Origin of the sequence: Paenibacillus xanthanilyticus, from assembly GCF_042682185.1 — a bacterium.
In the GTDB taxonomy this organism is placed as follows: Bacteria; Bacillota; Bacilli; order Paenibacillales; family Paenibacillaceae; genus Paenibacillus_Z; species Paenibacillus_Z xanthanilyticus.
The window spans coordinates 917,276-1,032,618 of the sequence record NZ_JBHUHA010000001.1; the positions used below are offsets into that span (position 1 = coordinate 917,276).

The 115,343-nt window shown below is 57.9% G+C and carries 95 protein-coding genes and 1 pseudogene (2 of these 96 running past the window's edge); 26 read left to right on the top strand and 70 right to left on the bottom strand.

Features of this window, described 5'->3' with window-relative positions; genetic code table 11:
- Both ACFSKT_RS03925 and ACFSKT_RS03930 read left to right on the top strand, forming a co-directional pair.
- Positions 1–454, top strand: partial view of an N-acyl-D-amino-acid deacylase family protein gene (locus tag ACFSKT_RS03925; RefSeq protein ID WP_377720494.1) — the 3' portion only. Its footprint begins 1,157 nt before the window's first position; only the last 454 of its 1,611 coding nucleotides appear in the window; the start codon falls outside the window, past its left edge; its stop codon occupies positions 452–454.
- 60 nt (positions 455–514) lie between these two features.
- Positions 515–982, top strand: a complete 468-nt coding sequence (locus ACFSKT_RS03930) for a RidA family protein (protein WP_377720495.1) — start codon at positions 515–517, stop codon at positions 980–982.
- 99 nt (positions 983–1,081) lie between these two features.
- Here the strand turns inward: ACFSKT_RS03930 and ACFSKT_RS03935 are convergent, their stop codons facing one another.
- The 6 genes from ACFSKT_RS03935 to ACFSKT_RS03960 all read right to left on the bottom strand — a co-directional run bounded on the left by ACFSKT_RS03935 (position 1,082) and on the right by ACFSKT_RS03960 (position 9,104).
- On the bottom strand, positions 1,082–2,848 hold the full coding sequence (locus ACFSKT_RS03935) for a sensor histidine kinase (RefSeq protein WP_377720496.1): 1,767 nt from the start codon (positions 2,846–2,848) through the stop codon (positions 1,082–1,084).
- Between the two features lie 22 nt (positions 2,849–2,870).
- The gene (locus ACFSKT_RS03940) at positions 2,871–4,424 is read right to left on the bottom strand and encodes a response regulator (RefSeq protein ID WP_377720497.1); all 1,554 of its coding nucleotides are present in this window, start codon (positions 4,422–4,424) and stop codon (positions 2,871–2,873) included.
- A gap of 275 nt (positions 4,425–4,699) precedes the next feature.
- Positions 4,700–6,415 carry an extracellular solute-binding protein gene (locus tag ACFSKT_RS03945; protein WP_377720498.1) on the bottom strand — a complete coding sequence of 572 codons (1,716 nt, stop codon included), beginning with the start codon at positions 6,413–6,415 and terminating at the stop codon, positions 4,700–4,702.
- 69 nt (positions 6,416–6,484) lie between these two features.
- Positions 6,485–7,381, bottom strand: a complete 897-nt coding sequence (locus ACFSKT_RS03950) for a carbohydrate ABC transporter permease (protein ID WP_377720499.1) — start codon at positions 7,379–7,381, stop codon at positions 6,485–6,487.
- Positions 7,382–7,411: 30 nt separating this feature from the next.
- A complete protein-coding gene (locus ACFSKT_RS03955) occupies positions 7,412–8,347 on the bottom strand; it encodes an ABC transporter permease (RefSeq protein WP_377720643.1) in 936 nt (311 codons plus the stop codon).
- A 613-nt stretch (positions 8,348–8,960) separates the two neighbouring features.
- Positions 8,961–9,104 carry a hypothetical protein gene (locus ACFSKT_RS03960; RefSeq protein WP_377720500.1) on the bottom strand — a complete coding sequence of 48 codons (144 nt, stop codon included), beginning with the start codon at positions 9,102–9,104 and terminating at the stop codon, positions 8,961–8,963.
- Positions 9,105–9,530: 426 nt separating this feature from the next.
- On the opposite strand from ACFSKT_RS03960, the gene ACFSKT_RS03965 reads away from it, so the two are divergent.
- Positions 9,531–10,565, top strand: coding sequence for a lytic polysaccharide monooxygenase (locus ACFSKT_RS03965; RefSeq protein ID WP_377720501.1), 1,035 nt, complete (start codon positions 9,531–9,533; stop codon positions 10,563–10,565).
- 63 nt (positions 10,566–10,628) lie between these two features.
- On the opposite strand, the gene cyoE is transcribed toward ACFSKT_RS03965, so the two are convergent.
- Positions 10,629–11,561 (bottom strand): heme o synthase, encoded by a 933-nt coding sequence (gene cyoE, locus ACFSKT_RS03970; RefSeq protein WP_377720502.1) that lies wholly within the window; start codon positions 11,559–11,561, stop codon positions 10,629–10,631.
- A 202-nt stretch (positions 11,562–11,763) separates the two neighbouring features.
- The gene (locus ACFSKT_RS03975) at positions 11,764–12,540 is read right to left on the bottom strand and encodes a Cof-type HAD-IIB family hydrolase (protein WP_377720503.1); all 777 of its coding nucleotides are present in this window, start codon (positions 12,538–12,540) and stop codon (positions 11,764–11,766) included.
- Between the two features lie 182 nt (positions 12,541–12,722).
- On the opposite strand from ACFSKT_RS03975, the gene ACFSKT_RS03980 reads away from it, so the two are divergent.
- Positions 12,723–14,549, top strand: a complete 1,827-nt coding sequence (locus ACFSKT_RS03980) for a CHASE2 domain-containing protein (protein ID WP_377720504.1) — start codon at positions 12,723–12,725, stop codon at positions 14,547–14,549.
- A gap of 96 nt (positions 14,550–14,645) precedes the next feature.
- Here the strand turns inward: ACFSKT_RS03980 and ACFSKT_RS03985 are convergent, their stop codons facing one another.
- Positions 14,646–16,325: a methyl-accepting chemotaxis protein gene (locus ACFSKT_RS03985; protein ID WP_377720644.1), complete on the bottom strand. Its 1,680-nt coding sequence runs from the start codon at positions 16,323–16,325 to the stop codon at positions 14,646–14,648.
- A 245-nt stretch (positions 16,326–16,570) separates the two neighbouring features.
- Here ACFSKT_RS03985 and ACFSKT_RS03990 point away from each other — a divergent pair, with 245 nt between their 5' ends.
- A complete protein-coding gene (locus ACFSKT_RS03990; RefSeq protein WP_377720505.1) occupies positions 16,571–16,996 on the top strand; it encodes a pyridoxamine 5'-phosphate oxidase family protein in 426 nt (141 codons plus the stop codon).
- A gap of 66 nt (positions 16,997–17,062) precedes the next feature.
- Here ACFSKT_RS03990 and ACFSKT_RS03995 read toward each other — a convergent pair whose 3' ends face one another.
- Positions 17,063–17,590, bottom strand: a complete 528-nt coding sequence (locus tag ACFSKT_RS03995; RefSeq protein ID WP_377720506.1) for a dihydrofolate reductase family protein — start codon at positions 17,588–17,590, stop codon at positions 17,063–17,065.
- A 78-nt stretch (positions 17,591–17,668) separates the two neighbouring features.
- Between ACFSKT_RS03995 and ACFSKT_RS04000 the strand changes: the two genes are divergently transcribed.
- The gene (locus tag ACFSKT_RS04000) at positions 17,669–18,592 is read left to right on the top strand and encodes a helix-turn-helix transcriptional regulator (protein WP_377720507.1); all 924 of its coding nucleotides are present in this window, start codon (positions 17,669–17,671) and stop codon (positions 18,590–18,592) included.
- A gap of 75 nt (positions 18,593–18,667) precedes the next feature.
- Here ACFSKT_RS04000 and ACFSKT_RS04005 read toward each other — a convergent pair whose 3' ends face one another.
- From ACFSKT_RS04005 to ACFSKT_RS04015, 3 genes are read right to left on the bottom strand one after another with little or no spacing between them, the layout of a single operon-like run.
- The gene (locus tag ACFSKT_RS04005) at positions 18,668–21,709 is read right to left on the bottom strand and encodes an Npt1/Npt2 family nucleotide transporter (RefSeq protein WP_377720508.1); all 3,042 of its coding nucleotides are present in this window, start codon (positions 21,707–21,709) and stop codon (positions 18,668–18,670) included.
- Between the two features lie 19 nt (positions 21,710–21,728).
- Complete coding sequence (locus ACFSKT_RS04010; RefSeq protein WP_377720509.1) at positions 21,729–22,223, bottom strand: GNAT family N-acetyltransferase; 495 nt, start codon at positions 22,221–22,223, stop codon at positions 21,729–21,731.
- Between the two features lie 20 nt (positions 22,224–22,243).
- Positions 22,244–25,012, bottom strand: a complete 2,769-nt coding sequence (locus ACFSKT_RS04015; RefSeq protein ID WP_377720510.1) for an adenylate/guanylate cyclase domain-containing protein — start codon at positions 25,010–25,012, stop codon at positions 22,244–22,246.
- 194 nt (positions 25,013–25,206) lie between these two features.
- Between ACFSKT_RS04015 and ACFSKT_RS04020 the strand changes: the two genes are divergently transcribed.
- Together ACFSKT_RS04020 and ACFSKT_RS04025 are read left to right on the top strand one after the other, a co-directional pair.
- Positions 25,207–25,593 (top strand): DUF4280 domain-containing protein, encoded by a 387-nt coding sequence (locus ACFSKT_RS04020; protein WP_377720511.1) that lies wholly within the window; start codon positions 25,207–25,209, stop codon positions 25,591–25,593.
- 5 nt (positions 25,594–25,598) lie between these two features.
- The gene (locus ACFSKT_RS04025; RefSeq protein WP_377720512.1) at positions 25,599–27,566 is read left to right on the top strand and encodes an MORN repeat-containing protein; all 1,968 of its coding nucleotides are present in this window, start codon (positions 25,599–25,601) and stop codon (positions 27,564–27,566) included.
- Positions 27,567–27,799: 233 nt separating this feature from the next.
- On the opposite strand, the gene ACFSKT_RS04030 is transcribed toward ACFSKT_RS04025, so the two are convergent.
- The 18 genes from ACFSKT_RS04030 to ACFSKT_RS04115 form a co-directional block, all read right to left on the bottom strand.
- Positions 27,800–29,476 (bottom strand): hypothetical protein, encoded by a 1,677-nt coding sequence (locus tag ACFSKT_RS04030; RefSeq protein ID WP_377720513.1) that lies wholly within the window; start codon positions 29,474–29,476, stop codon positions 27,800–27,802.
- 58 nt (positions 29,477–29,534) lie between these two features.
- Positions 29,535–31,499 carry a phage tail protein gene (locus ACFSKT_RS04035; RefSeq protein WP_377720514.1) on the bottom strand — a complete coding sequence of 655 codons (1,965 nt, stop codon included), beginning with the start codon at positions 31,497–31,499 and terminating at the stop codon, positions 29,535–29,537.
- 172 nt (positions 31,500–31,671) lie between these two features.
- Complete coding sequence (locus ACFSKT_RS04040; protein WP_377776303.1) at positions 31,672–33,972, bottom strand: putative baseplate assembly protein; 2,301 nt, start codon at positions 33,970–33,972, stop codon at positions 31,672–31,674.
- A 5-nt stretch (positions 33,973–33,977) separates the two neighbouring features.
- Complete coding sequence (locus tag ACFSKT_RS04045) at positions 33,978–37,037, bottom strand: baseplate J/gp47 family protein (protein WP_377720516.1); 3,060 nt, start codon at positions 37,035–37,037, stop codon at positions 33,978–33,980.
- A gap of 20 nt (positions 37,038–37,057) precedes the next feature.
- Entirely contained in the window at positions 37,058–37,456 is a 399-nt protein-coding gene (locus ACFSKT_RS04050) for a GPW/gp25 family protein (protein WP_148927707.1), read from the bottom strand.
- 34 nt (positions 37,457–37,490) lie between these two features.
- The gene (locus ACFSKT_RS04055) at positions 37,491–38,207 is read right to left on the bottom strand and encodes a phage baseplate assembly protein V (protein WP_377720518.1); all 717 of its coding nucleotides are present in this window, start codon (positions 38,205–38,207) and stop codon (positions 37,491–37,493) included.
- On the bottom strand, positions 38,204–39,307 hold the full coding sequence (locus ACFSKT_RS04060; RefSeq protein WP_377720519.1) for a phage late control D family protein: 1,104 nt from the start codon (positions 39,305–39,307) through the stop codon (positions 38,204–38,206). The genes ACFSKT_RS04055 and ACFSKT_RS04060 overlap by 4 nt, the downstream gene beginning before the upstream one ends.
- Positions 39,308–39,934, bottom strand: a complete 627-nt coding sequence (locus ACFSKT_RS04065) for a CIS tube protein (RefSeq protein WP_377720520.1) — start codon at positions 39,932–39,934, stop codon at positions 39,308–39,310.
- 47 nt (positions 39,935–39,981) lie between these two features.
- Positions 39,982–44,517 carry a hypothetical protein gene (locus ACFSKT_RS04070; protein WP_377720521.1) on the bottom strand — a complete coding sequence of 1,512 codons (4,536 nt, stop codon included), beginning with the start codon at positions 44,515–44,517 and terminating at the stop codon, positions 39,982–39,984.
- A 54-nt stretch (positions 44,518–44,571) separates the two neighbouring features.
- The gene (locus tag ACFSKT_RS04075; RefSeq protein WP_377720522.1) at positions 44,572–45,021 is read right to left on the bottom strand and encodes a phage tail protein; all 450 of its coding nucleotides are present in this window, start codon (positions 45,019–45,021) and stop codon (positions 44,572–44,574) included.
- Positions 45,022–45,029: 8 nt separating this feature from the next.
- A complete protein-coding gene (locus ACFSKT_RS04080; protein WP_377720645.1) occupies positions 45,030–45,269 on the bottom strand; it encodes a DUF6760 family protein in 240 nt (79 codons plus the stop codon).
- Positions 45,224–45,601, bottom strand: coding sequence for a phage tail assembly protein (locus ACFSKT_RS04085; RefSeq protein WP_377720523.1), 378 nt, complete (start codon positions 45,599–45,601; stop codon positions 45,224–45,226). Before ACFSKT_RS04085 ends, ACFSKT_RS04080 begins: the two co-directional genes overlap by 46 nt.
- Positions 45,602–45,725: 124 nt before the next feature.
- Entirely contained in the window at positions 45,726–46,160 is a 435-nt protein-coding gene (locus ACFSKT_RS04090; protein WP_377720524.1) for a phage tail protein, read from the bottom strand.
- A gap of 58 nt (positions 46,161–46,218) precedes the next feature.
- The gene (locus ACFSKT_RS04095) at positions 46,219–47,958 is read right to left on the bottom strand and encodes a phage tail sheath family protein (protein ID WP_377720525.1); all 1,740 of its coding nucleotides are present in this window, start codon (positions 47,956–47,958) and stop codon (positions 46,219–46,221) included.
- 174 nt (positions 47,959–48,132) lie between these two features.
- Positions 48,133–48,918, bottom strand: a complete 786-nt coding sequence (locus ACFSKT_RS04100; RefSeq protein ID WP_377720526.1) for a hypothetical protein — start codon at positions 48,916–48,918, stop codon at positions 48,133–48,135.
- Between the two features lies 1 nt (position 48,919).
- Complete coding sequence (locus ACFSKT_RS04105; protein ID WP_377720527.1) at positions 48,920–49,498, bottom strand: Pvc16 family protein; 579 nt, start codon at positions 49,496–49,498, stop codon at positions 48,920–48,922.
- 134 nt (positions 49,499–49,632) lie between these two features.
- The gene (locus ACFSKT_RS04110) at positions 49,633–51,771 is read right to left on the bottom strand and encodes an ATP-binding protein (RefSeq protein WP_377720528.1); all 2,139 of its coding nucleotides are present in this window, start codon (positions 51,769–51,771) and stop codon (positions 49,633–49,635) included.
- A gap of 124 nt (positions 51,772–51,895) precedes the next feature.
- Positions 51,896–53,296: a hypothetical protein gene (locus ACFSKT_RS04115; RefSeq protein ID WP_377720529.1), complete on the bottom strand. Its 1,401-nt coding sequence runs from the start codon at positions 53,294–53,296 to the stop codon at positions 51,896–51,898.
- A 178-nt stretch (positions 53,297–53,474) separates the two neighbouring features.
- Between ACFSKT_RS04115 and sdaAB the strand changes: the two genes are divergently transcribed.
- Both sdaAB and sdaAA read left to right on the top strand, forming a co-directional pair.
- Positions 53,475–54,209, top strand: a complete 735-nt coding sequence (sdaAB, locus tag ACFSKT_RS04120) for an L-serine ammonia-lyase, iron-sulfur-dependent subunit beta (protein WP_377720530.1) — start codon at positions 53,475–53,477, stop codon at positions 54,207–54,209.
- A complete protein-coding gene (gene sdaAA / locus ACFSKT_RS04125; RefSeq protein ID WP_377720531.1) occupies positions 54,206–55,084 on the top strand; it encodes an L-serine ammonia-lyase, iron-sulfur-dependent, subunit alpha in 879 nt (292 codons plus the stop codon). The genes sdaAB and sdaAA overlap by 4 nt, the downstream gene beginning before the upstream one ends.
- Before the next feature lie 41 nt (positions 55,085–55,125).
- Here sdaAA and ACFSKT_RS04130 read toward each other — a convergent pair whose 3' ends face one another.
- The 3 genes from ACFSKT_RS04130 to tdh all read right to left on the bottom strand — a co-directional run bounded on the left by ACFSKT_RS04130 (position 55,126) and on the right by tdh (position 58,262).
- Positions 55,126–55,713: a metallophosphoesterase family protein gene (locus tag ACFSKT_RS04130; protein WP_377776304.1), complete on the bottom strand. Its 588-nt coding sequence runs from the start codon at positions 55,711–55,713 to the stop codon at positions 55,126–55,128.
- A gap of 286 nt (positions 55,714–55,999) precedes the next feature.
- Positions 56,000–57,178: a glycine C-acetyltransferase gene (locus ACFSKT_RS04135; RefSeq protein WP_377720533.1), complete on the bottom strand. Its 1,179-nt coding sequence runs from the start codon at positions 57,176–57,178 to the stop codon at positions 56,000–56,002.
- Positions 57,153–58,262: an L-threonine 3-dehydrogenase gene (tdh, locus tag ACFSKT_RS04140; protein ID WP_377720534.1), complete on the bottom strand. Its 1,110-nt coding sequence runs from the start codon at positions 58,260–58,262 to the stop codon at positions 57,153–57,155. The genes ACFSKT_RS04135 and tdh overlap by 26 nt, the downstream gene beginning before the upstream one ends.
- A gap of 182 nt (positions 58,263–58,444) precedes the next feature.
- Between tdh and ACFSKT_RS04145 the strand changes: the two genes are divergently transcribed.
- On the top strand, positions 58,445–59,005 hold the full coding sequence (locus ACFSKT_RS04145) for a helix-turn-helix domain-containing protein (protein WP_377720535.1): 561 nt from the start codon (positions 58,445–58,447) through the stop codon (positions 59,003–59,005).
- A 123-nt stretch (positions 59,006–59,128) separates the two neighbouring features.
- Here ACFSKT_RS04145 and ACFSKT_RS04150 read toward each other — a convergent pair whose 3' ends face one another.
- The 10 genes from ACFSKT_RS04150 to ACFSKT_RS04195 form a co-directional block, all read right to left on the bottom strand.
- The gene (locus ACFSKT_RS04150; protein WP_377720536.1) at positions 59,129–60,145 is read right to left on the bottom strand and encodes a S66 family peptidase; all 1,017 of its coding nucleotides are present in this window, start codon (positions 60,143–60,145) and stop codon (positions 59,129–59,131) included.
- Between the two features lie 38 nt (positions 60,146–60,183).
- The gene (locus ACFSKT_RS04155) at positions 60,184–61,512 is read right to left on the bottom strand and encodes a DRTGG domain-containing protein (RefSeq protein WP_377720537.1); all 1,329 of its coding nucleotides are present in this window, start codon (positions 61,510–61,512) and stop codon (positions 60,184–60,186) included.
- Between the two features lie 170 nt (positions 61,513–61,682).
- Positions 61,683–61,883, bottom strand: a complete 201-nt coding sequence (locus tag ACFSKT_RS04160) for a hypothetical protein (RefSeq protein ID WP_377720538.1) — start codon at positions 61,881–61,883, stop codon at positions 61,683–61,685.
- Positions 61,884–61,927: 44 nt separating this feature from the next.
- On the bottom strand, positions 61,928–62,119 hold the full coding sequence (locus tag ACFSKT_RS04165) for a hypothetical protein (protein WP_377720539.1): 192 nt from the start codon (positions 62,117–62,119) through the stop codon (positions 61,928–61,930).
- 217 nt (positions 62,120–62,336) lie between these two features.
- Complete coding sequence (gene wrbA / locus ACFSKT_RS04170) at positions 62,337–62,939, bottom strand: NAD(P)H:quinone oxidoreductase (protein ID WP_377720540.1); 603 nt, start codon at positions 62,937–62,939, stop codon at positions 62,337–62,339.
- A gap of 272 nt (positions 62,940–63,211) precedes the next feature.
- Entirely contained in the window at positions 63,212–63,997 is a 786-nt protein-coding gene (locus tag ACFSKT_RS04175) for a DeoR/GlpR family DNA-binding transcription regulator (protein WP_377720541.1), read from the bottom strand.
- Positions 63,998–64,138: 141 nt separating this feature from the next.
- Positions 64,139–65,137 carry a cation diffusion facilitator family transporter gene (locus ACFSKT_RS04180; protein ID WP_377720646.1) on the bottom strand — a complete coding sequence of 333 codons (999 nt, stop codon included), beginning with the start codon at positions 65,135–65,137 and terminating at the stop codon, positions 64,139–64,141.
- 401 nt (positions 65,138–65,538) lie between these two features.
- Positions 65,539–66,195: a DNA-3-methyladenine glycosylase family protein gene (locus ACFSKT_RS04185; protein WP_377720542.1), complete on the bottom strand. Its 657-nt coding sequence runs from the start codon at positions 66,193–66,195 to the stop codon at positions 65,539–65,541.
- Positions 66,192–66,737, bottom strand: a complete 546-nt coding sequence (locus tag ACFSKT_RS04190; protein ID WP_377720647.1) for a methylated-DNA--[protein]-cysteine S-methyltransferase — start codon at positions 66,735–66,737, stop codon at positions 66,192–66,194. Before ACFSKT_RS04190 ends, ACFSKT_RS04185 begins: the two co-directional genes overlap by 4 nt.
- Positions 66,685–67,371: a bifunctional transcriptional activator/DNA repair enzyme AdaA gene (locus ACFSKT_RS04195; RefSeq protein ID WP_377720543.1), complete on the bottom strand. Its 687-nt coding sequence runs from the start codon at positions 67,369–67,371 to the stop codon at positions 66,685–66,687. Before ACFSKT_RS04195 ends, ACFSKT_RS04190 begins: the two co-directional genes overlap by 53 nt.
- 209 nt (positions 67,372–67,580) lie before the next feature.
- On the opposite strand from ACFSKT_RS04195, the gene ACFSKT_RS04200 reads away from it, so the two are divergent.
- Positions 67,581–67,886, top strand: coding sequence for an antibiotic biosynthesis monooxygenase family protein (locus ACFSKT_RS04200; protein ID WP_377720544.1), 306 nt, complete (start codon positions 67,581–67,583; stop codon positions 67,884–67,886).
- Positions 67,883–68,251 (top strand): globin family protein, encoded by a 369-nt coding sequence (locus tag ACFSKT_RS04205; protein ID WP_377720545.1) that lies wholly within the window; start codon positions 67,883–67,885, stop codon positions 68,249–68,251. Before ACFSKT_RS04200 ends, ACFSKT_RS04205 begins: the two co-directional genes overlap by 4 nt.
- A 76-nt stretch (positions 68,252–68,327) precedes the next feature.
- Here the strand turns inward: ACFSKT_RS04205 and ACFSKT_RS04210 are convergent, their stop codons facing one another.
- From ACFSKT_RS04210 to ACFSKT_RS04240, 7 genes and pseudogenes are all read right to left on the bottom strand, one after another.
- Positions 68,328–68,747 carry an antibiotic biosynthesis monooxygenase gene (locus ACFSKT_RS04210; protein ID WP_377720648.1) on the bottom strand — a complete coding sequence of 140 codons (420 nt, stop codon included), beginning with the start codon at positions 68,745–68,747 and terminating at the stop codon, positions 68,328–68,330.
- Positions 68,748–68,786: 39 nt separating this feature from the next.
- Positions 68,787–69,164 (bottom strand): annotated as a pseudogene (locus ACFSKT_RS04215) (ankyrin repeat domain-containing protein); the annotation flags it as partial.
- A 65-nt stretch (positions 69,165–69,229) separates the two neighbouring features.
- A complete protein-coding gene (locus ACFSKT_RS04220) occupies positions 69,230–70,021 on the bottom strand; it encodes an ABC transporter ATP-binding protein (RefSeq protein ID WP_377720546.1) in 792 nt (263 codons plus the stop codon).
- The gene (locus ACFSKT_RS04225) at positions 70,018–71,052 is read right to left on the bottom strand and encodes a FecCD family ABC transporter permease (protein WP_377720547.1); all 1,035 of its coding nucleotides are present in this window, start codon (positions 71,050–71,052) and stop codon (positions 70,018–70,020) included. Before ACFSKT_RS04225 ends, ACFSKT_RS04220 begins: the two co-directional genes overlap by 4 nt.
- 4 nt (positions 71,053–71,056) lie before the next feature.
- Entirely contained in the window at positions 71,057–72,334 is a 1,278-nt protein-coding gene (locus ACFSKT_RS04230; RefSeq protein ID WP_377720548.1) for an ABC transporter substrate-binding protein, read from the bottom strand.
- 22 nt (positions 72,335–72,356) lie between these two features.
- A complete protein-coding gene (locus tag ACFSKT_RS04235; protein ID WP_377720549.1) occupies positions 72,357–72,515 on the bottom strand; it encodes a hypothetical protein in 159 nt (52 codons plus the stop codon).
- 224 nt (positions 72,516–72,739) lie between these two features.
- Positions 72,740–73,156: a DUF1284 domain-containing protein gene (locus ACFSKT_RS04240; RefSeq protein ID WP_377720550.1), complete on the bottom strand. Its 417-nt coding sequence runs from the start codon at positions 73,154–73,156 to the stop codon at positions 72,740–72,742.
- A 231-nt stretch (positions 73,157–73,387) separates the two neighbouring features.
- On the opposite strand from ACFSKT_RS04240, the gene ACFSKT_RS04245 reads away from it, so the two are divergent.
- Complete coding sequence (locus ACFSKT_RS04245) at positions 73,388–73,975, top strand: biliverdin-producing heme oxygenase (RefSeq protein ID WP_377720551.1); 588 nt, start codon at positions 73,388–73,390, stop codon at positions 73,973–73,975.
- A gap of 72 nt (positions 73,976–74,047) precedes the next feature.
- The gene (locus ACFSKT_RS04250; RefSeq protein WP_377720552.1) at positions 74,048–76,597 is read left to right on the top strand and encodes a diguanylate cyclase domain-containing protein; all 2,550 of its coding nucleotides are present in this window, start codon (positions 74,048–74,050) and stop codon (positions 76,595–76,597) included.
- A gap of 50 nt (positions 76,598–76,647) precedes the next feature.
- Here ACFSKT_RS04250 and ACFSKT_RS04255 read toward each other — a convergent pair whose 3' ends face one another.
- Complete coding sequence (locus ACFSKT_RS04255; protein ID WP_377720553.1) at positions 76,648–77,007, bottom strand: hypothetical protein; 360 nt, start codon at positions 77,005–77,007, stop codon at positions 76,648–76,650.
- A 393-nt stretch (positions 77,008–77,400) separates the two neighbouring features.
- On the opposite strand from ACFSKT_RS04255, the gene ACFSKT_RS04260 reads away from it, so the two are divergent.
- On the top strand, positions 77,401–77,934 hold the full coding sequence (locus ACFSKT_RS04260; RefSeq protein ID WP_377720554.1) for a C40 family peptidase: 534 nt from the start codon (positions 77,401–77,403) through the stop codon (positions 77,932–77,934).
- Between the two features lie 248 nt (positions 77,935–78,182).
- Positions 78,183–78,968 (top strand): SDR family NAD(P)-dependent oxidoreductase, encoded by a 786-nt coding sequence (locus ACFSKT_RS04265; protein ID WP_377720555.1) that lies wholly within the window; start codon positions 78,183–78,185, stop codon positions 78,966–78,968.
- 94 nt (positions 78,969–79,062) lie between these two features.
- Here the strand turns inward: ACFSKT_RS04265 and ACFSKT_RS04270 are convergent, their stop codons facing one another.
- A complete protein-coding gene (locus ACFSKT_RS04270) occupies positions 79,063–80,514 on the bottom strand; it encodes an aminotransferase-like domain-containing protein (RefSeq protein ID WP_377720556.1) in 1,452 nt (483 codons plus the stop codon).
- Between the two features lie 113 nt (positions 80,515–80,627).
- Between ACFSKT_RS04270 and ACFSKT_RS04275 the strand changes: the two genes are divergently transcribed.
- The 6 genes from ACFSKT_RS04275 to ACFSKT_RS04300 all read left to right on the top strand — a co-directional run bounded on the left by ACFSKT_RS04275 (position 80,628) and on the right by ACFSKT_RS04300 (position 85,919).
- Positions 80,628–81,545, top strand: coding sequence for a DMT family transporter (locus ACFSKT_RS04275; protein ID WP_377720557.1), 918 nt, complete (start codon positions 80,628–80,630; stop codon positions 81,543–81,545).
- 83 nt (positions 81,546–81,628) lie between these two features.
- Positions 81,629–82,036 (top strand): c-type cytochrome, encoded by a 408-nt coding sequence (locus tag ACFSKT_RS04280; RefSeq protein ID WP_377720558.1) that lies wholly within the window; start codon positions 81,629–81,631, stop codon positions 82,034–82,036.
- A 135-nt stretch (positions 82,037–82,171) separates the two neighbouring features.
- Positions 82,172–82,297: a cytochrome c oxidase subunit 2A gene (locus ACFSKT_RS04285; protein WP_377720559.1), complete on the top strand. Its 126-nt coding sequence runs from the start codon at positions 82,172–82,174 to the stop codon at positions 82,295–82,297.
- A 19-nt stretch (positions 82,298–82,316) separates the two neighbouring features.
- Entirely contained in the window at positions 82,317–82,793 is a 477-nt protein-coding gene (locus tag ACFSKT_RS04290) for a cytochrome c oxidase subunit II (protein ID WP_377720560.1), read from the top strand.
- A 23-nt stretch (positions 82,794–82,816) separates the two neighbouring features.
- Positions 82,817–84,502, top strand: a complete 1,686-nt coding sequence (locus ACFSKT_RS04295) for a b(o/a)3-type cytochrome-c oxidase subunit 1 (protein WP_377720561.1) — start codon at positions 82,817–82,819, stop codon at positions 84,500–84,502.
- Positions 84,503–84,641: 139 nt separating this feature from the next.
- Positions 84,642–85,919: a methyl-accepting chemotaxis protein gene (locus ACFSKT_RS04300; protein ID WP_377720562.1), complete on the top strand. Its 1,278-nt coding sequence runs from the start codon at positions 84,642–84,644 to the stop codon at positions 85,917–85,919.
- A gap of 435 nt (positions 85,920–86,354) precedes the next feature.
- Here the strand turns inward: ACFSKT_RS04300 and ACFSKT_RS04305 are convergent, their stop codons facing one another.
- Positions 86,355–87,239: a helix-turn-helix domain-containing protein gene (locus ACFSKT_RS04305; RefSeq protein ID WP_377720563.1), complete on the bottom strand. Its 885-nt coding sequence runs from the start codon at positions 87,237–87,239 to the stop codon at positions 86,355–86,357.
- A 147-nt stretch (positions 87,240–87,386) separates the two neighbouring features.
- Between ACFSKT_RS04305 and ACFSKT_RS04310 the strand changes: the two genes are divergently transcribed.
- The 3 genes from ACFSKT_RS04310 to ACFSKT_RS04320 all read left to right on the top strand — a co-directional run bounded on the left by ACFSKT_RS04310 (position 87,387) and on the right by ACFSKT_RS04320 (position 90,232).
- Positions 87,387–88,403 (top strand): Gfo/Idh/MocA family protein, encoded by a 1,017-nt coding sequence (locus ACFSKT_RS04310; RefSeq protein ID WP_377720564.1) that lies wholly within the window; start codon positions 87,387–87,389, stop codon positions 88,401–88,403.
- Positions 88,400–89,395, top strand: a complete 996-nt coding sequence (locus ACFSKT_RS04315; protein WP_377720565.1) for a Gfo/Idh/MocA family protein — start codon at positions 88,400–88,402, stop codon at positions 89,393–89,395. Before ACFSKT_RS04310 ends, ACFSKT_RS04315 begins: the two co-directional genes overlap by 4 nt.
- 234 nt (positions 89,396–89,629) lie before the next feature.
- Positions 89,630–90,232 (top strand): ANTAR domain-containing response regulator, encoded by a 603-nt coding sequence (locus ACFSKT_RS04320; protein WP_377720566.1) that lies wholly within the window; start codon positions 89,630–89,632, stop codon positions 90,230–90,232.
- A gap of 323 nt (positions 90,233–90,555) precedes the next feature.
- On the opposite strand, the gene ACFSKT_RS04325 is transcribed toward ACFSKT_RS04320, so the two are convergent.
- The 16 genes from ACFSKT_RS04325 to ACFSKT_RS04400 all read right to left on the bottom strand — a co-directional run.
- Positions 90,556–93,108 (bottom strand): EAL domain-containing protein, encoded by a 2,553-nt coding sequence (locus ACFSKT_RS04325; protein WP_377720567.1) that lies wholly within the window; start codon positions 93,106–93,108, stop codon positions 90,556–90,558.
- A 209-nt stretch (positions 93,109–93,317) separates the two neighbouring features.
- Entirely contained in the window at positions 93,318–94,919 is a 1,602-nt protein-coding gene (locus ACFSKT_RS04330; RefSeq protein ID WP_377720568.1) for a response regulator transcription factor, read from the bottom strand.
- Position 94,920: 1 nt separating this feature from the next.
- Positions 94,921–96,744, bottom strand: coding sequence for a cache domain-containing sensor histidine kinase (locus ACFSKT_RS04335; protein ID WP_377720569.1), 1,824 nt, complete (start codon positions 96,742–96,744; stop codon positions 94,921–94,923).
- Positions 96,745–96,837: 93 nt separating this feature from the next.
- A complete protein-coding gene (locus ACFSKT_RS04340; protein ID WP_377720570.1) occupies positions 96,838–98,274 on the bottom strand; it encodes an ABC transporter substrate-binding protein in 1,437 nt (478 codons plus the stop codon).
- A gap of 135 nt (positions 98,275–98,409) precedes the next feature.
- Entirely contained in the window at positions 98,410–99,198 is a 789-nt protein-coding gene (locus ACFSKT_RS04345) for a carbohydrate ABC transporter permease (RefSeq protein WP_377720649.1), read from the bottom strand.
- A gap of 70 nt (positions 99,199–99,268) precedes the next feature.
- Entirely contained in the window at positions 99,269–100,219 is a 951-nt protein-coding gene (locus tag ACFSKT_RS04350) for a carbohydrate ABC transporter permease (protein ID WP_377720571.1), read from the bottom strand.
- Positions 100,220–100,389: 170 nt separating this feature from the next.
- Entirely contained in the window at positions 100,390–102,330 is a 1,941-nt protein-coding gene (locus ACFSKT_RS04355; protein ID WP_377720572.1) for a PAS domain S-box protein, read from the bottom strand.
- Between the two features lie 101 nt (positions 102,331–102,431).
- A complete protein-coding gene (locus tag ACFSKT_RS04360; protein ID WP_377720573.1) occupies positions 102,432–104,789 on the bottom strand; it encodes a diguanylate cyclase in 2,358 nt (785 codons plus the stop codon).
- A gap of 1,363 nt (positions 104,790–106,152) precedes the next feature.
- Positions 106,153–107,220: an ABC transporter substrate-binding protein gene (locus ACFSKT_RS04365; protein WP_377720574.1), complete on the bottom strand. Its 1,068-nt coding sequence runs from the start codon at positions 107,218–107,220 to the stop codon at positions 106,153–106,155.
- Positions 107,221–107,257: 37 nt separating this feature from the next.
- Complete coding sequence (locus ACFSKT_RS04370; protein ID WP_377720575.1) at positions 107,258–107,590, bottom strand: 4Fe-4S binding protein; 333 nt, start codon at positions 107,588–107,590, stop codon at positions 107,258–107,260.
- A complete protein-coding gene (locus ACFSKT_RS04375) occupies positions 107,587–109,206 on the bottom strand; it encodes an FAD-dependent oxidoreductase (RefSeq protein ID WP_377720576.1) in 1,620 nt (539 codons plus the stop codon). Before ACFSKT_RS04375 ends, ACFSKT_RS04370 begins: the two co-directional genes overlap by 4 nt.
- 62 nt (positions 109,207–109,268) lie before the next feature.
- Positions 109,269–110,255, bottom strand: a complete 987-nt coding sequence (locus tag ACFSKT_RS04380; RefSeq protein WP_377720650.1) for an ABC transporter permease — start codon at positions 110,253–110,255, stop codon at positions 109,269–109,271.
- A 199-nt stretch (positions 110,256–110,454) separates the two neighbouring features.
- On the bottom strand, positions 110,455–111,294 hold the full coding sequence (locus ACFSKT_RS04385; RefSeq protein WP_377720577.1) for an ABC transporter permease: 840 nt from the start codon (positions 111,292–111,294) through the stop codon (positions 110,455–110,457).
- A 284-nt stretch (positions 111,295–111,578) separates the two neighbouring features.
- A complete protein-coding gene (locus ACFSKT_RS04390) occupies positions 111,579–114,017 on the bottom strand; it encodes a beta-mannosidase (protein ID WP_377720578.1) in 2,439 nt (812 codons plus the stop codon).
- Between the two features lie 27 nt (positions 114,018–114,044).
- Positions 114,045–115,091, bottom strand: coding sequence for a LacI family DNA-binding transcriptional regulator (locus ACFSKT_RS04395; protein WP_377720579.1), 1,047 nt, complete (start codon positions 115,089–115,091; stop codon positions 114,045–114,047).
- A gap of 223 nt (positions 115,092–115,314) precedes the next feature.
- Positions 115,315–115,343, bottom strand: the end of a protein-coding gene (locus tag ACFSKT_RS04400; RefSeq protein WP_377720580.1) for an ABC transporter ATP-binding protein. It continues 1,768 nt past the right edge of the window; only the last 29 of its 1,797 coding nucleotides appear in the window; its start codon lies beyond the right edge, outside the window; it ends in the stop codon at positions 115,315–115,317.

Here is a 115,343-nt window from a genome sequence, read left to right on the forward strand (position 1 = left end):
CCAAGTGTCGATCGTGTACTTCCACATGTCCGACGACGACGTGCGTGAAGTCATTCGTTACGACCGTTCGCTGATCGCTTCCGACAGCTTGGGCTGCGTGACCGGCAAGCCGCATCCGCGTTCCTACGGCACATTCCCGCGGCTGTTCGCCAAATACGTCCGCGACGAACGGGTGCTGTCGCTGGAACAAGCCGTTCGCAAAGTGACTTCGTTCCCGGTGCAGCGTTTCAAACTGGGCAAACGCGGATTGCTCGTCCCCGGTTTCAAAGCCGATATCACCGTCTTCGATCCGGAGGCGTTCCGCGATACGGCCACGTTCGAGCAGCCGATCCAGACGCCGGTCGGGTTGACCCACGTAATCGTAGGCGGCGCAATGACCGTTCGCGGCGGCCGGCATACGGGAGCGCTGGCCGGATCGTTCCTTCACGCTTGTTCGTGCAAAAGTCATCATTAAGTGCTTACTCTTATTCCGTCTTCCCCATTCCAATCCGAACGATAAAGGAGCGAATTATTCATGGCACGCATTGAACAAATTCTCGAAGAAAAAGGCATTCAACTGGAGAAAGTCCCTACCCCGGTCGCGCAGTACGTCCCGGCGAAGACGGTCAATAACCTCGTCTACACGTCCGGCAACGACTGCCGCATTAACGGCGTCCTCAAGTATACGGGCAAGGTCGGCAAGGACCTGACGGTCGAGCAAGGCTACGATGCGGCCCGGCAAGTCATGATCAACCTCATCTCCGTCCTCAAGGAGCATCTGGGCGATCTCGACCGCGTCAAGCAAGTGGTCAAAATGCTGGCGTTCGTCAACTCCGCCGACGGCTTCACACACCAACCGTACGTCATCAACGGCGCATCCGACCTGCTCGTCGAGATCTTCGGCGAGAAAGGCCGTCACGCCCGCTCCGCCATCTCGGCGAACGAGCTGCCGTTCGATACGCCGGTCGAGATCGAGCTGATCGTCGAAATCGAGCCGGAATAAGCGCATCGGTCGTTCGAGGGTACAACAAAGGCGCATCAGCCCTGAGCTGATGCGCCTTTTCTTTGCCTCTTCAGTCGCCTAACCGCCTAGCATTCGCCTCTACATCGCCTCTTGCTCCACCGCCGCTTCCGCCGGTATGCGGATGACGACCGCGGTGCCGAAGCCGGGCTTGCTGACGATCTTCACCCCATATTGGCCGCCGAAATGGAGCCGGATGCGCTGATGTACGTTCCGGATCCCATAGCCGACGTTCAAGCTCTCAGCCGGGTCGAACAGCTGCCGGATCGTTTCCGCCGACATGCCGACGCCGTCGTCGATGATCTTGAACACGACGGTCCCATCTTCCAGCTTGCCGACGATGCGCAGATTGATGTGGTCGCCATATAACCCATGCTCGAGCACGTTCTCCACGAACGGCTGCAGGATCAATTTGATCGTCAAGAAATCATGGATCACCGGGTCGATATCGTAATAGACCATCATGCCGTCGCCGAACTTCGTCTTCTGAATGTTCACATAGGCTTCGACCTGCTCGATCTCGTTGCGAATCGGGATGATCGTGCGGCCTTCATTCAGCGACAGGCGATAGAACTTCGCCAAGTCCAATACCATGCGGTGCAGCTTCTCGACCTCGCCGAACCGGGCCAGCCGGCTGATCGACGAGAGTGTGTTGTACAGGAAATGCGGATTGATCTGCGCCTGCAGCGACTCCAGCTCCGCCTCCTTCTTCTGGATATTCGTCATATAGACTTCGCGGATGAGCGATCCGATGTTCTGACCCATGTCGTTGAGAGCAACGGAGATGCGGGTGAACTCGTCTCTTCCCTTGAACTGAATACGCTTGGAGAAATCGCCTTCCTGGAACGAGTCCAGCACGTATACGATTTTCGACACTTTTCGCGCAAAGTAACGGGAAATAAACAACCCTACGGCGGCAAAAACGATGCTCGCGATAAAACAAGCGGCTACCGTCCACATCCGGATCGTTTGCGCGGCTGACTGGGTTATATCCGAAGGGATCAGCGCGACGATGCGCCAATTGAGCGGCTCCACCTTTTCCTCGATAATGATATGCCCCGCCTTCCGAGCCACGCTGAGCGTCTGACCGGAGGAGCGATCGATCGGTCCCGATGCGGAGATGAGCCGATCCGATTCATCGAGCAGATAGATCATCGAGCCTTCCCCGATTTTGCTGGAATCGACGCTTTCGAACAAATCCTCCAATCGAATCCGTATCCGCATAAAGCCGATCTCATCGACCTTGAACAGCTTCGATGCGTCGACGATCCGGCGGAGGAGCGAAATATGGCCGAACGTCTTATCCTCGTCGATCTGCGCCCATTCCAGCGTCTGACCGAAATACTCCTGCGGAAAGGACGTGTACCACGATTTGTTAAAGATCCGTTCCGTATGGTAAATATCGAACGCGCTATTGCCGCCATCGAGCGGATCGGTGAGCTGACGGTTGTACACCTCGTGAATTTCTTCATTGTCGAGATAGACGGAAATCCATATATGGCTGTTGACCGCTTCCAGTAACGTTTGAAGACGCGGTACCAAATATTTGCTCGTCGTAAAATAACTGACCCAGCCCGCTTCGTTGTTGCGCAAGTATTCGGTCAACGTCGTATCGTAGTAAATCAGCTCCGAGACGCGCACGATGTCCTGCATCCGATAGCTGATGTTGTCCTTCATTTGCTTCAGCGTGCCGATGCTCGACTCCTTCGTCCGCTCCTCGATCGATCGGACGAGAATCGCGTTCGCGACATAACCGGCCAGCAGAACGGGGATCATGATGAACACGCAATAGGTGATCATCAATTTATGGCCAAAGGGCAAATAACGTTTGTAAGAATCCGACTTCATAGCTCCCCGTCCCATGAGCAAGTTATTTTCTGCGGTACTCGAGCGGCGTCTTGCCGTAGGTCTCTTTGAACTGCCTGCTGAAGTATGGCAAGTAACGGTAACCGACCTGATCCGCGATTTCGTAAATTTTCAAGTTCGTGTTCTTGAGCAGCTCGCACGCGCGCTCCATCCGCAGCATAATGAGATACTCGCTGAAGTTTTTGCCCGTTTCTTCTTTGAAGAGCAGGCCGAGATAATTCGGCGAGAACGAGAACTGTTCGGCGACGTCGCGCAGTGTAATATTGTCTTGAATCCGGTCCCGGATAAAGGAGATGATCTCCGAGATGAGCTTCCAGTTCTTCTTCTGGCGCTTGGAATTCAGCAGCTCCGAGATTTGGTACAACCGCTGGCGCAGCCAGAGGTGGATATCGTCGATCGTCTCCAGCTGCAAAATAATGTCCAAGCTGCGCATATCCATGTTCAACAGCTCGAATAAATCTTCGTTCACGGTGTGCAAATAATCGTCCAGCTTCAGCAGCAAGTAGAAGGCATAGTTGCGTACCGTGAATTTCGACTTGGCGTTCTTGGCCGTCTGGAAGAGGGCGTCCAACTCATCGTGTATCCGGACGAGCTCATAGCTGGATAAGGCCTTGAACAGCGCGTCCATACGGACATCGAACCGCTTAATATCGTCCATCTCGGACTTCGGCACGTCCTCGAATTCGATCAGCTTGCCTTTCCCGCGGAACATCTTCAGTTCCACGGCTTCCAGCGCTTGACGATACGAGCGCTCGATACCGTACACTTCGCTGCAGTTCCCGCCGATTCCTGCCGTCACCGTCGTGCCGAACGCGGATTTGACTTGATCCACGAGACGCTCGATGACCGCTTGACCGGTACCGGTCTCAAGAAGGAGCGCGACCCGGTTCTTATCCACTTTGCACCCATGCGCGATGCCGGCTTCCCGGCTCCATGCGAGCAAGCTGTCCAGCCAGGTGTTGGATTTCCCCCGGCTCTCCTCCGTCTGACCGTCCATTTTGAACAGATCGTCGATTTCCAAGACGCATACGCGACCCGGCCAGGCGAAATGGTTGAATTGATATTCGCGGTGCAGCACGTCAATCGTGGATTCCGTGTAGTTCCCTTCAAAAAGCTGCAGCATATATTCGTTTTTGACGACGGGCATCATCTGCGAATACTCCGCCTGGCGCTTGCGCTCCATATCCAGCAGATCTCGCGCTTTGATCAGCGAATCGATCAATTCCTGGTCGTCCATCGGTTTCAACACATACCCGCAAGCATTGAGCGACAAGGCTTGTTTGGCGTAATGAAAATCCTGATAGCCGCTGACGAAGATGACCTTCAAGTCTTTCTTCTCGTTTAGGGCCAATTCGGCGAGCTCTAGTCCGGACATATGCGGCATGCGTACATCGGTGACTAGTATATCGATTTTCTCGGATGTGAGCACGCTGCGGGCGTTAAAGCCGTTCGTCACGGCATCGACCACTTCCATTCCGAGCTCTTGCCACGGGATGAACGTCCGCATGCCTTCCAAATCCAATCGCTCGTCGTCAGCCAGCAATACTTTATAGGACATGTTCACCACTCCCTGATGAGAAAATATCGAAGGCGCCAGCTTGATTCCGGCCCATGCGCCCTCCCAGAAGCACCTCATGCAAGCGTCGTCGCTTACGGTCTGATAAGCCAAATTTCCCATAAAATTGGGACGGGCGCAAGGCGAAAATCCTCTGATTCCCTTACTTCTGTATAACAAAGGAAGCTATGAAAAAAGCGAGGATATGCTGCGTGCAGCATGTCCTCGCCTGCTTCAATGAAAGGAAAATTGCGATTGCCTCATGCAGATGCTGCGACTTAGTTGCCGTTCATGATCGCTTTGTTTTCCTGCCATTTTTTCGTGTAGGAATCCAAGACGATTTGGAAGTCGACATCCATGGAGTCTTTGTGCGCTTTATCCAGGATTTTCAACACTTCCTCATCGGATTTCGCGAACAATGCTTCTGCGCGCGCTTTGAGCCAAATGTCTTTGACGCGTTGGTACGCGATGCCTTCGTCCGTATCCGGAATCGGGAATAGATTGACGAACTCGGTCGCATCGCCTTGGGATTTCCAAGTCACTTTGTACTGCCAGTTCGTGGACCAGTTGCGTTTCTCTTCCGGCAGCGTCGCTTCGTATTTCGATTTTACGCCGTCCATGTAGACCGTGTTGCCCACCCAGATCGTGTTCGCGCTCACCGCTTGAATTTCCGTCAGACCCTTCGGATCGTTCGCATAGCGGTCCGTGAATTTCGGCGTCAAGTTATCCGACTCGAACCCATCCCAGAAGCCGTCGGCTCCCGGAGGACCCCAGAAGAGAACGGCAGTGCCTTCAGGACCGGTCATCCAGTCGAGCAGGGCGAATACCGCTTCCGGGTTCTTCGCGCTCGTCGTGATCGCCGCAACGTTCCAACCCAGCATGTTGTACGTGCCTGGGTACGTTTTCGTCACGTCATTGCCTGGCTTGACGATCGGATCGATGAAGAAGTAGCCGTCTTCCGGATCCTTCGTGCTCAGCGCGATGTCGGCTTCAGCCGCAAGCTTCATCGGGTCGGAGCTTGCGTATACCGCAGCGCGGCCGCTAAGTAATTTCTCCTTGACTTGGTCTTCCGTTTGTGTCATGGCGTCTTGCGTCATGAGTTTCTCGCGCATCAGCTTCGCGGAGAATACCGACGATTCGCGGAAGCCTGGATCCGTATAGATCGATTCGAACTTATCGCCATTCGGTACTGCGAAGTAACGCGTGAAGCTCAGGTTGTTCTCTTTGAACGCGGAGAACAGCTGGTCGATGCCGTGGCCGTCTTTCGCGAGCCCAGTCTCGAACGGAATCGCATCCGGGAATTTCTCTTTGACGGCTTTCAGGTAGTTATACAGATCATCCGTCGTCTTCAGTTCAGGCGATCCGAGCGCCTTGTACATCTTCTTGTTGACGATGTAGCCGGCGTTGCCGTTCGGCTGGTTCGTATAATAGTTCGGAAGCGTGTAGATTTTGCCGTCCGGCGCGGTCAGCAGCTTGCGGACTTTCGGATCCATCCACTTCTTGAAGTTCGGGTATTTGTCGATGTACTCGTCGAGCGGCACGAGCAAGCCGGATTCGCGCAGACGGTTCATGTTGTCGTCGCGCTCGCCCCAGATGATGTCCGGCAGTTGATTGCCTGCGATCATCGTTTGCAGCTTTTGCGCGTTGTTGCCGCCGGAGGAAATGCCTGTGATGTTGACCTTGAAGTTGTCCTGAATCCACTTCGTCGAAGGATCGGCCCCCCACTGCGGCATCGTATACCAGCCGTAGTTGCCGTAGAACGTCAGATCAAGCGGTTCGCTGCCAAGCTTGAACAGATTGCTCTCTGCCTCTTTTCCATCGTTCGCAGGCGCTGTGGCGTCGTTCGCCGGTTTCTCCGTGTTTGCCGGCGCATTGCCGTTGGTGGCTGCTTCTCCCCCATTGTTGTTGCCTCCATTGCTGCTACAGCCGACAACGAACGACAGCGACAACAGAACAGTTGCGGCGTTAAGCGCAATCTTTCTCTTGTTCTTCACAAGCACTTACCCCTCTCATCATATTAATCTATGTTTAAAGCCTTTCGGCCCTAAACGCAAGCGGGAAAACTACTCTTTCAACGAACCGACCAACACGCCTTTCACGAAATAACGTTGGAGGAACGGATACACGGCTACGATCGGGAGCGTGGCCACCATCATGGTCGCCATGGACAACGACTTGGACGTAATCGTCTTCGCGTTGTTCAATCGGGATAAGGCGCTGGCATCCAGATTCGCCATTTGATCCGACGCAATGTTCGAGAAGAGAATTTGGCGAAGCAGCGTCTGAATCGGGTACAGCTTCTCGTTCATAATGTAGATACTCGCCACGAACCATTCGTTCCAGTGCGCGATCGCCGTGAACAGCGACAGCGTGGCCAATACCGGTCCCGACAGCGGGAAGATGATGCGGAAGAACGTGCCCCAGTTGCCAGCACCGTCGATCTTCGCGGATTCTTCCAGACCCTGCGGCAATTCTTTGAAAAAGGTTCGGAATATGATCATGTTCCACACGCTGATCAACGACGGGATGATGAACACCCAGAAGGAGTCGAACAGATGCAGTTTACGGATCAACAAGTACGTCGGAATCAAGCCGCCGCCGAAGTACATCGTAATGATGCACATCACCATGTAATATTTCCGGCCGATCAGCTCGCGTTTGGTCATCCCGTAAGCGAAGATCGCGGTGGCCAGAATGGAAGCGACCGTACCGACGACCGTGCGCAAAATCGTGACGCCGAACGCATTGATCAATTTTTCTTCGCGGAAGACGATTTCATAGTTATCCCACGTGAACACGCGCGGCCAGAACGTTACCCCGCCTTTGCTCGTATCCATCCCTTCATTGAGCGAGATGATCAATGAATTCCAGAATGGATAAAATGTGGTGAAGGCCAGCACCGTCAAGAAGACGTAGATAAATGCGACCATCACTCTATCGCCGACACTAGAACGAATCAATGGAATGCACCCCTAATCATGAGTCGATTTTTACCACAAGCTGTTGCCGGTTCTTCTGGCGATCAAGTTGGCAATCGTCAGCAGCGTAACGCTGACCAAGGCTTTCGATAAGCCAATCGCCGTCGCATAAGAGTACCGGAAGTTGTCGATACCGACTCGAACCACGAATACATCCAGCGAATCCGATACATCCCTTAAGCCTGGATTGGAAGCAAGGATGAGAATATCTTCAAAGCCCGCGTTAAGCAGGTTACCAATAGCCAAGATCATGAAAATAATGACGACCGGCATAATGCAAGGCAGCGTGATGAGATACATTTGACGGAACCGGCTTGCGCCGTCCATCGAAGCAGCCTCGTACAGATGCGGGTCAATCCCCGAGATGGCGGCCAAATAAATGATGGAGCTGAATCCGATTTCCTTCCAGACGTTCGTGGTGACCAAGATGCTCCAGAAATATTCCGGCAGCGACAGGAAGTTCACCGGCTCGTCGACGAAGTTCAGCTTCTCGAGCACCATATTCAGGCTTCCGTTGTCCGTAGCGAGAATCGAGGTGACCATGCCGCCGATGACGACCCAAGACAAGAAGTGCGGCAAGTAGGTGATGGTTTGAACAACGCGTTTGAAAACCATCTTTCGTACTTCGTTCAGCATGAGCGCCAGAATGATCGGCGCCGGGAATCCGAACACGAGCTTCAGAAAACTGATGACGATCGTGTTGCGCATGACCGGATAAAATTCCGGCGAAGTGAAGAAATCGTTAAAGTGCTTGAAGCCGACCCAATCGTTATTTAGCAGATCCGCTCCGAGCTTGTAATTCTGGAATGCGATCAGCACCCCATACATCGGCATGTACGCGAATACAAAGATTAGTGCCAGGGCTGGCAGCACCATGAGCTGAATGTCCAGCTGTTTGATGAACCGTTTCACCACATTGTTTTTTGGTTTTCCCAAATGCGCCGGCATTTGAATTTCCTGGCTGGCGGCAGGTGTATTCGCCATTCAAGAATCCTCCTCCTTTTTCATTGTTTGATCGCTTAAAGCGCTTAAACTTGGAGCATCAACCATTTGAAAAGGAGAACCTTGCGTCATTCATTGCGGTAAAATCTCCCTCCAGTAACCGTTTCAGTTCCTTGTTGTACGTTTATTGTATCGAAGCTAGAAATCGGGAACTATATAGCTGAGCAACGAAAAATGATAGTATTCAATTGCGATGATAGAAAATGCGACATGATCCATACGATCCCTTCGAAAATACGTACGTTGGCCCTGCTAAAGCAGCAAACATTCGTACCGCAGCCCCCTTCTCTCCGCTGCTTCGCTGTCAAGTAAGGACGAATGCCCAAAACGGCTGCACGGCATAAGTTCGCCTAATGAGGACGACAGACCTAGCATGAGCAATGTCGAATTCAATGTTCGGGTTGGTTCAAAATTTGCGCTTCATTAATATACCGTTCGCTCACCTGATGCAGATCCGGTTGGATAAAGACTGAAATGAACAAAAAACAGCTGGACGAACGCGTCGAAGGCGCATTCATCCAGCTGTTTTTCACGATATCAGACGAGCGGATCGCACACCCTAACCAGTCGAAGGGGTATTCGGTTCGCTGCCTTTTTGTCTGCGATTATTATTTTCCGCGGACGTAACGTTGTTCTCGGCATGGCTGGACTTCATCTCGAACGCCTGCTGCTCGCCGGCAAAATCTTTGCCCTTACGCGCCATGTATCTCGCCTCCTTTGCATGCTAATCTGCTTATTGGGACATTGCACGTTAGTTTGCGCGAAATAGTAAGCCGGCATCCCGTTACTTTCATCCATATATTTCCTTTAATGATAGTTATCATAGGTTTTATAGGTATTTCACACGCCATGTCCGATATTTTTTTGTCGATCGTTGATATCTGTCATAAATCGTTAGTATGTGTAATCGACGCTATATTGTGGAAGAACAACCTGTATTATATGATAAATGATATAAACGAGTCGGGCGTTTATACTCGGCAAGGCAAATCACCTCATCACCCGGCCGTCGCATGACAAAGACGACATACAGGTTTCGACGAAAGGAGGCATCGCTGGCTGCAGAAGCCAAGGCATGTAAGCGCTTAATTTTCTGACTTATCAAACATTTTAGGGAGGTAAATATTGTATGACTCTACGTTTTGCTGATCAAGCTCTGCTTCGAAAAATGATCGTTGCCGGCGGGGTTATGTTCCTGATGGCGCTCTCGATGGTGTTGTTCACGAATAATAAAGCATCCGCTCACGGCTACATCGAAGGTCCTGCAAGCCGCGCCGCCCTTTGTAAGTCCGGCGCGAACACGAACTGCGGCCAGATCGTCTACGAGCCGCAAAGTCTCGAAGCGCCTAAAGGCTGGCCGGCTGCCGGTCCTGCCGACGGCAAAATCGCGAGCGCCGGCGGCGCATTCCCTAACCTGGACGAGCAATCCTCCACGCGTTGGAGCAAAGTCGATCTGCAAGCCGGCCCGGTTACGTTCCAATGGAAGCTGACGGCGAACCATGCTACGGCAAGCTGGAAATACTACATCACGAAAGACGGCTGGAACCAAAATGCTCCACTGTCCCGTGATTCCTTCAACCTGACGCCATTCTGCGATATTCCTTACAACGGCGTGAAGCCGCCAACGAACTATGCAAGCAGCTGCAACCTGCCTGCTAAATCCGGCTACCATGTCATCCTGGCCGTGTGGGAAGTTGCCGATACGGCAAACGCGTTCTACAACGTCATCGACGCCAACTTCGGCGGCGGCACGACGAACCCAGGTCTGGGCACGCCTACAGGTCTGGCCGCTAGCTCCATCACGAACACGAGCCTGACGCTCTCCTGGACGGCTGTTTCCGGCGCGACTAGCTACGAAGTGTACCGTAACGGCGCACTCGTCGGCACATCCACGACAACTTCGTTCGCGAACACCGGCCTGACGGCTGGAACATCGTACTCCTTCACCGTCAAAGCGAAAAACGCGACGACGACTTCCGCCTCCTCTGCCGCGCTGAGCGTATCCACGACCGGCGGCACGACGACGACGTATCCGGCTTGGAGCTCGACGGCCGTATACTTGGGCGGCGCTAAAGTATCGTACGGCGGCAAAAACTATGAAGCAAGATGGTGGACGCAAGGCGAAACGCCAGGCACTGCCGAAGTTTGGAAGCTGATTCCGTAAGGAAGAAGCCATGTTAGCAAAGAACCCGCCTGACTTAGGCGGGTTCTTTGTTTGCTCCTTATTCTATCCCATTAGCGGCTTAATCAACGAATAACCGATCACGATTAACAGCAGAATCGTAATATGATTCAGCGAGAAAATAAACATCGATTTGGCCCAGCCGTCCGTCCCCATCCGACGGTATCCCGCCAAGCTAAGAACGAGCCACCCCGCGCTCAGCACGACGGAGGTAATGGCCACGAACGGGCTGAACGACCAGAACAGCAGACCCGAGATGAGCAGAAGCACCAGGTAGAAGTTCGTCTGCCGGTACGTACGCCGCATGCCTTTGACGACCGGAAGCATCGGAATGTTGGCCGCGCGATACTCCTCCATTCTCCGAATGGCGATCGCGTAGAAGTGCGGCATCTGCCAGACGAGCATAAGGACGAACAGCGCCGCAATGCCCATGTGCGAAAGATCCGAGCTGATGGCTGTCCATCCGATCAGCGGCGGAACGGCGCCGGATAAACTGCCAACCTCCGTGTTGTACACGGTCCTGCGTTTCGTCCACATCGTATAAGGCACCACGTACAAGAATAAGCCCAAAAATCCGAATAACGCGGATAGCGGCGCTGCGGCATACAACGCGGCCAGTCCGCCGATCGCCATCATGATCCCGATCGCAAGTCCGCTGCCCAGACTGACCGTGCCCGTGACGGTCGGCCTACTCTTCGTCCGTTCCATGATAACGTCGATATCGCGATCGTACACGTTGTTGAAGGCGCCGGCCGAGCCGATGACGAGCGCGGAACCGATTAGCGCCAGCAGTATATTCCCGATCTCGTTATAGAACGGGATGTCGTTCACGAGCAGCGCCATGCTTAGTCCGGCGAACATGGAAATCAGATTGGATTTTATGATGCCGACCTTTATCGTATCGAACAGTATTTTAGAAATAGACCCCGTAGACAAGTCGTAACCGGAATTGAGCCGGTTCCCCTTAATTGCGCTCATGAAGCAAACGCCTCCTAACTCCTCTTTGTACCTTTATGCTATCATAATTCGCCGCTTCCATACGCATCTTAAGCCAATCCATCATGAATCTGTCAAAATCATGTGACACTTTCGTTAAAATTGTCGACGGTTAGGACGACGTTTATGCGCGTTCGATTGCCAAAAAAATGAAAACCGACCCGCTCTCGCAGGTCGGTTGGAATTACGCGATAAGACCGGCATGCTTCAAGCCGTTGCGGATGCCGCATTCGTCGACCGAAGTCGTGACATAATCCGCAAACGGAAGCAATTCGGGGTGCGAGTTGCCCATTGCGATGCCGAGTCCCACAAACTGCAGCATCTCTTTGTCGTTCAAGCCGTCGCCGAATGCGATCGATTCGGATACCGGAATGCCGAGCTCGCGCAGCATCGCCTCGATGCCCTGCGCCTTGGAACCCCCGTATGGCAGCACGTCCAATGCGCCGCGATGCCAACGAATGAGGGTGAAGTCGTTCAATAACGAGTCGTATAGCGAATCCTCATGGTGTTCGCAGTGAAGGAATAGCTGGAGCACCTCGTTGGTTCTCCAAAATCCCGGATCCGTCCCCGGCAAATCCACTTTCAGCGACTGCACGGATTCCGTGACAAGCGGGCATTCGGCGCGATTCGAGAAGAAATCGTGTTCGCCTTCGTAGACCAGCGTATGTTGATGCTGCTCCGCTAGAGCGACCAGCGTCTCGATGCTTGTCCGCGGGATGACGCGTTTGTACACGGTTTTGCCCCGATAGACCGCAAGCGCGCCGTTCAAACAGACGAATGAATCGATCCCCAGCAATTCCGCTAACGGTTTAATGAAGTAAGGCGCTCGGCCCGAAGCGATGACCGGTTCTACGCCGGCTGCTTTCAGTTCGCGAATGGCGTCGATCGTGTCCTGCGGAACGACTTTCTCTTCATTCACCAACGTGCCGTCGATATCAAAAAATGCGATTTTGTACGTCATGCGTGCCACTCCCATCCTCTACTCTCGTTTGCGCCTAGCAAACTTTTCTATACGGTACAGTATAGCATGTTTCTCCCGCGTCAACAGCCCGGGACAAATTTCTATGAATTTCGACCTCCATCTTCCAAGCGCATGGTATGATAGAACTAATCATCCATCCGATCAAATGAGGTAGAGCACACATGAACAAAAGTCTTGGCAAGTGGAAATGGAGCTTTAATTTGCTTATCCTGGCCGTCCTACTGACGGTATATGCGTTCGACTCGCTGCAGAACGTCTCGAACTCGCTCGCAGACTATAACGCGCGGCAGGGCGCGAAAGGCATCGCGCCTCACGAAGATATCGTCGTCGTGGCCATCGACGAAGAATCGATTCAGACGCTCGGGCAGTTTCCTTGGAGCCGCGACGTCTATATTTCGTTCCTCCAGGCGCTCGGGCAGGAACAGAACCGCCCCAAGGCGATCGCCTTCGATATTCTGTTCACCGACCCGGGCGAGGACCCGCAAATTGACGCCGATCTTGCGGCGGAGCTCCGCAAGCACGACAACGTCATCTTGCCCTCCTACATTAATACGGAGAATGAATTTACCCGAACGACGGTTGCGAACAAATCGGCTCCGCTGCAAGCCCAGGAGATCGTCAAGCCGATACCGGAATTCAGCGAAGCGGTCCAGCCTGCCCACATTAACCGGCTGTTAGACGACGATGGCGTCATTCGGAGAACATGGCTTCAGATCGAGACGCCGGAGGGCAAAATTCCGTCGCTCGCCTTCCAAGCGGCGAAAATGTACGGTGCGGACGTCGATCACTTCCTCGGCTATTCCGATCCCGGACCGAATCCGCTATCGGAGATCACGATCCAATACGTCAGCGACGCGAACGGCTTCATGACGATTCCGTTCTCCTATGTCTTGACCGGCGACGTGCCGCTGGAGAATTTCAAGGACCGAATCGTCCTCGTCGGCTATACCTCGGCCGGGGTCACCGATGAAGGCGTGACGCCAATCGAGAAAAGCATGAAGCTTGTCTATGCCCATGCGAATATCGTCAATCAGCTGATCAACAACGTGCATATTCAAGTGATCCCGCCTTGGGTCGATTTGGCCGGCATGCTGGTCCTCTATGTGTTAACGCTCTTCCTGGTATGGCGCTTCCGTTCGATCTGGGCGCTGCTTTATTTCGTCATCGGCCTCGCGCTGCTGCTCGGCGGCCAATATTACCTGTATCCGCACCATGTGATCTGGACCGTTACGTATACGATGTTTGCGCTCGTCCTGACGTTCCTGGTGAACATGACGATCAAATCCTTCGCCGAAAGTCTGCAAAAGAATTTCATCACGAAGCAGTTCGGCCGCTATATCTCGCCCGTTCTCGTGCAGAAAATCGTCAAGGACAACATCGAGATCCAACTCGGCGGCGTCAGCAAGGAAGCGACAATCATGTTTTTGGATATTCGCGGTTTTACGGGACTATCGGAGAAGCTGTCGCCTGAAGAGGTCGTCGACTTCCTGAATACGATGTTCAACTTTATCACGAAGACGACGCTCGACAATCATGGTTCGATCGACAAGTTCATCGGCGACGCCGCGATGATTATTTTCAACGCGCCGCTGGATGTGCAGGAGCACGAATATTATGCCGTCAAGACCGCCCTCGAAATCCAGCGCGGCATGGTCGCGATCCGGCAGTCGATCTTCGAGAAGCATGGCGTAACCGTCAACGTCGGCATCGGCATCAATACCGGCACCGTCGTCGTCGGCAATATCGGCTCCTTCCTGCGCATCGATTACACGGCCATCGGCGATAACGTCAATATCGCGGCCAGGATCGAGTCCAGCACGACGGCCGGGCAAGTGCTTGTCTCCGAATCGACGTACGAGGCGACCAAATCGCAGTTCCGCTACGAATATGTCGGCGAGAAGCTGTTCAAAGGCAAGAGCAGCACGATCAACGTCTACGAGCCAATTGGGCTGATCGACGAGAGCAGCGAACACGATACCGAATCCTAATGCGCCTGCTTTGGAAATCTAACTTATACAAAAGAACCTGTCCGCTTGCGTGCGGCAGGTTCTTTCGTTTTCTTCTGCGACTCGCCCCCGTACCCCTTACACTTTAAAAGCCCGTACCGCTTCCTGCAGCTCTTGCGCCAGCTTGCTCAAATCCTCGGCGGAGGCGGCAATCTCCTGCATGGACGCATTTTGCTCCTGCGCGGCCGACGCCACGTTGCCCGTGCTGCCCGCCGAATCCTTCGCGATGCGCGTTACGCCGTTCACCGTCTCCACTACGTCCTTTGAGCTGGCGAAAACTTGCTCGACGATCGCGGACACTTCCTGGGATTCCGCCGCGACCTGCTCCACGGAGCGTACAATGTCGGCGAAGGCCTCGCCGGTCAACCGAACCATATCGATGCCGGATTTGACGACGGTCGTGCCTTCCTGCATGGAACGCACCGCCTGATCCGTGCTATCCTGCATATCGGCGATCAGCGTTCGAATCTGCGCAGCCGCTTTGCCGGATTGCTCCGCCAGCTTGCGCACTTCTTCGGCTACGACCGCGAAGCCTCTGCCCTGCTCGCCCGCGCGCGCCGCTTCGATCGCCGCGTTCAGCGCGAGCATGTTCGTCTGACTGGAAATTTCGGTAATCATCTGGACGATGTCGCCGATCTCCGTGGACTTGTCGCCCAGCATATGAATGACATCCGCGGTTTGACCGACCGATTGTTGAACCTTGTTCATTTGCTCGACGGCCTGGACGGCCACCTCGCTGCCCTGCTTCGCCTTCTCCGTCGTGGAGATCGTCAAATCGGCGACGTGCTGAATCGAGGATGCCGCTTGGTTCATCCCCCGCGTAATTTCGTCGATCGCCCCTGCCGCTTCCGCCGCGCGCAACGCCTGCCGTTCCGCGCCGGCGGCGACGTCTTGGATCGATCCGGCGATCTGCTCGGTCGCTAGGCTTGTCTGTTCCGCGCTTGCCGCAAGCTCCTCCGATGCCGCGCCAACCTGCAGCACGTTCTGGCTTGCATGGTTGATCAGATTGCGCAGGTTCGCTTTCATTTGATTGAACGAAGCAACCAGCTCACGGAATTCATCGTTAAACTTGGTCGTCAGGTCGTCGCCGGTCAGATCGCCGTCCGCGATCCGGCGCGCGCCGTCGCGAATGCGGATGACGGGCTTCGTTACCATGCGGGTGAACAGCAAACCGGTCATCAAAGCCAACAGGATGGACAAGACGGTCAAGACCAGCAGAGTCGTTTTTACAGTTGTAACCAATTCGCTGTTCTCTACGTTGATTTCGTTCATTTCATCGATCTGAGATTGCGCAATCTCGTCCGCGGTCGTCCGAATTTCTCGCGCAATCGGGATGATGATTTCCGCGGCTTTCTTTCTGCCCGCTGTTTTATCGGACTGCATAAGTTGCATCACGTGCTCGACTTCGGTCTTGTATGCAGCATTCAGCGTTTTCAACTTATTCAACGAATCTGCGATCTTCTCGTTCCCGGCCAATTGAAGCGTCTCGTTAATGTTGGCGTCGAGCGCTTGTATCGCGTTATTTACAGTGTCATTCCCGCCTTCTTCGCCCAGAAGGACGGCACGAAGACCTGAAATTTCCTGCGAGGCGCTGACTTGCATCGATTTCGCATGGATGACAATATTGGCATTTTGGTCGATCAGTTCTGAATAAGACTTGTCCACAGTCGACAAATTAGAGTAAGACACGTAACTGATCGTGCCCATAAGCGCGGAGAGGATTAAAAAACCACTTTGCAGCTTTGCGCCGACTGACATTTTCACTCGTTATATTCCCCCTGTAAATGTATATGCATTTCACGATCGATCGTCGTAAACGTCCTTCTCTTCATCGTCGCTTAGCCATCTTAGCGCATACTTGCGTTCAGATCGGCAGGGAATTGCAGGCATGCCCCGCTGCTAAGCGCAAAAAACGAGCAGATGTGATACTTTGACCACATCGGGGTAAGTAGTGGAAGAGCACTTAGGATCATGATCACAGTTCTGCAAAGGAGTGATTCATCATGACAGTCGCGGAGAAGGAGCAATTACAGGCCAAGATTTTCGAAGCCATGGACAAGCATCGAATCGCTGCATTCGCAACCGTGGAAGGCAACAAACCAAAGGTCCGTTATATGGCCGTCTTTCACGATGGCATGAATGTCTATTTGGCCACGGACCGCAAGACGCACAAAGTCGAAGAGCTCCAGCAAAATCCGAATATTTCGCTCTTGCTGGGCTATGAAGCCGGTTCGGCCCCGCAAGTCGTCGAGCTGGAAGGCACGGCCTCGATTACGAAGAACGACAGCCTCCGGCAAAAGCTATGGAACAAGGAATTGTCGAAATGGTTCGACGGTCCGGATGATCCGAACTACGTCATTCTGGATATTCAGCCCTCCGAAATCCACTACTACGACGAGCCAGGGAAAATTCAACGCTGGACGCCTTAAACGAAAAGCCGTGTGCCAAACGCTGCACGAAACAGCGGAAGCATACGGCTTTCGTGTGTATCATACTTACTGCGCCCGGTTATACGTCAGGATGGCAATGTCGCCATATCTCTCGGTCCCGGATAATCGGAAGCTGGCGGATTTCGTGCCGGCCGGGAACAACGGAATGCCCTTGCCCAGAACGGTGGGAATGATCGCCAGCTGCATTTCGTCGATCAAGTCGCGCTCAAGAAACATCCGTACGATCTCTCCGCCTCCCTCCAGCCAGATATGGCCTTGCGAAGTTTGTTGAAGACGCTCGATTAGCTGCTCCGGCGGTTCGGACGTAAACTCGACCCGTTCATCGCTCGGGCGCGCCGTTCGGGAATACACGTAGCAAGGTGTGCCCGCGTACATCCAGGTATCCGATAATGCCAAGCAGATGTCATACGTGGCGCGGCCCATGATGATCGAACCTATGCCTTCATAGAATTTTCCGTACCCGTTATCTCCTTCGCCTTCTACCTCTTCCAGCCAGTCCACGGAGCCGTCTTCCCTCGCAATGTAACCGTCCAGACTCATAGCAATGTACAAAATCGTTTTCTTCTTCCTCATAGATTCTCGCTCCTTTCATAGGATTATGCTATCATCGAACTACGACAAAAGTTGACGTAATTAAGCGAGGCGGACACAATGAACGGCAGAAGACTGGCGCTTATGCAAATTTTGGATTCACGCAAGAAGTATACGGCGCGCGAATTGGCCGAACGGTTCGGCGTCTCCCTGCGGACAATCCAACGCGATCTGGATTATTTGCAGTCGATCGGGATGCCGCTCTATACCGAGGTAGGCGCTGGCGGCGGTTATCGAGCGCTGCCCAACCGGCTCATGCCGCCCTTGCAGCTTAATCAATCCGAGGCGCTCGGCCTATTTATGCTGCTCCGGCTGCTTGAAGTCATCCCCGACTTCCCCTATGGAGAGATTCGGAGCCACTTGGCCGACCATTATTATGGTTCCCTTCCTCCGGATACGAAGGAGCAGATCGACCGCATCGGCGACCACCTGGCTTTCATCCATCGCGGGGCCGAAATCCCAGCGCCGTACACCACTCTAATCCTGAAAGCCGCCATGGAAAAAAGACAGCTGTCGTTCGATTATTCGACTTCCGGCGGCATGAAAATAACCCAAGCGTTCCCGCTTGGGCTGTATTACGAGCAAGGCTTCTGGTACGTACCCGCATGGAGGGGCGAGCGCACGCTGCTCTATCGGGCGGACCGGATGCACAATGCCTGCAAACTTGACGCGACACTGCCCGAGCTTCCTACGTTGAAAGCATGGATGAAGCAGGAAGACCTGCGCGAGCGCGTGCAAGTATCGCTGGCATTCACGCCATTCGGCGCTCGCTTGGCGCAATCCGATCCCGATTTTGAAGGAATGGCCGACGATCGATGGGAAGGCAGGATCCCGCTTCAAGAGCTGCCATTCTTCGCGCGCAAGCTGCTGCGATTCGGCCCCGAGGCGCGTGTGCTGCAGCCGCCGACGCTGCGAAGCCTCGTTGCCGGATTGTTTTGCCAAGCGGCCGAGCAGTATGCGAGCGACGAGGACGATAAGCCATAAGCTTCGTCCCGCCGCGGCTGTCAGCCGGTTGTTCAGCGAGCTTCAGGCCGCCGCTGGCGAAGCGTCCCGTTAGCGCTATCCTTGCTGCTTCGCGATCCGCTGCTCCAATCTGCGAACCCGCTCGAACGTGGCGCGCAGCATGCCGATCCCGATCCCGGGATGCAGCTGGATGAGCTTCGACATGGCCTGGCCGTCGATTGTCAGCTGCCGAAGCCTTGGCCCGGCGGCTATCCCGTTCGCGGTTGCCAGCGTCCCGTAGAGCGAGGAAGATTCGCCGTATACATAGCGCGGACCAAGCCGGGCGATGATCTCTTGGCTGTTGCCTGCTGTCAACTCGACGGCGCCTTCCATGATGACGCCCATCGCCGTATTCGGCTGCCCCATCGTAAATAACCGCTTGCCCGCCGGCATGATTTCTTCTTCCGCGATCCCTGCCACATAACCGAGTTCTTCAAGCGTGAGACCTTTAAAGAACGGGACCTCTTTCAAGAACAGTACTTTGTCCAGCATGCCTAGAAGCTGACGCGGTTCGTTCATCTCCGTACTCTCCTTTCGCTCCAGCGCATCCGCCGCTATCAATCGCAGCCACGGATCCCGATCTATCGTCATGCGTCCGATCGCCGTGTCCAGGCTGCCTTCGTTCATGTCCGCATGCGCAAGCTCCCCCCACTCGGCCAGCAGCTGCAGAATCGCCGCCGCCAGACGCTTGTCGCCGGCGCCTTCGGCCAGCGCCTCCATCCCGTTCTCGCGGACCTCTTCATCCGCGTCTTCGGTCGCCAGGCGAATGGCCCGCATCACATCCTCCTCGCCGAGCCGTTCCATGACCGCCCAACACCCGCCAAGGACGAATTTACGCAGTTCGTCGCTGCGCATCGCCGCCAAATCCGCGAGACCTCGTTGACCGCCGACATGAAGCGCGGCCGAGAGCGCTTTGATCGACCTTAGATATTCGACAGCCGCTAGAGTCAGCGGCACCAGCTGTTCCCGGAGTCTAGCGTCGTCCAGCAGTACGGACAGCGCCCGAACGGACGCGTTCCAAGCCTTCATCGGAAGCTCGCCAACGTATAGCAGGAGCGGTTCGACCGCCTCCTCGCCCATTCGCGCGAATGCTTCGACGGTCGTCTCGTGCAGAGCAGGCTCCGCGAATTCCAAGCCTTCCAGAAGCCATGGGATGACCTCCGTATGCTTCAAGGCGCCCATGCAGCTGATCGCTTCGGCCCGTACCGCCGGATCCGCGTCGCCGAGCAGCTGCTCGACGTCGTGCAAGAAGCGCGCCAGACCAAGCTCTGCGATCGTCCGGCACATATACACGGCGGGCTCGCCCATCTCGTCCAAGTAGCGGCCGATGACTTCATAACACGCCTCGTAACTCGGCTCGCTGCCGAGCGCATGCAGCGCTTTGATCGCTTCGGCCACGACCTTCGGATGCGGGTCGAGCAGCTTAAGCCGGATGAAATAGACGGCCTGATGCGACAGATGCGACGCGGTGCCGAGCAGGTTCGCCGCCTGTGCGCGAACCTCGTAGTCGTCATCCTCCAGGAATGCCGCGATGCGAACGAGCGTCTGCAGCCCTGCTTCCTCCAGCCGCATGGCCCGCAGCGCGGCTAGGCGCAGACGGGCGCTCGGATCATCGGCGAATCGGAGCAGCTCCGGCAAATAACCAGGTTGATCCAAACGGCCGATCAGCTCGAGCGCGAGCTCGCGGGCGTAATCGTTGTCGTGATGAAGCAGCGAATGAAGGACCGCATCCGATCGTCCCTGCTGCACGAATTCATCCAGCGCCGAGACGAGATCCGTCCCGTCCGCCGTCATCGTCTGAACGGTGCGAACGAGCTGCTTGATATATAGCTGCCGGCCGATGACTGCGAGGACGACGAGAAGGACGGAACCGATCGCGCCCGTCCAGACGAGCATGGCCCATGACAAGCCCGCTCCCGCATGCAAATATTGCAGCAGCGCGCCGAGCAGAATGCCGCCTGAAGCCGCGATCCCCTGCGCGATATACCGGTAACCGTCGCGTTCCTGAATCGGCAGCAGCTTGAAGAACATCTGATTCGCCGGTTCTGCAAAATAATAGAGCAGCAGATAGACGAACATATAACCGGCCGACAAGGTGTACAGCAGCAGGTCCAATCCGAGCGTTGCCCCCACCAGCACGAAGCTGGCGGCGAACACCGCTGCGATCGCCGCCAGCATGCTGCTCGGCCCGAGCGCGCTCATCAAACGTCCCGAGACGAGCTGAAGCAGCAGCGCGAACGTGAACAGCAGCGTGGTCACTTGACCGAAGAATGCCGCGAAGTCGGTCTCGTTGGGGTAGAACCGGTGCGTTTGCGATAAGAATGTATACTCCATTAGAAAATACAACGCGGGCATCAACGTCATAATAGCCACCGCGCAGAGCAAATACGGCGACTGGAACACCCGCTTAAACATGAGCATGGAACTGGCTTCCTCCGTCTGACCGGCCGCCTTCGCGCTCCGTTCTTCTTTCAACGTCAGCGGAACGAGGTACACCGCGATCGACCGCCAGTAGTTGAACGCCCCGGCAAGCAGCAGCAGCGGCGCAAGCATATATACCGCGTCTGCCCCGAGCGAACGGCTGACCGCTTGACTGATCAGACCGGCCGCGATGCCGCCTAGCGCCGCGCCGGATACGAAGACGGGCATGACCCGCTTCGCCTGTTGGGTCGGGCACAGATCGATCGCCAAGCTCCACAGCAGAATCGTCTGCTGGCGGACGACGAAGCTTGACGTCAGGAATAAGAACGGATAATAGAAGCCGACGTCCAGCCCGGTCAACCGGACGGTCAACAGCACGGCCGCGTTAAGCGCCACGATCGTCCCCATCACGAGGTACATTGTCCGCATCCACTGCGGCTTCGGCAGCCGGCTCGCCAGCCAGGACATCAGCCACGCTTCCAGGGGCAGGATGACCGCTTCGACCGCGTACACGTATGGCAAGTACTCGCTGCCGAACCGGTCGTTGAATAGCGTCATATAGCCGTTATAATTCAACATTTCAGAAATGCCGCAAAGAAAAAATATCGGCGTCATCAACGCCAGCTTGCGCCAGTCCTCGAGTTTGACGCCGATCCATCTCAACAACGCATTGATCATATTCGATGCACCTACGCGATTACAGCTTCAAATAATAGACAAGCCGGTCTTCGCCTTCAAAATAATAGTCCTTCATTCTTCCCGCGACTTCAAAGCCGTGCCGCTCGAACAAACGGCGGATCGGCATATAGGAGTCTAGATCGCAGGTGTACGTAATAATATATCGCGCTCCCCTGCCGCGCAGAAGCGTGATCATGTCTTCGATCAGCAGCGAACCGATGCCGTCCTTGCGGTACGCCTTATGGACGACGATATAATCCCAGTAATAGCCGCCCGTGCGCTGTTCATTCTCCATGAAGCTGTTGACGCCGATAATGCCGTCTTTCTCGCAAGCGACGTAACGATAGACATAATCGCCGTCAAGGGCCCGCAGCGGATGGTTCCGAAAATGTTCGACTTCGCCCGGCGTGTGCCGCGTATCGTCGAAAGAGCGGTCAGACAGGAAGAACGCGGTTATATTCGCCGCGTCCTCCTTCGTTCCTAATGATTGTACGTGGTAGCGATTCGCGCTCATGCTGATTGCTCCCTCTATAGCTATGAAACGGCTAGCGTGCCGTTCCAGTCTGCCGCCGTGCCTTGTTGATAATATTCATCGCAGAGATAGAAATATAATTGGGCCGCCTTATCCTGCCGATTCCATTTGATAACCTCCACGAATGTCTCGCGGGCATCGAAGAACCGTCCTTCCTGATACAGGGCGACGCCGCGTTCGAAGAGCGCCTTGGTCTTGTCTTTGCCGAGCCGGAGCGTCTCCTCGTCGCCTTCGTATATATCGTACAATTCCAGCGGAAGCTCCTTGCTATCCAGCTGAATGCGGCCCAACCACCGATATTGGAACCGTTCCGGCGCTTCCATCGTTTCAAGCGCCGTACGCGTAATGAGGATCGAAGCACCCAGCTGCTCCGACACTTCCTCCAATCGCGTGGTCAAGCTGACGTCGTCGGAAATCACGTTGCTCTCCATGCGGGTCTCTTCGCCGATAATCCCCATCATAAGCGCGCCCTTGTGAATGGCGATCCCGAGGTCGACCGGCGGATAGCCCGACTTGCGCCGGTGGCCGTTATATACGATAAGCTCCTTGCGGATCGCGATCGCCGACTGAATCGCATCCTCCGTGCGGGAAGGGAACAGCGACATGAACCCTGCGCCCAAATAGCTGCTGATCAGCCCCTCTTCCTTGCGCACGAGCGGGCCGAAGCGGCTTAGGAAGGAATTCATGAAGTTGAAGTTTTCTTTCGGCGTCAGCCGCTTGGTCATGTCGTAGAACGAGCGGATTTTGGCGACCATTACGACCATATTCTGCTGTACCTGATCGCCGAGATGGACGTCCAGGATGCCGCGTTTGCCCAAATACTTGATCACCTGCTGCGGCACGAACCGATACGACGCTTCGCTGAACTCGGTGATGTCGCGAATGTACTGCCGGATATGACGAACCATGAGATTGAACTGTTCGCCCAAGTCCGCGACTTCGTCCCGGGAGCGAATCGACACTTCGACGTCCCAATTGCCGTTCGTGATTTCCGTTACGCTTCGGCGCAGTTTGCGCAGCGAAGCGAGCAAGAAGTAGGACGAGATGACGAAGACCAACAGAATGAGGAACGTGATCAGAATGATCTGGCGAATAACGCTATCGAAGATACGCCGATTCTCTTGGTTCAGTACGTTGCGGTCTCGGCCGGTTTCGAAGATGCCGACGACTTTGCCTTCCGAGTTATAGATCGGCGCAAGCGCGTACGTCCATTGTCCCTCCGCGTCGTCGGTCGAATTGCTGCGGATCTGGCCCTGCTCCAACACAGCCAAATTCTCAGACGTCAGTTCATAAGGCTTAAACATATTAATGCCGTCATTGTCGTCGGTGATGATATAGAGATTGCCGTCCTCGTATTTGTACACGGTACTATACAAGCCTCGGCGATTCTCGCTGTTCTCGCCTTCGAACAGAATGTTCATCCGTTCTTTGATTTGCAGATAATCGAAATTCATATAATCGTTCGGCGACGTCAATCGCTCGAGCTGATCGCCGTCGATGATGTACTTGCCGCTCTGCGCCAGCACCGACAGCTCCCGTTGCATCTCTTCTTCCATCTTGGCCGAGAACGATTGATAGATGGAATTGGAGAGCAGCACCATGGAGATGGCGATGAGCGGCACGAAAGCCACCATCTGCTTCAGGAAGAACGAGATGCGACGGCGCATGACATGCACATAGATTAATCGAAGCGCAAGCACGACGAGCGCCGCAGCCGCGGCTGCGGCGGCCCATACGAGCCAACGCTGCAGCCTCTCCTGCCCGTTGAACTTAATATGATCCACCGTCCGAACCGGATCGCCGTCGGCCGTCGCTTCCACCAGACGATCGGCCAGCACGTAAACGTTCGCCTGCTCGCCAATCTCATAATCGGCCAGCTCTCCGGCCGCGCTGATCTCGGTATGCGCGAGCGTCTCCAATGGTTGATGAGCGGACGGCCTCAGCCTTGTCACCGTATTTTGCGCCCGGTCAATGAACGTCACGCTATCGCGCTCGCCGAGCTTGAGCCGCTCGGGGAAATTCTTGCGCGTCGACGACATCACGGTCGTCGGATACTGCTTCTCGCTCTGGCCGTCCTCCCCGACGCGATAGATCGATCCCCGCTTGGTCGCATAATAAATATGGCCCGGCTCGTAGCCTGTAATCTCGGATATGTATCGATCCGGCGGAAGCGTGAACGCGAACGGCTGGTCCCATTTGCCGGTGGACAGCTTCAATCGCTTCTGCTCGGCGCCCGAGGTGCCGGAGATGAAGAACGAGAGCTCGTCCCCGTTCACCTGCAGCGCCTTGATTTGCCCGATCCGTTTGCTTTTCCGGTCGCCTTTCCATTCGAACAACTGGCGGTCCAGCTTGCCCTCCTTCGTATACCGCAAGATATGCTCCGATACGACATACAGCCCGTATTCGTCCAGCTGCGTATCGAGGACGTACAGGCGTCCTTCCCCATCTACGGCAAGCTCCGTATAGATGCTCGGCGCGTCTTTGCCGCGCAGGTCTTTCTGAATTTGGAACAAGCGGTGCCCTTCGGCATCGAACGCCTCGATCCGCTGCTTCTCCTCGCTGATGACATATCGGCCGCCGCTTCCGTCGCTCGCCATTGCCGACACGTTCGAAAGCGGCGTCGCGGATTGAAACGGGCTTGATTGCAGCACCTCGCGATTGACGAACAAAAACATGGCCAGCGAGGCGAGCACCATCGTCACGATGCATAGCCATATCACGCCTCTTGCGGAAGGCTGCGCCGGCATTCTCTTCTTCGTATTCGGTTTCATATGCCAATGGCTCCATTTCGAATCGGTTCTGTTATCTCCCTCTATACTACTACAAATAAGTAGGCCGCAACACTTAAACTTTCCTTTATTCGCCATAATCCGACATGATCTCTTGATGGTTTAAATTGCTTTATAGTACTATTATTAATAGTAGAAACCGAAACGGAACCCCGTTCCAAGAGGAGAACAATTATATGGGACAGTTAGTCTGTCAAGGCGCGATGCTGCAATGCTCGTTCGGCGCGGCGCCTAGCACGCTGAACGTGCTGCCCGCGAATCGCGTCCTAACCTCGACGCCGATCGCGAATATCATGGATAACAAACCAATGATGAATATTATGCCGTTCGGCATGTGCCAATCGTTGGCCAACCCCACCGTCGCTTCGGCAACGGCGGCGGCGTTCGGCGCGCTAACGCCGATGCCGTGCGTCCCGGTGACGGCAGCGCCGTGGGCGCCCGGATCGCCGACCGTACTGATCAGCAATTTCCCGGCGCTCAACAATTCCTCCAAATGCATGTGCAACTGGGGCGGCGTCATTCAAGTCGCGATGCCCGGCCAGTTCACGATCCAGGTGCCCTAATGAAAATGATCGAGCAATTCCTCAAACCCTTCATCAATCCGATTCGCAAACGGGTGCTCGCCCCGCTCCGGCAAGCGAAGCAGCTGCCAAAGTTCATCATGGCGTGGCTCCAGAAGTTCGTGCGCGGCATTCTGAATCCGAAGGAACAGTCGGTCAAGAACTATTTTCCGCTCGGACGGTTCTACATCGCCAAGAAGCTGGTCGTCATTATTTTGCTGGTCGCCTTGGTGATCGTGTACTTCGGCTTTATCAAGCCGCCAAAATTCGTCAACAAACTCTTCTCCCGCACCCCGACGATCGAGGCGTCCTCCAAAGCAGCGGAAGGCTTCACCGGTACGGCCAAGGTCGAGAATGCCGAGGGGCAGCTCATCTACGAAGGTCCGCTCGCCGAAGGCATGTATGAAGGCGCAGGCGTGCTGTACGACGGCACCGGCGCGGTCGTGTATCGAGGCGATTTCGCGAAGGGCCTTAGGGAAGGCAGCGGCACGCTCTACAATGCGGACGGCAGCGTGATCTACAAGGGCGCGTTCGCGCTGGATCAATATGCCGGAGCCGGGATTCTGTACTATCCAGGGGGGAAGCAAGTCAAGTATGAAGGCGACTTCGCCGCCGGCAAGTTTGAAGGAAGCGGCACGCTCTATGACGAGCAAGGAAGCATGCTCTACACTGGCGCATTCCTGCAGGATCTGTATGCTGGCGCAGGCAAATCTTTCGATCAAGGCGGCAAGCCGAGGTACGAAGGAAATTGGAGCGGCGGCGTCTACGAAGGCGAAGGCAAGCTGTTCCGCAAGGACGGCAGCGTGGAATTCGAAGGGCTGTTCAAGAGCGGCACGCTCGCCGGCGAAGGCACCGAGTATTATCCTTCTGGCGCGGTCAAATACAAAGGTCAATTCCAGCAGGGCAAATACTCCGGCATAGGTACATTATCGGACGAGACCGGAGCAGCGTTGTATGCCGGCAGCTTCCTAGGCGGCGTCGCGAACGGGGACGGGCAAGCGTTCGCAAGCGGCGGTACGCTGCTGTATGCCGGCAAGTTCAAGAACGGCGTCTATGACGGCGTCGGCACGATGCATGATCAAGACGGCAACCCGTTCTACAAAGGCTTCTTCAAGAGCGGCAGCATTCATCCGCAAGGGTTCCTAGACCAGTCGCGCAAGAAACTGCTCGATGTGCTGGGCGAGCCGGACCCGCCGGCCGAAGAAGCGACGGAAGACGAGCTGCCGGCAGAGTCGGCGGAAACGCCGGAAGATAGCTCGTCAAGCCCCGGCGAGGCAGCGCAGGAGAACGGAACCGAGTCGAATCCGAGCACGGCACCAACGACACCGACGACACCACAGACGCAGATCGTACCGCCTTCGCAAGATAACGCCGGTAAGGATGCATCGGGCGGCTCCTCCTCTTCTACGCCATCCACGAACCCGACTGACGCAAGCAAAGGAAACGGCGATCAGTCAGGCACGACGGAAGCCGGGTCCGCGAAACCAGCCAGCTGGCGGAGCGTCTTGACCGGCGGCTCGGTTCGCCTAGCCAGCGGCGCGTCCGATTCCGAGCATGACGTGAACGAGATGAGCGAGATCGATCCCGGCAGCGATACGCCGGCGGCGAACGCGGCCAAGGATGCCGCGGCGAAGGACGCGGAGAGCGACGATGCGGGTGCAGCTGCGCCGCTCGGCTCTACCCCTAATTTACTCGTATACGCCGCATTCCAGATGTCGTTCGTCATGCAGGCCGACGAAGCGAATCCGGAGGAGTCGTACGTGTCCGAGATGAATTTATGGAACAAGCCGGTCATTGCCGAGGTGTTGAAGCTAACCGAAGCCCAGAAGCTGAAAGGTCAAAAAGCGACCCTCTCCGCAGATAAAACGGTCGTCATCTACATATGGGGCAACGATATTCTTACCTTCACCTACATCAAGAACAAACCGCAGCCGGTTCGGCTGTCGATCGTCAAGACGTTGAGCAGTCAGCGCTAATCATGAACCTCCTATTTTATTTGCCTTCATGTGCCTTCATTCTGCCTTCTCTTGCGTTCGCGCAAGAGAAGGTTTTTTTGATTCGCGGACGCGAACCTCGGCTGTCCCAAACGTCGATACGTGATGAATACCAAAAAACCGTGCAAGCCCGAAGGCCGCACGGCGTTATGACATCCATTAATATAAATAATAGCAGCATCGAGGATAGTCTTCTATCTCCGCTTAAGCACGGTTTACTTCCCTATCGAGTCATCCTCTTTCGCTGCCGCTGCTTCTTTCGACGCCGCCTTGGCCGTGGACACGACCGCCGCGGTCTCGGAGCCCGGGAGCTTCTTGAACGCCCACCAACGAAGCTTAATCGCCGAGGCTTCCGTCGCTTGACTCAGCTTCATGCCGATTCGGAACGTCCCTTTGGCCGGGTACACGATCGTGCCGAACGTGACGCTCGGCAGCGGCGACTCGAACTCGCTCCCTTTAAAGACGTCGGCATTGCCGTAATACACCTGGTCGCCGGATTGGAGCAAATCGCTGGTGACATGGATATCCTTCTCTTCCAGCCCAACCTGCACGTAGAATTGACCATCGCCGAGCGTCGAGGCGATCTCTTCGGTCACGTAGCTTTTTTGCCCCCGGCTGAAGAAATACAGGCCGCTCTTGTTGCTCGGTTCCAGCTCCACCGTCACCGTACCCGTGGCGATCTCGTCCTGGATATGCTGCGGCTGCGGCACGCCCAGCTTGAATGAGAATTCGCTTCGATCCGGGTTGAAAGCGACATTGAACTCGGGCTTCGAGCCGTACGGCAGCTCGGTCGCCTCCGACTTCGTGAAGAACCGGTTATCCGCGTCCGGACCGCCGAATCCCCCGATGCGGTGCAGCAGCGACGGATTGTGCACGAACTCCCCGAACGGCACGCGTTCGACCTTCTCGATCATGTACGTCGGTCCCATTTTCATAAGGCTGATCTTGGCCAAGCAGATGCTTTGCTCCGCCATGCCGTCCAGCGATTGATCCAGCGTCCGTTCGAAATAATCCCGCAGAACCCTCTCGGGGATCCGATCATGAATGAGCTCAACCTCATGACGCGGGTTGGCGTCGACCGCGACCTTCGCATCGCCGATCGTCAGCTTGACGCTTTCGCGCAGAATGCGCAGCGCCGCCTTGCCGCTGACGGGATTGCCGGCTTTGACCGCATACTTGAACGTATATTCCGTCTCGCGGCCGTCGCCCGGATCGGCAAAAGCCACATGGCGGCTGCTCGCGCCGAGCGGCGTCAGCGACTCACAGTCGTAGTCGAATTCGATCGCGATCTTCGGCGTCTGCAGCGTCTTCTCGATGACGAGCGTCACGTCGGTCACCGCGTCGGGATTCATATATTTCGGCATGCGCTGGTAGATCCGGACATGTCCGTCCTGGTAGATCGGCGCGATCGTCTCCGTCAACCGCACGTATTCGAACGAAGCCGGATCCGGCGCTTCCTCGGTCACGAACAGACGGTAGCTCTCCAGAATGCGGTTGTATTCGCTGACTTCCTCCGAACGCACCGCGGAATTGGCGATCGCGTGCACCGGTTCCTTACCCTTCTCGTCGTAGGCGACATAGAGGTAGACATTCTTCATGTACTCGTTGTTCGTAAAGCCGTCGATCATGGACAGCTTCTGCGTAACGGGCGACGGGATGACGATCTCCCGGCCGGCATAATCGATGGCGACGCCCATCTCGACCGTGACCGATTTGTCATCCACGGCTACGACCTGCATGCCGGATACGACGCCGCTTCCCGTCGTCAGCCGGTTCAGCAGCCGGCGCTTGTCGTTCGCGTATTTCTGTTCCGATTCAAAGTCGCGCACCGTCAATAGCTTGCCATAGAAATAACGGTTCCGCTCAAACGGATAATACCGGCTTCTCTTCACGATCTCCACTCCTTGATCAATTTAAGACAGCGGGTCTCCAGGCGTCTGGCCAGGTTCCCTATTCCAGCTCCGAATCCAGTCCCAGCCGCGTGTGTGAATCAAGCCGCCGGTCCCGATCGACATCGACGAGCAGCGTATCGCTCGGCATGGAGCGGTCCGGATTTAGCGTCAGCAGCGATGGTTCCGTCAGCACGGTGTTCAGCCCCAAGTACGTATGCATATCTAAGTACATCCACGGCTGCAGCACGACCAGACGAGCTTCGGTAAAAGCCGGTTTTTGTTCGTCCAGCATGCGCTGCAGCATAAGCCGCTGCTTCTCGGTCGGCGCCTGCTCCATCGTCACGAGGACGGAGAAGCTGCTCGGATTCATGCCATACAGCAAGTCGGTCACCGCCCGCAGGTCGGCCGATTCGCGCATCGCTTTATATTGAAAGTATTCAATAATATGCGGTTTGCGGCCTGTATAAATGTCGACCATCGTTTCGATGCCCTTGCGCGTGCCTCGATATCGGTATAGCTGCGGCGCTTCTTGAATGAAGCGCCGGATTTGCGCGTCCGTCCAATGCTCGTCGACCTCGATGCCCAGCCAGCTCCCAAGCCAGCGGAGCGCCGGTCCCGCGACCAGGTCGCTATCGAACCGTCTCGGCAGATCGGCGATGTCCGACTCGACGCGATCGAACATCGAGCCGAAGAGCGCGAGGAATCGTTCCATGAAGCCGCCGGGATCCTGCTGGTACATCGCGGGCAAGTACGACAGATACGTCAATCTCGGAAAATAGACGCGAAGACGGTTCAGCCGCGGCGTCTTGCGCTCGCTGCCCATCCACTCGAGCTTCAGCCACATGTAGCGGCCCTTCGCCTCGAAGAACAGCGCGTCCTTCGGATTGATGACCGGCTCGGACCACAACTCCGCTAAGAGTTGATTTTTCTCTCGAAGGCTCAGCGTCGGATCACGCAAGAGCGCATCCACATGGACGACTCGGCCGTTGATCACCAGACTATCCCGATCCGAGCAAAAGTACGACAGGCGCAGCTGCGTCTCGTCGGGGATGTCGGCGTCCAGCTGCATTTTGTGCCAGACCGTCTCCGCTTCGCGGCTATCGAGCGCCGGCATGAGCAGCAGACCCTCCAGCATGCCGCTCTCCGCGTTCTCGAGCGTTCGGCGCTGCAGCTCCAGCACCGTAATCGTCGCCCGCCCCGCCTCGGCATTGAGGATATACATCCGGTCCCGGTCCCCGAAGATGAGCTTGTCGGCTTTGCCCCGGAAGCCCGGCACCTTGTTGATCCACTCGCCCGTCTCGCCTAGGTTCAGAATGAACCGATCATCCTCCCCTTCGTCGTCCACATGGCGCGAATCCCCGATGTAAAGCTGATTGCGGGAATCGATCGCAAGCCCTGCGAACTGAAGCGAAGGCAAATAGATGCGGGAAGGCGCGTCGCCATCGTGCGGGAAGCCAACCAGAAAGTGACCGGCGGCATCGAACACGAATACATCCTGCTTGGAGGAGACGGCTAAATAATAGCGATAGCGCAGTCGCCGAACGGGCACCTCTTCCTTCGTCCGCCACTTGTCGTCTTCGATGACGCCCAGCACTTCGCCGGCCTTGCCGATTTGAACGACGCCCATCCGTCCGCCCGCCGGAGAGATCCACTCGCCTTGTGCGGTGCGCATCGCGTCGAGCGGCGTAACCGCGTAGAAGGAACGGTCGTCCGACGCGACGGCCAGCGGCAGGATCGGCATGCCCTTCACGTCGCCGATGCTCCAATACGTCTGCGAGTTGGATACCGAATAGGCCGCGAGCGATTGCTCCTGCGCCATATCCGCCACAAGCAGCATCTCGCCGGATGCGGCCAACAAGGCATGCTGGCCGAATAGTCCATGCCCGCCCGGGAACAGCCGCTCGTGATGCCGGTTCTCTTGGTCATACATCCACACGTCGCCGCTCTCGTCCAGCACGTATAGCCGGCCGTATGGGCCGATCGTGAAATCGTGCACATCCCGGATCCCGTCCAATCCGCTCAATTGCACCGTGCTGCGGATGCCGTATTTATACGTCTGCCCGATGCGAAGTCCGTCATGCGACCATTCGAGATTGCTGGTCTGGCCGTTCGCCCAGTCCGTTTCCTTATTAAAGGAAAAATATAACGGGTCGCGTTCCAGAGACGCTCGCCTCCTTTCTGTTGCGCGGATGAAGCTATACGTTCAATCGGCTGATGAGTTCGATCTCATGCTCGCCCGAGTAAACGAGGCCGTACGGCGCGAGCGCGATATCGCCCGAGGGCGTCCGGCTCCATTGCTTACCGTCCGCGTCCAGCCACAGCTCCTGGATATAACAGACGCCGTCCATCGCGTTCATGATGCTGTATAGATCGCTCTTGTGAACCGTGCGGCCGAAAGTCCAGCCGGGAGAGCCGTCTTTGCCGTCAAGCGGCTTGAGCAGCTTATTCAGCGCCGCCGCGATTTTCCCGTGCTCATCGACGAAATGCGGCTCCACGACGATTACGGCATGCACGGTGATCCGAATGTAAGCCGGCGGGATGACATGCGTCTCTGTCGTGATGAGCCGGCGGTCGTCCAAGTGCCGCTTCACGGTTTGCAGGAATCCCGTGCTCGGCTTCGGCGTCAACACCGGGCTGGCGGGCACGACGACCACCGTCAGCTGGCCAGGAGCCTGCTCCCGCGGATAATCCGCCAACCCCTTCGTATAGAGCGGCAGCGCCTTGACGCGGGCGACGCGCAAGCCTGGCGTCCGCCGGACGATGTACTCCGTATCCTCGGCTGTCACCGCGCGGAACGGCCGCGCAAGCTCGCCGCGCACCCGCTCGACGCACGCTTCGACCGTCTCACGCTCCGTACCGCCGCGCGCGAATTGATGATTGGTTACTTGCAATCCCTGATCCGCATAGAAGCCATCCGCGATGCGATCGATAAAATGCGGCTTCACATTGCCGCGGGAGCCGCCGCCGTACGCGCACGAGACGATGCAAATATTCGGCTTCGCGCTTGCCGGCGGGACGAGCCCTCGCTCATTGTCACCAAACCGCAGCTCTTGTGCAGCTTCATCCCAGACGTAGTGGCGGTCGGAAGCATCCGATGCGTCAAAGTCGTCCACTTCGGTCCAATCCTCCCACAGCCATTGACCATCCCGAAGCTGCCCGATCTGCAGCCGGAATCGGCCGTTCTGCAGCGGATGCTCGTAGACGGCCGTCTTCTGTCCCGGAAGTCCGTTGGTCTGGCCAATCAAACGTTTGCCAACCAGCTCGTCTGAATAGGCGATCACGCGCAGCAGCGGCTTGCCCGACAGGGACGCCGCCGTATCCGCTGCGATTCCGTCGACGGCAACGACGGCTTCGCCCGACTCCGATTGACGGATCAGGCGATAACTGGCGGTGCCGCCCGGCTTATCTGCCGCTTGGGCGATCGTGCCCGCGCTGCCGCTGCTAGGCAGATCCGTCCATTGTCCGCGTTCATTGGCGAGTTGGACTCGCAGCGAACCGTGAACCCCCAGATGGGAGCGGAGGCGGATCGATTGCTCCGTCTGGCCTGTGCCCTTCACGTCGTACAGAACGGCATGCGTATCCTGCTGGACCGCCTGTACCGTATTCAAGGCGATATGCTCGATCCGGGGAGGGCTCTCATACCCTTCTTCTTCGATCGTGCAGCAAATCCAGCATCTTCCTCGGTCATTGGCAGGATGCACCATCACCTGGCGCATCGCATGTGGAATCCGGATCGTGATCGTGCCGCTGTACATCAGGTGCAGCGTCTCGTCCCGCACGATATCCAGCGGCAGCCACGCCGATGGCCGAGCCGCACCGAAGACGTTCGCTTCCGGGTCTGCTGGATCGCCCTGATTCTCCGTGCCGTAGAACTTCCACGATACGGCTGCGGACGGCACCACCTCCTGCTGCGGATGGCGGGCGGGCACGAAGGTCGTCCCTTCCTCTTCGGCAAGCGTCACCGAAATCGTCAACTCGTCGCCGACCGCGAGCTCGCGGTCGAAGGCGATGTAGAACCGGCTGCCCGCTCTGGCGTCGGCGCCGAACGCATAGAAGGAGACGCCTACGTTGTCGTTCGTGGACGTATAATCATTGGCTTCCCTGTCGGTGCGCACGATAATGCGGTCCAGCTTGGCCGGATGCAGCACGATCCGCTCGACCGTCTCGAATCGTTGGTCGATCCCGTCCAGCTTCGTTCCTTCGGGAAGCATGAACGAGCGATTCAGGCCGCTGAAGCTAACCGCCGCTCTTGCTCTGCTAGGCAGCTTCGGCTTCGTCCCGAGCAGCTTAAGGAACTTGAGCTGGCTTCGGAGCGGAATGCGGTTCATGTAGAACTGCTGCATCTCGGTCAGCCAGGCGAACATTTCGATGAGCGTAATACCCGGATCGTGAGCGTTCTCGTCCGTCCAGTCCGGCATCCACTTCGGAATGGCGCGTCTGGCTTCCTGCACGATCTGCTCAAATTTGCGATCATCCAAATTCGGGGATGGCAGCATGACGGTCACCTTCTCCCTTCGTCGGCCAGCACGTCGATCCGATGCTGGCCGCTTCGCACGATGCCGTGCGGATATTGTGCTTGCTTGGCGGGATCGATCTCGATCCGGCGGCCGTCTTCCACCTTCACGATGGACATATAGAGGTGATCGATGTTCTTCACGGTACGTACCGACTTGAGCAGCGAGTAGAACAGCGACGCATGCACCTCTTCGCCGATCTCCCAGCCCTTCCCGTCGAAATGCCCGCTGCCCGGATCAAGAAACGCCCGCAGCTTCGCCAAGCACCCTTCCTCCGTCTCCAGGAGCTGGTCCATGGATTCGGCCGTCACGGTCGCCTTGACGGACACCTCGAGGAAGGCCGGCTCGGTCACTTGAATCGTAGGCCGAACCGTGATCGTATTGGCCGCCCGCGCGATCAAATACGTTTCGATCTGGCGTTTGACCGATGGGAACAGCGCATGCCCGGCTTCTCCGGGATCCGCAAGGACGACAAGCGTGATCGCGCCGGCTGCCCGCCGCATCAGCACGTCGCGGTTCGGCAGGCATTTGACCTTGGACAAGCCCGGATACGCTTCGCGGGCCAACCATTCGAAGTCGGAAGCCGTCACCGCCCGGCCTTGATGCTTCAGCCGTTCGGGTCCGCGAACTTGAGCCGCCTCGATGCGTTCCGTGTCGCAGCCGCCTCCCGCCGGAGCGGGATTGGCGACGCGGGCGACGAACGCAACCGATTGCAGAAGTCCCGTAATCGAGCCGGCGGGAAGATTGCCGGCGGCTCCTGCCGTCACCTTGTAGTGACAGCGTACGCCATCCGGACCGCCGAGCGGCACCGCTCTCCCGCGTACGCCATCGCCGAACCGGATCGTACCGGCGGCGCGATCCAGCAGATAGTGGCGTTCCTCCGAACCTGAGCCGGTCAACGATTCCACGCCCTGCCAGCGCACCCATACCCGATGAACGTCGCCCTCGCTGTCGTAGAGGACGTCATGGTCGTCCGGATACTCCCGAAGCCGCCGCGACAATTCGGGCTCGATCAGCGTACCCGTCTCGTCCACCCAGATTTCCTCCGCGATCACCGGCGTCCGGGACAAGCTATATACGCCTTGACGGTACGTCGGCGTCTCCGACCGGATCGACGATTGTTGGAGGGCCGGCACGGCGTTCAAGTCGATTCTAGACACGACGGGATAGTCGGACGCGAGCGAAACATCGAAGTACCGGTCCCGGTTCACCGCACGGATCCAATACCGTTCCCGGCCGTACAGCAGCGTGCGCGCCATGTCGGGCGGCGCCGCGAATTGCACGGCGCCTTGCTCGGTCATGCCGTTCGTCTCGTCGGCCGCGGTGATTCCTTTCCAGTACATGCGACGGCCGTCCAGGACGAGCGCTTCCCACTCGATCCACGGGCGCTGCAGCGAAGACCATTTGCCAGGCTGAAGCGCCAGCTGCAGCCGAATTGGCCCTTTCAGAAGCGGCGCGTCAAATCCCATGACGACGGCAGGCTCGCGGCTATCCAGCGGCTCGAACACGCGGAACGGAAGGCCCCCTTGCGCCGCGGCATGCGAGACGTCCCGCAGCGCCGCGTTATTGAACGTCAGCGCGTTCTCCGCGGCGAATGTCCGCGCGTCATAGGCATACCTAAGCTTGATCTGCTCCAAATACGGCGAAACATAGATCATCTCCGGCGCATATAGGTTATCGACCGCCGTCACGCGCGCGCGAATCCAGAAGCCGTACTGCGCGTTTACGAAGGTCCGCTCCAAATCCCGGGGACATTCGAACGTCAGCGTGCAATCGACCGCTTCGCCTTCGGGCATCTCGCCGAACAAGGTCTCATAGCGCTCCGTGCCCGGAATGCGCATCCACCCGCTGCCGTTCCAATATTCCCACATGACGCGCTGGATGCGGACGCGCGGCGGGTCCTTCTTGTCCAGCTCCGTCCGCCGCATGACCATCCGCCAGCGAATCTCCGGATCCGGCGCGACGCGAAGCGTGTTCGGCGTCATCGTCATTCGGAAGCGGACCGTAAGCGTTCCTTCCCGCTTGCCGAACGCCTCCTGGCTCTCCATGTAGAACGCAGCGAACGGAGCGAATTGCTCGCCGAACGGATAGCAGCCGCCCGCGCCGAGCTCCATGTCGTTGAACGCCATCATGGTAGGCGGGATTCCTTCCACGCCGCGTCGTTCGTCGAACGACGCCGACACGGCCAACGCCTCAACCTCCAAATCGCGGGAGAGCAGCGGATTCTCGCCGTCCTGCGTATCGCGCAGCTTGCAGCGGATCCAGCGCCCTTCCACGCCTCCGACCGCTAGCTCGTCCACGGGCCGAACCGCGTGTTTACGCAGCTTCAGTGCATGGCCGACCGCTTGAACCTCGTCGAAAACGACCCAACTGCCTTCCGACCAATACGACCATTCCAAATGCTCCGTCTCCGCCAGCCACGACGCGAGTTCCGGCAGCTTGTACTGTTTGGCGGCATGAACGAGCTGCACGGTCAGTTCGGCCGGATGCGTCGCCATGAACAGATCGTCATGCCGGAGGTAGATCGCATGCTCCTGCAAATTAACGCCGCTGGACGTATCGAATAAGGATACCTCCGGTCGTCCGCTAAGCACGAGGTTCGGATAATCCTCCGCGGCCTGCACGATGCGATCCTGCAGCGGGCTGATATTGATGACATCGAGCAGCTTGGCCGGCGTGACAAGCAAGGGCCGGTCCGTCTCGAAGATCAGCTCCTCGCCTCCGCTCGGCGACGGAGCCGTCAATTGCGTCCCCCGCGGGATCCACACCGATTCACGCGCCCCTTCGCTAAGCTCGAACACGACGTCCGTCCGCGCAGGCCGCGCGGGCTGTAGCTGCGTCTGAAGAAGATTCAGAAATTCGATAAAATGTTTGTTCGGCGCGCGGTCCAACCGTTTGCGGCTCTCCTGCACCATATCCGCGGCAATATGGAACAACGCCGTGCCCGGATCGGGATCATCCGGCGAGAACCGCCATTCCGGCGTATAGTAGGGCGCCGTTTCTTTCATCCACTGTATTAGCTCGCTGAATTCTCGCATGTCTTTCATCGTCGATGTACGCCGCCCTTCTACTTCGTGCCTTCCTCCAAATAGAAAGGAAATACCTGGTTAAACAGATTGTTCGTGGTCCTGACCACATACGAAATGTTCAGCAGCAGCTTGCCTGGCTCTTCCGCGTCCCGCAGCGCCTGCACTTCTACTTCGTGAACCCGGGGCTCCCACACGCGAATCGCCTCCTGGATATCGGATTCCAGCAGACGCAGCGTCGTTTCGTCCGTCGTCTCGAACACGAACTCCCGCAGGCCGCAGCCGAAATCCGGCCGCATGACCCGCTCTCCTTTGCTTGTCCAGAGTATGATGCGGATCGCTTCGGCGATATCCTCTTCCTGTCCGCTCGTCTTGATCCGGCCGGTCGTCGCATCGACCTCGATCGGAAACTTCCAGCCTCTCCCCATAAAGGACGCCATCCTGCCACCGCCTTTCCCCGTTGCGCCCGCGGCGCTAGTTGATTTTGACCATCGAGCCTTTGATCGACACGATACCATCCGACTTCAGCTCCAGCGACGCGGCCCCCTTCAGGCTGAGTGCGGCCGACGCCTCGATGCTCACCTGCGTCGATTTGACCGTAACGGCTTTCGTGCTGGAGATCGTCACGTCCCCGCCGCCGGTGATCTCGATCTTGGTCGAAGAACTCTTGATCGTTACGGTGCCGGTGCCGGTGCCGCTGATCGTCACCGCATGATTGCCGCTCTTGTCGGTCACCTTCAGTTCGTCGTTCTGGTCGGCGAATTCGATCTTGTGCCCCTTCTTCGTCTGAAGCGTGATCTTCTCGCTGCCGTCGGTGTCGTCCATAATAAACTCGTGCCCCGAACGGGATTTGATCTTGCGGATACTGTTTTTCTCGCCCCCCGCCGGAGCAGGGTTGGTCTTATTCCATAGCGCGCCGATGACGTAAGGCTGATTGAAATCGCCCATATGGAACGCTACCAGCACCTCGTCGCCGACCTCCGGAATGAACAAGCCTCCGCGGTCTTTGCCGCCCATGAACGTCAACGTGCGCACCCAGTCCGACTCTTGATTCGTCTCCCGGTGCGGGAACTTCAGCTTCACCCGGCCCAGCTTCTCTGGATCCTGGTTGTTCGTCACCTGCGCCAGCATGACGCCTTCCACGCCGTTCCCTCTGCCGGAGCGGCCGCCCGGCGAATTGGATCCCATCATATGGCATTGCCCTCCACGATGAATGTAGTTAAGTAACCGGATGCCGAAATCGTATGCGTGACCTGCGTCAAGTACAGCACCTGATTGAACTTGCTCCCCAAGCCGTCCAGCTTCAGATAGCGGCCGGCCCGCAGTTCCGGGATGCCGATGCTCTCGCCTTGCCCTTTGATGAGGTCCATCGCAATCTCGTTCATGATCGCATCGGCCAAATGCTGCGCTTCCTGCAGCGTGCCGGCGTTCGTGTAGTAATACTGCTTCGTGTAATCCGCGAGCGAACGCATGATGTCGCGGCCGGTCCTGGAGTTGTTGCCGATGATATCGATGTTCCGGCTCGCCGCTTCAATCGGCTTGAGCGTCTTCTTGTCATAGCCGCGGACGACGACTTGGCTGACCTGTCCCGATAGATCGATCGTGGTCGAGAAGCTGCGCAGGTTTTTGCCGTACATGAGCGTCATGATCGGCACCTTCGACTGCTTCGGCTTGCGGAAGTACAGCGTCTTGCCGACGACGAAGAAGTCGAAGTGATTTTGCTGCGCCAGCTCGCTCAAGAACAGAAAATCGGTCGTCTCGGACTGCTCGATCGTTTCCTTCTCGACGGTCGTGTCGTCGACGACCATACGCAGGCCGTATTTCGCCCCGACCGCCTTCACAACGTCCGAGTCCTTCTTCTTCAGCCACGTGTTCGAATGGGTGCCTTTCGTCATGAAGAACGAAGGGTCCATCGCCTGTACCTGCACCGTCGGGTTGCCTTGTGCGGGGAAATCCAGATCTACCGTCGTAATGATCCCGTAAAACACCGTCTCCAGCTTATCCGTGTACCCCATCTTGACGGTGATATATTTGCCGATGGCGAGCAGCGAGTCCGTCCATTGGAACTCGCGACGGATCGGATCGTAGGCGTTCTCGACCGTAAACGAGACCGAGTCCGCTTCGTTCTTCGTGATCGTGTTGACCGAGATCGAGGAGATGGCCACGCTCTGCCGGGTCAAATTGGTGCCGTCGATCGTCACCTCGAACGCGGGCGCGAAGAAATTCCGGTACTTCTGCTCGAGCGCGTCGAACGTATAGGTGCTGTTGTCGAATTTCACGTCTGCCATCATCTAGTCCAGCCTCGGGATGATGATTTTGCGTCCGGTGCGGACGGTGCGCGGATTGTCGATGCCGTTCGCCTCCGCGATCGCGCGCCATTCGCCGGCGTCCTCGTACTCGTGCGCCGCGATCATCCACAGCTGATCGCCTTGCTCGAGCGTCCGCTGCTTCGTCCGGTCGGCCGACTGGCGAGGGACGTTCTGGTATTGCTCCTTCATGCTCGCGATCGCGCGGAACGTCACCGACAAAGTCGCGCGGACGGGGAGACCGGAATCGAGGAACATCGTGAATTTCTGGGAGACGCGCTCGACGATCCCTTTGAAATCCAGCGACCCCCAGACGAACCGGCAGGTCGGCGGCGCGTGCAAATCCTTATCCACGTCGAGCAGCTTGGACACCTTGGAGGTCTGCTGGCGAACGTCCGTCCCCTTCTCGTACGTATCGAAGAACAGCTCCATGCTGAGCGTCGTCGCTTCGCCGCTAATGAACTGCGCGATCGGGGTCTGCAGCCCGGGAATCGTCTGCCACGCGAACGTATTGGCCGACTCCAGCGAATATTCGCTTGGGTTGAACAGCACTTCCAGCGTCTCCTGGCCAGTGCCCCGTTTCACGATGATATTCGCTTTTTTCAATGCCATCTCGTAACCGCTCCTCTACGATCCGGGACGCTCGAGCTCGATCCGAGCTAATAGCCTCGCGTCCGCTGCTGGAATTTCATCTTCTTCTCGATAGCCGTCATCACTTTCCCCGCAATAACATCCGGCTGCAGCTGCGGCAGCTGATTCAGCATCTGCTGAAGCTGTGCGGGGTCGATCGCCGGCGCTCGCGTCGGCTCGATCGGCTTGACCGGCTGCGCCGGCGGCGCTGCGGCTGCCTGCGTCTTCGCGGCATGCTGCATCATCGCCGGCTGAATGGCCGAACGGCTCGGCGCTGCGGCTGCCTGCGGCCTAGCCGCGCTGTAGTGCATGACGGGTGAGGATGTTGTCATCTGGTGTTCCGCGGCTTGTCCGGTTGCCTCCGCGACATCCTGTGCGTTCACGGATGGAACGCCACTCGTGCGGTCCAACTTGCCCGCGTTCGCATAACCTATGTTCCTTCGCTGCACGGCGACCGTCAGATTGGCGCTCGCCGTCCTCGCATCGGCGAAGTCTGAGTTTGCGAAGTTGGACGCTATGCCTGCGTTCAGACTACGCGCGTGTTGAACGCTCTCGATCAATTCAACCGCCCGATGGGTTAACGTGTTCAAGATCAAGCCGCCAATTGAAGTGGAACCACGGGACGATAGAATAGGCGCGGCAGTCTGCATTCGGTAATGAAGTACAGCGGTACGAGAATTGTTCGGTGTCGCAGCGCGTTCACGAGAACCTTTGCGCGAATCTTCCGTCTGTTTTCCAACCGTACCTGCGCGGCTCCTCTGCGTGATCAAGGTACTCGCAGCCTCGGAAGGCGCCGTGTTTGCTTGAACCGAATCACCCTGCATAGCGGCGGCGGATGGACCGTATTGGCGGAAAATACGGTGTATCGCATTTACGTTGAGTGCGCTTCTGGCGGCTGCTCTTTGCTGCTGCGGTTGATCCCTATTCGCTTGAACGGGCGGCACAATTGGACTTATGGCTTGTCCTGCTGGCGTTCGGCCGTGGGGTTTCGCGCCCTGTCTAGCCAACAATGGCACGCCTTCATTCCACCCGGCAAAACGGCCTGCCGTTGAACCGGTACGCAGCCGAGCAGCGCTGCGCGCAGCTGCCGCAAAAACGAAGGATAAGCTGGCAGGTAACGCAAGCCGTGCAAGGTCTGTCGTCTGTTTGCCAGTCTCCTTCTCCTGCCGATTTGCGGTTGACAGCGTCCCTTTTGCAATCGAGGCGCGATGCTGCCCGGTTAAATTACCTGCTCGCTCCGCGCCTTGAACAGAACCACGGGCAGAGACCGTTACGTCCGCTTCCGCTTGCGCTTGCGTACGCGAAGCGGTCTTCAGGGCCATCTCCGCCATGTCTTGCGGATTCAGGCGGCTGCGCCGGAGATGGATGCGAACGGTCTGCAGGGGCAGGTCTTGACGAGGTGCTGTTTCTTGATCTCGGCGGGTATTGGCCTCGTCTAATTGCATACGCCTAGCCAAGAAATGAACGAGCCCGAATCGCTGCCCTTCCTTCGCGAAGCCGCTTCGGATCAATGTTCCTTCCGAGATCAAGGCCGACAACAACGGCAGATGCTGCTGAATTCGCCGTACATTCAAGCGCGCGCGAACCGCGATGGACGCTTCTTGATCAGCCTGTACGGCCGGGTTCTGCGCCGTTATATCGGACGAAGCCTGCGAAGGCGTCCGGCGAAAGGGCGCGACGGGTGCTATGGCCGCATACGTCGTTGCGGCAGCTGCCTTTTGGGCGATCATACGCTTCGCAGCCGACCCGACATTCTCGGCACTTGGCGATGCTGCTCGCTCAACCGCCGATACCGAATCGGCTGCTCCTATTTGCCGTCTTGCCAATACCAAGCGAACGGAAGAATGAGGCGGCAGCGCGGATATGTCGAGCTTGCTGCCATTCACGCTCGTTAACGCGGATGGCCGCTCGGACGGATGCGCGCTTAAATCGTCGTCCGAAGTTCGATTCGCACGAGGCAGACGCTTCGCGATGTCGCCTGTACCGTTGATAAAATCGCGGGCAGCCGAATTGTCGGGAGCACGGTCCGTTAATGCGGGCGAGCTCTTTTGAAGGAGCGAACTTAGTCCCTTTAGAAGCGGCTTCGAGATGATCGGTACGTGCGAAATCATCTCATTGGTATCTTCCGTCGTGCTCTTGCGCGGCCGTAATCTGTGCTTGAAACGCTGAATCTGCGGCACCGAGGCCGTCGTGACCCAGCTTCTTGCCGCCGGCTCCCCGACCGTATGCCGCTCCGAACGCTCGCGCTCCGATGAACCGGTGGATTGCGTAGGCTTGACGTAGAATCGAATACCGCCGTTCGCTGCCTGATGCGTCCCCCGATCAGAAGTCGCGCCCGGCTCTGCAGGAGTTCGCGAACCAGGATCGCCGCTAATCCGGCTCCGTTGGACAAGCAGCGGGCTTCTTACCGGCTTATACGCGTTGTTTGCCTGCTGATCCGCTTGTCCGTCTATCATCGCGGAAGTAATCTCAACCAACTGCCAACGGCTAACCGACAACCGACTTGCTGTCTCTCGCCGGCGGATCGCTTGAATCCTTCCTTCAATTCGAGGATCGGACGATTTATCCGATAGTCCGTTCGGAACCGTTCGTTGAAGTACGGGCACTGTTTGCCGTGAACCCGTTTTGTCGGATTTGGCAGCTTGATGCGCGATGTCGTCGTGTATAAGCAAGCCTTCGGAGGCAAGTGCCTGCTTGTCTACAGCAGTTTGCTTCGTCGATGGCGTCGTTCCCGACTGATGCGTCGTCTCGTGCGGCGCTGCGTTACGCGATCGAAGATCGTGATGTTCAACAGCGGATACGTTCGTTCGTCGATCTCTCGACCCAAGTTCCGGATTGCCGCGACGAACCAGTCTCAGCTGCATCGGTGCCGACGTTACATTTGGCGCAGCATCAGAACGCATTCCCGATGCGCCGCCAAGCGGCGTGGTTCTCACGCTTAGCGTAGAATCGACCACAGATTGAACTTGCGATGCCATGCCGGGCGGCGCTGCCTGCCCTTGTCTCGCATCATTCCGACTGTCCTGCTCGCTGCTCTTGGCGTCTCGGCTGGCCAGGGCCGTTCGTCGATTCTCACCGACGTGCTCCGGCTTGAGTGCCGCTGATACACTTCGGTTACGAGGCGCATTCGCAGCAGCATTATGTTGACGCTGTACCGCTTCTCGACCGGCGCCACCATTCTCTCCAGCCATGCGAGGCATGCCCATCGACCGATTCAAGAATGGACGAATCGTGACGGAGCCTTCTCCTGTAAGACGTCCCAACACGGCGTGTACAAGCTGGGCCGACCAAGCCGAATGGCCGCTCGCGCTGGTAATGTGGCCTGCGGTGCCATTATGGACACCGTGTTCGCGGATTGGGCTCTGCGTCGAGCGACTGACCCGATTGCGGACATCTGTCGAGAAATCACGATAACGAGGTGTTAAATCAATCCTTGCTCGACGAAGCTGCGCCTCCCCCGTTTCGCCGCTAGTATTGGAAGCATCGTTTTGGGACAATGGCTCATGGCGATGTACGCCTGGACGCCGGGGCATCATGCTGCCATCCGGCGCAAACGGCGAGCTCGCGTCCAACATGCGTAAATAACGATGGAGGACGACGGTCGCGTGGGACTGAGTTTCCCGACTTGAAGCGTTGGACTTTGTAACGTTGGTCACCCTTATCCCGCTTGCGATCTCGCGCGCGTAGTGGGCACCCGGCGAGGCAGGATGATCAACATTCCCGCTAGCCTCCGAGCCTTGCCTTCGAACGGATTGCAGGCGATCGAGATTCGCTTCATGCCGTGAAACTTCTTGGCGATCGGATCTCCTCCGAACAGATTCAGCATCCACGTGTCGATCACCCGCTGGCAAAGCCGCTATCGCCGCTAGCCGCAAAGCTCTTCGCCACTCTACCCTCGTCCGCTCCAGTACATCTTCAACCCGCTCGACCCTCAGCCGTTCTTCCTGAGCCTCTTGACCCGATTTCGTCGAACGAGTGCCATCCGCACCTTCCTGTCGGCCCCGCAGTGCCGCGTAGGTGAATGGCGTATCGGACGCACGTCCACGCTCTCCACTCGACATTGGGTTGGATAACGGTCGCGAGCCATCTGCATAATTCGTGGACGGAATGCCGGGCGCCGCCTGTCGGGACGATCTCGCATTCATCTCAGCACGGGGCGCAAGTTGATTACCTGCGGCCCCCGGTTCGCGGCGTTCGTCCTCTCGCAGCTTCTGCCCGACGCGCATCACGACACGATCGAATGACCGGTCCGTCCCTCGCAGCCATCGTTCCACCTGCACCAGCCATTTGCGCTCGAGACTCTCCAGCCGGACTTGCAGCGGCATCAGCAAGCCGAGCTTCACTTGCACCTGCTGTACGACCGTCGTGATCGAGGCGGGTGGCAGCGCCGACGCGGCGGCCCCCATCTCCCGGAACGTTAGCGATAACCGGCCTCTGTCGTCGCGCCTGACGAATTTGTACTTGTCCGCGATCGTCTGCGCGAAGGACTGGTGACGCTGCACGCGTCCCATGTCCAGCACCGCTTCCGGCTGAGCGGACGACGGTTGGTTTTTTCGGCTATTCACTTACGTTCCTCCTTCCTCGACGGACAATATCGCCTAACTCGTCGCAGCCATCGTTTATTTCGTCTTGAAAATCGTCTTCAGTCCGTTATGCACCAACTCGATCGTCTCGACGGCGATATCGCTCTGGGACGCGTTCAAGTCGGGGCCGCTCCAGCGAACCGGATACGCCTCAAAAAAATTCCATCGGCACATTTCATCGCCGTCCAGCTGCTGCAAAATGACCGAGCCGCTCTTGCGCACGATCCTCCCGTTCATCGCCTGCGCGTACCAATCCCACAGCTCGCTCGATTGGGACATGCCGCGCTTGAGGATGATCGGCGAATACTTGACCGATCTCGGAATTCGGTGCACGTACCCGTTCACGCCGCCTTCCCGGAACTCCTCGGTCTCGATCTCGGCCGACAATCCCGTCACCTCGCTGAAGCCGCCGACCAGCATGCCGTCCAATTCTACCCAGAAGCGGAACACGCCGCCGTAAGGTACTCTCTCCGTTAACGCGCTCAACCTGCCCGTCACCTCTTCTTGAAGACGTCGAACACGTTCACCTTGTCTTCATCATCGTTGAGCCTCCGGTTAATGCGCGAAATTTCTTCGCACCAACGCCGCCGTTCCCGGTGCTCCATATTCATAATGTCATCATGCGGCCAATGGAAATAATATGCGATGAACCCCGCTTCCTCGTACAGCTTCTCGATCGGATAGCCCGTTAAAGGCTTTCCGCTGCGGACAAAAAATCGATGTCCACCTCGAATTCATGCTCGCATTTCGGACAAGCGGTATGCACCTTCGGCGCTTCCATGTCGTTGATGGAACGGTATAGATTTTGCAGGAAAGCCAAGTCCGCCGTGAACAGGCGCTCGATCACCTTCGTGTCGATATGCTTCAGATCGCCAAGCCGCGTCACGACGCGAGCCAGAAGAATAACCGTCAAATAGCCCGGGTTCTGCTGTACTCTCGGATCGCGCATCGGCAAAATTTCATCGGCCGCCGTGGCCAGGCGCATGACGCCGCGTTTGTGAAGATTGCCTTGGTCGTCCACGAATCCGCGCGGCAGTTCGAATGGATATTCCGTTTGAAACGCCATCGTAATCCCTCCATATTTTGACTGCAAATCTGCTAAAGCGGAAAACAAGAGATGACGCAAGCGCGCAATCGACGCCTCGCCATCCCTTGTTCCCTAACCATGATCGTGTTGTAAGACTTCAAGATTAAGCCGTGCGCGTCATGCCCTCATGCGCAAGCTCGACGAATTCGATCGCCACTTCGGAGCCCGTACCGTTGAAGCTTGGCGCCGAGTATTTCACCGGCCATGCTTCGATAACCTGCCAAGTCGCGACGTCGCCGCCCTCTTCGTCAATCGCGATGATCGTGACCGTCTTCCGTTCAACCGTGCCTTCAATGCACGCCTGCATCCAATCGAACAAATCGAGGGAATCCGTCGCGCCCCACTTCAGCGTGATGTTGCCGTATTTCGCCAAGCCCGGAAGCTTGCGCGGGGTGATGACTTCGTTGCCTTCCCGGTATTCGATCACGTCGAGCGATGCTTCAAAACCGGATACTTCGCTAAAGCCCGCTTGTTGGATGCCTTCCATCTCTACGCGGAACCTAAAATTGCGGTATGGATCATTACGTTCGCCTGGCATGGATATCCCCTTCCATTCATATATACTGCTAATCTATGCCGTCTTAGCGGCCATTCTATTATTCGGAGCCGGTCTTCTGCGTGATCCGGAAGACGACGAATTCGGCCGGTTTGACCGGCGCGACGCCGATTACGCAAATCAAGCGTCCGTTGTCGATGTCGTCTTGGGTCATCGTCTCGCGGCCGATGTTAATGTAGAACGCTTCTGCCGGCGAGTTGCCCATCAGCGCGCCATCGCGCCATACGCGGGTAAGGAAGGCGTCGATCGTCCGCTGCACGCGAGCCCACAGCTGGTCATTGTTCGGTTCGAAGACGACCCAGCTCGTGCCGTTCTTGATCGACTCCTCGATGAAGATGAACAGACGGCGTACGTTGACGTATTTCCAAAGCGAGTTGGACGAACACGTGCGCGCGCCCCAGATGCGGATGCCTTGGCCCGTGAAGCTGCGGATCAGGTTCACGCCGGCCGGATTGAGGATATCCTGCTCGCCGTTGTTGTATTGCACTTCCAAACCGACGACGCCGCGAAGCACTTCGTTCGCCGGCGCCTTCTGCACGCCGCGCGTCTGGTCGGAACGGGAGTAGATACCCGCGACCGTACCGGATGGCGGAATGAAGATGTTGCGCTTGTCGAGCGGATCGAACACCTGCAGCCATGGATTGTACATCGCGCAGTAGCTGGAGTCGAAAATATTGCGGTGCGTCAGCACGTCCGCAACCTTCGTTTTCTCCCGCGGAATGTCGAGAATCGCGAATCGGCTGCCGAGGTTCTCGCAGTGCGCCACGAGCTGCACTTGCACGTTCGGATCGGTTACGCCCGGAATCGCCATGATGCTGACGACGTCGTTGTCGATGAAGGACTGGATGCCGGTACGACGGCCTGGGCCGTTATCCTCGCCTACGAAATCCGACGCGGACAGGCTTGCGACCGAACCGTCGCTGCCGCCGCCGAACACGATGTCGTATTTGCCGGCCGCTTCCGGAAGACCGCTGATGACCGTGAACGGAGGCACCGCTTCTTCGGCGTCCGTGCTCAGATCGGCCGCGTTCAACAGACCGGAACGTTCCATCACTTTCACGATATGGTTCGCCGCAGCCGCATTGAGCGACATTTTGTCGAAGCTCTCGGCTTCGTTGCCGCAGAAGATGTTCAAGGTTACTTCGCATGTCGACAGCACTTTGGCCGGGAGCAGCGAGTTGTCCACGACTTCGAGTCCGCCCTCAAGCGGCTTCTCGAGCTCAATGAGGTTATCCTGCGAGGACACGACGCGGTTGTATTGCTTGCCCGCCGCATCGTCGAACGCGACGATATCGCCCGCGTTGAAGCCGGCATTGCTCTTCACGCGGTAGCGTTTGGACGCTTCAGGTTCGCCGATGATTTCGAAGATTTGCGTCTTCGCCTTGCTGGCCGGAAGCAATTCAGCCCGGATTTGGTCTCCCCATGCGCCAGGGTTCGTCGCGGAGAGCGACAGCACGCCGGCTTCGGCGGAGGTGTTGACCGATGCGCGAGCATCTTTGGGCGCCACGCGCATGACGAAGCACCGCGAGCCGCCGTTCATGAAGAATTGCTCTACTGCATATGCCAAGAAACGATAGGGGCCGAACGCATTCTCCGAGAGATAGGATCCGAACAAACGTTTGAATTCCGCAAAGCTGGTGACAAGCTCGGGCAAGCCTTCGGTCGCTCCCCGTTGAGCCAATCCGATAAAGCCGGCCGTGCTCGTGCTGGCGCCTTGCAAGGGCCGAGCACCGCTCTCAAATTCTTCCACATACACGCCAGGCGACAAATATTCTGCCATGATCCCCGGTTTCGCTGATCCTGCGCGTCCCGCCGACCGAATGGGGTTTGCGGTAAACAGGGGCGAAACCAGTTCCTCCTCCCGTTTGGTTATATAAGATAAACTGATGCACGCTGCCGTAACAGGCACGGTCCGGCATCAATGAACCTTTCGTTATTGGCACTGCTCGCTTGCTTAAACCTCAAGACGGATCTCCGCCTGATTCAAAACGGAAGGTTTGAGGGTAATACCAATGGGAGTCTGTGAAGCTATGTTCGGAAAGCGTAAAAAAATATCGAATGGCGAATTCGGCATCGGTGGCCTGAACGCCAGCCAAAGCCTTCCTCGTTCATCCGTCAACAGCTTCAGATGAGGCAGCAGTTGATCGCCGCGATTCGCATCAGTCGCCAGCGGACGTTCAAGTGCGTACTTGCGGACGCCGTCCCGATGCTCCAGAATCCGAACGACCTGTCCAGGGGTATTGTCGCGGCCGGATAATCGGAGATAATCGCCGACGCCGATCGCGCCGTTCTTCAGGACTTCGATCTCGCGCGAGCCGCTTACTGCATCCCCAACCAGCCTGCCGCGCGACGCTTGCGCAAACGCGATGTCCACCTCTACAAGAGAGCCGGTCAGCGGCGCGCCCGAGCGGTCCGTAACGACCGCATCCAATATCGTCGTCCCGACAGGCAGCGGATAAGCGCTTCCGGGAAACAACGATATCGCAACGACCGGTTCCAGCGGAGACAGCTCGTCCAACCGAATGCGCGTCTTCTGCCGCCGGTATACCGCGGAATCGATGATAACGGTTACTTCCGGACCCGTGAGATCCGTAAAGATCCACATGCCGTCCGGCTTGGCGATTGGTTTGCGCGCCGAATCTTCAACCGATAAGTGTACCGCCGAGGATGCCGGCGGACGACCGGTAAATCCGTCGCTCAGCCGAATGACAAGGGAGCAGCGCGTGGTCATCGTTCGCATGCTATTCTCCTTTGTCCCGGACGCGGATTTGACGTTCGACGACCCGCGTGGTCGGCTTGAGCTTAGTCGACTCGATATATACCGGGCCGATCCGAAGCGGGATCGACAACTTCTGCGGCAAGCTGCCGAAATTCCACACGCCGTTCAAGGCATCCGGCGTCATCGGGTCCATCGTGATGCGCAGCTCCTCGCCCCTCTCGGCCAACGAGCCGGTCAAGTATGGCGCGCGTAAAACGGCATTGTCGTGCAGCACCTGCAGCGCCTTGCCGAGAATCCGGTGTTCGTCGAGCGTTCGTGATTGCAGATCTGCACTCGAATATGGCGTTAGCAAATAATAGAGATCCAGCGCGAGCGGCGGGAATTGCAGCATGCCGCTGCCGCTTGCGATAAATTCCGTTCGCCGGCCTTCCGAGCTTTCTGCCACCCGGTAGAGATACAGGGATAAGGATAAATCGCCTTTGTCTGCCGGCGAAGCCATGCCGATTAACTCGGGATGGGTGACCGGCTCGGGCGACATCGCTTCCCGGAGCAGCGCCAGAAGCGAGGCGCCGGCTTCCGCGATCACGGCGTAGGTGGCCAATAGGATCCCTCCATCTATCCGGCGCGGGACCAGTCCGGCCGGGCACTTCGAATATGCAGCTTATTCCATTCTCCTATTATAGCTTCTCTAGGAACATCTGACTACGCAATTTTACAAGATTCGACTTGACCGGATCAGAAGAAACCTTCCCATTCTCCGGGCAGCAGTATTTTGCCGGTTTTCTTTAGCTCTTGCCGCGCCGCGGCGACCAATTCCCGCATCCCGAGCGGGTTTCCGGCGGATGCCGCCATGAAGGCTGCCGTCACGACGATGTTTTTGATGCTGCCTCCCGCGACCTCGATTTTGCGTCCGAGCAATTCGAAATCGACATCATTCGACAATGGCGTGGAGGTTGGGACCATCGAACTCCACAAGCGCGCGCGATGCTCGGCATCCGGGAACGGAAACTTGATCACCAAGCTAAGCCGGCGCATAAACGCATCGTCCATGTTTTGCTGGAAATTAGTAGCTAGTATCGAAATGCCGTCATATTCCTCCATCTGCTGCAGCAAATAGGCGGTCTCTACGTTTGCGTACTTATCGTGCGCGTCCTTCACTTCCGAGCGCTTGCCGAATATCGCGTCGGCCTCGTCGAAGAAGAGGATCGCGTGCGAGCGCTGCGCTTCGTCGAAGATGACCCGCAAGTTTTTCTCCGTCTCGCCGATGTATTTGCTGACGATTTGGGACAAGTCGATTTTGTACGCTTCCATGTTAAGCTCGCTGGCCATCACTTCGGCAGCCATCGTCTTGCCCGTGCCAGGCGGTCCTGCGAACAGCATGCTGACTCCCTTGCCATACGACAGCTTCCGCTCGAACCCCCATTTGCCGAATACTTCGCCCCGGAAGCGCATCATCGCGCTGGCTTGCCGGAGCATGTCCAGCTGTTCTTCCGGCAGGACGAGATCCGACCATCGATAACGGGGGTTCAGCCTGCGGGCTTTGTCGCCCATCCGATGATGCGCCTGCGCTCTTGCGCCTTGCTCGTAATGCCCCGCCGCGGCTTCGACGCTGTCCAATCGCGCCGTTTGGGCGGCACGCTCGACAGATCGGCGTATGAGCCCCGGGGTGAACCGATACTTGGCGGCAAGCGCTTCGGCGTCTTGTTCATTCAGCCCCTCGGCATTCATCCATAGACGCTGCCGCAGCATTAGATCCGGAACGGCCAGCTCCGCCTGCAGCACCGCCGTCCCCTCCTCTGCGGGGAGCGCGTCCGCACCTCGCGGCGACAAGGTAAGCCAGAAGACCGGATACGGGTAGTCGCGCGTCCAGGCGAGCAGCTTCTCGCAGCCGGCATCCTCCTCGCTCCCCGGCGATTCCGGCTCCAGCGCGATGACCGCGCCAGCAAGTCGCGCTTCGCGGAAGAAGCGATGCAGCAGTTGGTTCGTCTCGGCAGTCCACTTGCTCGCCGGTTGAAGCCGCAACCTGAACGCCGGCTTGCCCAGCTTTGCTGCAAGCAGGGCTGCATGCGTCTTCTTCCCCGCGCCATCGCCGCCCCAGAGATGAATCAGCATCGGTCCGGCCGGTCGGCCAGCCTCGTTCATCCGTACGAAATGCAGCAGCTTCGCCTGCAGCTCTTCAACTTCCAGCAGCGGCCATTCGATTGGCACCGTCAGCGGCTTGGCATACGGGGACAACCTAGGGTCGAATTCGGACGTGCCTAGCAAATACGAGACGATGCGCGAATCGAGCCGAAGCGGCTTGGACAGTATGCCGGCCGAACGCTCGCCCTCCTCCATGATCCATTTCATCAAAGGACGCTCTTCCTCGAAAGCGACGCGCGCCGCGTACTGTCCGGCTTCGTTCCCGCCGAACAGCTTCAGCGCCAGATCGACCGTCGGATGCTTGCACGTCACGTCGTCCTGCAGGTAACCGAATAGCTTCTCGTACTTGCGGTTCAACTCGGGCGCGAGCGCCAACAAGACGCATTGCCGTTCGAAGGCCAGCAGTCCGAACCGCCCGGCGAGCGCAAGCAGCGGCAGCGGCCGGTGTTCGGACAGATTGGCGGCTAAGCGGGCGTCGATCTCGCTCCGCCGCTGCTGGATGCTTCGCTGGCGGTCTGCCAGCGAGGCGCTCAGCTCCATGTCATCGGCCGATTCGTTCAATAGACGCGCGACCTCCTCTTCGGTGACGAGCAGTCCGCGCATCGGGTCGAACGGGTTATCGCGTTCGAGTTCGATCCGGCAATCCAAGCGAAACTGTATTAAGGCGTCGAGCAGCATGAGCTCGTCCCGCCAATGCTCGTAGCCGTTAATATAGGGAGTTAAAGCCGTCATGCGATGTCGCTCCTATCGGGTTCATGTTCCATGCAGCTGTAAGTTGTCCAGCATAAAGAAAGGAGCGTACCATGTGATTACGCTCCTTCTCCGTGCCATGGGCCGCCTAAACGGCCTGCCGGCGTCATCGTTTGCGTTTGCCGCGCGGAAGCGCGATCATCAGGTCGTTCTCCAGGGCGTTCCATGTCACGGACATCGCAGCGAGCGTCTGCTCGTGCGTCAAATAATTGTGCATGAGACTCGCGTCGTTCACGATCAGCTGGCCATCGGCCAAAAACTGATTCGCTCTGACTATCAGCGGCGCTCTAAGCGCTGCGAAAGCCGGGTTGTTAATAAAGTGATTCACCCGGTCGACGTGCTCTTGCGCCCGCTGCTGGATGCTGTCCTCAATCCGTTCGTAGTCATTGTTCCGATGGAGCGGATAGTTGCCTTGGCTGAAGAGGGTAGGCCCGGTTAACGTCCAATTGTTCCTATCTTTGCGCAGGGGCGCGGTATCGCCGTGTTTGTTATCGAATTCGTACTCTTGAATTTGGACATCCAAGCTGGTCGGCAGCGAGCTCTCGGGTCCGACCGTATCGTCGCGTCCCCCCGGATACGTCGCGGTCACGTGGTAGCGGAGCACTTTATTCTCGCCGAGCACCGCTTGCTTGGCGCGCTTCTCGAAATTCGACTCCATCAGCCGGTTCGCGGTGGCGGAGATCGGCGCCAAATTCTCGACCGCGTCGCCTTTGCCGTGAAGGTGGTGGTTCAGCAAATGTCCGGCGATATACGTCGCTTGACCGCCTGTGAGCGCGTTGACCGCCTGCAGCAGCGGGCTTCGGGCTCCCGCTTGCGGCTCCGTGCCGCGAAGCGCGCCGGGGTTGACGGAGACGACCGCGTCGACGCTGCGGCCGTCTGCGCTCGCAACCGTGCCTCCCCTGCCATTGGAAATCGTGCGATTGACCGAATTCCATACCGCCGTCGATGCCGGTCTGGCCTGCGCCCCAGTCTGGCCGCCGTATTCGTCGCCAGGCAAACTTTCCATTAATACGGACAGCTCGGTCAGCCGGCTCTCGACCTCGTCTCCGTCTTGCGGCCGCCAAGCCGCCCATGCCCCTCTCGGGGCGATGCCGCGGTCAATCTCTTCCGCCAAGTCGCATGCCCGCTGGTAATCTGCTTTTTGCTGCACGGAGCCGTTGTCGTCGATCCATTCCCGAATCCGTTCCAGATGCTGCCCGAGCGGCGTCGGTTCGCTGCGCATGACAAGCCGCCAGCCCTCGCCTTCTTGTTCGATGCAGAGCGTGTGGCTTTCCTTGTCGAACGTCTGGAAAGGCTGACGGAGCGCTTCCGGCTCGATGGCATCGCCTGTTCGAATATCCGCGCCGCCTTGCATCTTTCTGCCTGACTCGTCCGCGGCAAGCAATTGCCGCAAGCCTTGATTGCCGAGCTTGCGCTGCAGCAGATGAAGGCCGCTTGCCTGGTTGCGATGTCGATTCGAGGAAACCTGTTTCTCATCCGGCCGAGCCGGCGCGTGCTGTCTGATCATCTTCGCATATTCACATCCGGCATCATAATCATAAATTTATTATAAGGCGCGCCAAATCGAGCTGTAAATTGATTTTGTTGCAGGTTGTCTGCTTCATTTCGAATATGGTTAGCCTTATATTGAGAAGGTAAGCTTCCATGTTTCCTTATCAGTCATGGACGAGGATAGGTGAGCGCAATTGCGGTTTAAAGACGTGTTCTCCATTATTGGACCGGCCATGATCGGTCCTTCAAGCTCGCATACGGCAGGCGCCGCGCGAATCGGCCGGTTCGCCCGGCAGTTGTTCGGATCCGCGCCGGAAGAAGCCGACATCACCTTCTACGGGTCGTTCGCCGCCACGTACGAAGGCCATGGCACCGACATCGCCATCGTCGGCGGCCTGCTGGACTGGCAGACGGACGATCCTCGCATTCCGCAATCGCTGCAGATCGCGGAGGAGCAAGGCATCGCGGTCTCGTTCCGCGAAGGGCGTGGCGCATTCTCGCATCCGAATACAGCGAAGCTGCTGCTCCGATCCCCATCCGGCGGCAAGACTCGCGAGCTTGCCGTCATCGGCACGTCGATCGGCGGCGGCAATATCGAAATTACGGCCATTGACGGCTTCAGCGTCAAATTAACCGGCATTTATCCGACGCTCGTCATTCGACATAAAGATTGGACCGGCGTCGTCGCAAGCGTGACGGACGTCATGCGTCGCAGCCGGACCAATATTGCGTTCATGTCGGTCGACCGCAAAGGCAGAAGCGGCGATGCGCTTACCGTGATGGAGTTGGATTCCCCCATAACCGAAGCTTTGATCGCGGAGATCGGACAGATCGAAACGGTCAGCGCGGTGCATATCGTGAATTTGCAGGAGGCCGCTTCGGACGAGAATAACGGCGGCACGACGACCACCAGGGAGGAACAACGATGAATTTTCGCAATTTAGACGAACTAACCGCGTTATGCGAAAGTCGCGAACTGTCGATCGGCAAGCTTATGCTCGAGGAACAAAGCGCGGAGTCGGGACGCGACGCCGGCTTGGAATTCCGCACGATGGCCGATTACTATCGCATTATGAAGGAAGCGGTGCAGCGCGGCTTGACTGAAGATACGACCTCCCGCAGCGGCTTGACCGGCCGGGATGCGCAGCGCGTCATGGCATTCGGACAAAGCGGCGAACTAAGTCTCGGCGAGCATGCGGGGAACGCGATGGCCTACGCGCTGGCGGTATCGGAGATCAACGCCTCGATGGGGCGCATTATCGCGACGCCGACCGCCGGCTCGTGCGGCATTATTCCCGGCGTATTCGTCAGCTGCCAGGAGCGCTTCGGCTGGAGCGACGAGCATATGGTGTACGGCTTGTTCGCGGCGGGCGCGATCGGCTATGTCATCGCCAACAATTCCTTCGTCTCCGGGGCGGAAGGCGGCTGCCAGGCCGAGGTGGGGTCGGCGATCGGCATGGCGGCGGGCGCGCTCGTCGAGCTGCGCGGCGGCACGCCGAAGCAGGCGGTGCACGCGGTCGGTCTCGCGCTGAAAAACACGCTCGGCCTGATCTGCGATCCCGTCGGCGGGCTCGTCGAAATTCCTTGCATCGTCCGCAACGGCTTTGGATCGGTCACCGCGCTGGCGGCGGCTGATATGGCGCTGGCCGGCGTGCGCAGCGTCATTCCGTCCGACGAGGTTATCCAGGTAATGCTCGAGGTCGGCTCGGCGATGCCGGAGAAGCATCGCGAGACGGCCGGCGGCGGCTTAGCCCAGACGCCGACGGGCAAGGCGATCATGTCGCAGCTGAGGAAGAAGAAATAAACGCGCGAACCCCCGCTGCCGTTAATGGCAGCGGGGGTATTTTACACCTCCAGCAAGTGATAGCCGAACCCGTTCACGATCGTCGTATCCTTATACTGACGCACGCGCGCATTCCGACCATAATTCAGATGCTGATGTCCGTGCACCATATAGCGAGGACGATATTGATCCAAGAACGATACGAAGCTCTCGAATCCCCGGTGGCAAAGATCCTCGCCATCCCCGAGCTTATAAGCCGGAGCATGCGTAACGAGGAGATCTACGCCGCCCTTCAACCACAGCTTGGGCTTCTGTTTGGCGATCCTCCACCGCATTTGACGCTCCTTATATTGATGTTCGCCCGGACTGTAGCGGAAGCTGCCGCCAAGACCGAGAATGCGAAGGCCTTTGAACGTGACGAGCCGATCCTCGATGCAATCGCAGCCTTCCGGCGGCATCTGGCCATACGTCGTGTCATGATTGCCGTGAACATAGAACAACGGCGCGTGGATCATGCTGACCAGGTAGGATAAGTACGAAGCCTTCAGATCGCCGCAGGAGAGGATGAGCTCCACATCCTTGAACCGCGCCGGGTCGAAGTGGTCCCAAATGTATTTCGATTCTTCGTCGGCCACGATTAAAATCTTCATAATCCCCTCTCCTTCGTCCGTTCAATTGACCCTAATCGTATCTATTTCTATTGTGAATTGATAGGCCTCGTCATCAATCGGTTGCGCTTAGCCCACATTGTAACTGAACCACAGCGGTCATGCTCAAATTTTTGCCAGCTGTCCCTCAACTGCTTGCCGCCCCATTGCGCCCCTATCCAAAATAATCGGACGCAAAAAAAGGCCAAATCCCCTCTTAGGGCGGATTTGGCCTTCGCTTTGATACCATTCAGCGTCATATGAACAACGCATTAAACCTAAATTGACCTTATTGCAGAATGCCAAGCTTACGGCCCGCGCGCTCCAGCGCGCCAACCACCGTATCGAGCTGCTCGCGCGTATGCTGCGCGGTGACGATGAACCGGACGCGGCCCTTATCGTAAGCGACGGTCGGGAACACGATGCCTTGCGCGAACACGCCCTCTTGCAGCAGCGCGTCGGAGAACGCCATCGAATCGGCCGGACTGCCGACGATGACCGGAATGATCGGCGTCTCGCTCGCGCCGGTGTCGAAGCCAAGCGCCTGTACCTTCCCGCGGAAATAGGCCGCATTGTCCCACAGCTTCTCGATCAGCGCCCCGCTCTCCCGAAGCAGCCCGATCGCGGCGAGCGCGGTGGCCGCCACCGCCGGCGTCTGCGACGTGCTGAACAGGAACGGTCTCGCCTTATGAATCAGGTAATCCTTCACCACCGCGTCGCAAGCCACGTAGCCGCCGACGGCGCCAACCGCTTTCGATAGCGTGCCGATCTGAATATGGACTCTGCCGTGCAAGCCGAAATGATCGGTCGTGCCTTTGCCGTTCTTGCCGAGCACGCCGCTGGCATGGGCGTCGTCGACATAGACGAACGCGTCGTACTTCTCCGCTAATTCCACGATCGCCGGCAGCGGCGCGATGTCCCCGTCCATGCTGAACACGCCGTCCGTAATAATGTACCGATTCCGGTAGCCGGCGCTTTCCTTCAATGCCTGCTCCAGCTGTTCCATATCCTTGTGGGCGTAAATTTTGCGCGCCGCCTTGGTCAGCCGGATGCCGTCGATGATGCTGGCGTGATTCAGCTCGTCGCTGATGACCACGTCTTCCGCGCCCACGAGCGACGCGATCACGCCTTGATTGGCCGTGAAGCCCGATTGAAAGACAAGCGCGGCCTCCGTTCCTTTGAACTTGGCCAGCTCTTCCTCGAGCTTGGCGTGGATATCGAGCGTGCCGGCGATCGTGCGGACGGAACCGCTGCCGACGCCATACTGCTCGGTCGCCGCGATCGCCGCTTCGCGCAGCGCCGGATGACCCGCCAGTCCGAGGTAGTTGTTCGACGACAGCTGAATGAGCGCTCTGCCGCCGAGCGTCATGGTCGCCGCCGCTCCGCTCTCCCATACCGTAAGCGGACGGTAGCGTCCCTCTTCCTTCAGCTGCTGCAGCTCGTCATACAACCGGTTCCAATTGGCCATGGTTCGTCTCCTCTCCCTGCAAGCTCGCGCTGACGGGTTTCTTATCGTGATTGAAAATGATTTTGGCGCACTGGCCCGATGCCATCAGATCGAAGCCATACTCGTAGTCGTGCAGCGCCATCCGATGCGTGATGATCGGCGTCAAATCGATACGGCGCTGGTTGAGCAGCCCTTTCAGCTGATACCAGGTCTGGTACATCCGGCGGCCGGTGATGCCTTCGATCCGCAGCCCTTTGAAAATAATGTGCTTCGACAAATCGAGCGACACGGACTGCGTCGGGATGCCCAACAGCGATACGCGCGCCGCCGGCGCCGCCGATTCAAACGCGCTCTGAATCGCGCCGGGATGGCCGGACATCTCGAGAATGATCTCGGCGCCTTCGCCCTTCGTATACTCCGCGACCGCTTCGGTCATCGAGGCTGTTCGGGTGTTGATCAGGTAATCGGCGCCCATCCGCTCCGCCAGCTGCAGGCGATAAGGATTGATGTCCGCCGCCATCACGATCCCCGCGCCGCTCGCCTTCGCGACCGCGACGGCCATGAGACCGATCGGACCGGTGCCGACGACGAGCACGGATTTGCCGACGATATCGCCCGCGAGCACCGTCTGCACCGCGTTGCCGAGCGGATCCTGCAGACAGGCCAGCTCGTAAGGCAAATCCGGCTCATTATGAATCACGTTCGTCGCCTTTACGACCGCATATTCGGCAAAGCAGCCCGGCGCGGTAATGCCGAAGCTGCGCGTGTACTGGCATACATGGGCGTTGCCCGTCCGGCAAGCTTTGCACACGCCGCATACGATGTGCCCTTCCGCCGAGATATAGTCGCCACGCTTCACATGCGTGACCCGGCTGCCGACCTCTTCGACGATCCCCGCGAATTCGTGGCCGAACACGTTCGGCGTTACCACGTTCTTCTCCGCCCATGCATCCCATTGATAAATATGCACGTCCGTCCCGCAAATTGAAGACGCTTTCACACGAACAAGCACCTCGTCGGGGCCGCATTCCGGCACCGGCACATTCATGAGAACGGCTCCCGGGGCCCGCTTGTCTTTGACCAAGCCGATCATCGTCGCGCCCATATTTTTACGCCTCCTGTGCACGCCTATTGATTGTTATATTAAACCATCTGTGCGCTATATTATATCTTCCATACATTACATTATACACATGTGCGTTATATTGTACATAGGATCCTAAAAAAATGTTACATCCGCTGTTCGATCGTTTATAATGAAACCATCATTCTTGAAGGAGAACCGTCATGGAGCACGAACAAATTCACAAGAAAATCGGCAAAAACCTGCAAGCGATCCGCAAGTCCCGCTCGCTCAGCCTGGATCAGACGGCGGAGCTGACCGGGGTGAGCAAGGCGATGCTCGGTCAGATCGAACGCGGCGACACGAACCCGACCATCTCGATATTATGGAAAATCGTCAATGGTCTCCATATTTCCTTCACGCAGCTGATCGAGGACAACGAATCGGTCGCCAAAGTGTACCGGTTCGAGGACGTCGAGCCGTTCGTCGAAGAGGATGGCCATTATCGGGCGTTCCCGATCGTGCCGTACGAGCAGCAGAAGCGGTTCGAGATTTATACCGTCGAGATGGAACGCGGCATTATCCATAACTCCGAAGCCCACTTCGAGGGCGTCGAGGAATATCTGCTCATGATGAGCGGCGAGCTGCGCGTCCACATCCAAGACGAAGTGTTCGAGCTGCGTGCCGGAGATGCCCTTCACTTCGCTGCGGATCAGCCCCATCGCTACGAGAATATCGCGGACCAGAAGACGGTGTACCACTCGATTATTTGCTATCCGTTGTAAGTGAAACGCCGTATGGTCGGCAGAGAACACAAAAACTGGCGCCGGTTCGTCCGGCGCCAGTTTTTGCTGCAGCGTTTATGATCGGTTGAGCGACCTTTCTTCCAAAATCGCGATTTCCCGACGTCAAGCCTCGAAGAACTGCGTTACGACCGCTTTCCCTTCCTGCGCCTCGATCTCTGCCCGCGCCCCATTCACGAACGTCATCTGCGGCGGAACATGACCGCAATCCACGTCGTACAACACCGGCACGCCCAGCTCTTCGGCCAGCTCCAGGTAGAGATCTTCGACCGTATATCCTTCGGTCGGTCGGTTCGCTTCGCTTCGCCCAAACAGCAGGCCGCCGCAATGATCGAACCATCCCGCCAGCTTCATCTGCACGAGCGAACGCCGCAGATCCGCCGTCGACAGCTCGCAATTCTCCAAATACCAGATGAGCGGTTCCCCGTTCAAATGCGTCTCCCGGAACCGCTTCACATCCCCGTACGGCGTACCGATCAGGTGGCGCATGACGTCGATGCAGCCGCCGAGCAGCCTTCCGCTCATTCGGATGCTTCCTCCGCCGACCGTCTTCCAGCGCGTCGGTTCCGTAAGATGAAAGACGCACGGCGTCGGATTATCATGATCCCAGGCCAGCTGATACAACGGTGAAGACAATTGACGGACCGACTCCCCGCTGCGCGTGGCGAGTACCGTCTCCCACATGCCGGTCGTCTCGTCGGCGTATTCCCCTCTGGCATCGACAAGATTCGCGCCGTGGGCCGTGGCCAGACCGGTCATCAGCGTCACGGCCAGCAGCAGCACGCTCGTATCGGAATAGCCTAAGATCCATGTGGGCTTAATCGCCTCGTAGTCGATCCGATCGACAACCTCGATCAGCAGCTCACCGCCCCAAGGCGGAAAAATCAACGACAATCGCGCATCCTGCAGCATCGCGTTCAACTCGGTCGCGCGAACGTCCGCTGGAGCGGATTTGGCCTTGCGCTGCGTCCAGACCGTATCGCCGACGACAAGCCGGTAGCCCTTCGCTTCCAGGCGTGCGCACGCTTGCTTGACCAGTCCATGCAGCTCCGGCTGCACGCCGGAGGACGGTGCCGTCACGCCGATGGTTGCCCCCGCTGTCAGTAACGGATATCGAATCATGCCATCCCTTCCTTTCGTGCTTGCGATTCCGAGTCGAACTACGTTTCGAACAGACGCGCCGTTACGATTGCTTGGGCTGCAAGTCGCGTCTCGAGATACACCTCCACGCTCACTTTGCAGAAGCGCCGGCTGGATTCTACAACAGTCGGCGCCAGTCTCAGGCTGCTGTCAATCTCGATCGGCAGAAAATAATGGACGGACATGCTGTCGATGTGCAGATTGCCCCGACGCAAGCCGCTGATCGCCCGTGCGGCCACTTGATTAATCAGACTGGCCAGGATGCCGTCCGATAGGTTGCCGACCGCGTTCGTCATCGTCGCCGCGGCGGTACCGACATAGGCGCTCCTGCCCGCCTCGTCCTTCGTCTCCTTGAACGAGGACCAGATTTGTTCCTCCAGCGTCTCGCCATATTGCGGCTGCAGCTGAATGTTTTGCATGGAGCGCAGCACGTCCTTGCGGCTGATCACGCCCGCGAGACGACCGTCATCGTCCACGACCGGCAGCAGTTCCAGAGATTCCCACACCATCAGGTGTCCGGCCGCGGCGACGGTCGCATGCAAGGTCACCGTATGGGGATTGGACGTCATGAAGCGCGCGATAGGATCGCCGCCAGCCGCCCCGATAACATCTTTCGCCGTGATTACGCCGACCGGACGCATGTCATCATCCACGACCGGGAACCGGTTGTGATTCGTGTCGCCGATTAAGCGCAGCATATCGTTCACCGCATCGCCTCGGGTCAAGTAAGCCAGCTCCCGCTCCTCCTCCAGCAGGTCGCCGACCAGCGCGATCTGCTTCTTGATCATCTTATCCGAGATGGCGCGGTTAATTAGTGTCGCGACGGTGAAGGTATCGTAGCCGCTGCCGATAATCGGAAGCCCCAGTTCGTCGGCCAATGCCACGACGCTGTCCGCCGCTTGAAACCCGCCCGTGATCAGCACGCCGGCTCCGAGCTGAAGCGCGCTCTCGTGCGCCTTTTCCCGGTTGCCCACAATAAGCAGGTTGCCCGGTTCGATATAACGGACCATGGCCTCTAGCTGCATGGCGCCGATGACGAATTTGTTCAGCGCCTTATGCAATCCCGCTCGTCCGCCCATCGCTTGGCCGTCAACGATGTTGACGATTTCCGCGAACGTCAGCTTGTCGATCTCGATCGGCTGCTTCTGTTCGATGCGGAATGTGCCGGCGCGTTCCTTCGTGCTGACGATGCCCCGGTTCTCGGCGTCCTTGATCGCCCGGTAGGCCGTTCCCTCGCTGACGTCAAGCTCCTGCGCGACTTTGCGGACGGAGATCCGCGAGCCGACCGACAGTTCGGCGATGTATTGGATAATTTGCTCGTGTTTCGTGGAGAACTCCGGGGAACTCATCCCATCCGCCCTTTCGATCCGCTGTTGATCAAATATTGGGACTATTATATAACAGCGGGCAGGCATTTGAAATAAGCAGCACAACCCCCAAACCGAACAACCCCCAACGCCAGCATCCCGAAGGCTGCTTCATTGGGGGCTGGTACCGCATCATCGCCACAGTCGGGAGATCAGTCCGCGAAACGGTAATAATATTGCATCATATAATAATGGGCGCTCGATTTGCCGCTCGCTTCCGAACAAGCCGAGCAAATCAACTCGCTTTGGGGCAGCCGTTCAACAGCCTCCAAGCTGTTCACGGGCATCCGTTCTCCGCAAGAGAAGCAAATTTCGATCGTCTCCAAGATCCGAAATGGTTGATTGTTCGTCATGTGCAAGCATCCCCTTATCGCTACAGTGTGGTCAATCTTCTTCGTTACATGGCTGCCCGCTGTCTCAAGTCGGGTTCGGCGCGTTCAGGCTTCGCCGTCTTGTCATCCCGCGCATTCGATTCGGCAGCCTCTTCTCCATCTTCGAACGCTATATTCAAGAACCATTCGACAAACGCCTGTTCATGGCCGCACCGCTTCTCATCCGGGCCGTAGTCGAGATCGGTCGGACCATCCATTCATTCACCTCCACCGCCCAATCTGTTGTATAACAAGCATCTCTGTTGTTTGTTATTATATAACTGATTCACAACTGTTGCAATACTGTTTTGTGTTTTATTATTATTGTTCTATAACAGCTTCAGTTCCGCGAATGTCAAAAGCCCGAACATGCCTCATGCACGTTCGGGCTTCCTATTAGGTATTCGATCATCGCGCTATCGCGGCGAGCCGTTCTTACCGCTTCACGCGGCCCGCGATATCGACCGTCCGCTTCGCCTGGTGGATGACCGCGGCGCGTACGTCCTCGATCATTTTCCCTTCCTGGTTGACGGTTACGCTTGTCCCATACGGATTGCCGCCGGAGCTGAACGTCACCGGATCGGTGTAGCCCGGACCGGCAATGATGGCGCCCCAATGGTACATCGTCGTGTATAACGACAGAATCGTCGCCTCCTGCCCGCCATGCGCATTCTGAGCCGAGCTCATGGCGCTGACGACTTTGTTGACGAGCTTGCCGTTGAACCACAGGCCGCCCGTCGTATCGAGGAATGCTTTCATCTGCGACGGCACGTTGCCGAATCGGGTCGGCACGCTGAAAATAATCGCATCCGCCCATTCGAGATCGGCTAGCTGAACGACCGGGACGTCCTTGGCCGCCTCTACATGCGCCTTCCAAGCCGGGTTGGAGTCAATCGCGCTCTGCGGCGCGGTCTCCTGAACCTTCAGCACCTTCACCTCCGCGCCCGCTTCCTTCGCGCCTTCCGCGGCCCACTGCGCCAGCTGGTAGTTCGTGCCGGTCGAGCTGTAGTAAATAATGGCCGTGTTCACCTTTGTCATCCTTATCCTCTCCTTCGCGTACACAATTGGATTGTTTCCACGTTTTACTATGGCCAAAGGCGGTTGGACTATACGCCAACCATAGCGCCGCAAGGCGCATTCTCGTGTTTTAATACACGCCTATGCTCATGCGTCAAACATGCCGGGTGCTCGTTCCAATCCAGCCGCATCTCGCAGCGCACGAAAAAAACAGGCCCTGTTAGGACCTGTCGATTGCGATACGTTATAGGGTTTGATTCGTCAGGTATGGATTGGCATGACTGCCGCGAATGCTACTCCGCGCGAATCCACTCCACGTTCAGGCGCGTAAGCTCGCTCTCCCAATCGGACGGTATCGCCGCATCGCTGATAATGATGTCGATGTCTTTGTAATCCGCGATTTTGAACTTCTGGGCGCTGCCGATTTTCGAATGGTCGGTCAACACGACCGTCTGCTTCGCGTTCTCGATCATGCTCGCCATCAGCATGCCGTTCTCCACGTCGAACCCCGTAATGCCGCTCTGAAGCGTAAGGCCGTCGATCGAGAGGAACGCTTTGTCCGCCACGAACATGGAGACGATCTTCTCCGCGATCGGTCCGAATACGCGCGCGTGCTTGCTGCTCACCTTGCCGCCGATGAAATAGATGTCTCCGTCGAACAGCTCTTTATTCCGATAATCCATGAGCAGATGCATTGCCGGAATCGACACGGTCAGAACCGTAAGATTCTTCTTATTGAGCAGGTAGTGGATCATCTGCTGCGAAGTCGTGCCATCGCTGATGAACAGCACGTCGTTGTCCTCGACCAGCGACGCCGCCGCTTTGCCGATCCGCTTCTTCTCCTCCGCATACATCACCTCGCGGCTCAGCTGCGCCGGTTCTTCGCCGAATGCGTTGATCTTGATGGCGCCCCCGTAGACCCGCTTCAGCTTCTTCTCCGCTTCCAGCTCCTCCAAGTAACGGCGGACCGTCTCGGAGGAGACTTGCAGCGCTTCGACGAGCTCGAACGACTTGACTTTACCCTCTAGATTCAGCTTGTTCAGAATATAGTCTTTTCTCTCTTCTCCTATCAATGACAACGCGGGTCCCCCCTTGGCGAAATCTGTCTCTCTATTATAGCGCCGCCGTCATAGAATGTCTGCTGCGCGACTGCCGTAACGCCTGTTCGCCCCAACAGCAAAACGGACCGCTCGCGCAGTCCGTTCCCGATCCGAAGGCGGTCAAACTTTAGCCGCGTTGGGGTTCCAGTTCTTCACGCCGTTATCTTCGATGATGCCAAGGGTGACATCAGCGATGTCGAAGTCCTTCAGCAGGCTGTCCCTCACTTTGAACTTGATGTCGTCCGCGTCGGCGAGCGTCAATCCCGGCTGGAGTTCGATCAACCCTTCGACGTGGTAATACCGGCCTTCCTGCAGGATCCTCATCTGAAAAATATCGGTCACGTGCGGGTTCGAGAAAATGATACGGGCGACCTTATCTTCCACGTCCGGCGGAGCCGATACGCCGATGAGGCCGACCATATTGTCAAAGCCGACGCGGAACGCGACGCCGATCATGAGCAAGCCGATCAGAATCGTCGAGATGCCGTCCAGCAGCGCGAAGCTGGTCAACGACGTCACGATGACGGCGATCAGAGCCAGCAGCGCGCCCGTCGTCGCGACCAAATCTTCATAGAATACGAGTCGCGTCGGCGGCGCGGCTCGTCCGACATTGCGGAACGCCTGTGTCATCACCGCCATGCCCTTCGCTTCGACGCGCGCTTCATGTACGATCTCTTTCATGGCCTTCATCAAGACGTACCCGTCTACGCCGATCGATAAGAGTAGGACGGCCATGTTGAGCCAGAAGCCTTGCGATTCGACCGGATGGGCCAACAGATGGAACCCTTCGCGAATCGTCTCGTACGCCATGACCGTCACGACGATGACGGCGACCATGCAGAACAAGTTGATGACCCTCCCGAAGCCGGCCGGGAATCGCTTCGTTGCCTTCTTCTCGGCCAATACACTGCCCGTGAAGACGAAGGCCTGATTCACCGCGTCGGCGATCGAGTGCATCGTCGACGCGAACATGGCGCCACTGCCAGTCATGACGGCCGCGATGCCTTTGACAATCGCGATGCCGGTATTGCCGATGGCGGCCGTGGCGGACGACGTATTGCCTTTTTTCAATAAATCAATGAAACGGATTGCATGACTACGGCTGCTGTCGGCATCCATAGCGAGAATTTGCCTTCTTGTCATACACAACCATCCTTTCTACGGGCTTACGCTCCCTCGATTTCATAGTTGTAATTAAACCGATTGGCGCCAATCTAGCACACCCGGGTTGCGAGAATGGAAGGGAATGACCAGAGATGCCTATTCCAATCTGCCGATAGAATGGATACACGCCAGAATGGCCAGCAGAAATAGCCCCCGCGGATATTGCCTCGGGAGCGGCTCGGTCAGGCGGAACAGGCCGCTTCATTTGACATCGAAGGACGGGAATGCCTCGTATTCCGTCGAGTTATGCGGTTGCCCAGGAAATATCGCAGCCGGTATTTCCCTTCATGCCGCGCACTGGCGGTATCGGTCTTCGTCGCCTGCGGTTCGATGTTGGCGGATCCAACTATTGGCGATCATGCCTCTGGCTCCTTGTTCCTGCTGCGCGTGCTCGGGACGCTCGCGATTGCCCACAAATAGATCGAGGCGACCGAACCGTACGGCGAGTAACGCGCGCGGTACTCATCGAATTGAGCCTTCGTCAAGTCGGGTTGCCCATAGAGCGTCATCATCCCGCGCCGGATCGCGATGTCGCCCCAGCTGACGACGTCCGGGCGTTCGAGCGAGCCGATGAGCAGCATCTCAGCCGTCCAGCGTCCGATTCCCTTTAATGCCGTTAACAATGCAATGACCTCGTCGTCCGATCGGTCGTTCAGACCGCTTAAGTCGAGTTTGCCGTCAAGCGCAGCGCAGGCTATCCCTTGAATCGCCTCCGCCTTGCGCATCGTCACGCCGCATTCGCGAAGCGCTTCGATGGGAAGCTCCGCCACGCGGCCGGGCGTCATCTCGCCCACTCGCTGCTGCATCCGCAGCCAGATCGCATCCGCCGCCTTGACGGAGATCAGCTGGCCGACGACCGCATGTGCGAGCGCGGCGAACGGATCCGGGATAATCGTACGTTCGATGCGTCCGATCCGCGCGATCGCCTCCCCCAACAGCGGGTCTACCCGCATCAAATGCGTCAGCTCGGCCTCGCCGTAGTCGAAGGCCTTCGTCGCAACGGCCCTCATCATCGGCTGCCGCCATTCGTCGGCATGCGCCGCTCCAGTTCAAGGAGATGGCGTTTCATCGCGAGCCCTCCGCGATAACCGGTCAGCGCCCCGTTCTTGCCGATGACGCGATGGCAAGGGATGCCGATCAGCACCGGATTGGCGCCGATGGCGGTCCCGACGGCGCGGACCGCGTCCGGACGTCCGATGCGCTGCGCGATTTCCGTATACGTGCACGTCTCCCCGTATGGGATCTCCATCAGCGCCTGCCATACCGTCCGCTGGAACGGCGTGCCCATGAAGTCGAATGATAGGGTGAAATTCCCCTGTTCCCCATTCAAATAAGCGATGACTTGCTCTGCATGCGGAGCCATCGCGGCCTCGTCCTTAACCAGGGTGTAGCCGCTCGGGATTGCCCGATTAAGCCCGCGTTCCAGCTCCTCGAAGGAAGCGCCGGGCGAGCCGACGTAGCACAAACCCGACGGATCTGCCGCAAGAAGGAACGCTCCCGGCTCAACGACGATCTGCGTCCACCGGATTGGGGTTGACTTGACTTGCATCGCCATCATCCTTTCCTTTATCTTGTTCGCCATTCTTCATCGCCGTCGTCCGGAATTCGGCCGGCGTCATGCCGGTCTTCCGCTTGAACAGCGTCGTGAAATACGGCACGTTCGGTAATCCGACCTTGGCCGCCACCTCCGCGATGCCAAGCCCGGAACGCGCCAGCAAGCTGCTCGCTTCGGCAATCCGGCGATGCTGAATATATTGGACCGGCGTCTCCCCTTGCAGACGCTTGAACGTGCGATGCATATGGAAGACGCTGCCGTGGCAAATTTGCGAGAGCGACTCGAGCGACAAATCCTCCTGCAGATGCGTATCGATGTAATCGGTTATTTGATGGACCCATTCTTGGTCGGGCAGACGATCGCCAGTCGGCTTGCAGCGCTTGCATGCCCGGAAGCCCGCGCCGGCGGCATCCCGGGCGCTGTCGAATACAACCACGTGGTCGCGCTTCGGTTCCCTGGATTTGCAGGACGGCCGGCAGAAGATGCGCGTTGTCGTCACGGCATAGATGAACGCGCCATTGCTTGCGTTATCGCACGCGATAATCGCTTCCCACTGTTGATCGGACGCCGGCCTTCCCGCCGCGAGCTTATCCCGCCCCCGGCCGTCCAGCCCGCTTCTATTGCTTGTTCGCATCTTCGTCTCACCTCCCTTCCCATTATACCTCCAAAAGCGAACTTATGTACGTTCGGCGGGATGGAAGCGCAAGATTGCGAAAGCCGTCTCTCTTCTCTTCGTCATCCATGCGCTTGTTCATTTCAAACGCTGGTCGCGCCCCTGCTTGACGCTGCGCGCACGCCGCTTGTACCATGAAACTACTTGCCAAACGATGGAGGGAGTCATTTATGTATATCGTGCATACCACATTCGATGTCCCTTTGCACAAGGCGGACGAGGTCATCACCATCTACCAAAATCGATCCAAGATCGTCGACGAAGCGCCGGGCTTCGTCAAATTCCTGCTCCTGCAGAATGAACAGAAGCCGGGCGAATTGACGGTGCATATGGAATGGGCGACCAAGGCGGATTATATGGCCTGTATAACCGGGGAGGCATACAAGCGCATCCAAGCGCTGGAGCGGCAATATCCCGATCCCGAGCTTGCCGGCATTATTCCTGCTTTCAGCAAATATAAGGTGGTGGCGCAATGAATGGACAGCCCGACATCCGGATGTACGACGCCATCATTCGAGAAGTAACGGCCGGGATCTACGAAGCCTACCCCGAGCTGATGGACAAATACGGCGAAGCCGGCAAGCGAAAATGCATCGAAGATAACGAGCATCATTGCCGCTATCTGGAGACGTCGCTCGCGCTGAGGGACGACAAGGTGTTCACGGATTACGCCCTCTGGTTGAACAATTTGCTCCAAAAGCGCGGCATGAGCGCCGATCACGTGATCGACAACTTCGAGCGGATCGCCGCCGCGGTACAGGGACGGATGCCCGACGAGAAGCAGACTCGCATCGCCAGGCTGCTCCAATCCGCCATTCGTTTGCTTCGCGAGGAGCCGTAATAACGTTGCGGATAAAGCCAAAAGCCCCGCTAGCGGAACGCATTCCGCCTGCGGGGCTTGCTTCATTATCAGATCGTTACGCTTCCGATGCCGCTTGCGCCGGCGCCGGAAGATGCGACGCGACGACTTGGTAGATCGTCACTTTGTTGCCGATAATCGGACTCGCCGACTCGGCCCCTTCCGCCTCGCCGTGACGCCCGCCGTGGCCATGTCCTTGACCGTGCGGCTGCGCTTGTCCTTGCGCGTTCGCCTGCTCGGCGCGCTTGGCGTGCGCGCCGCGGAAGGAATCACTGTTCGCCCAGCCTTGGAAGGCTGCCTCGTTCTCCCACGTCGTGCATACCCGAATCTCTTCGTTGCCGTCCGCATTCTCCGCGTGCAGCACGTCCATCCGGATAAAACCCGGGAACGTATGCACGTTCTTCGGCGTGCGGAAACGCTCCAGTATCGCTTCGCCGTATCCCTTGCGCACTTCAATCCGGTTCTCCACTAGAATCACGATTCTCTCGCTCCCTTGCTCGTTATGTTCGAATGACTTCAAATAGGCCGCGACATCCTTCGCCCGCTCTCCGCCCATCAGGGCATGCTGCTTCAGCGAGATGCCATGCGGTCCGCGGGCATGCGCCATCATGGGAAACTTCTCGATCATGGACTTCACGATGTCGAGCTCCCCAAGCATCGCAGCCGCGAAGATATCCATACGCGCGCCTTGCGCCAGCAGCCATTCCGCGATATCCCGCCGGCCAACGTGGGCAGCCGCGCCCAAGGCGCTCTCCCAATCGTCGCCGCCCCAATTCATCGTCGCGTGAAGCAGCCCCGGCTCCTTCTGCAGCAGCGCCTGCACCGCCGGCAAATTGCCATGAGCGGCGCCTACAAATTCCCTTACCAATTCCGTCGAAAGCGGAACTCCAGGCATGAACGCGTCCTCCTTCATATTGTATCTAAATGAACCACACGATTCCACTTGGCCGCTTGCCTTCGCTACTCCGAGGCGGCCGCGATGCAGCTCGGCATAAACACGGGAACGCCGGCATCGTCGTAGATCTTCGCCTCGACACCGAACACGTTCCGGAAGAAGTCCGGACGGAATACTTCGACAGGCGTTCCCAGAGCCGCAATCCGACCGTCCTTGACGGCCATGATGCGATCGCAATATCGAGCAGCCTGATTCAGATCGTGTATAACCATGAGCACCGTGACGCCGCGCTCCTTGTTCAGCTTGCGGATCAGCTCCATCAGCTCAAGCTGATGGGCGATATCCAGATAGGTCGTCGGCTCGTCGAGCAGCAGCAGCTCCGGCGTCTGCGCCATGCTCATGGCCAACCAAGCCCGCTGCCGCTCGCCGCCGGATAGCTGCCCCAGCTTGCGATGCTGCAGCTGTTCCGTCTTCGTCGCCGCGAGCGCCCAGTCGACAACCTCTTCGTGCGAGCCTCTGCATTCTTCGTACCACTTCAAATGCGGGTGCCGGCCGCGGCGGACCAGCTCCCGTACCGTCATGTCGAGCCCGGGATCATTGGCTTGAGCCAGCATCGTCATTCGCCGGGCCAGCGATTTCGTGTTCATACCGCGCACATCGTCGCCATCGAGCCTAACGCTGCCGCGCTCGGGTACGATCAAGCGGGCCAGCATGCGCAGCATCGTTGATTTCCCGGAGCCGTTAGGCCCGACGATGCCGAGCCACTCTCCTTTGGCCGCCGTCAGCGAGATGCCGTCCACGACGGGTACGTCTCCGAATCTGAAGGCCAAATCTTCGGCAATTAGCGTCTCGTTCACTGTTGCACGCCCTTTCGCAGCAAATAAAGGAAGAACGGCGCCCCGAGCAGCGCCAGCAGGATGCCGACAGGGAATTCGATGGGGTCAAACCAGCTGCGCGCAGCCGTGTCTGCCGCGATAACGAGGGCCCCGCCGCCGATCGCGGAGACGGGCAGCAAAATCCAATAATCATTGCCGGCCACCATCCGCACGACATGCGGCACGACAAGACCGACGAAGCCGACCATGCCTACGATGCTGATCGCCGCTCCCGCCAGCAGCGCGGAGAGCAGGATGATGACCAACCTGCTGAGCTCGACCCGGCCGCCAAGCACCTTGGCCGCATCATCGCCGAGGACGAGCAAATTCGCCTGTTTCACCAAGAAGATCGACGCCAGCATCCCAATGAGGCCATATGGCAGCAGCGCATCGAAATGCGGCCAACTGCGCCCGTTCAGGCTGCCGGACATCCAAGGCAGGACGGCCTGCACCTTCTCGCTGTTCAGAATCATCAGGCTCGACATCGCCGCGCCGAGCAGCGCGTTGACCGCGACGCCGGCCAGAATGAGGCGTATCGGCGACGCGCCGCCCTTCCATGCCAGCGCATAGACAAGGGCCGCGGCGGCCAAGGCGCCGAAGAAAGCGGATATCGGCAAATAGCCGATTTGCTCCGGGAACAAAATCATGATAACGACAGCCGCCAAGCCACCCCCGGAAGAAACCCCGATTATGCCGGGATCGGCAAGCGGATTGCGAAACACGCCTTGCAGGAATGCGCCGGACAGCGCCAGACACATGCCGGCGAGCAGGCCGGTCAGCACGCGGGGCAGCCGAAGATTCCAGACAATCTGCCGCGCTTCCGACTCGCCGCTTGTCGTAAGCGCGGTCCATACATCGCGCGAAGGAATCGAGATTGCTCCCGACATTAAACCATAGAGAACGGCAAGGACAAGCAGAATAAGACTGAAGCCAATAATAAAGCCATGCTTCAAGGCTTGGGCGGGCCGTGCCCGTCTCACGCCAGCCGGAGTGTTGGATACGACCGCCGACATCCTCCTATTTCACCTGCAGCAGCAATTTGTTGATCGTCTCGATCGCTTGCGGCGCGCGCAGTCCCGGGTTCGCCGCGAACAGATCGGACGGCAATACTTCGAACTGCTCGTTCTTGACCGCGTTTAGGCTCTTCCAAGCCGGGTTCGATTCGAACTGTTTCTTGAAGCTCGCCTTCACCTCTGCCGCGTCGCCGTGCGTAATCAGGAGTATCAGGTCCGGATTCGCCCCCACGATTCGCTCCAAGCTAAGCTCGGCGTATTGCGGCATTTTGTCCATCTTCGGGAACGATGCCGCCGCGTTCTTGCCGCCCGCCAGCTCCAGGAAGTTGCCCGGATAGCTGGTCGGCAGCGCCACGACGAAGCTGCCCGGCGCTCCGTATACGACCAGCGTCTTCGGCGCCTCTTTCGGCTTGGAGAGTCCCATGATCCGGGCATTCATGCCCGAGATAAGCTGGTCCGCCTTGGCCGATGCACCGAGAATCTCGCCATACAGACGGATCGAAGCTTGAATATCGGAATAGCTGTTGTGCGAATGGAACATGACCTGCGCGCCAAGGGATTCGATCGTCGCTTGCTGCGCCTTCAGCGACGGGTTCGCGATGACAAGGTCCGGCTTGAGCGAGGCCAGCTTCTCGAATTGAATGCTGTGCGTGCTGCCGATTTCCGGCACGGATGCCGCCGCCGCCGGAATCACCGGACCAAGCGCCGTGGAGCGACCGACGACCGAACCGCCGAGCGCGTAGATGATCTCCGTATCGGAGGACGACAGCGTGACGATCCGCTTCGGCTTCTGCTTCAGCGTGAACGCGCCTGTACTCGTCGTGACGGTGAGCGTGCTCTTAATCGCGACGGTGCTCGATGCCTTACTATAGGTCACCCATTTGCCGAACGCCTCGGAGATGAGACGTACCGGGACCAGCGTTCTGCCGCCATCCGACCGCGGCGCGGTATCCAGCTCCGTACGTACATCGTTCACGTAAGCGGTCTTGGAACCGACGGTCAGCTTCACTTTCGTGCCTGCATAGGCAGCCGTTACCGTCTTGGTCGAGGCGTTCCAATCCGCCTTGCCGCCAAGCGCCTTCACGATGCTGCTATAAGGAACGAGTGTCGTCCCGTTCATAACTTGCGGCGAACCGTTCAAGGCGACGGCCTCCCCGTCGAGTGTGACGCGGATTGTCGATGCCGCCCCCGCGGCGGACGCCGTGTGCTGGAATACGGCCGAAGCCGGCGCGAGAAGCACGGCTGCTGCTAGAATACCGTTCGTGAGTACGTTGCGAATCATAGGATGATAATACCCCTCTCAATTAATAATGATAATCATTTTCATTTAAAGATTTTAAATGATAATGATTCTCACCGTAAATGGACTTTCCAAGGAGAACGACAAATTTTGCGGCATGAAAAAAAGCTTTTATGATCCGCCCTGCTGCCTGGGCTTGAAAATAAAAGCTCTCTTTTGTCATTCGCTCTTCCCCTGTTGCGTCGCATTTCCGTTTCTCTTTCTAGAATCACCAACCGAACGACGCGCTCGCAAACTGCGCGCCTAACAATCGGCCTTCCGAATATTCGTCGGGCAAATGCTTCTCCATCAGCTAAATCGCAAATGAGACGAATAGCTTCCTGTTATGTTGTACCAATCGCTGTTGTGATTAATGAAACTGCGCGGCGGTGTGTACATGCCGTATACTCAAACCGCCGGCAGCGGCTGTCCGCTGACGACCAGCCTTACACCTTCCTGACATACGCCATAGCCGAGCCAAGGACAAGTCGCGCAAATTCGGTTCAAGTCTTCCGGCTTTACGGATGCCGCGACGCGCGCCAATATCTCCGACCAAGCCAGACGCTGACCGACCGCAACACCGAGCGTGGCTAGGATCAATGCGTCGCGCTCCCCGACGGTACGGCTCTCGCAATGATAATCCCCGTCGGCGGGAAAACAAGCGCACAGCTGATCCGGTCCTTCCACGATCAGACATTCCGTCTCCGGCTCGCGCAGCAGCCGCCGATATACGTTCGTCATGTTCTTCACGTATTCCGCCGAATACCCCATCCCTCTATAGCCGAGCAGGCATAACAGGTGATGGCCCCTTAAGGAAATCGTCACTCGCGCATCTCCTCCCCACGATGATTATAACGGAGGACGGCCGATTCCGCATCCCGCGTCATGGGCTGCATACACCTGCGCCGAAAATGAATTATTCCTCATCCAGGACGTGTGTCCGTCCTTATTATGTTATGATTGGTAAGGATTCTGAAAGATTTCATGCCTTTGCATACACCCATTCGACGAGAAATGCCCGTGCGCGAATATAGAAAAAGGGAGCATTAGTTGACGATGAACGTGCTGAATCAGCTAAGGGAGCATACCGCGACCTTCCATAAACAAATTGAACAAAATCCGTATGCCAAGGGCATTATGGACCAGTCGCTGACAATGGACGGCTATCAGGCCTATTTGGCCAAATTCTATGGATTCGTAGAGCCGATCGAACGGAAGATCGCTTCCAGGCCGGAATGGGAAGCGAACGATTTTCGCTTCACCGAGCGGACGAAGGCAGACTTGATCGCAAGCGATCTGCGTCAGTTGGGCCTATCTGAAGCCGATATCGAAGCGCTCCCGCGCTGCGAGGAGCTGCCGGATGTCGCCGATTTCGAAGGTGCGCTTGGCTATATGTATGTACTGGAAGGCTCGACGCTCGGCGGACAAGTGATCATGCGCCAGTTCGCAAAATTCCTGCCGGTTCATCCCGATACCAACGGGCGTTACTTCAACAGCTACGGCGAAGACGTCCGCGCCAGATGGGGCGAATTCCGCGGCCTGCTCGAATCGGTAACGGAACGTGGCGGCGCTTCTTCCGAGGCACGGATCGTTCAGACCGCAACGGACACGTTTCGCCTTCTAGATCGTTGGATCCAGCAATAACATAGACGGTAGCCGAATAGCGGCAATTACCGCGTATTTTCACGTCGCCTACCGCGAACGGAGGACGAAGACATGACCGATGCATCCCCCAAACGAAACAAAGAACTACTGAACCGCGAACTCCTGACCGATGGCGAATATGCGCTCAACGTACCGGTCGACCTGACGAATTGCGAGAAAGAGCCCATCCATATCCCGGGACGCATCCAACCGCACGGCGTGCTGCTTGCGTTCAGCCCGGCGCCTGAGTTCCGCATCCTCCAATGCAGCCGCAACGCAAGCGAGCATCTCGGCGTTCGGCCCGAGGAATTGCTCAATCGTCCGCTGCTCTCGCTGCTCGGCGAAGCCCAGACCGCGATGATCGCGGCCGAGGCTGCCCGCGCGGCGGGCGATCCTTATAAACTGCGCTATATGGATGTGCGCTTGCCGGCCGACTATATCGAGCGCTCCTTCTGCGGCATCCTGCATGAGAGCGACGGACTGCTCATTCTGGAGCTGGAGCCGTCTCAGCCCGATGAGGCGGGCAGTCCGAACGATTTCGAATGGATTCAGACATTCTTTGGCCAGTTGAAGCAAGCGGACAATCGTGTGGAAGCCAGTCGGATCGCGGCCGAGCAAATCAAGCTGATGCTGGGATATGACCGGGTCATGATTTACGAATTCGACGCGGCTTGGAACGGTAAGGTCATCGCGGAAGCCAAAGCAGCTCACATGGAGCCTTTCCTCGGTCATCAGTACCCCGCCTCGGATATCCCGAAGCAGGCGCGGGCGCTGTATTTGCGCAATTGGCTGCGGACGATCGTGGACGTTCACTACGAGCCTGTCGACCTCGTCCCCGCCCTTCGCCCGGACAATGGCCAGCCGCTTAACTTAAGCTTATCCACCCTGCGCAGCGTATCTCCGATGCATATCGAATACCTGCAAAATATGGGCGTAGGCGCGACGGTGACGATCTCGCTCATTCATAACAACGAGCTGTGGGGACTCATTACGTGCCATCACGAAACGAAGAAATACGTCCCGCATCGCGTTCGCAATTTGTGCAATTTCCTCGGCGAGTTCTTCTCGCGCGAGCTGTATCAGCGGCAGCAGCTGGATAACTACGAGGCGGAGCTGCGGCTCAAATCGCTCTCCACCCGGATCGCGTCCATCTTCATCGGCGAACCGACGCCCGCCCGGATCATGGAGCAGCTGGAGCAGGAGCAGTCCGCCCTTCTCGCGCTCATGAGCGCGACGGGAGCGGCGGTTAGTTTCAATAATCATTTGGCCCTCTATGGCGATTCGCCGTCGGCGCAGCAAGTCATCGAGCTAGCGGCCTGGGCCAAGGAGCAAGCCGTCGATCACGCTTACCATACGTCGAGACTGCCTCTCGAGTTCCCCCCTGCCGCGGGGTATAAAGCGAACGCCTCCGGCATGCTTTATTTGGCCTTGTCCGGGGAGCATCGCGACTTCATCCTCTGGTTCCGTCCGGAGATCGTGCATACGGTGGAATGGGCGGGCGATCCCGCCAAAGCGGTCATTCAGGCGGAAGACGGGCAGCGCATATCTCCGCGCAAATCGTTCGAGAAGTGGCTGCAGACCGTGGATTCAAGCTCCGCCCCTTGGCTGGACACCGAGCTGCGTCTGCTGCCCGAGCTGAAAGCCATCATTTTTAAACGTACGCAAACCCAGCTCCGGCAAGCCGAGGAGCTCGCCGAGCAGCATCTCCAGGCCGTGCGGGACAATGAGAAGCGGTACCTCCAGCTAATGGAATATTCGCCCGTCGCCTTCTTCGCCGTCACCGATGGCAAGATCGTCTACGCGAACCAGCAGGCCGCCGAGCTCGTCAAAGCGGCGCAAGCCGAGGACCTCATCGGCCGTCGCGTCCTGTCTCTCCTGCGCAAGGAGTCGCAGCTGGCGGCCCAGGTGAAGGACGGATCGCTAAGCCGTACGCTCGTCTCGACCGTGAAGATGACGGTCGAATGCTTCGGCGCGGAATATTTGCTCGAGACGTCCATGGCGCAGGTCATCTACAACGGCAAACCTTCAATCCTGGCTATCGCGCGGCAAGTCGAACAGAAAAAGGGCGCCGAAGACGATGCCCTCTATCGCGATACGGCCAGACAGCTGCAGAGCATTATCGAGACGGACGCGCTGACCGAAATGCCCAACCGCCGGTTCTTCGAAAATCGGCTGCTCCAAGCTTGGGACCTCGGACGAACCAACGGGCATTCCGTATCCGTTCTGATTATTGATATCGATGGCTTCAAGACCTACAATGCGCTGTTCGGTCTTCAAGGCGGCGACACCTGCATCCAATGGATCGCGGACGTGCTCCGCGCCTGCGCCGGTTCGGACGAAGAGATGGTCATCGCCCGCTATGAGGGCGGCACGTTCACGGTGCTCTTTAGCGGTCGCGAGACCGAACAGACCGTCGCGCTGGCGGAACAAATCCGGCAAGGCGTACTCGGGATGCAAATTCCGCGCAGCCAAGGCGGTTCCAACGAATACGTCACGGTAAGCATCGGCGTTGCGACGACCCTGCCTTCGGCGTTAAGCGGTCCAGCGGATTTGTTCCATGCCGCGCAGAAATCCCTTCGTGCCGCGAAGTCGGGCGGACGCAATCTCGTCGTTCATGCCTGAAAAAGCACGACTGCACTCATGAACTTATTTTAATAGAAGAGGGACGACCGTTAACGCGGCCGTCCCTCTTTCTCGTTCGCTTCAAGCGCAAGCTCGGCATGAATGCTGACGGTCGCGAGACTGACGATGCCGCCAAGCAGCAAGAACATGCTGACTGCCCAGAGCACGCCGCCGATCCCCAGCCACCACGAATTGCTTTCGGAAGCCATAATGGGATGAACCCGGTTGCCGATCGCTCTCAAATAGCATTGCACGGCCAGCGCGAGCATGATCAGATGCGCCAAAATCCAGAGCATCTCGAGTCTGCGGTCTCGCAAAAGCAGGAGGAAGACGACGATAAACATCGCGGACATGACCGTCCAAAATCCAATCGTCAGCATCCCCATCGTTTCCGCTTCCATAGGTAACATAGCGTCACCTCCTATTGATCCATTTATCCCCAATAAACCCGTTTTAAACCTGTGGTTCCGCTCGTTTTATCTGTGTCGTTCCCTGATTTTTAACCGGGCTATATAAGGTAAGCACACTTATTCCCATAATTTATGGGTGTATTCTACCTTTGGGATCATGGTACGCTGTCTGGGCCAAACGTCGGCACGCCATTCCGGCCGTATGCGAAGGACAAGACCGTTGTTGCCAAAATGTATAGCTATACTTCCTAATCGACATCATGTTAACCTGATCAGGCCCAACCTTTCAGGAGTCGCGCTGCTCGGGATGAAGCCCGATATCGGCGCAGGAAGGGCTCCTTAAGTCCATCCGACAACTAACCTAGCCGGCCAACCTTAAGGAGGAATTAATCGATGAAGAAACTAATGATTGCCGCAACTGTAGCTAGTATGACCATGATCGCAGTCGTAACGCCAACGCTGGGCACGACCGCGCACGCTGCTTCGGCGGCGACCGCGCAGAGCGTGATCAATGCCGGCATGAAATATATGGGAACGCCGTACGAGAACGGCTCCAGCCGTTATAATACAAGCACGTTCGATTGCTCCGACTTCGTGCGGCAAGCCTTCTTGGACGCGACCGGCGTGAAGCTGCCGGCCGATTCGAGAAGCCAGGCGACGTATGTCAAGAACAAAGGCGGCACCACGACCAACTGGAGCAGCCTGAAACCGGGCGACCTGATGTTCTTCATGAGCTATAAAGGCACAAGCAAATCGGCCTACGCCGGTATCAATAAATCCGCTCAGCGCATTACGCACGTCGGCATCTATCTCGGGGGCGGCAAAGTGCTGCATACCTATTCCAAGCAATCCGGCGGCGTGACGATCAGCAAAGTGGCCGGCACGCATTGGGAACACCGCTTCGTGTTCGGCGGCAGCGCGATTTAATGTGTGGATGTTCAATTAGTTTGCGTAATTAGGCAAAAGCATATCCGAAAGTACAAGGCGCGTCCCTACACGGGGCGCGCCTTCTGTTTGTGGCGAAAGACAAGGGCAAAAACCGAAGTCCGGCATGCGACAATCGAAAATCCGTGAAAATTGTCGAAAACCATTGGCGCATGTTGCCTGATTCACGCTATACTTAAGCCATTCTGCCAGGGATGGCAGCCAGATCAGTTTGGAAGGATGAAATCATCGTGTCTACTACGGCATTAATTACAGGCGCGTCTTCGGGTATCGGGGAGCAATTCGCCCTGCAGCTCGCCAAGCGGGGGTACGACCTCGTCTTGGTCGCGCGCTCCCAAGACAAATTAGAGCGGTTGGCAGCGGAAATATCGGCCCAGCACGGCGTGAAGACGCACGTCATCGCGGCCGACCTGAGTCTGCCCGGCGCAGCGCTTCGCCTTCATACAGAAGCCGCGCAGCTCGGCCTTCGAATCGATCTTCTCGTCAATAACGCGGGATTCGGGCTTAGCGGCGAATTTCTGAATCACCCGATCGATGCGTATCGCGAACAAATCATGTTGAACGTCAATGCGCTAATGGAGATGACGCATTTGTTCCTCGCCGACATGGCGGCGCGCAGATCGGGCGCGATCATCAACGTCGCATCCCTCCTCTCCTTCATGCCGTTCCCCTATTGCTCCGTCTACAGCGGAACGAAGGCGTTCGTCCTGTCGTTCACCGAGTCACTGTGGGAAGAATACCGGCATCAGGGCGTTCGCGTACTCGCGCTCTGTCCGGGCCCGACGGATACGAATTTCTTCCGCACCGCGAGCGAGGTCGAGACCAAATCCAAGCGCATGCCAGCTCAGGTCGTCCATACCGCGCTCCGCGCATTATCGACGAACAAGGGCTTCGTCATCGACGGCGCGAACAATTATTTCACGGCGCTGCTCGGACGCGTCCTGCCGCGCGCGACCTTGGCCAAAATCTTGGGCGCGGCCATGCGCAAGTCGATCGAACAGCGCAGCAAGTCTTAGCTTTTCGCCTCCTCCCCACAATGAACGAGCAACGGCTCACCGGCATCAAGCGCAGGCTTGATGCTTGGTGAGCCGTTTCTTTACGCCGCGAGCTTCAATGCTCCGCGCGAATCTCTTCCGCGATTGCGATTAACCGGCGTATCCCTTCCGCTAAATTCGTCTCGTTCAAGTACGAATAACTCAGCCTAATCCGGTCGTTCATGCCGCCCAGCGGATCGCAGATGCTCCCCGGCACGAACGCGATCGACTGGGACAGCGCGCGGCGCAGCAGCTCCTCTACCGGGATATCGTCCGGCAGCCTAACCCACAAATTCAGTCCTCCGTCCGGGCTAGCCCATTCCCAGCCGGTATGCGACAGCTGGTTCTCCATCACGGCCTTCCGAAGCTCCAATGCCGTGCGAAGCTTGGCGACATGCTCCTGCAGCCGCTTGGAGAAGAAGTAATGCTGGAATATTTTCTGATTGAGGAGCGGCGTGCCGTTGTCCGATAACGCCTTGACCGGCGCGATGGCGTCCATTAGCGCGGGACGCGCGGCAAGCACGGAGATGCGCAGACCGGGCGCCACATACTTGCTGAAGCTTCGAATGTAGAGCACGTACCCTTCCGTGTCGTAAAAGAATAACGGCGGGGGCGGCGGGCTTCCGAAGTAAATATCGTGGTAGACGTCGTCCTCCACGAGCAGACACTGATAACGCTCCGCCAGTTCCACCAGTCGCTTGCGCTGCTCGGCGGGCACGGTATACCCCGTCGGATTTTGAAAGGTTGGATTCATGTAGAACAAGCGAGGCCGCTCGGCCTTCATGAGCCGTTCGACTTCATCCAGGTCATAGCCTTCCGGCGTGATCGCCACCGGCAGGAGCGTGATGCCCTGCTGCTGGAACGCGTCGATCGCCGGCGAATACGTCGGCCTCTCGATGAGCGCCTTATCGCCCGGCTTGGCCAGCGCGCGAGAAACCAGATCGATCGCCTGCTGCGACCCTGTCGTGATGAGCAGCTCGTCCGGACGCACGCTGATGCCGTGTTGGGCCATGAAAAAGCCGGCTAGTTCCTCCCGAAGCTCCGCGTCGCCCAATACGGTGGAATAGGTGCTTAGCACCCGCGGATACAGGTCGAACACTTGCTTCACGTAATTGGACAAATACGCATTCGGCAGTAAATTCGGATCAATCAGCGCCTCCGACATTTGAAAGTCCACCTGCTGGCGGTGAATGTCGGACAGACGGCTCCGGTTGACATAGAGCGAACGCGCGGGGTAGTCCCATTGTTCCTCCTGCGGAGATACGCCCGCTTTCGAGTCGTGCTTGTGGACGTAGTATCCCGACTTGTATTTGGCCTCTACCAGACCTTCCTCCGCGAGCTGCCGATATGCCTTCAACGCCGTAAGCCGATTCACCTGCATCAGCTCGCCCATCTCCCGGACGGACGGAAGCTTGCCGCCCGGCAGCCAGCGTCCGGTTTGAATCCCGCGCACGATAGCCTCGTATACCGATTTCGTCGTCCGCTGGCTGACCGCTGCTTCCCCCCGCATGCTCCCGATCGATGTCATGGGCACCCACTCCTTTGCAATTGCGTCAACCCAACCTGACGCCTCATCTGTTCTATTCATCTTCTATCTGTTCTATTGCTGCCTATTATAGTATACAAAAAGGAGGAAACGCTATGATACTTACCGCTTATTTGCTCATGTGCGCGATTTTCGGCACGACGTTCCTGGCCATCAAAATCGGAGTCGAGTCGGGAATGCCTCCCTTCTTCTCGGCCGGTCTCCGCTTTTTTATAGCGGGATTGATTCTGTTCCTATGGCTTCTTGCGAAGCGCAAGGCTACGCCGCGCATGCTCCTGGATCGAAAATTATGGCTTATCGGCCTAGGAAGCACATTCTTCACCTTCGCCACGCTGTATTGGGCGGAGCAGCATATCGATTCCGGTATCGCGGCCATGCTGTCCGCTACCGGTCCGATGATGATTCTCGTGCTGCAAAGCGCGGTTGCCAGGCAGTCGCCGCCAGGAGGCGCTTTTCTCGGCTGCGCGGTCGGCTTCGCGGGCGTATTCGTCCTTCTGCTCCCCAAGCTGGGCATCGGCACCGACGCGCTCTGGCTGCTCAGCTGTCTGCTCGTGCTGCTGGGCGAGCTGGGCTACGCAGCCGGAAGCTTGTTCACCCGCAAGGTTATGATGGAGGCGAAGAAGACGCCTCCGATAACGGTCAATGCCATTCAGATGATGTTCGGCGGACTGACGCTGCTGCTGTTGTCGGCCTTTACCGAGGAGATCCATCCAGCGGCGTTCGGCTCGTGGGCTGCCGCCGGTTCGCTGATCTATCTGATCGTCGTCGGCTCCATGCTGGGTCATAGCTTGTATGCATGGCTGTTGAAGGCGACGAACGCGTTCTTCCCCTCCACCTGGCTGTATGTGTCGCCGATCATTGCCCTCGGTCTCGGCGCCGCCCTGTACGATGAACGACTATCCGGCTATTCGGTTGCCGGCAGCGCGCTCGTGTTAGCCGGCATCGTGCTGACCAACTGGCAGGAATGGCGCCTGCGTCTGCGCAGAACGACGGTCAGCCGGCAGTCGACGTGATTCTTGCCCAGCCCCTGCATGAGAAAGCCCACGATCGACACATGCTAAGCCTGAGTACCTATCACCGCTCAGGAGGCTTGGCAATGAGACATATTAAATTAGGGGTGCTGCTGCTCGCGTTCGGCATCATGATCTCGGGCTGCGGAGGGAATAACGACGATTCCGGCACCAATACCGGCACCCCGAATACGGGCACGACGACGGAGGATGGCGCGACAACCGGCAATGCCGGGACGACGGGCAATGCCGGCACGGCGACAACCTTGAACGTCGAGGAGATCTACAAGGCGAATTGCGTGTCTTGTCATGCAGTAGACTTGAAAGGAAACATGGGTCCGAACAGCAACTTGCAGCAAGTGGGGGCGCGCCGCACCCTGGAGGAAATCAAAAATCAGATCGCCAACGGCGGCAACGGCATGATGGCGTTCAAAGGCACGCTCAGCGACGAGGAAATCAACGCCCTGTCCGAGTGGCTGTACGCCAAGAAGTAAGCAGTCGCATGACGTACGTCGGTAACGATCCTATCAATGAGCAATAAGGAACCCTAGTCAGGGTTCCTTTTTCTGTATAAAACACCTCGGGGTTGCTAACTCTACGTGTAAATAAGCAAGGAAGGACGGGATAACGTGGGCAAACAACAAACGGATCACGACGAATCGCTGAAAGGCTCCTTCTATTTCGTGCTAGCTATCGGTTTGTTCATACTTTTGCTTTGGATCGCGATCTTCGTCTTGTATATCAGCCAATCGTAAGAAAAGGAGGAGCATGCGAATGTTTAAGCACATGCCGCGTTATGAGAAAATTTGGCTGACGTTGGGGGCGGCGTCGCTCGTCGTCTTCCTGGCCATACTCGGCTTCATGGCGGTCGGGCTCGGTCTCGACGCGCCCGGCCATATGGACACGATCGTGCCCGCGCAAGCCATGCAAACCCCGCCCTTCGACGCGCCGGGCCTGAAGCAGATCGGCGAAAAGGAGTACGAATTGGTGATGCTCGGTCAGGTATTCGCTTTCGCGCCGGGTGAAGTTAACATCCCCGAAGGCAGCACTGTCCACTTCCGCATCACGACGCCCGACGTGGTCCATGGTCTACTCATACCCGGCACGAACGTGAACATGATGATCGTGCCCGGCCATATCACCGAGTTCACGTATACGTTTCGCAAAGCGGGCGACTATTTGATGCTGTGCAACGAATATTGCGGGGTCGGCCATCACCTGATGATGGGCAAATTGATCGTACAAGCGTAATGACGATTACTGGAGGAACGCATATGCAGGATAATCCGGCCATTCAAGACACTTTGTTCCGCTTCAGCCGAAAGGATGCCAACCTCATCTTAGCCCATTTCGGCTTCTCGTTCTTCGCTTTATTTCTAGGCGCGATCGCGGGTTTGCTGCAGGGGCTGCAGCGCAACGGCTATATCGATCTGCCCGGCGCGATTGGATATTATCAGCTGCTTACCGTGCACGGGGTTATGATGGCGCTGATCTTCACGACCTTCTTCATCATGGGGTTCCTGTACTCGGGCTTGGCACGGACGCTGGACGGCGATCTGACGAGCGGCGCGCGCAGCTTCGCCTGGATCGGCTATTACATGATGGTCGTCGGCACGCTCATGGCCGCATACGAGATCATCACCAACGACGCCAGCGTCCTCTATACGTTCTACGCGCCGCTGCAAGCCGACCCGCTCTTCTATATCGGATTGGCGCTCGTCGTGGTTGGCAGCTGGTTGGGCAGCATCGCCGTGTTCCTCGCTTACGGCAAGTGGCGCAAGAAGCACAAGGGAGAGACTACGCCCCTGTTCGCCTACATGGCGGTCGCGACGATGATCTTATGGGACGTCTGTTCGGTCGGCGTCGCCGTGGAGGTTGTCTTCCAGCTCATCCCGTGGTCGCTTGGCTGGGAACCGAAGATTAACGTCGCGCTCAGCCGGACGCTGTTCTGGTATTTCGGACATCCGCTCGTTTATTTTTGGCTGCTGCCCGCGTACATCTTCTGGTACATCAGCATTCCGCACATCATCAAAGGCCATTTGTTCAGCGACTCGCTGCCGCGCTTGACCTTTGTGCTGTTTATTCTGTATTCCGTCCCGGTCGGCTTCCACCATCAATTGATGGAGCCGGGCATCGCGTCGTTCTGGAAGTTCCTGCAGGTCGTGCTCACGATGGCCGTCGTCATACCGTCCCTGCTGACTGCTTTTTCGATGGTGGCTACTTTCGAGCTGGCCGGCCGCGAGCAAGGGGCGAAGGGCTTATTCGGCTGGCTGAAGAAACTCCCCTGGGGAGACGCCCGGTTCTTCACGACCTTCATGGGCATGCTCATCTTCATCCCGGCAGGCGCCGGGGGCATCGTCAATGCCAGCTATCAGCTGGACCAGGTGGTCCACAACACGCTTTGGATTACGGGGCACTTTCACCTGACGATCGCCTCGACCGTCGCGCTTACCTTCTTCGCCATCGCGTATTGGCTCCTGCCCGCATTGACGGGGAGAACGCTCAACCGCTTCGCGAACCGGCTGGGAATCGTTCAAACTTGGGTATGGGTCATCGGCATGATGCTCATGTCGGTCAGCATGCACATCGTTGGTCTGTTGGGCGAGCCCCGGCGGATTGCGTATTCGACCTATCAGGACCATCCTGTCGTAGAGAGCTGGGAGCCTTATCGCGTCTTGATGGGCATCGGCAGCATGTTTCTGTTCGTCGGCGTGCTCCTGTTCTTGTTCATCGCGCTCTATCTGTGGCTGTTCGCGCCTAGGCGCGAAGAGGAAGGCTTCGTCTACCCGATCGCCGTGCTGAAGCAGCCGGAACAAGCGGTGAAGCCTCCGGCGATTCTGGAACGATGGTCCGTATGGGTGGCGATTACGGTGGTGCTCGTCTTGATCGCCTATACCGCGCCCGTTATCCAAATGGTCAAACACGACGAACATGAATCCGCTCCCTACCGAAGCTGGTAGTGACACTGCTTTATTGTAGGAAACCCGGGCCAAAATTTAGGGCAGCCCGGGTTTTATTTCATTTTTTCGACTCCCCAGCCGATAATTATTAGTAGATCGGTCTGCGACCGGACTAGATGCGCATAAGGGGAGCAACCATATGAATGTACGTTTCGGACTCATGAAAAAAATTTTATTCGGACTTATCGCCGTCTCCATCTCTACTTACAGTACGAGCGCCTTCTTCATCTTCGTGCTGAAGGATCGAATCGGCTCCGTGCTGCCGGATTGGGCGTTTATCCTCGGCACGCTTGCGCTCGGGATATTCTGGACCTGCTTCCTTGGCTGGTTCGCGGCGCGCGCCATGATCAAGCCGCTGATCCGTCTGCAGGAGGCCTCTGAACAAGCATCGGCTGGCAATCTGCAGGTCGAATTGCCGGACTTGAAGTCCCGGGACGAGCTGGAATCCCTCTATATTTCCTTCAACGCGATGATTCAGAATCTCCGGGGGATGATTCGCGAAGTGTCGCATCACTCCGATGAAGCGGACGAGCAAATCGATCACCTCCGATCGTCGATGAATCAGGCGCTCGATCAGGTGCTGTCCTCGACGACCCAAGCCCAACTCATCGCGAGCGGCGCTCAGCAGCAATCGCAGTCCTCGGTCTCCGCCCTGCGCTCCGTCGAACATATGACCGGACAGGTCGAAACGATGAGCCAGTGGGCTCGCCAAGCGGAGGGATCCGCCCAGCGCATGGCTGAGGTCACCCATGCGGGCGCGGCCAAACTCGGCAATCTAATCGACGGCATCACCCGCATCGCGGCTTCCAACGAAGAATCGCTTCGCGCCGTGCAGCAGTTAGATCAACATGCCGGCGAAATCATGGCGATCTCCGCGCTGGTCGAAGAAATTGCCAATCAGACGAATTTGCTCGCCTTGAACGCGGCGATCGAAGCGGCACGCGCCGGCGAACACGGCAGAGGCTTCACGATCGTGGCGCAAGAAGTGAAGAAGCTGGCCGAGCAGAGCGCGTCCGCCGTGCAGTCCATTACACGGACGACGCTCCAAATCCAACACGAGACGGAGCAGACGGTTAACCGGATCCGCGAACAATACGACCTCGCGATCCATGAAGCCGCAAGCGGCAAAGCGGCAGCCGAGGCCATCGCGAGCATGACCGGCGAGGCCGATCTGATGCGCGGGGCGGTAAGCGCAATCGCCGACATGGCGTCCAGCCAAGTGGAGCATGTCCTCAATACGCATAAAGAAGCCCAGGAAGTGGCGAGCGTGGCGGGATTGATCGAAGACGGCGCCCGAATCGTGCATGCCGCTTCCGAGAGCTCCCAGGCGAATATGAAGGAGATCGCGGAGACCGCTTCGAAGCTGCGCGGTCAATTCGCCCGTTTGAAGAACGGCATCGAGCAGTTTACGGTATAACTCGCGCGGGGAACTCCCGAGGGCGATTCCCGGATCTTGGTTTCTTTTTTCCTGAACTTCGGGAACCCTCTCCTCTACCGACAGGTTCGAGGCAAGTGCTAAGATAATGACAAGAAAGAAACAAACGAACGCACACGCAACCATCCCCCTCGACACAAACGCAAGCATATAGGCGCCCGCCAATGCTGCGCATGAAAGGCCCCCAGGTTAGAAATGCTCCTCCCCTTTCCCCATCGGCCGCCCGGCCTCAACTCCGAACCATCACTCGCTTATCCCCCGCTCCACCGCCTTCTACCGCCAACGGCCGCCCGGCCGCATGAGGCGGTTTTGCTCCAACCCAAAAGCCGATTCGGACGCCCGTAGACGCTGGCGCTTCGAATCGGCTTCTTTATTCGCGACACTCCCGGAATGCCGGTGCTCGCCGCCCGCCATGCTTCACGTTCGCTTGCCTACACGGCCGATTCTGCTCTGGAATTGCTTCGGCGTGCAGCCGCTGAACCGCTTGAACAGCGCATAGAAATGCGACATGTTCTCGATGCCGACCGCAATTGCCGCCGCATTCGCGCTCAAGCCTTCCACGATAAGCAGCTGTTCGGCGCGGGCGATTCGCTTCCGATTGACGTAGTCCGTGAAGGCGAGTCCGGTTTTGCGCTTGAAATACTTCGAAAAATAAACGTAGCTCATTCCCGCCAATTCGCTTACGCTTCCCATATCGATCCGACTGCCCAAGTGCGAATCGACGTACTCCGCGATTTTGCCGAGCAGGCCGGCTTCGATCCCTTCGTGCGGTTGAAGCAGCTCCCGATCGTCATGACGCAGCAGCGTCAAGAGCAGCTGTTTGATCGACATGCTGACCGCAATCTCATAGCCTTTCGGCTGACCGATGACCTCGTCGTGGATACGCAGCAGCACTTCCCCGGCTTCGCTGCGTGCGCAAGCCGACTCCCGAAAGATATAATTCAGTGCCTCCAGCGGGTGGAGCACCTCCATAAAGTGCCGCGAATAATGCATCATCGCCGGGTCGAAATAGGTGCTGAGATCCACATGAAGCACCACGTAACGAACCTCTTGGCCTTGCGGCGTCCGCGAGCGGTGCAGCTGATTGCTCCCGATCACGACGACGTCTCCGCTTTGCAGCGGATAGCGGTTGTTCGGCGTGAAGACCGCAAGCTCCCCGTCCAGCACCAGAATAAACTCCACTTCCTTGTGATAATGCCAGATGGTCGCGCCGGCATCGCCAACGCCGGTATAAGCGAAGGTCCACACCTTCAGGCGAAGGCGAGCATCCTGATAGCGAATCGGTTCCTGAAACGTTCTCACAGCCTCCATCACTCCCGCCGCGCATGTTAAAAAAGAAGAGAAACCGGATAAAAAGCCGCATATTCAAGCTAATGGTTTGATTGTACCATCAAATGGAGTAATTGCACGCCGTTCCAGGCGATCTCTCCATGACAAGGGGGCTGTTCGATGAAAGTTGCCGTATTGGGCTGCGGCGGGCTGGGCCACGTCCACGCGCGCGCATACGCCGGAATAGAGGGAGTGGAGTTGACGGCGGTTTGCGATATCGATGCCGGCCAGGCGCATCGTTTGGCCGAAGAGCTGGGCGTCGCCGCCTACGCTGATTTTGACGTCATGCTTGGAGAAGCGGAGTTCGACGTCGTCAGTATCGCGGTGCCGAGCTGGCTTCATCATGCGTACGCCGTCCAAGCCGCCCGCGCGGGGAAGCACGTCGTCTGCGAGAAGCCGATCGCGCTTACGGCGGAAGACGCGCGCGAGATGATCGAGGTCTGCGAGGCGAACGGAGTACGATTGTTCATCGGTCACGTCGTTCGTTTCTCCCCGGATTATGTCCAATTGAAACGGGCGTTGGATAACGGCGCGATTGGCTCCCCAGGCGTCGCGCATGCCTCACGCAAAGGCGAGCATCCCGCCGCGACGCATCCTTGGTATGCGGACGAAGCCAAAAGCGGAGGCGTCATCGTCGATTTCATGATCCATGATCTGGATTTTCTGCGTTGGTCGTTCGGCGAAGTCGCCCGGGTATTCGCGATGGTCCGCCACGACGAGCATCTCGAATACGCGCTCGTCACGCTTGAATTCGAAAGCGGCGCCGTCGCGAACGTCGAAGCGTACTGGGGCTACCCGGGGCCGTTCCAGACGAAAGCCGAGCTTGCCGGGAGCGGCGGCATCGTACAGGCCAGCAGCTTGGACAGCAGCTCGATACGCGTGCACAGAAAAGCCTCGGCATCGGAAAGCGGTCCATTCGACGCCATACCGGGCAGCCCGGGCTTTCAAACGCCATACGAGCTTGAACTGAGGCATTTTATCGCGTGCATACGCGGCGAAGTCCAGCCGATCGTCACGGCCGAAGATGCGCTGCAGGCGCTTGAGATCGCGCTCGCCGCCAAAGAGAGCAGTCGGATCGGCCATCCCGTGCAGCTCGCTCCAACCGCTCAAGGCAACCGAGGAGGAGGTCACCGATGAAACCGATACGAATCGGCATGATCAGCTTTGCCCACGGGCATGCATTCGCCTATTTTCACGCGCTTCGCCGCATGCCTGGCGTGGTCATCTCCGGCATCGCGGACCCGGAGCGCGCACGCGTCCAGTCGCTTGCGGATGAATACGGCGTCCCCTACTTTGCAGATTACGCGCAGCTGCTCGCGCTCGGCTTGGATGCCGTCGTCATCTGCTCCGAGAACGCGCTTCACGCCGAGCATGCGATCGCAGCCGCCGGAAGCGGCGCGCACGTCTTGTGCGAGAAGCCGCTTGGCGTAACGCCGGAGCAGATGGACGCGATGATACTCGCCTGCCGCGAACAAGGCGTCCAGCTGATGACCGTCTTCCCCTGCCGATACCTCCCTGCCGTTCGGGAAGCCAAACGACTGATCGATCAAGGCGAGATTGGCGACATCATCGCCATCAAAGGCACGAACCGCGGAACCTGTCCCGGCGGCTGGTTCGTCCGCCCTGAATTATCCGGCGGCGGCGCGCTGCTCGACCATACCGTTCACGTGATGGACCTCATGCACTGGATAACCGGCGCCCAGGCGGTCTCTGTCTATGCCTACGCGGCCAATCTGTTTCAGCCCGGGCTTGGCGTGGACGATGCCGGCATGATCCACGTCCGATTCGACAGCGGCGCGATTGGCGTCGTCGATACGAGCTGGTCGCGACAGGCGCCTTACCCGACCTGGGGTGACGTCACCATGGAAATCACCGGCACGCGCGGTTCGATCTTCGTCGACGCGCTCGCCCAGAAGAACGAGGTGTACAGCCAGTCCGCCGGGCAAGGAAGATGGGACTATTGGGGAGACGATATGGACGCGCATTTGGTCCAGGCCTTCATTGAAGCGATACGCCGCGGGGAGCCCGTGCCGATCAGCGGCGAAGACGGCCAGCGCGCGGCGCTAGTCGCGCTAACGGGATACCGGTCTATGGAAGCCGGCCGCGCGATTCCATTGATAGGGTCGTAACGAATAGATAGAAGGAAAGACAGAAGAGAGCCGCTCGGTCGAGCGGCTCTCTTCTGTCTTTCGGTCCGATCAATAGCTTCTGCGTACATCGTGCTTGATGGACAACAACTTCGGCACCTTCACCATTGATGCGTCAACAAATATAACACAAACAAAAAATAAATTAAAAATCGGATAGACAACGGAAAATTACGTTATATAATGTTACATAACTAACCAAAAGGAGTTCGGAGCATGCGAGCCTTAGTCGTGATTGAAAATCGGAAAGCGCCGTCCCGGGATGAAAGCCATGGCTTCCAGTCCCCCGCATCGGCGGCAGCCGTCCTGCTCCGGAGCGGTTATCAGGTGAGTGCCGCGTCCACCTGCGAGCAAGCCCTCCCCCTATTGTCGGGCGCGGAGGCCTGCGTACTCGACGTTCCGGTCTCGGAATTCTCCGAATGGAGGGAGCCGTTAACCGCCCACCGCGCGATTCCGATGTTATGGTGGTTGTCCGAGCATACCGCCAACATAAAGCCCTCCGCTTACCAAGGCGGCATCACGGCTGACGGCATCCTCACTTCCGGCATGAGCACCGCCGAGCTCGAATGGGCGTTATTGTTCAGCGTGCGGCTGTTCCAAACCCGTCGGCAATGGGCGAAAGAGCGGGAGCAGCTGCTCACCCGACTGGAGGATCGCAAATGGATCGAGCGGGCGAAGGGCCTGCTCGCCAGCACGAGGAACATCCCGGAGGCCGAAGCGTACGAGATGCTCCGCAAGCAGGCCATGAACGAACGCAGGCGCATCGCGGACGTCGCGGCTTCCGTCGTCAACGCCTACCAGCTGCTGAACGGTGAATAAAGGGCTTCGCCCTTTTATAACCCGTTTTTTCGCCCTTCCCTTTCCCCCTCCGCCACTGCTGTCAGGTTAAGAAGGGCTACGCCCCGTTGACCCCACTTTTGCGGCTCCCTCCTCCCACCTCCTCCGCCGAGGAGGCTCCAAAGGGCTTTGCCCTCTGGACTCCCTTCTTCGTGCTGACATGTTTGTTCGCGGTCGGCGGGTTGTTTCGAGCTGGCACGCTTTTGTCCTTGCGGACAAAGCTTCAGTCGGTTTAGATTCCAAAACAACAAAAAACGGAACACTCGCCATATCGGCGGCTGTTCCGTTTTTGTGTTGGGTTGCCATCACGGCGCTTCGGGCTGAACGACGGTCTCGAAATCCGGGCGAAGCGGATCGTAATTCCTAATGAATGCTTCCGTCCAATCCGCAGCCGGTCTCGGCTTGCTCAGCAGATAGCCCTGAAGAACATCGCACGCTTCCTGCCGCAAGTATGCCAGCTGCTGCTGCGTCTCGACGCCCTCCGCGGTGACGCGCAGCTTCAAGCTATGCGCCATCGCGATAATCGTCTTGACGATCTCCTTCTCGTCCTCGTTCTCGTTCTGCACGAACGACTTGTCGATCTTGAGCACGTCCATCGGAAATCTCGCCAAGTAACTCAGCGAGGAATAGCCGGTACCGAAGTCGTCCAACGCGATCCGAATCCCAAGCGCCTTCAGCTCCTTCAGCGTCTGGATGACGTGATCCTCGTTATAAATGGCCACATTCTCGGTAATTTCGAGCGTCAGGCAGGAAGGATCAAGCCGCGTGCTCTCCAGTACGGCGCGCACATTCGCCACCAGGTCCGGCTCCAGAAATTGCTTGCCCGACAAATTCACGGCTACGCCTAGCTGCCTGCGCCCTTTGCGCTGCCAATTTTTCGTTTGTCTGCAGGCTTCCTGAAGCGTCCACAACCCGATGTCGCCGATCATCCCCGTCTCCTCGGCGATCGCGATGAATTCGACCGGAGAGACGAAGCCAAGCTCCGGATGCGTCCAGCGAATCAACGCTTCGTTGCTGACGATTCGGCCGCTCTGCAGATCGACCAGCGGCTGATAGACGAGCGAGAACTGCTTTTGCTCCAGCGCTACGCGGAGGCCGGTCTCGATGACGATCCGGCGCTGCAGTTCCTCTTGCATTTTGCGATTAAACAGCGTGTAGGCGTTCCCGCCCTGCTGCTTCGCCTTGAACATCGCCACGTCGGCCGAAGAGATCAGCACGTCTTCCGAACGGCCGTCCGCCGGGTAGCTGCTGATTCCGATACTGACCGTGGTCATGAAGGCATTGCCTTCCCAGGCGAACGGTCTCGCTAATCTCGCCAGCAAGCTCTTGGCATAGGCGAGCGTCTGTTCCTCGTCGGTTCGGGACAGGCAGACGATAAACTCGTCTCCGCCCATTCGATAAACGATCGCGTCCTCAGGGAGCGTATCCAAGATGCGCGTCGCGATCTCCTTCAGCAGCGCATCGCCCATCCCATGACCGTATAGATCGTTCGCGTTCTTGAACCGGTCCACGTCGATGAAGGCCAGATAGAACGGACTTTCCGATTGTTCCTTGAATCGTCTGGCCAGCTCGCGCTGGAACGCAAGGCGGTTATAGAGCCCCGTTAAGGAATCGTGATACGCGACGTGAAGCGCGTCTTCGTTCTTCTGGTTCAGCTCGCTCATCGTATTCAGCAGACTGGTCGAGAGCAGATTGAACCGCTCGGTCAGTTGCCCCAGCTCGTCCCGGCGGCGTACGTGAATGATTTGGCCGAAATTTCCTTTGGCAATCTCTTCCACCCCGCGAAGCAGCCGTTTGATCGGATTCAACAGGAATCCCGCCAACAAATAAGACACCGCGAACAGCAGCAGCAGCATAATGCCGAAACGCTCGATATCCAATAGCATCCGGTGATTCAGCTCTTGATCCACGATATCGTAATCGTAGACGATGGCAAGCACGTAAGGGGGATTAGTCTGAAGCGGGATATAGCTCTTCAGAATTTTCCGTCCCAGCGCCTTCGTGATCTCGGTTACTTGAAGGTTAGACTCCCAAGCCTTCGCGATATTGGCGAAATCCTGCCCGTTGCGGTAAACGTAGGTCCCGTAGCGGATCGGATGCTTGTCCAAAGGCTGGAACATCGCGTTATCCAGCTCCTCCACGTTCACCAGCTGCCGGATGGTTAACGGGTTGAAGATCGTATATTCCATCAACCCTTCCACGCTCTTCATTTGACGTTCGAAAATAGCCTCCGGGCTCATTTGGCGTTTCAGCTTGACGAAGGAATTTTCCTGAATAAACAAGTTGAGCAAATAGTCGGTCGAACCATCGTTATAAAATCCCCATCGCTCGTTCTTTTCGACCGCTGAAGTTTTGTCCGTGAACGAGCTTGTCCAGTAGTGACGGTGCTCTCGCCCGTTCGCATCGGTGACCTGCTGACGGTTGAGCAGCTCCTGCAGCGCATCACCCCAGATCTCCCGTTCCCTCGCCCGAATTCCGATATTCTTCGGATTCGAAGCGCGCAGCGATTCGATGCCGCCGTTCGCCTCGGCGAACAAGGTAATGGACGTGATGCCCATTTCCTCCGTCAGCGCGGCCAATTGTGCATTGGAGATGTCGGCGATTCGATTCGGCAGTCTCGCCTGCGCCGATTGCGACGCGAATTTCAGTTTATCGTCCATCGATTCTTGCGCGACGTCGAAGCCATTCTGCGCGAATTCCGCGCTAATCGCCATTTGGCTGGAGAGCACGCCGAATTTATGATTAAGGTTGTCGATCAACATATCCTTTGTCGAAAGAAAGGATAACATGCCGTGAAGCGCCAAGAGAACGGACATGGACAAGGTGATGAGCAGCGCAATTTTTGTTTTAAGTGACATCCGATCTCGAACTCCCGCATCAGTATCATCGACGCCTTCGAATATGATGAAGCCGTATATTAAAATTTTATCATTGTCTGCGTAAATTCGCCATTCTAATTCGTCATTTTTCGACAGAGAAAATAATGTCATCGGAACGCCAAAGAGGACAGCCATTCGGCTGTCCGGATTTTAACCTATGTACAGTCTCCTCCCTCTCCTTACCGCCGTTAACCGCGATACTCGGCCGGCGTCATACCCGCGTGCGACTTGAACGTCTTGATGAAGTAGCTTTGGTTGTCGTAGCCAAGCCGGTCGCAGATCTCTTGAACGGTATGTCTCGTTTGGTCCAGCAGCTCCTTGGCCCGCTCCATTTTTGCGCGGGTTACGTATTCGATGAAGGTTTGCCCGGTCTCCTTCTTGAAGAAGCGGCTGAAGTAACTCGGATTCATATGGAGATGAGCCGCGACTTCATCCAGTGTAATCCTGCGGCCCAGATGCAGCGCCACGTACGTGTACGCCTCGGCAATCTCCCGCCGTCTGCCTGCGGCAGGCACCTCCTGTCTGGCGGCGATATACGTGCGCAAATGCGCCTTCAGCCAATCGAACAAATCGCGAAGCGTGTCGAATCCAGTCAGTTCCTTGTGCAGCGTCTCCGCCGTAGCGAAGGACGACAAGCAGAGCATGGCGCGAAGCTTCAAACGCAGATCGATCAGCAGCTTCAGCACCCAGTCCTTGACCTCCTCGGAAGGATGGCGGCGAGCCAGCAGCCGACTCCGCCATTCGTCCGTCATCGCGGCGATCCGCCGCTCGTCCCTCGCGAGCAGCGCTTCCCTCATCTCGGCTCCCGCCCGCTCGTAATCGTCGAATAACCCGCTTGTCACGGCGAAGCCCGGCTCCCATTTGGCAATCGCGCCCGGGGCTAAATAGAACCGCTGTTCGACGCCCCCGATTAGGCCGGTTAGCGCGACCTTGAGCTTCTCGGGCGTATGGCAGCCGCTGCCGACGAGGAACGACATCCGGATTTTCAGCACGCGCTCCAGCGACCGTCCGATCACGCGCAAGCTTTCCTGCACCTGATCCACAACGTTGGTCTTGATCCCCGGCATGAAGGCGAAGAGCAGCAATGATTGCCGCTCGTTATAGCCGACATGCACGACATGCAGCGGCAGACCGCGCACAAGCTCCCCCAAGGCATTGTTCACGGCGAACGCGAGCGTCTGAGCGGATGCGAACCGGTGCCTGACGCCGCTATAGTCGTCCAGGCACCCGATTACCGGGAGGCAATGACCGCCATCTCGCAGAAGCCCGTAAGCGCTCAGTTCCGTCTGCCAATAGTCGGCGGACAGCATCGGCTGTTGAATAAAGTCGCGGAACGTCTTCTCCTTGCGGAGCGGGCGCGTCTCGTCCGCGAGCTGCTTCATCTGGTCCTGCTCCCGCATCCATTGGCGTTCCCCGTCCAAGCCGCGTTTGAATTTATCGAGCACCTGCATAAGATCCTCCGGCTCAAGCTGATCCTTCAGCAAATAATCTTGAATGCTTAATCGCATCGCTTCGCGGGCATATTCAAATTCGCTATGGCAGGATAAGATGGCCACGCGCATCGACGGGTTCATGCCTTTCATCTTCGCAGCGAGCTCCAGTCCGTCCATCTTCGGCATCCCGATATCCGTAACCAGGATATCCGGCGGATCAGTCTGCGCGGAGGCCCAGGCTGCCTCGCCGTTCTCGTACATGCCGTCCAACCGGAGTCCGCACGACGCCCAATCGACCGCCTCGGACAGCAGCTCCAGCACCGGATAGTCGTCGTCGACCAGCATGACCTTATACATGTCAATTTCCCTCCTCCGAAAGCGGAATATTCAACCTGATTCGCGTACCGCGTCCCGGCTGGCTGTCGGCTTCGATGCGAATGCCTTCTCCGTACATCATCCGCATCCGTTCGGCCACATTGGCCGCGCCGATCCCGGCCATTCTGCCCGCGCCTCGCTCTTGTCTCCCGTCCAGGCCGTCTGCTTCCCCGTCGAAGCCGGCGCGAAGGCGCCGCAGACCGGCCACATCCATGCCTGCTCCGTCGTCCTCGATCGTCAATTCGAGCGTCTTTGCTTCGATCTCCGCCCGCACGCGAATCGTGCCGGCACTACGGTTAAGGCCGTGAATAAGCGCATTCTCCACAAGCGGCTGAAGGATGAAACGCGGCACCCGCACGTCGAATACGCCTGGATCGGCCTCCACGGCGAGGACGACTTCCTCTTTCTGCCTGGCGTTCATCAGGTCCACGTAATGGGCAAGCAGCTCGAATTCCTCGTGCAGCGTAATCGCGTCCTCTTCCCGGCTGATCGTCATCCGCAGCAGTTTGGACAGGGAGGCGATCATCTTCGCGCTCTCCGCATCGCCGCCGCGCATCACCTTCATACGGATGGAATTCAGCACGTTGAACAGAAAATGCGGGTTGATCTGCGCCTGCAGCATGGCAAGCTCCGCCTTGCGCTTGCGCGCTTGGGTGCGAGACACCTCCGCGAGCATCTCCTTGATGCGGTCCAGCATCTGATCGAACAGAAACCCGAGCCGCCCGATTTCATCCGAGCCTCTAACGCCGGAGCGCACCTCGAGATTGCCCCGCTGCACGGCGGACGACACCTTCCCGAGCTTGATCAACGGCTTCGTAAACGCTCTCATAAAGATCAGCAGCAGGAGCAGGAAGAAGAAGAAGGATACCAGCTGAAACACCAACACGCGCTTGAAGATCGCGCTAATGTTCAGAATCGCCGTCTCGTACGGCTGCGTCGCGACGAGATGCCAATCATTGAACGACAGCTTCGCGCTCGTCAGCAGCATCTTCTTCCCCTGGTCCCGGATGACGCTCGAGACGGGCGCAGCGGCGTGACTGTCCAGACGCCCCCAATAATCGAACGGGACGTTAATCCGTGCCTTCGGCGATGACAGCACCTTGCCCTGACCATCCACGAGCACTACGCTCTGACCGCTCGTCAAGCCGTCGAATATCCGGCTCACCTTCGTCTCCATCATCGTCACGACGACGTAGCCGTAAATACGCGAGCTGTCCAGACGCAGCGTGCGCGCGACCGAAATTTGATACGGGCTGTCCGGTCTGTCGTACGGGAACATCGTCGGCCGCGGACCGACCCAGAACGATTGAAGCCCGCTCAATGCCTTCAGCTCATTGAACCAAGGCTCCTTCAGGTAGATCAGCGGATCCACCTCGTCCTTCGAGTAATTCGTAAACGTAATGCCATTGGTCAAAATAACGGTAATGTAGCTTTTCTCCCCGAGCACGGTCACGCTGTCCAGCTGCTGCAGCACGCGGTTCGACGCGGTGAACCGGCCGTAGTCATCGGATGCGTCCGACGGCTCGCGCACCAGCTGCTTGAAGTATGCGTTCATGTCCGGGTTGACTTGTATGAAGTTCAGAATGTTCAGCATCCCCTGGAACACGTTGTCCACGGTGCCGTTGACGAGCCTCATCGCATCGACGGCGTTGTCGCGCGCCTGCCGTTCGACCGCCTGCTGCGTCAATGCGTTATAGCTCAGCATCGTCAATACGGCGGGCACGAGAATGCAAATAACCGCAGCGAGCGATAATTTGGCCCTTATGGTACGAAATGCAGACGTTTGAATGAGCCGGTAGATACCCAATGCGCCAATGCCCCCTTCAACAGGAAAAAGGGGGACGGCTTGGCGTCCCCGTGAAACTAATTATAGCGAAGCCGAACTTCGCGAGGGAATACGTTACTTTTTGTTCGCCGCGATAATCTCGTCGACGCGCTTCTGCGCGTTCGCCACCGCCTGGTCGATATCCTGGCTGCCGAGAATCAGCTTCTCATATTCTTCGTTGATGGCTTTGTACACCTCGGCCTGATAGGACGTCGGCGCGATGATTTGCGAGGCCTTGGAGTTCATCAGCGTGGAGACGAGCGAAGCTTTGTCGACGAGCTCCGGATTTTTCGTGCCGCTCAGGATCGTATCGATTATGCCTGCGACCTGCTCGCTCTTCACGCCGTTCCACGCCGGAATGTTCTTGCCCTGCACGATCTGACCTTCGGTCGTATACCAGCGGACGAAGTCGTACGCTTCCTGTTTGTGCTTGGATGTCTCCGACACGGCTACGTAATCGGTCGTCACCGGCGTCAGCCCGGTCTCGTCCTCCTTGTTGTTCTTCGGGAACGGCGCGACCGCCACATGGAACGTCAGCGGCACCTTGTCCGTGCCGCCGATCTCCGTGTTCATCCACGAGCCGATCGTCAGCATGCTGGCCGACTGGTTGAAGAATTGGTTGCGATAGGCAAGCTTCTGCGAAATCATGTCGGCGTAGGGCACCGAGGATTGGTCCTCCTTCTCCATCCGCAAGCGCAGCTCGAGCGTAGCCCGGAAATTCGGATCGTCCAGATTGGACGTGCCGTCCGGCTTGAGGAACTCGGCGCCCTCCGGCTGATTCTCCATCTTCAGCTTTAAATATTCCATCCATCCGCCATTCTGCGGACCGTGAAAATAGGTGCCGTACCGTTTGTTCGCGCCCTCGCCCTTGGTCAGCTTCTTCGCGTAGTCGGCATAGTCGTCCCATGTCCAGTCCGTCGGGACGGCAAGCCCCGCTTCGTCCAGATGGTCTTTGTTCAGCAGCACGTACCAGGGGTTGAACTTGCCGGGCAGCGCATAAACCTTGCCGTTCAATCGCGTGTCCACCTTGTAATCTTCTTCCGGCTTGTAGCCTTCCTTGGCGATAAAATCGTCGAGCGGCGCCGCCATGCCGAGCGCGACGCGCTGCGAGTAGCTCGCCGCGTCGCTGAACATGAGCACGTCGATCTGCTCGGAGGAAGCCGCCGCCAAATCCAGCTTCTTCGTCGCCTCCATCGTGTCGCCCTTCTCGCTTAATTGGACCAGCTCGATCGTCACGCCCGGATGCGCCTGTTCGTAAGCGCCGAGCGTCGCCTTCCAGTTGTACGCCTCCTCGGTGCCGTAGGTATACAGGCGAAGGTTAACCGCCTCGCCGCTCTGCCCGCTATTGCCGCCCTTGTTCGTTCCCGCGTTCGCCCCGGCGTTCGTCCCTGCGTTGGAGTTCGCGTTCGCATCCGCATTCCCGCTGCCGCCGTTGTCGGAATTACCGCAGCCTGTGAGCAGTCCCGCGAATAAAGCGCTTACAGCAAGCCCGGCGACCCATCTCTTTTTCATGTCGATGCCTCCCTATTCTGGTTCATCTTCGCATTGTCCTAGCTTCATCATAATCAAGCCGCATGGGCAAAGGATGAAACGATTTTGACTTCTTTGCAATTATTTCGACCTTTCTTCGGTCTGCCGGGCGGCGCATTAGCCCTTGACCCCGCCGAGCGCGATGCCTTCGATGACGCTTCTCTGCCCGATGACGAACACGATCAGGAGCGGCAGAATCGCCGACACCGCGGCGGCCATGATGAGCGAGTAGAATTCGCCGCTTAAGGACGTGAACTTCTGCATCGCCAGCGGGATCGTGAACAGCCGGTCGCTGCGCAGGAAGATCAGCGGCCCTTGGTAGTCGTTCCAGGTCCAGATGAAGCGCAGGATGGCATAGGTCGCCACGGCCGGCTTCACGAGCGGGAGGCCGATGTTCCAGAAAATGCGGAGGTGGTTCGCGCCGTCCATTTTGGCCGACTCGATGAACTCCTGATGGATGCCCATGAAGAACTGCCGAAGCATGAACGTGCCGAGCACGCTGAAGCTGCCAAGCAGTATCAAGCCCAAATGGCTGTCGAACAACCCGATCTGGCGGTACAGAATGAACTGCGGAATCAAGATCGCCTGACTCGGCACCATGTACGTCGCCAACACGACGAGAAAGACGTAGTTGCTCCCTTTGAACCGGATTTTGGAGAAGCCGTATGCCGCAAGCGCGGAGATGAATGCCGAGATGATCGTCGTGGTCACCCCTACCTTCACCGAGTTGAGATAATACTTCCAGAACGGATAGTCGCCGGCCCACACCTCCCTGTAATTCGCGATCGCGTTCCACTGCTTCGGAATCCATTCCACCGGATAGACGAACACACCCTTCTCGACCTTGAACGACGTCGCCAGCATCCAGATGAACGGCAGCAAGAACAGGATGCTGACCGCGAACATGATGACCGTGAGCAAGCCTTTGCGCCAATCCAAGCCTCCGCGTCGGTTCAACACGCGCCAATCCCCCCTTCTAATAATTGACCCATCGCTTCTGGGCGATCCATTGTCCGAACGTGATCAGCAGCACGAACAGCAGCAGCACGACCGCGATCGACGACGCATACCCGACCTTCAAGTTAACGAATGCCGTGTCGTACAAATACCAAACCATGAGCGAGGTGGAGCCGATCGGCCCGCCTTGGGTCATGACCGCGATAATATCGAACACCTTGAACGTCGCGATCACGCCGGTCACGAGCAGGAAGAACGACGTCGGCGACAAAAGCGGGAACGTGATCCGGCTGAACTTCGTCCATCCGCCGGCCCCGTCGATCGCCGCAGCTTCGTACAAGTCCGCGGGAATCGACTGCAAGCCCGCGATGTAAATGATGAGATTGAAGCCAATCGACGTCCAGACGACGATCATCATGATCGAGACGAGCGCAAAGTTCGGATCGGCGATCCACATGGGCGGGTTGTCGACGCCGAGCGCGCGCAGCATCTGATTGATCGGACCGTACGAGGGCTGGAACAAGACCTGCCAGACGACCGACACCGCGACGATGCTGGAGATATAGGGCATGAAGTAGGCCACCTTGAAGTAGCTCTTCGCCTTCGCGTACACATGACGGTCGATGATGATCGCCAGCGCCATCGAGATCAGCATATAGACCGGCACGGCGAGCAGAAACAGGATATTGTTGCGCACCGAACGCAGGAAGGCCCCATCGTCCAGCAGCCGGCTGAAATTGCCCAAGCCCACCCAATCGATGCCGCTCCAGCCTTGGACGAAATTCCAGTCGGCGAAACTGAGCACGATCGTGGCCACGATCGGAAGCAGCACCAGCGTAAACACGCCGATCAGCATCGGGCTAACGAACAGCCAGCCTGCTACATTCTCGCTGGCAGCCAGCGACCGCGGCCGCGTCCGGGCAGCTTGCCTGGGCGGAGCCGTGCTGACGGACACCGTCCTTTTATTCATGAACATACACCTCATTTCGCAGCGGAGTTGTCCTTATTATAGTGAATCCGGCGTTGTCCGCGATGACGGTATTTTGATCAGTTTGGCGCTTATCTTGACTTCTTCCGGTCGAACAAAAAAGACGGCCAACGGCCGAAACGACCGCAAGATCCGTCTTCCTTGAATGAATGCTATCCCGCCGATACATTCGGCTCGTGGTCTTCCTTGTACCGTTCGATCACGGCCGCGATGGCGTCGATGCTGATCGGCTTGCTTATATATTCGTCCATCCCCATCGCCAAGTACTTCTCTTTGTCGCCTTTGATCGCATGCGCCGTCACGGCGACGACGACCGGGATCTTCTTGCCGGCTTGCGATTCCTTGATGAGCCTGCTCGCCTCGAGTCCGTCCATAATCGGGAGTTGAATGTCCATGAATACGATATCGTACGGGTATCGCTGATGCGCCTCGACCGCTTCGCGGCCGTCGGAGACGACGGTTGCCGTATACCCCAATTTCTCGATCATCCGTTTCAGCACGATTTGGTTGACCTCGTTGTCTTCGGCGATCAGAATTTTGAGCGACTGGTGCGTAAGACTGCTCTCCTCGTCTGCCTGTTCGCCGTTCGCGTTCTGTCCCGAGGACGTTTGAAACCGCACCGTGAAACGGAATGTAGAGCCGGCCTCGCCCTCCGTCGACTCGTACCAGATCCGGCCGCCGAGCAGCTCGACCAGCTTTTTGCAGATTGCCAGACCGAGTCCCGTGCCCTCGACAGAGCGGGACATGAAGGAATCGACCTGATAGAACGGCTCGAACAGATACGGGATCTTCTCTGGCGGCACGCCGACTCCCGTATCGCGGACCGCGAATTCGAGCGTCACCGCATCCTCCTGCCGGCCGGCTTGACGCACCGAGATGGCGATCGCGCCGTTTGGCGTGAATTTCAGCGCGTTGCTCAGCAGATTCATCAACACCTGCCGCAGCTTCATGATGTCGCCGAAGACGCACTCCGGAACGGACGAGCTGACGGAGGTGGAAATATCCAAGTTTTTCTGCATCGCTTTGGGCAAAAACATATTCAACGTGTCCAGCAGGACGTCGCGCACCTTAAAGTGGCTCTCGACGAGCTCCTCCTTGCCGGATTCGATCTTCGAGAAATCGAGAATGTCGTGGATGATCGTCAGCAGCGTCTCGCCGCTCTTCTTGATAATCTGCACGTATTCGCGCTGCTCGGCGTCCAGCGACGTCTCCATGAGCAGGTCCGTGATGCCGATGACGCCATTCATGGGCGTGCGGATCTCATGACTCATCATCGCCAGAAAATCGCTCTTCGCCTTGTTCGTTTTCTCCGCGGCTTCCTTCTCGATCATCAGCTTCTTCTGTTCTGTCATGTCCTTGGCAATCAAATAGAAGCCGACCGATTTGCCGTGAATGATGATCGGCGCGAGCGTACACAGCACTTCGACGGCGCTGCCTTCCCGGTTCAAGACGAAATTCAAGCTCTGCTCAACCGTCTGATAGTCCGACTTCATCCCGAAGATGCGATCCAGATTGGCTTGGCCGATCAATCTTGCGATGCTGGAGCCGATCAGCTCGGGGATCGTGTAGCCGGTCAGTTGCTCCGCCATCTGGTTCCCGTTCATGATCCTGCCGTCTAATCCGAAGGAGATAATGGCGTCATGATTGTACTTCTTCAGCGACGTGTAGCGTTCAATGCTTTCCTGCAGGCTCTGCTCGGCGATCTTGCTCTTCGAGATATCGACGACCTGTAAAATATAGAACAGCGGCTGGCCGGTATGCTCTTCTCTCGCCAGCGAAATTTGGGCCGATGCCCAAATGGTCCTGCCTTCTTCCTTCGTATAGGTAATCTCGATTTCGATCAGCGACTTTTGGCCGTCGATCAATCGGGACAGCAGCGACTCAAGCCCATCCGGCCCATCGCCGCTCAGTAACGTCTTCGGATCTTGGCTGACGATCTCCTCCTCCGTGTAGTCGAAGATGCGGCACGCGGACGAGTTGATGCTTAGCCACTTATAATCCAGCGAGATAAACGCGATGCCAATCGGGGAATGATGGAAGACGTGATCGAAGAGCGCACGATGACCAATGTTATGTATAGGATTCAACTGCATTAGACTTACAGCCCCTTCCAGGTGATAGGCAGAGAAATATAGTTATTTACCCGGCTCAAGCACATGCGAAACATCCCCAACAAAAAAAGCCCTCGCGGGCTTTATTTTGACGATTCCAGGGGAGCGAACGGTGAGATGAACGAAACGCCGGTCACCCGGTTGCGTCCGGCCGCCTTGGCGGCATACAAGGCTTGGTCCGCCGTATCGATAAGGAAAGCCGATTCGCCGATCTCCTCGGCTGGCCATATCGCCGTGCCGATGCTGACGGTGACGATGCCGGCCGCCGCCCGCTCATTGGGCACGGCGAGCGATTGGATTCCCGCTCGGACCGATTCCGCGAATGCGGCCGCCTCCTCCGGCGAAATCCCCGTCATGATGCAGGCGAACTCCTCGCCGCCGTAACGAGCCGCGCAAAACTCTTGCCCCTCGGCTAATCCGCCGAGAATATCCGCCACCTGCTTCAAGCAGGCGTCGCCCGCCACATGTCCATACGTGTCGTTGAACGCCTTGAACGAGTCGATATCCATCATCATGAGCGTTAGCGGTGTGCCTCGCGCGCGGCAGCGCTCGCGTTCTTGGTCCAGCTGGCTGTCGAAGCTTCTCCGGTTGCCCAGCCCGGTCAGTCCGTCGAGGTTGGAGAGTCGCTCCAGTCTACGGTTCGCTTCGATCAGCTTCTCCTCCGCCTGCTTCCGCCGGCTGATGTTGCTGACCGAGACGACAACCTCATGCACGCGTCCCTCTTTGAAGACGGGATTAAACGTCGAGAAGAACGTGAATCGGCCGTGGCCGTATTCGCACTCGACGACCTGTCCGCTCCAAGCGAGCGCGTATTGTTCGCGCATGAATTCCAGCAGCGGTGGCGGAGATGACGCTTCGAGCGACTGGCCGATCAGTTCCTGCGGGGTGACGCCGATCTCCTTTAGCATTTGGCCGTCCGCCAGCGTGTAAATGAAATCGTCCCCGATTTTTTTATATTTCAGGACAACGCCGTGCTGAAAGTGGATCGTATCGGCCAAATCGCGCTGCAGGGTCAAAATTTGCTCCTCGTTGCGTTTTCTTCGCGTAATATCGCGAATGATGCTGCTGTAGTATCGAACGCCCGACGCTTCCCACATGCTGTACGACAGCTCGATCGGAAACACGGTGCCGTCTTTACGCCGTCCGAACGCTTCGACCGTATTCTGCTTCGCCCGCACATGGTCCAAGTGGTTGATAAAGCGGTCAATCCGCTTCAAATAAAGCTTGCGGCGCCGCTCCGGGATGAGCATGCCGATCGGCTGACCGATCGCCTCCTCTTCCGAATAGCCAAACGTGCGGCTCGCGCCGTAATTCCAGGACACAATATTCAACTCGCTATCCGCGATTACGATGCCGTCCTTGCTCGAATCGACGATCGAGCTAAAGCGCGCTTCCGACTCCAGCAGCGCCAGCGCCATGCTGATGCTGGGCGTCAGATCTTCGACGAACTTCATGACGCGGGCGTTAAAGAAGTTGGGCGTGGAGGAGCCTAAATTGAGCAGCGCGATCACTTTATTTTTATAACGGATCGGCACATGGATCGAGGAACGCCCCCCTCGTTCGTAAATCCCGCCCTCGAGCAACCCTTTGGGCTGACGCACCGTCCAATCGGGATAGAGCGAGGATTGCCCGGCAAGCGCCCGTTCGAGCGCCTCGATATCTTCGACCGATACGCGGCTGCCGATGCGATTGTATTCGCCGCCGCTCAGCAGCCCGACGAGATGATAACGCTGCTCGCGGATGGCCACGATGCTGCCCATATCCGATCGGAACAAATCGTTTAATTCGCGGAGCGTCTTCTCATAGACATCGTTCACATTGTCAATGTTATGGAAGGAGTGGATCATATCATACAGCTTCTTATTGAGGAAATGCCGGTCGTATGTGTTTTTCAGCAAATAAATACAGCCGAACATGAATAAGCTCCCGATCACAAAAAAGATCTCCATCATCCAAAGCTTGCTCAATGCTATGCCGTTGACCTGAAGCACGTAGCCGTAGAACAATCCTGCGAATAGCATGACCGTCGACGTATTGAGCATCCACAACTTCCAATAGCTTCTGATCCGCTCGGCCGCGATGCCGGACAATAGTCCGATCAGCATGACCAGCGCGGCCGCCGAAGCTGCTTGGGGCGTAAAGCCGTCGAACACGACGAACCTCCCCATCGACACCAATCCGGCGGCGAGCAGCGAGCTTCGCAAACCGCCGAAGTACGCGGCGAGCAAGATCGGGATGAGCCGCAAGTCCAGCCAAACCGAAGGCGCGACCTCCAGACTGAACAGCAGCATCAGGATGCCGAAAAAGGCTTGGTAGACGCCGATTAGCGCACGCATACGCCATGTCGTTTTGAACCGGTCGGGCAAGCGCTTGAAGACGAACATGCTTAAGAATAAGGATGCGGTTAGAATGAAAAAGTCCGCGACGAAAAAAGATACCATCACATGCCCTGCCTTTGGGTTCTGGTTGTCTGGCGATTCCGGAACAAGCTAATAGCTTCTTTATCGGTCTGGATTGGGTTGAAATTTAGCCTTTTGGTAAAAATCGCTCCCCCCACCCCCCTCCGCCGAGGGGGCTCCAAAGGGCTTTGCCCTCTGGACTCCCTTTTCGTGCTTATGCGGTGGGTGGTGGGCGGCGGTTGCTTTCGAGTAGGCACGCTTTTGTCCTTGCGGACAAGGCTTACGTTGAGGTCGCTCCCCCCACCCCCTCCGCCGAGGGGGCTCCAAAGGGCTTTGCCCTCTGGACTCCCTTTTCGTGCCTATGCGGTGGGTGGTGGGCGGCGGTTGCTTTCGAGGTGGGCACGCTATTGTCCTTGCGGACAAGGCTTACGTTGAGGCCCTCCCCCCACCCCCTCCGCCGAGGGGGCTCCAAGGGCTTTGCCCTCTGGACTCCCCTTTCGTGCTGACACGGTGGGTTGTGGGCGGCGGTTGCTTTCGAGTTGGCACGCTTTTGTCCTTGCGGACAAGGCTTACGTTGGGGCCCTCCCCCCACCCCCTCCGCCGAGGGGGCTCCAAAGGGCTTTGCCCTCTGGACTCCTTTTTCGTGCTTATGCGGTGGGTGGTGGGCGGCGGTTGCTTTCGAGTTGGCACGCTTTTGTCCTTGCGGACAAGGCTTACGTTGAGGTCGCTCCCCCCACCCCCTCCCCCGAGGGGGCTCCAAAGGGCTTTGCCCTCTGGACTCCCTTTTCGTGCTTATGCGGTGGGTGGTGGGCGGCGGTTGCTTTCGAGGTGGGCACGCTATTGTCCTTGCGGACAAGGCTTACGTTGAGGTCGCTCCCCCCCACCCCCTCCGCCGAGGGGGCTCCAAAGGGCTTTGCCCTCTGGGCTCCCTTTTCGTGCTTACGTGGTGGGTGGTGGGCGGCGGTTTCTTTCGAGGTGGGCACGCTATTGTCCTTGCGGACAAGGCTTACGTTGAGGTCGCTCCCCCCACCCCCTCCGCCGAGGGGGCTCCAAGGGCTTTGCCCTCTGGACTCCCCTTTCGTGCTGACACGGTGGGTTGTGGGCGGCGGTTTCTTTCGAGGAGGGCACGCTATTGTCCTTGCGGACAAGGCTTACGTTGAGGTCGCTCCCCCCACCCCCTCCGCCGAGGGGGCTCCAAGGGCTTTGCGCAGCATATGCTTCCGAAGTGCGTTTTCCTTGGAAAACGCTCAGGACTCCCGTTTCGTGCTGACACGGTGGGTTGTGGGCGTCGTTTTTTTTTGAGGTGGGTACGCTTTTGTCCTTGCGGACAAAGCTTACGTTCTTGGAGTTGATACTCCAAAAATAAAAAAAACCGCCGGGGCGAGCCGGCGGTTTTCGTTAGGATTTACTCGGATTTTAGTACCCAATCGTCGAGTTTGAAGTCTTTCTTGGCGAGTTTCTCGTCCACGAGGAACGATTTCGTGCCGTCCAGCAGCTTCAGGCCCGGCTCGGTGAACGGCACGTCCTTGATATAGCTGATCGGACTTGCCTTCTTGACGAGCTCGACGGTTGTGCCTTGCTGCTCCGCGATGAACGCGTAGTATTCTTCCTCGTGCTGCTTCAAATCCTCGATCGCCTTCAATCGGGCGGCGTTCCACACTTTCGGGAAATCCGGGAATTTCGCCAAGTAGTCCTCCGACACGACTGTCGCGCTCGTCCCGTACAGCTCGGGATGCTTCGTCGCGTCGTCCAAATGCACGTATCCCGCATCCAGCAGCTTCAGCGCGAACACGCCGTTGTTGGTCATCGCGTCCACGTCGCCGCGCGCGAGCGCGGCTTCGCCGTCGGGACGGAGCATGTGCACGAATTTGACGTCCTCGATCCCTTCGGTCTTTACCAGACCCGCGACGTACCGGTGCATGAAGGAGCCCTTCTGAATGGCAACTGTCTTGCCCTTCAGCTCCTGCAGCGTCTTCGGTCCATCCTTCTTCCCGATGAGATATCCGATCGAGTCCGTCGCGCCCTGCGTAATCAGCCGCGTCTTGGCGCCCGAGGCGCGCGCGAGAATCGCCGGCGTATCGCCAAGGCTGCCCATATCCAGCCGGCCGCTGATGAGCGACTCGCTCTGGTCCGGACCGTTCGGGAATCCGGTCAGCTTGACCTCGGTAATGCCGTGTTTCTTGAGTTCCTCTTGAATGATGCCTTTATAAAAGCCCCAGCCCTCCGCCCCGCCCGGCAAATTCAGCTTGTTCGTACCGATATAGCCGTAATTCAGCACGGCTGGCACGTCGCCGGCCGGTTCGGCCGCAGCCGCCTTGGCTTGGTTGCCATTGCCGGAGCCGCTTGCCGCGGCATTGGAGTTCCCGCCATTATTCGCCGAGCCGCATGCTTGAATGAACGCCAGCGTAAGCAGCACGCCGGCGATGAACGCGGCCCGCCAAGCCGCGCCTCCCCCTTTTCGTTGCGTATGCATGTCTTAGACCCCTCTCCTGTAACGATTCCTGCTCTGATTAGAAGCTCGTTCGTTTCGCCAGTTCGTACATGAAAGCATGGCTTGCGACCGGCTGGCGGCCTCTGCCCCAGCCGACCTTCTCCCGATAGCCGCCGAGCAGCCCTTCGCCTTCGACCTGTGCTTCGCTGATCAGCGTGAGCCCTTCGGAATCCGGCGCGACATACAGCGCGTCCACTGGGCAATACAGCTCGCACATGAAGCAGGTTTGGCAGTCGCTCTGCCTGGCGATGACCGGAATGCCGTCCTGGACGCGGTCGAACACGTTGGTCGGGCAGACATTGACGCATTGGTTGCAAGAGATGCACTTCGTCTCGCTGATGATTTCAATCAACTCGTAACAGCCTCCTTCGTCACGCTCTCCTTCTTCACGTACACGTCATCCAACCCGCCGCTGATCAAACGGTAGTGCTGTCCTTCGTCCTGCGTAGGGAAATCCTCCCGTTTGTGCATCCCCCTCGTCTCGGTCCGGGCGATCGCCGTATGATACATCCAGCGCGCCGTGGCCGTCATCGCCGCCGCTTCGCGGGCTTTGACGCCTTCTGCCGTGCGGGCGACGCTCCGGCCTTTGAGCTCGCTCCAGATTCCATCCAGCCGGCCGATCGATTCGTTCAGCCCCTTCTCCGTGCGGAACAGGTTGATGCTGTACGGCTGCACCTCTGCTTGAACCGCGCGCACCGCCTCCTGCGTGGCGGCCGCCGATTTGGCGGAATTTCCGGCGGATTGTCCTTCGCTGGCGATCGGAGCGGTCGAGAGCCCGACGAGCTTCCGGTCGGCCGAATGGCTGCCCAGCTTCAGCGCGTAAGCTGCCGCGCCTTCGCCGGCGAACGAACCCGAGGACATGGCCCATGCCGCGTTATGGCTGCCGCCGCCAGTGAAGCCGCCGCAGATCAGCTGGCGGGTCGCCGCATCGCCGGCCGCGTATAAGCCGGGCACTTTGGTCGCGCACGTCTCATCCGTGATGTGGATGCCGCCCGTGCCGCGCACCGTGCCTTCCAGCCGGAGCGTGACCGGGAATTTGTCCGTGAACGGGTCGAGGCCCATCCGGTCGAACGGCAAGAAGAAATTCGTCTGACCGACGCGCAGCAGCGGCCGCAGATCTTCGGGCGCCTGATCGAGCCTTGCATACACTTGTCTGCCTGCTTGCAGGTTGCGTGCGATGATCGAGCGGCCTCGCTGGGAACCGGCCCCTTCGACGACGGAGCCATCCTCGTAATAGAAGCTGGCGTATTTGTAATAAGCCGTCTTCGTCACGGAAGAGAACGTCGGCGATATCGCATACGCGTTGGAGAATTCCATGCCCGACAGCTCGGCGCCCGCCTCGGCCGCCAGCAAATATCCGTCGCCGGTCAAGACGTTGCAGCCGAGCGCCCTGCTCAGGAACGCGCAGCCCCCGGTCGCGATCACGACCGCGCCCGCCTGAACGCTCCAAGTTCCGCCGGCCTGCGTGCGCACGCCGGCCGCCCCGCCTACACCGTGCTCGTCGGCCAGGAGCTCCAGCGCCGGCGAGTGGTCGAGAATTTTAACGCCCGCCTTCTGCACGAGTCTGCGCATGAGACGCATGTATTCCGGGCCCTGCAGCCCTCGCTTATAGGGATTGCCTCCATCGTCGAGCGGGAACGGATAGCCCCATTCGCCGAGCTTGTTCATATTCGCGTACGTCCGGTCGAGCACGCGGTCCATCCAGCCATTCTCTGCCAGCTGACCGCCGAGCGCGAAGCGGCTTTGCTTCGCTTCCTCTCGCAGCTTCTCCTCCGGCTTCACATACCAGACGCCCGTGCCCGACGGCGCCGTCGCGCCGCTCGAACCGCAGTAGCCCTTATCCGCGAGCACCACTTTCGCGCCGCCGGACGCCGCCGTGATCGCCGCCCACGTCCCTGCCGGACCGCCGCCGATTACCAGTACGTCGGCCTTCAATTGCAATGCGCTTGCCGCTGCCTTTTCGCTCATGTCCCATTACCTCCCGAATTCGTTATGCATATGGTTCATTGCCGTTGTTGCCTCGTATAGCTTCAGCCCTGGTAGCTGTCTCTCCATCGCAGCCATCTGCGTTCCAGCAGCCGTACCAAGGAATCGATCAGCTTGCCGACGACCGCGAAGAGCAGGATGCCGACGAAGATGATGTCCGTGGCCGCGTTCTGTTTCGCTTCATTAATAAGAAACCCGACGCCCGACCGCGATCCGATCAGCTCGGCGACGACCAGACCGATCCACGAGACGGCCAGCGACAAGCGAAGGCCAAGCAGCAGATGGGGCGCCGCCGAGGGAATCGTCAGCCGGGTCAACCGCCTAAGCGGCCGAAACTCCAGCACCCGAGCGACCTCGAACAATTTGTTATCGGCATTGCGTATGCCCAGATACGTATTCAAGTACATCGGGAAGAACGCCCCGTTGGCGATGATCACGACCTTCGACACTTCGCCGAATCCGAACCACAGAATGATGAGCGGCGCCACCGCCAGGTGAGGCACAAGGCGCAGCAGCTGCACGCTCGGATCCAGCACGTACTCCGCTTCCCGCAGCAGGCCGGTCAGCAAGCCGACCAGCAGGCCGAGCGAACCGCCGATCGCGAAGCCGGTCAGCGCACGCCCTATGCTGACGCCAAGATGATGAAGCAGCTCGCCGGAGCCGAGCAGCCCCGCCAGGCGTTCCGCGATCGCAAGCGGCGTGGGCAGGAATTCGGGCGACGCCAGGCCCGAGCTTCCCGCGTATTGCCAGGCCGCCAGCAGCACGACCGGCAGAATCGAGGCGAGGATCAGGTCCGCACCCGTTCGCTTCCAGTATCCCGGGCGTATCGGCTGGGCTTGCGAAGCGGCGCTCGCCGGCCTCGGGGGTTTGGCCGGCGGCGCCGGCCGCCGCGTATCCAACTCTGCGACGGCATCCGGCCCTGACCGGTATGCGCGCTCACCCGCCGCAGCCGAAGCGACTTCCGCGATGATGGGAAACTGCGGCGCCTCCGCGGCTTCCGGCCGCGATGCGAGATGATTAAAGGACGGCATCCGATCGCGCATCGCTTCGCTTGCGGCGGAACGAATCGCTTCTTCGCCGCTGCTCGCCCGAGGCGCTGCCCGCGCCTGTTCCCCCCCTCCGGCTTCCGCGATCGCGGCCCTCGCCCGCCGGGTCGCAGGTTGCGCTTGTTGAACGGTTTCTCTTGCAGCTGCTTCCGATCCATTGCTCATCCGTACCGCTCCTCTCCCGCTATCCTTTGTAACTGTCCTGCCACCGAAGCAATCGCCGCTCAGCCGCGCGAACGAGGGAATCGCTAAGCTTCCCGACCGCCGCGAACACGAGGATGCCGACGAACACGACCGGCGTATCGCTGAATTGACGGGCATCCGACATGAGGTACCCGATGCCCGAGGTGGAGGCGATGAGCTCCGCCACGACCAGCCCGAGCCATGAGAGGCCGACCGAGAGACGCACGCCCAACAGCACGTTCGGCAGCGCGGCCGGAATGACCAGACGGGTAATGAGCTTCAACCGGCTAAAGCCCAAGACTTTGGCCACCTCGAACAGCTTGTTGTCGACATTGCGAATGCCGAGGTACGTGTTGATGTAGAGCGGGAAAAAGGCGCTCTTGGCGATCAGCAGCACTTTCGATTCCTCGCCGATGCCGAACCATAGAATGAAGAGCGGGACGATCGCCAGGCTGGGCACCATGCGGATCATTTGGACCGTCGGATCCAACACCCGCTCCGTCGTGCGGAATAGACCCACCGCAAGTCCCAGCAGCAGCCCGAGTCCGCCTCCGAGGGCAAAGCCGGACAACGCCCGAACCAAGCTGACCTGCAGATGCTCGGCGAGCGAGCCGGATGCGGCCAGCGAGACGAACGCTTCCGCGATCGTATAGGGCGTCGGGAAGAGCAGCGGCGATATGCGCTCATAATGTCCCAGCACCTGCCAGGCAATCAGCAGCGCAGCCGGGAAAGCGAACCCCAACGCCGCGATCGTGCTTCGTTTGTACGCCCTTCGGCCCGTCAGCGCCCCCGCCTTTGTTCCGATCATCGTTGTTGCCCCCTTTGTCCATTCATGTGACATGGCTTCTTCTCCTCGAACACGGCAAAAAAAACAAAAAGAGACATGCTCATCCGAGTATGTCTCCGTCGATACGGTTGACGATATGGAGATCGCAATGTCTCTTGGAACGCAAGAAGGCCTCTGATTACGTGAATCAGAAGCCTCCAATTGGATTGGTAGACGATATGCGAATACATGCAATCATTAAACAAATTATTCCGATGAATCAAGTGTGATATAAAATTAGCATGGCCGGATTGGACTGTCAAGTAAAAATTAAGACGCGTACCGCTCCGTCATGCGGCTTACACGTATCCGATGCTCGCAACCCCGTTCAAGCTGAGCAGTGCAGGCTGGACGCCGTCCCGCGCAGCGTCGCGCGGCAGCTTGATCGTGCGCGACTCGCCGGCCTTCAGATCGAAGCCGTTGTCGCTCAGCGCCCCGGACACATCCGCAATCCACACGTCCTTCGCGAAGACGCGGCTCGTCACCGTCCATTCTTCGCCGTCCGCGGTCTCCTTGCGCTGGATATCGAAGGCTGGCGTCTTCAAGCGAAGCGCATGCGGCTTGCCCAGCAGATAGCTGTTTCGCGCAAGCAGCTGCTCGCCGTCGTACAGATGGACGAACAGGACGACGCGGGAAGGATCATGCCCGCCGATCGCGATTTGACCGACTCGGGTCGAACGGCAGCCGGTTCCGACAGCCTCGATCTGTTCCGTATGCACCGCCGTCTCCGTCTCGATGTCGTACAGCTCCACGACGATGCTGCCTTGGAAGTCGCCGCGTTCATGGATGAGGAACAGCTCGGCTTGGCCGGAACCCGGCGCGATTTTCGCAAGGACGTTCGGCGTTTGGAAGCTGCGTTTCATCGCGTAATACGACGGTTTGTATACTTTATTGTAATCCACGATCGACCAGCTGATCGACGGCCATAGGTCGCTCCACTGCCAGATCAGCGCCCCGGACGTATCCGGCATGCGGGAAATCCAGTGCTCGACGGCCAGTCGGAGCGCATTGGCCTGCATGAGCTGGTTGACATACACGAATTCCCGTTTGCTCGCCGGCAGGCGGTAATCCCCAGCCGTATAATACAGGAGCCGCTGCAGCCCGTTCGGCGCCTTCTGCATGCTGACGAACTTCGGATCGCGCAGATCCGCCTCCGGGTCGACGGCATCCAGCACCTGCATGGACGGGTACGACTGCATGCCGAACTCCGACAAGAAACGGCCGTTCACGCTTGCGTAATCCTCGTACGGATGCGTCCGTCCCCACACATGCCAGTAATGCATGTCGCCGCACGATTCGTTATTCGCCGAGCTGTCGACGCTCAAATCGTACGGGCTGGTCGGCCAGTACGGCCGCAGCGTGTCGACGGCCGCGGCGTCCGCGAGCACCTCGAAGAACAGTCGCTCGCCATAACCTTCGCGGCGATTCTTCTTGCTGTTCACGATAAAATGCTGGTTCTCATTGTTCCCGCACCACAAGACGATGCTCGGATGGTCGCCGAATTCGGCGATGACATGATCCGCTTCCCGCCGCACGAGCGCGCAGAAGTCGTCGTCGTCCGGGTAATCGCCGCACGCGAACATGAAATCCTGCCAGACGAGAACGCCGAGCCGGTCGCACGCCTCATAGAACGCGTGGTTCTCATAAGTGCCGCCGCCCCAGATGCGAATCATGTTCATGTTCGCCGCCGCGATCGCTTCGATCTCCTCCACATAGGTCTGCGGGCTGTCCAGATTCGGATACAGCGTGAGCGGAATCCAATTGACGCCCTTGCACAAGATCGGCACGCCGTTGATCTCGAACACGAACTTCCGTCCTTGCTCGTCATACGGCTGGGCGATTCGAACTTCGCGCACGCCAACGGTGCACGCGGACTTGGAATGGACCTCTTCCGCGCTTACGTCGACTTCAAGCCGGTACAACGGCTGCTCGCCGTAGCCGATCGGATACCAGCGCTTGGGATTCGCGATCGCTAGCGGCGCGGCGCAGCGGTTCTCGCCTGGCGCCAGCTCGGCCGATACGGCGTGCTCGGCGACGATGGCATCGCCGTCGAGCAGCCGCCAGTTGATCGTCGCCGTCCGCTCGGAACCAGTCGTATTCGCGATCCGAACGCTAGCGGACACGAGCGCTTGCGCATCCGATACGAACGGCAGCTGGTAGACCGGCTTCTCCGCGCGGATGCCGCCGTGCGCTTCGACGCGGACGGACTGGTGAATGCCGACCGTCACCAGTCTCGGCCCCCAGTCCCAGCCGTAGCCATATTGGGCTTTGCGGCCGAACAACCGCGCGGGAATTCCGTTCCACAGCTTGAGCGGATCGCCGAATTGACGCTCCTTCTCCTGCAGCGTACGGGTAGGCGAAGCGATCCGGATGAAGAGCTCATTATCCGCTTGGGCAAGCTCCGTAATGTCGCAGCGCACGGGCACCCACATATTGTCCGTGCGCGCGATCGTCTTGCCGTTCAGCTCGATCTCGGCGTACGTGTCGATGCCTTCGAATACCAGCTCGATCCGCTTGGCGCCGAGCGAGTCGGGCCCAAGCCGGAACGTCCGGCTGTACGTCCAATCATCGTGCTCGACCCATTCGATTTTCTCCTCCAGGAGCGTATCGTACAGATTCGGCAGCACGCCCTGCTCGGTCAAGTCCTTCTGGACGAAGCCGGGAACGACGGCCGGATAGGTCGTGCCCGTACGCTCGTTCTTCACCGTCCAAGCGCCGTCTAGCGTGATGGATATCATAAGGGGACCCCTCTCGTTTATGGAAATTTATTGCATGGTCTTCAGCGTTGCGCCGGGAATGAAAGGTCCGTTGATCAGCAGCTTCTCGCAGGGGCGCGACGGGTCGCAAAGCCGGCTCATCAGCACCTCGACCGCTCGCTTGCCCATGAGCTCGTTCGGCACCTCGATCGTGCTAATCGCCGGTAGATCCGCGTTGCCCGGCGTATGGTCGAAGCCCGTGACGGAGACGTCTTCCGGCACGCGGACGCCTTGCTCGCGCAGCGCGCGGATGACGAGCTCGGCATGGGAATCGTTCGCGCAGACGAACAGCGACGGCCAGCGCTTGCGGCCTCTCATTCGGGTGAGCTCGGCTTCGATCGCCCCTTGCGGGTCGTCCCCCAGCCGAAGCAGCGGATCATCCGCGGACGGAAGCGGCAGCGACTCCTCCTCCAGCGCGATTCGAAAGCCGAGCAGGCGGTCATGGAAACTGCGGGAATAAGCAGGATCGCCGACGAAACGCATATCCGCATGTCCCATCTTCACGGCCCGCTTCGCGAGCTGCCGCATACAATCGTAATTATTCATGAACACCGTATCGGTCGGCACGTCCTCATCCTCATGGTCGATCAAGACGGCGGGGATTCCGAGCGCGCGAATATCGCCAAGCAGCGAACCCGCGATATAACCGATCCCGATCAACCCGAGCACGCCATCCGGATTAATGCTGTTCATGAACCGTTCCGAGCTGCTCTCGGTGACCATCATGACGCCGACGTCTCTAGCGGTCAGCTCGGCCAGCACGCCGTCGATAATCCGACCCCAATAAGAGGACTCTCGATGCTGGAACCTGACATCGGGCATAAGAATGATGATCGTGCCGGCTAGCGCGCTTCCCCGCTTCTCTCCGCTTTCTTGGATCTCCGCTTTCTTGCGGCTCATCTTGATCGTCTTGCGGTAGCCGAGCCGTTCGGCCACCTCCACGATCCGGCTGCGCGTCTCTTCCGCGACGCCCGGCTTGCCCGAGAGCGCCTGCGACACGGCGAATTTGGATACGCCGACCTCACGGGCGATTTGCTCCATCGTTACCTTCTTCAACCTTACCAACTCCGGTCTATGCGATGTGTATGGCTTCGTTCTTGTTATCCTAAATATACTTGATTGTTAGGTGCATAACAATGCCGCGAAATCATAACGAATCGCGAGAATGAACCGGATCAGCGGTTAAGGAGTTCATTCTCCAGGTAGAAGACCAGCTTGAAGCAGCCCGCGCATGGGAATAGGGGCTGCTCGTCGCGATGGGAATAACATGCGCATAACGTTAGGCTTGCAGCTGCTTGAGTTCATAGA

Excerpts from the sequence above, each read along its gene's own strand:
- ACFSKT_RS04100 (WP_377720526.1), bottom strand. The coding sequence starts at position 48,918 with ATGCGAACGATGACCACGCGCTGCTCCCTTGTCATTCGGCTGAGCGAC.
- ACFSKT_RS04295 (WP_377720561.1), top strand. The coding sequence starts at position 82,817 with ATGCAGGATAATCCGGCCATTCAAGACACTTTGTTCCGCTTCAGCCGA.
- ACFSKT_RS04015 (WP_377720510.1), bottom strand. The coding sequence starts at position 25,012 with ATGAAACCGAATACGAAGAAGAGAATGCCGGCGCAGCCTTCCGCAAGA.
- ACFSKT_RS04375 (WP_377720576.1), bottom strand. The coding sequence starts at position 109,206 with ATGAGCGAAAAGGCAGCGGCAAGCGCATTGCAATTGAAGGCCGACGTA.
- ACFSKT_RS04115 (WP_377720529.1), bottom strand. The coding sequence starts at position 53,296 with ATGATCAGACAGCACGCGCCGGCTCGGCCGGATGAGAAACAGGTTTCC.
- ACFSKT_RS04225 (WP_377720547.1), bottom strand. The coding sequence starts at position 71,052 with ATGTCGGCGGTCGTATCCAACACTCCGGCTGGCGTGAGACGGGCACGG.
- ACFSKT_RS04020 (WP_377720511.1), top strand. The coding sequence starts at position 25,207 with ATGGGACAGTTAGTCTGTCAAGGCGCGATGCTGCAATGCTCGTTCGGC.
- ACFSKT_RS04050 (WP_148927707.1), bottom strand. The coding sequence starts at position 37,456 with ATGGCGTCCTTTATGGGGAGAGGCTGGAAGTTTCCGATCGAGGTCGAT.
- ACFSKT_RS03965 (WP_377720501.1), top strand. The coding sequence starts at position 9,531 with ATGACTCTACGTTTTGCTGATCAAGCTCTGCTTCGAAAAATGATCGTT.
- ACFSKT_RS04065 (WP_377720520.1), bottom strand. The coding sequence starts at position 39,934 with ATGGCATTGAAAAAAGCGAATATCATCGTGAAACGGGGCACTGGCCAG.
- ACFSKT_RS04355 (WP_377720572.1), bottom strand. The coding sequence starts at position 102,330 with ATGCAGTTGAATCCTATACATAACATTGGTCATCGTGCGCTCTTCGAT.
- tdh (WP_377720534.1), bottom strand. The coding sequence starts at position 58,262 with ATGGGCGCGACGATGATCGGCTTGGTCAAAGACAAGCGGGCCCCGGGA.
- ACFSKT_RS04145 (WP_377720535.1), top strand. The coding sequence starts at position 58,445 with ATGGAGCACGAACAAATTCACAAGAAAATCGGCAAAAACCTGCAAGCG.
- ACFSKT_RS04270 (WP_377720556.1), bottom strand. The coding sequence starts at position 80,514 with ATGACATCGATCGGGAGCATGCGGGGGGAAGCAGCGGTCAGCCAGCGG.
- ACFSKT_RS03935 (WP_377720496.1), bottom strand. The coding sequence starts at position 2,848 with ATGAAGTCGGATTCTTACAAACGTTATTTGCCCTTTGGCCATAAATTG.
- ACFSKT_RS04380 (WP_377720650.1), bottom strand. The coding sequence starts at position 110,255 with ATGCCGTCCTTTAATCATCTCGCATCGCGGCCGGAAGCCGCGGAGGCG.
- ACFSKT_RS04155 (WP_377720537.1), bottom strand. The coding sequence starts at position 61,512 with ATGAGTTCCCCGGAGTTCTCCACGAAACACGAGCAAATTATCCAATAC.
- ACFSKT_RS04090 (WP_377720524.1), bottom strand. The coding sequence starts at position 46,160 with ATGCCAGGCGAACGTAATGATCCATACCGCAATTTTAGGTTCCGCGTA.
- ACFSKT_RS04190 (WP_377720647.1), bottom strand. The coding sequence starts at position 66,737 with ATGGCGATGCAAGTCAAGTCAACCCCAATCCGGTGGACGCAGATCGTC.
- ACFSKT_RS04085 (WP_377720523.1), bottom strand. The coding sequence starts at position 45,601 with ATGGCGTTTCAAACGGAATATCCATTCGAACTGCCGCGCGGATTCGTG.
- ACFSKT_RS03955 (WP_377720643.1), bottom strand. The coding sequence starts at position 8,347 with ATGCCGGCGCATTTGGGAAAACCAAAAAACAATGTGGTGAAACGGTTC.
- ACFSKT_RS04345 (WP_377720649.1), bottom strand. The coding sequence starts at position 99,198 with ATGTTCGCGGTCAGCATCCTGTTCTTGCTGCCGTTCATCTGGATGCTG.
- ACFSKT_RS04245 (WP_377720551.1), top strand. The coding sequence starts at position 73,388 with ATGAACGTGCTGAATCAGCTAAGGGAGCATACCGCGACCTTCCATAAA.
- ACFSKT_RS04230 (WP_377720548.1), bottom strand. The coding sequence starts at position 72,334 with ATGATTCGCAACGTACTCACGAACGGTATTCTAGCAGCAGCCGTGCTT.
- sdaAA (WP_377720531.1), top strand. The coding sequence starts at position 54,206 with ATGAATTTTCGCAATTTAGACGAACTAACCGCGTTATGCGAAAGTCGC.
- ACFSKT_RS03960 (WP_377720500.1), bottom strand. The coding sequence starts at position 9,104 with ATGGCGCGTAAGGGCAAAGATTTTGCCGGCGAGCAGCAGGCGTTCGAG.
- ACFSKT_RS04185 (WP_377720542.1), bottom strand. The coding sequence starts at position 66,195 with ATGATGAGGGCCGTTGCGACGAAGGCCTTCGACTACGGCGAGGCCGAG.
- ACFSKT_RS04390 (WP_377720578.1), bottom strand. The coding sequence starts at position 114,017 with ATGATATCCATCACGCTAGACGGCGCTTGGACGGTGAAGAACGAGCGT.
- ACFSKT_RS03940 (WP_377720497.1), bottom strand. The coding sequence starts at position 4,424 with ATGTCCTATAAAGTATTGCTGGCTGACGACGAGCGATTGGATTTGGAA.
- ACFSKT_RS04025 (WP_377720512.1), top strand. The coding sequence starts at position 25,599 with ATGATCGAGCAATTCCTCAAACCCTTCATCAATCCGATTCGCAAACGG.
- ACFSKT_RS04280 (WP_377720558.1), top strand. The coding sequence starts at position 81,629 with ATGAGACATATTAAATTAGGGGTGCTGCTGCTCGCGTTCGGCATCATG.
- ACFSKT_RS04275 (WP_377720557.1), top strand. The coding sequence starts at position 80,628 with ATGATACTTACCGCTTATTTGCTCATGTGCGCGATTTTCGGCACGACG.
- ACFSKT_RS04180 (WP_377720646.1), bottom strand. The coding sequence starts at position 65,137 with ATGGATGCCGACAGCAGCCGTAGTCATGCAATCCGTTTCATTGATTTA.
- ACFSKT_RS04110 (WP_377720528.1), bottom strand. The coding sequence starts at position 51,771 with ATGACGGCTTTAACTCCCTATATTAACGGCTACGAGCATTGGCGGGAC.
- ACFSKT_RS03995 (WP_377720506.1), bottom strand. The coding sequence starts at position 17,590 with ATGAGGAAGAAGAAAACGATTTTGTACATTGCTATGAGTCTGGACGGT.
- ACFSKT_RS04095 (WP_377720525.1), bottom strand. The coding sequence starts at position 47,958 with ATGGCAGAATATTTGTCGCCTGGCGTGTATGTGGAAGAATTTGAGAGC.
- ACFSKT_RS04130 (WP_377776304.1), bottom strand. The coding sequence starts at position 55,713 with ATGAAGATTTTAATCGTGGCCGACGAAGAATCGAAATACATTTGGGAC.
- ACFSKT_RS04150 (WP_377720536.1), bottom strand. The coding sequence starts at position 60,145 with ATGATTCGATATCCGTTACTGACAGCGGGGGCAACCATCGGCGTGACG.
- ACFSKT_RS03980 (WP_377720504.1), top strand. The coding sequence starts at position 12,723 with ATGAACAAAAGTCTTGGCAAGTGGAAATGGAGCTTTAATTTGCTTATC.
- ACFSKT_RS04165 (WP_377720539.1), bottom strand. The coding sequence starts at position 62,119 with ATGGATGGTCCGACCGATCTCGACTACGGCCCGGATGAGAAGCGGTGC.
- ACFSKT_RS04350 (WP_377720571.1), bottom strand. The coding sequence starts at position 100,219 with ATGAATAAAAGGACGGTGTCCGTCAGCACGGCTCCGCCCAGGCAAGCT.
- ACFSKT_RS04325 (WP_377720567.1), bottom strand. The coding sequence starts at position 93,108 with ATGTCACTTAAAACAAAAATTGCGCTGCTCATCACCTTGTCCATGTCC.
- ACFSKT_RS04365 (WP_377720574.1), bottom strand. The coding sequence starts at position 107,220 with ATGCATACGCAACGAAAAGGGGGAGGCGCGGCTTGGCGGGCCGCGTTC.
- ACFSKT_RS04005 (WP_377720508.1), bottom strand. The coding sequence starts at position 21,709 with ATGATCAATGCGTTGTTGAGATGGATCGGCGTCAAACTCGAGGACTGG.
- ACFSKT_RS04040 (WP_377776303.1), bottom strand. The coding sequence starts at position 33,972 with ATGCTGCCATCCCCGAATTTGGATGATCGCAAATTTGAGCAGATCGTG.
- ACFSKT_RS04000 (WP_377720507.1), top strand. The coding sequence starts at position 17,669 with ATGAACGGCAGAAGACTGGCGCTTATGCAAATTTTGGATTCACGCAAG.
- ACFSKT_RS04200 (WP_377720544.1), top strand. The coding sequence starts at position 67,581 with ATGTATATCGTGCATACCACATTCGATGTCCCTTTGCACAAGGCGGAC.
- ACFSKT_RS04235 (WP_377720549.1), bottom strand. The coding sequence starts at position 72,515 with ATGACAAAAGAGAGCTTTTATTTTCAAGCCCAGGCAGCAGGGCGGATC.
- ACFSKT_RS03990 (WP_377720505.1), top strand. The coding sequence starts at position 16,571 with ATGACAGTCGCGGAGAAGGAGCAATTACAGGCCAAGATTTTCGAAGCC.
- ACFSKT_RS04360 (WP_377720573.1), bottom strand. The coding sequence starts at position 104,789 with ATGGTATCTTTTTTCGTCGCGGACTTTTTCATTCTAACCGCATCCTTA.
- ACFSKT_RS04010 (WP_377720509.1), bottom strand. The coding sequence starts at position 22,223 with ATGAGCGCGAATCGCTACCACGTACAATCATTAGGAACGAAGGAGGAC.
- ACFSKT_RS04060 (WP_377720519.1), bottom strand. The coding sequence starts at position 39,307 with ATGATGGCAGACGTGAAATTCGACAACAGCACCTATACGTTCGACGCG.
- ACFSKT_RS04300 (WP_377720562.1), top strand. The coding sequence starts at position 84,642 with ATGAATGTACGTTTCGGACTCATGAAAAAAATTTTATTCGGACTTATC.
- ACFSKT_RS04320 (WP_377720566.1), top strand. The coding sequence starts at position 89,630 with ATGCGAGCCTTAGTCGTGATTGAAAATCGGAAAGCGCCGTCCCGGGAT.
- ACFSKT_RS04385 (WP_377720577.1), bottom strand. The coding sequence starts at position 111,294 with ATGTCACATGAATGGACAAAGGGGGCAACAACGATGATCGGAACAAAG.
- ACFSKT_RS04055 (WP_377720518.1), bottom strand. The coding sequence starts at position 38,207 with ATGATGGGATCCAATTCGCCGGGCGGCCGCTCCGGCAGAGGGAACGGC.
- ACFSKT_RS03985 (WP_377720644.1), bottom strand. The coding sequence starts at position 16,325 with ATGTCAGTCGGCGCAAAGCTGCAAAGTGGTTTTTTAATCCTCTCCGCG.
- ACFSKT_RS04310 (WP_377720564.1), top strand. The coding sequence starts at position 87,387 with ATGAAAGTTGCCGTATTGGGCTGCGGCGGGCTGGGCCACGTCCACGCG.
- wrbA (WP_377720540.1), bottom strand. The coding sequence starts at position 62,939 with ATGACAAAGGTGAACACGGCCATTATTTACTACAGCTCGACCGGCACG.
- ACFSKT_RS04255 (WP_377720553.1), bottom strand. The coding sequence starts at position 77,007 with ATGTTACCTATGGAAGCGGAAACGATGGGGATGCTGACGATTGGATTT.
- ACFSKT_RS04315 (WP_377720565.1), top strand. The coding sequence starts at position 88,400 with ATGAAACCGATACGAATCGGCATGATCAGCTTTGCCCACGGGCATGCA.
- ACFSKT_RS04250 (WP_377720552.1), top strand. The coding sequence starts at position 74,048 with ATGACCGATGCATCCCCCAAACGAAACAAAGAACTACTGAACCGCGAA.
- ACFSKT_RS04160 (WP_377720538.1), bottom strand. The coding sequence starts at position 61,883 with ATGACGAACAATCAACCATTTCGGATCTTGGAGACGATCGAAATTTGC.
- ACFSKT_RS03975 (WP_377720503.1), bottom strand. The coding sequence starts at position 12,540 with ATGACGTACAAAATCGCATTTTTTGATATCGACGGCACGTTGGTGAAT.
- ACFSKT_RS04340 (WP_377720570.1), bottom strand. The coding sequence starts at position 98,274 with ATGAAAAAGAGATGGGTCGCCGGGCTTGCTGTAAGCGCTTTATTCGCG.
- ACFSKT_RS04205 (WP_377720545.1), top strand. The coding sequence starts at position 67,883 with ATGAATGGACAGCCCGACATCCGGATGTACGACGCCATCATTCGAGAA.
- ACFSKT_RS04330 (WP_377720568.1), bottom strand. The coding sequence starts at position 94,919 with ATGTATAAGGTCATGCTGGTCGACGACGACTATCCGGTGCTGGAGCTG.
- ACFSKT_RS04260 (WP_377720554.1), top strand. The coding sequence starts at position 77,401 with ATGAAGAAACTAATGATTGCCGCAACTGTAGCTAGTATGACCATGATC.
- ACFSKT_RS04195 (WP_377720543.1), bottom strand. The coding sequence starts at position 67,371 with ATGCGAACAAGCAATAGAAGCGGGCTGGACGGCCGGGGGCGGGATAAG.
- ACFSKT_RS04045 (WP_377720516.1), bottom strand. The coding sequence starts at position 37,037 with ATGAAAGACATGCGAGAATTCAGCGAGCTAATACAGTGGATGAAAGAA.
- ACFSKT_RS04135 (WP_377720533.1), bottom strand. The coding sequence starts at position 57,178 with ATGGCCAATTGGAACCGGTTGTATGACGAGCTGCAGCAGCTGAAGGAA.
- cyoE (WP_377720502.1), bottom strand. The coding sequence starts at position 11,561 with ATGAGCGCAATTAAGGGGAACCGGCTCAATTCCGGTTACGACTTGTCT.
- ACFSKT_RS04290 (WP_377720560.1), top strand. The coding sequence starts at position 82,317 with ATGTTTAAGCACATGCCGCGTTATGAGAAAATTTGGCTGACGTTGGGG.
- ACFSKT_RS03930 (WP_377720495.1), top strand. The coding sequence starts at position 515 with ATGGCACGCATTGAACAAATTCTCGAAGAAAAAGGCATTCAACTGGAG.